General features: G+C 71.8%; 99 protein-coding genes and 4 pseudogenes (1 of these 103 only partly in view). 58 read left to right on the top strand and 45 right to left on the bottom strand.

What is annotated here, in order from left to right:
• From ACFZCY_RS34465 to ACFZCY_RS34450, 4 genes and pseudogenes are all read right to left on the bottom strand, one after another.
• Positions 1-99, bottom strand: a pseudogene (locus ACFZCY_RS34465) (electron transfer flavoprotein subunit beta); the annotation flags it as partial.
• 201 nt (positions 100-300) lie between these two features.
• A complete protein-coding gene (locus ACFZCY_RS34460) occupies positions 301-807 on the bottom strand; it encodes a flavin reductase (RefSeq protein ID WP_391182268.1) in 507 nt (168 codons plus the stop codon).
• Between the two features lie 56 nt (positions 808-863).
• Positions 864-947 carry a putative leader peptide gene (locus ACFZCY_RS34455; protein ID WP_391182294.1) on the bottom strand — a complete coding sequence of 28 codons (84 nt, stop codon included), beginning with the start codon at positions 945-947 and terminating at the stop codon, positions 864-866.
• Positions 948-1,041: 94 nt separating this feature from the next.
• Positions 1,042-1,413, bottom strand: coding sequence for a thioredoxin domain-containing protein (locus ACFZCY_RS34450; RefSeq protein WP_391182292.1), 372 nt, complete (start codon positions 1,411-1,413; stop codon positions 1,042-1,044).
• 191 nt (positions 1,414-1,604) lie between these two features.
• Here ACFZCY_RS34450 and ACFZCY_RS34445 point away from each other — a divergent pair, with 191 nt between their 5' ends.
• Positions 1,605-2,336, top strand: a complete 732-nt coding sequence (locus tag ACFZCY_RS34445; RefSeq protein ID WP_391182265.1) for a 1-acyl-sn-glycerol-3-phosphate acyltransferase — start codon at positions 1,605-1,607, stop codon at positions 2,334-2,336.
• Between the two features lie 89 nt (positions 2,337-2,425).
• Here the strand turns inward: ACFZCY_RS34445 and ACFZCY_RS34440 are convergent, their stop codons facing one another.
• The 3 genes from ACFZCY_RS34440 to ACFZCY_RS34430 form a co-directional block, all read right to left on the bottom strand.
• Positions 2,426-3,487 carry a beta-eliminating lyase-related protein gene (locus ACFZCY_RS34440; RefSeq protein WP_391182263.1) on the bottom strand — a complete coding sequence of 354 codons (1,062 nt, stop codon included), beginning with the start codon at positions 3,485-3,487 and terminating at the stop codon, positions 2,426-2,428.
• Complete coding sequence (locus ACFZCY_RS34435; protein WP_391182260.1) at positions 3,484-4,269, bottom strand: SDR family NAD(P)-dependent oxidoreductase; 786 nt, start codon at positions 4,267-4,269, stop codon at positions 3,484-3,486. The genes ACFZCY_RS34440 and ACFZCY_RS34435 overlap by 4 nt, the downstream gene beginning before the upstream one ends.
• 70 nt (positions 4,270-4,339) lie before the next feature.
• Entirely contained in the window at positions 4,340-5,740 is a 1,401-nt protein-coding gene (locus ACFZCY_RS34430; protein WP_391182257.1) for a DUF6421 family protein, read from the bottom strand.
• A 262-nt stretch (positions 5,741-6,002) separates the two neighbouring features.
• Between ACFZCY_RS34430 and ACFZCY_RS34425 the strand changes: the two genes are divergently transcribed.
• Positions 6,003-6,686, top strand: a complete 684-nt coding sequence (locus tag ACFZCY_RS34425; protein WP_391182253.1) for a glycerophosphodiester phosphodiesterase family protein — start codon at positions 6,003-6,005, stop codon at positions 6,684-6,686.
• A 21-nt stretch (positions 6,687-6,707) separates the two neighbouring features.
• Here ACFZCY_RS34425 and ACFZCY_RS34420 read toward each other — a convergent pair whose 3' ends face one another.
• On the bottom strand, positions 6,708-7,256 hold the full coding sequence (locus tag ACFZCY_RS34420) for a GNAT family N-acetyltransferase (protein ID WP_391182249.1): 549 nt from the start codon (positions 7,254-7,256) through the stop codon (positions 6,708-6,710).
• Positions 7,257-7,377: 121 nt separating this feature from the next.
• Between ACFZCY_RS34420 and ACFZCY_RS34415 the strand changes: the two genes are divergently transcribed.
• Positions 7,378-7,764 (top strand): VOC family protein, encoded by a 387-nt coding sequence (locus ACFZCY_RS34415; RefSeq protein ID WP_391182246.1) that lies wholly within the window; start codon positions 7,378-7,380, stop codon positions 7,762-7,764.
• 13 nt (positions 7,765-7,777) lie between these two features.
• Here ACFZCY_RS34415 and ACFZCY_RS34410 read toward each other — a convergent pair whose 3' ends face one another.
• Together ACFZCY_RS34410 and ACFZCY_RS34405 are read right to left on the bottom strand one after the other, a co-directional pair.
• Complete coding sequence (locus ACFZCY_RS34410; protein ID WP_391182243.1) at positions 7,778-8,101, bottom strand: AzlD domain-containing protein; 324 nt, start codon at positions 8,099-8,101, stop codon at positions 7,778-7,780.
• On the bottom strand, positions 8,086-8,820 hold the full coding sequence (locus ACFZCY_RS34405) for an AzlC family ABC transporter permease (protein WP_391182240.1): 735 nt from the start codon (positions 8,818-8,820) through the stop codon (positions 8,086-8,088). Before ACFZCY_RS34405 ends, ACFZCY_RS34410 begins: the two co-directional genes overlap by 16 nt.
• A gap of 127 nt (positions 8,821-8,947) precedes the next feature.
• On the opposite strand from ACFZCY_RS34405, the gene ACFZCY_RS34400 reads away from it, so the two are divergent.
• The 7 genes and pseudogenes from ACFZCY_RS34400 to ACFZCY_RS34370 all read left to right on the top strand — a co-directional run.
• A complete protein-coding gene (locus ACFZCY_RS34400) occupies positions 8,948-9,484 on the top strand; it encodes a helix-turn-helix domain-containing protein (RefSeq protein ID WP_391182237.1) in 537 nt (178 codons plus the stop codon).
• Positions 9,485-9,611: 127 nt separating this feature from the next.
• Positions 9,612-10,265 carry a DUF5134 domain-containing protein gene (locus tag ACFZCY_RS34395; RefSeq protein WP_391182234.1) on the top strand — a complete coding sequence of 218 codons (654 nt, stop codon included), beginning with the start codon at positions 9,612-9,614 and terminating at the stop codon, positions 10,263-10,265.
• Between the two features lie 110 nt (positions 10,266-10,375).
• Complete coding sequence (locus ACFZCY_RS34390) at positions 10,376-11,311, top strand: M48 family metalloprotease (RefSeq protein WP_391182231.1); 936 nt, start codon at positions 10,376-10,378, stop codon at positions 11,309-11,311.
• 64 nt (positions 11,312-11,375) lie between these two features.
• On the top strand, positions 11,376-12,065 hold the full coding sequence (locus ACFZCY_RS34385; RefSeq protein WP_391182229.1) for a phosphatase PAP2 family protein: 690 nt from the start codon (positions 11,376-11,378) through the stop codon (positions 12,063-12,065).
• Positions 12,062-13,030 carry a pirin family protein gene (locus ACFZCY_RS34380; RefSeq protein WP_391182226.1) on the top strand — a complete coding sequence of 323 codons (969 nt, stop codon included), beginning with the start codon at positions 12,062-12,064 and terminating at the stop codon, positions 13,028-13,030. The genes ACFZCY_RS34385 and ACFZCY_RS34380 overlap by 4 nt, the downstream gene beginning before the upstream one ends.
• Before the next feature lie 552 nt (positions 13,031-13,582).
• Positions 13,583-14,040 (top strand): annotated as a pseudogene (locus tag ACFZCY_RS34375) (C40 family peptidase); the annotation flags it as partial.
• 39 nt (positions 14,041-14,079) lie between these two features.
• Positions 14,080-14,628: pseudogene (locus tag ACFZCY_RS34370) on the top strand (hypothetical protein); the annotation flags it as partial.
• Between the two features lie 19 nt (positions 14,629-14,647).
• Here the strand turns inward: ACFZCY_RS34370 and ACFZCY_RS34365 are convergent.
• The gene (locus tag ACFZCY_RS34365; protein ID WP_391182223.1) at positions 14,648-15,583 is read right to left on the bottom strand and encodes a phosphotransferase; all 936 of its coding nucleotides are present in this window, start codon (positions 15,581-15,583) and stop codon (positions 14,648-14,650) included.
• 406 nt (positions 15,584-15,989) lie between these two features.
• Positions 15,990-16,502, bottom strand: coding sequence for a WYL domain-containing protein (locus ACFZCY_RS34360; protein ID WP_391182290.1), 513 nt, complete (start codon positions 16,500-16,502; stop codon positions 15,990-15,992).
• Positions 16,503-16,960: 458 nt separating this feature from the next.
• Between ACFZCY_RS34360 and ACFZCY_RS34355 the strand changes: the two genes are divergently transcribed.
• The 5 genes from ACFZCY_RS34355 (at position 16,961) to ACFZCY_RS34335 (ending at position 20,802) form a co-directional block, all read left to right on the top strand.
• Positions 16,961-17,482, top strand: coding sequence for a GNAT family N-acetyltransferase (locus ACFZCY_RS34355; RefSeq protein WP_391182220.1), 522 nt, complete (start codon positions 16,961-16,963; stop codon positions 17,480-17,482).
• 88 nt (positions 17,483-17,570) lie between these two features.
• Positions 17,571-18,365, top strand: coding sequence for an SDR family NAD(P)-dependent oxidoreductase (locus ACFZCY_RS34350; protein WP_391182217.1), 795 nt, complete (start codon positions 17,571-17,573; stop codon positions 18,363-18,365).
• Positions 18,366-18,442: 77 nt separating this feature from the next.
• Positions 18,443-18,889 carry a hypothetical protein gene (locus tag ACFZCY_RS34345; RefSeq protein WP_391182214.1) on the top strand — a complete coding sequence of 149 codons (447 nt, stop codon included), beginning with the start codon at positions 18,443-18,445 and terminating at the stop codon, positions 18,887-18,889.
• Positions 18,823-19,446: a hypothetical protein gene (locus ACFZCY_RS34340; RefSeq protein ID WP_391182211.1), complete on the top strand. Its 624-nt coding sequence runs from the start codon at positions 18,823-18,825 to the stop codon at positions 19,444-19,446. The genes ACFZCY_RS34345 and ACFZCY_RS34340 overlap by 67 nt, the downstream gene beginning before the upstream one ends.
• 282 nt (positions 19,447-19,728) lie before the next feature.
• Positions 19,729-20,802, top strand: a complete 1,074-nt coding sequence (locus ACFZCY_RS34335) for a hypothetical protein (RefSeq protein ID WP_391182208.1) — start codon at positions 19,729-19,731, stop codon at positions 20,800-20,802.
• 76 nt (positions 20,803-20,878) lie between these two features.
• On the opposite strand, the pseudogene ACFZCY_RS34330 reads toward ACFZCY_RS34335, so the two are convergent.
• Positions 20,879-21,215, bottom strand: a pseudogene (locus tag ACFZCY_RS34330) (TetR-like C-terminal domain-containing protein); the annotation flags it as partial.
• A gap of 49 nt (positions 21,216-21,264) precedes the next feature.
• Between ACFZCY_RS34330 and ACFZCY_RS34325 the strand changes: the two are divergent.
• The 6 genes from ACFZCY_RS34325 to ACFZCY_RS34300 all read left to right on the top strand — a co-directional run bounded on the left by ACFZCY_RS34325 (position 21,265) and on the right by ACFZCY_RS34300 (position 26,046).
• Entirely contained in the window at positions 21,265-21,711 is a 447-nt protein-coding gene (locus ACFZCY_RS34325) for an anthrone oxygenase family protein (RefSeq protein WP_391182206.1), read from the top strand.
• A gap of 44 nt (positions 21,712-21,755) precedes the next feature.
• Positions 21,756-21,974 (top strand): hypothetical protein, encoded by a 219-nt coding sequence (locus ACFZCY_RS34320; RefSeq protein WP_391182203.1) that lies wholly within the window; start codon positions 21,756-21,758, stop codon positions 21,972-21,974.
• A 61-nt stretch (positions 21,975-22,035) separates the two neighbouring features.
• Positions 22,036-22,461, top strand: a complete 426-nt coding sequence (locus tag ACFZCY_RS34315; protein WP_391182200.1) for a DUF4267 domain-containing protein — start codon at positions 22,036-22,038, stop codon at positions 22,459-22,461.
• 410 nt (positions 22,462-22,871) lie between these two features.
• The gene (gene rox, locus ACFZCY_RS34310; protein ID WP_391182197.1) at positions 22,872-24,356 is read left to right on the top strand and encodes a rifampin monooxygenase; all 1,485 of its coding nucleotides are present in this window, start codon (positions 22,872-22,874) and stop codon (positions 24,354-24,356) included.
• Positions 24,357-24,679: 323 nt separating this feature from the next.
• Positions 24,680-25,300, top strand: coding sequence for a hypothetical protein (locus ACFZCY_RS34305; protein WP_391182195.1), 621 nt, complete (start codon positions 24,680-24,682; stop codon positions 25,298-25,300).
• 128 nt (positions 25,301-25,428) lie between these two features.
• Positions 25,429-26,046, top strand: a complete 618-nt coding sequence (locus ACFZCY_RS34300; RefSeq protein WP_391182192.1) for a TetR family transcriptional regulator — start codon at positions 25,429-25,431, stop codon at positions 26,044-26,046.
• Here ACFZCY_RS34300 and ACFZCY_RS34295 read toward each other — a convergent pair.
• Positions 26,036-27,115 carry a methyltransferase gene (locus ACFZCY_RS34295; RefSeq protein WP_391182190.1) on the bottom strand — a complete coding sequence of 360 codons (1,080 nt, stop codon included), beginning with the start codon at positions 27,113-27,115 and terminating at the stop codon, positions 26,036-26,038. The genes ACFZCY_RS34300 and ACFZCY_RS34295 overlap by 11 nt on opposite strands.
• Before the next feature lie 211 nt (positions 27,116-27,326).
• On the opposite strand from ACFZCY_RS34295, the gene ACFZCY_RS34290 reads away from it, so the two are divergent.
• Positions 27,327-27,848, top strand: coding sequence for a DUF2231 domain-containing protein (locus ACFZCY_RS34290; RefSeq protein ID WP_391182187.1), 522 nt, complete (start codon positions 27,327-27,329; stop codon positions 27,846-27,848).
• A 293-nt stretch (positions 27,849-28,141) separates the two neighbouring features.
• On the opposite strand, the gene ACFZCY_RS34285 is transcribed toward ACFZCY_RS34290, so the two are convergent.
• Both ACFZCY_RS34285 and ACFZCY_RS34280 read right to left on the bottom strand, forming a co-directional pair.
• On the bottom strand, positions 28,142-28,813 hold the full coding sequence (locus ACFZCY_RS34285) for a CBS domain-containing protein (RefSeq protein ID WP_391182184.1): 672 nt from the start codon (positions 28,811-28,813) through the stop codon (positions 28,142-28,144).
• Positions 28,814-28,902: 89 nt separating this feature from the next.
• Positions 28,903-29,088 carry a hypothetical protein gene (locus ACFZCY_RS34280; protein ID WP_391182181.1) on the bottom strand — a complete coding sequence of 62 codons (186 nt, stop codon included), beginning with the start codon at positions 29,086-29,088 and terminating at the stop codon, positions 28,903-28,905.
• 65 nt (positions 29,089-29,153) lie between these two features.
• Here ACFZCY_RS34280 and ACFZCY_RS34275 point away from each other — a divergent pair, with 65 nt between their 5' ends.
• Complete coding sequence (locus ACFZCY_RS34275) at positions 29,154-29,489, top strand: metalloregulator ArsR/SmtB family transcription factor (RefSeq protein WP_391182179.1); 336 nt, start codon at positions 29,154-29,156, stop codon at positions 29,487-29,489.
• Positions 29,489-30,211, top strand: a complete 723-nt coding sequence (locus tag ACFZCY_RS34270) for a cation transporter (RefSeq protein ID WP_391182176.1) — start codon at positions 29,489-29,491, stop codon at positions 30,209-30,211. Before ACFZCY_RS34275 ends, ACFZCY_RS34270 begins: the two co-directional genes overlap by 1 nt.
• A 234-nt stretch (positions 30,212-30,445) precedes the next feature.
• On the opposite strand, the gene ACFZCY_RS34265 is transcribed toward ACFZCY_RS34270, so the two are convergent.
• Positions 30,446-31,240 carry an SDR family oxidoreductase gene (locus ACFZCY_RS34265; RefSeq protein ID WP_391182173.1) on the bottom strand — a complete coding sequence of 265 codons (795 nt, stop codon included), beginning with the start codon at positions 31,238-31,240 and terminating at the stop codon, positions 30,446-30,448.
• Positions 31,241-31,298: 58 nt separating this feature from the next.
• Positions 31,299-32,519: an MFS transporter gene (locus tag ACFZCY_RS34260; protein ID WP_391182169.1), complete on the bottom strand. Its 1,221-nt coding sequence runs from the start codon at positions 32,517-32,519 to the stop codon at positions 31,299-31,301.
• 169 nt (positions 32,520-32,688) lie between these two features.
• Between ACFZCY_RS34260 and ACFZCY_RS34255 the strand changes: the two genes are divergently transcribed.
• On the top strand, positions 32,689-33,156 hold the full coding sequence (locus ACFZCY_RS34255) for a MarR family transcriptional regulator (protein WP_391182166.1): 468 nt from the start codon (positions 32,689-32,691) through the stop codon (positions 33,154-33,156).
• A 10-nt stretch (positions 33,157-33,166) separates the two neighbouring features.
• Here the strand turns inward: ACFZCY_RS34255 and ACFZCY_RS34250 are convergent, their stop codons facing one another.
• Positions 33,167-33,313: a hypothetical protein gene (locus tag ACFZCY_RS34250; RefSeq protein WP_391182164.1), complete on the bottom strand. Its 147-nt coding sequence runs from the start codon at positions 33,311-33,313 to the stop codon at positions 33,167-33,169.
• Positions 33,314-33,749: 436 nt separating this feature from the next.
• Between ACFZCY_RS34250 and ACFZCY_RS34245 the strand changes: the two genes are divergently transcribed.
• On the top strand, positions 33,750-34,898 hold the full coding sequence (locus ACFZCY_RS34245; protein WP_391182162.1) for a cytochrome P450: 1,149 nt from the start codon (positions 33,750-33,752) through the stop codon (positions 34,896-34,898).
• A gap of 36 nt (positions 34,899-34,934) precedes the next feature.
• Here ACFZCY_RS34245 and ACFZCY_RS34240 read toward each other — a convergent pair whose 3' ends face one another.
• The gene (locus ACFZCY_RS34240; protein WP_391182159.1) at positions 34,935-35,303 is read right to left on the bottom strand and encodes a winged helix-turn-helix transcriptional regulator; all 369 of its coding nucleotides are present in this window, start codon (positions 35,301-35,303) and stop codon (positions 34,935-34,937) included.
• Positions 35,304-35,389: 86 nt separating this feature from the next.
• Here ACFZCY_RS34240 and ACFZCY_RS34235 point away from each other — a divergent pair, with 86 nt between their 5' ends.
• Complete coding sequence (locus ACFZCY_RS34235) at positions 35,390-36,298, top strand: NAD(P)-binding domain-containing protein (RefSeq protein ID WP_391182156.1); 909 nt, start codon at positions 35,390-35,392, stop codon at positions 36,296-36,298.
• A gap of 78 nt (positions 36,299-36,376) precedes the next feature.
• On the opposite strand, the gene rox (ACFZCY_RS34230) is transcribed toward ACFZCY_RS34235, so the two are convergent.
• The gene (gene rox, locus ACFZCY_RS34230) at positions 36,377-37,810 is read right to left on the bottom strand and encodes a rifampin monooxygenase (protein WP_391182153.1); all 1,434 of its coding nucleotides are present in this window, start codon (positions 37,808-37,810) and stop codon (positions 36,377-36,379) included.
• Positions 37,811-38,025: 215 nt separating this feature from the next.
• Positions 38,026-38,937: an EamA family transporter gene (locus tag ACFZCY_RS34225; protein ID WP_391182150.1), complete on the bottom strand. Its 912-nt coding sequence runs from the start codon at positions 38,935-38,937 to the stop codon at positions 38,026-38,028.
• A gap of 69 nt (positions 38,938-39,006) precedes the next feature.
• Here ACFZCY_RS34225 and ACFZCY_RS34220 point away from each other — a divergent pair, with 69 nt between their 5' ends.
• Complete coding sequence (locus ACFZCY_RS34220) at positions 39,007-39,861, top strand: LysR substrate-binding domain-containing protein (protein ID WP_391182148.1); 855 nt, start codon at positions 39,007-39,009, stop codon at positions 39,859-39,861.
• 132 nt (positions 39,862-39,993) lie between these two features.
• Positions 39,994-40,629: a TetR family transcriptional regulator gene (locus ACFZCY_RS34215; RefSeq protein ID WP_391182146.1), complete on the top strand. Its 636-nt coding sequence runs from the start codon at positions 39,994-39,996 to the stop codon at positions 40,627-40,629.
• On the opposite strand, the gene ACFZCY_RS34210 is transcribed toward ACFZCY_RS34215, so the two are convergent.
• The gene (locus tag ACFZCY_RS34210; RefSeq protein ID WP_391182144.1) at positions 40,620-42,101 is read right to left on the bottom strand and encodes an LVIVD repeat-containing protein; all 1,482 of its coding nucleotides are present in this window, start codon (positions 42,099-42,101) and stop codon (positions 40,620-40,622) included. The genes ACFZCY_RS34215 and ACFZCY_RS34210 overlap by 10 nt on opposite strands.
• 139 nt (positions 42,102-42,240) lie before the next feature.
• On the opposite strand from ACFZCY_RS34210, the gene ACFZCY_RS34205 reads away from it, so the two are divergent.
• A complete protein-coding gene (locus ACFZCY_RS34205; RefSeq protein ID WP_391182141.1) occupies positions 42,241-42,915 on the top strand; it encodes a DUF305 domain-containing protein in 675 nt (224 codons plus the stop codon).
• A 184-nt stretch (positions 42,916-43,099) separates the two neighbouring features.
• Positions 43,100-44,443 (top strand): FAD-dependent oxidoreductase, encoded by a 1,344-nt coding sequence (locus tag ACFZCY_RS34200; RefSeq protein WP_391182138.1) that lies wholly within the window; start codon positions 43,100-43,102, stop codon positions 44,441-44,443.
• Positions 44,444-44,449: 6 nt separating this feature from the next.
• Here ACFZCY_RS34200 and ACFZCY_RS34195 read toward each other — a convergent pair whose 3' ends face one another.
• Entirely contained in the window at positions 44,450-44,821 is a 372-nt protein-coding gene (locus tag ACFZCY_RS34195; protein WP_391182135.1) for an ArsR family transcriptional regulator, read from the bottom strand.
• Positions 44,822-44,956: 135 nt separating this feature from the next.
• Between ACFZCY_RS34195 and ACFZCY_RS34190 the strand changes: the two genes are divergently transcribed.
• From ACFZCY_RS34190 to ACFZCY_RS34165, 6 genes are all read left to right on the top strand, one after another.
• On the top strand, positions 44,957-46,072 hold the full coding sequence (locus ACFZCY_RS34190) for an NADH:flavin oxidoreductase/NADH oxidase (RefSeq protein ID WP_391182132.1): 1,116 nt from the start codon (positions 44,957-44,959) through the stop codon (positions 46,070-46,072).
• A 140-nt stretch (positions 46,073-46,212) separates the two neighbouring features.
• Positions 46,213-47,304 (top strand): WD40/YVTN/BNR-like repeat-containing protein, encoded by a 1,092-nt coding sequence (locus tag ACFZCY_RS34185; protein ID WP_391182130.1) that lies wholly within the window; start codon positions 46,213-46,215, stop codon positions 47,302-47,304.
• A gap of 67 nt (positions 47,305-47,371) precedes the next feature.
• A complete protein-coding gene (locus tag ACFZCY_RS34180) occupies positions 47,372-48,049 on the top strand; it encodes a uracil-DNA glycosylase (protein ID WP_391182128.1) in 678 nt (225 codons plus the stop codon).
• 39 nt (positions 48,050-48,088) lie between these two features.
• The gene (locus ACFZCY_RS34175) at positions 48,089-48,964 is read left to right on the top strand and encodes a phospholipid scramblase-related protein (RefSeq protein ID WP_391182126.1); all 876 of its coding nucleotides are present in this window, start codon (positions 48,089-48,091) and stop codon (positions 48,962-48,964) included.
• 22 nt (positions 48,965-48,986) lie between these two features.
• On the top strand, positions 48,987-50,087 hold the full coding sequence (locus ACFZCY_RS34170; protein WP_391182286.1) for a BadF/BadG/BcrA/BcrD ATPase family protein: 1,101 nt from the start codon (positions 48,987-48,989) through the stop codon (positions 50,085-50,087).
• Between the two features lie 187 nt (positions 50,088-50,274).
• Positions 50,275-51,276, top strand: a complete 1,002-nt coding sequence (locus ACFZCY_RS34165; RefSeq protein WP_391182124.1) for a hypothetical protein — start codon at positions 50,275-50,277, stop codon at positions 51,274-51,276.
• A gap of 127 nt (positions 51,277-51,403) precedes the next feature.
• Here the strand turns inward: ACFZCY_RS34165 and ACFZCY_RS34160 are convergent, their stop codons facing one another.
• Both ACFZCY_RS34160 and ACFZCY_RS34155 read right to left on the bottom strand, forming a co-directional pair.
• Positions 51,404-52,447: a beta-propeller fold lactonase family protein gene (locus ACFZCY_RS34160; RefSeq protein WP_391182121.1), complete on the bottom strand. Its 1,044-nt coding sequence runs from the start codon at positions 52,445-52,447 to the stop codon at positions 51,404-51,406.
• A 132-nt stretch (positions 52,448-52,579) separates the two neighbouring features.
• Positions 52,580-54,043: an FUSC family protein gene (locus tag ACFZCY_RS34155; RefSeq protein WP_391182284.1), complete on the bottom strand. Its 1,464-nt coding sequence runs from the start codon at positions 54,041-54,043 to the stop codon at positions 52,580-52,582.
• 252 nt (positions 54,044-54,295) lie between these two features.
• On the opposite strand from ACFZCY_RS34155, the gene ACFZCY_RS34150 reads away from it, so the two are divergent.
• The 3 genes from ACFZCY_RS34150 to ACFZCY_RS34140 all read left to right on the top strand — a co-directional run bounded on the left by ACFZCY_RS34150 (position 54,296) and on the right by ACFZCY_RS34140 (position 56,550).
• The gene (locus ACFZCY_RS34150; RefSeq protein ID WP_391182118.1) at positions 54,296-54,799 is read left to right on the top strand and encodes an Lrp/AsnC ligand binding domain-containing protein; all 504 of its coding nucleotides are present in this window, start codon (positions 54,296-54,298) and stop codon (positions 54,797-54,799) included.
• A 24-nt stretch (positions 54,800-54,823) separates the two neighbouring features.
• Positions 54,824-55,513, top strand: a complete 690-nt coding sequence (locus ACFZCY_RS34145; protein WP_391182115.1) for an HAD-IA family hydrolase — start codon at positions 54,824-54,826, stop codon at positions 55,511-55,513.
• 77 nt (positions 55,514-55,590) lie between these two features.
• Positions 55,591-56,550: a serine hydrolase gene (locus ACFZCY_RS34140; protein ID WP_391182112.1), complete on the top strand. Its 960-nt coding sequence runs from the start codon at positions 55,591-55,593 to the stop codon at positions 56,548-56,550.
• An 80-nt stretch (positions 56,551-56,630) separates the two neighbouring features.
• Here the strand turns inward: ACFZCY_RS34140 and ACFZCY_RS34135 are convergent, their stop codons facing one another.
• The 6 genes from ACFZCY_RS34135 to ACFZCY_RS34110 form a co-directional block, all read right to left on the bottom strand.
• Positions 56,631-58,835, bottom strand: a complete 2,205-nt coding sequence (locus tag ACFZCY_RS34135) for a hydantoinase B/oxoprolinase family protein (protein WP_391182110.1) — start codon at positions 58,833-58,835, stop codon at positions 56,631-56,633.
• A 31-nt stretch (positions 58,836-58,866) separates the two neighbouring features.
• Positions 58,867-60,978, bottom strand: coding sequence for a hydantoinase/oxoprolinase family protein (locus ACFZCY_RS34130; RefSeq protein ID WP_391182107.1), 2,112 nt, complete (start codon positions 60,976-60,978; stop codon positions 58,867-58,869).
• A 107-nt stretch (positions 60,979-61,085) separates the two neighbouring features.
• Positions 61,086-62,222: an XdhC family protein gene (locus tag ACFZCY_RS34125; protein ID WP_391182105.1), complete on the bottom strand. Its 1,137-nt coding sequence runs from the start codon at positions 62,220-62,222 to the stop codon at positions 61,086-61,088.
• Positions 62,215-64,353: a molybdopterin cofactor-binding domain-containing protein gene (locus ACFZCY_RS34120; protein ID WP_391182103.1), complete on the bottom strand. Its 2,139-nt coding sequence runs from the start codon at positions 64,351-64,353 to the stop codon at positions 62,215-62,217. Before ACFZCY_RS34120 ends, ACFZCY_RS34125 begins: the two co-directional genes overlap by 8 nt.
• Entirely contained in the window at positions 64,350-65,342 is a 993-nt protein-coding gene (locus ACFZCY_RS34115) for an FAD binding domain-containing protein (RefSeq protein WP_391182100.1), read from the bottom strand. Before ACFZCY_RS34115 ends, ACFZCY_RS34120 begins: the two co-directional genes overlap by 4 nt.
• Complete coding sequence (locus ACFZCY_RS34110; protein WP_391182098.1) at positions 65,339-65,938, bottom strand: 2Fe-2S iron-sulfur cluster-binding protein; 600 nt, start codon at positions 65,936-65,938, stop codon at positions 65,339-65,341. The genes ACFZCY_RS34115 and ACFZCY_RS34110 overlap by 4 nt, the downstream gene beginning before the upstream one ends.
• 243 nt (positions 65,939-66,181) lie before the next feature.
• Here ACFZCY_RS34110 and ACFZCY_RS34105 point away from each other — a divergent pair, with 243 nt between their 5' ends.
• Complete coding sequence (locus ACFZCY_RS34105; RefSeq protein WP_391182096.1) at positions 66,182-66,769, top strand: TetR family transcriptional regulator; 588 nt, start codon at positions 66,182-66,184, stop codon at positions 66,767-66,769.
• Between the two features lie 15 nt (positions 66,770-66,784).
• On the opposite strand, the gene ACFZCY_RS34100 is transcribed toward ACFZCY_RS34105, so the two are convergent.
• Complete coding sequence (locus tag ACFZCY_RS34100) at positions 66,785-67,576, bottom strand: LysR substrate-binding domain-containing protein (RefSeq protein WP_391182093.1); 792 nt, start codon at positions 67,574-67,576, stop codon at positions 66,785-66,787.
• 73 nt (positions 67,577-67,649) lie between these two features.
• Here ACFZCY_RS34100 and ACFZCY_RS34095 point away from each other — a divergent pair, with 73 nt between their 5' ends.
• The gene (locus tag ACFZCY_RS34095; RefSeq protein ID WP_391182091.1) at positions 67,650-68,072 is read left to right on the top strand and encodes a DUF5997 family protein; all 423 of its coding nucleotides are present in this window, start codon (positions 67,650-67,652) and stop codon (positions 68,070-68,072) included.
• A 39-nt stretch (positions 68,073-68,111) separates the two neighbouring features.
• Here the strand turns inward: ACFZCY_RS34095 and ACFZCY_RS34090 are convergent, their stop codons facing one another.
• Entirely contained in the window at positions 68,112-68,879 is a 768-nt protein-coding gene (locus ACFZCY_RS34090) for a class II aldolase/adducin family protein (RefSeq protein WP_391182088.1), read from the bottom strand.
• 46 nt (positions 68,880-68,925) lie between these two features.
• Entirely contained in the window at positions 68,926-70,389 is a 1,464-nt protein-coding gene (locus tag ACFZCY_RS34085) for a sodium:solute symporter (RefSeq protein WP_391182086.1), read from the bottom strand.
• Between the two features lie 159 nt (positions 70,390-70,548).
• Between ACFZCY_RS34085 and ACFZCY_RS34080 the strand changes: the two genes are divergently transcribed.
• A complete protein-coding gene (locus tag ACFZCY_RS34080; protein ID WP_391182083.1) occupies positions 70,549-72,111 on the top strand; it encodes a PucR family transcriptional regulator ligand-binding domain-containing protein in 1,563 nt (520 codons plus the stop codon).
• Between the two features lies 1 nt (position 72,112).
• Here ACFZCY_RS34080 and ACFZCY_RS34075 read toward each other — a convergent pair whose 3' ends face one another.
• Together ACFZCY_RS34075 and ACFZCY_RS34070 are read right to left on the bottom strand one after the other, a co-directional pair.
• Entirely contained in the window at positions 72,113-74,437 is a 2,325-nt protein-coding gene (locus ACFZCY_RS34075) for a glycoside hydrolase family 95-like protein (protein WP_391182080.1), read from the bottom strand.
• 173 nt (positions 74,438-74,610) lie between these two features.
• Positions 74,611-74,901: a hypothetical protein gene (locus ACFZCY_RS34070; RefSeq protein WP_391182077.1), complete on the bottom strand. Its 291-nt coding sequence runs from the start codon at positions 74,899-74,901 to the stop codon at positions 74,611-74,613.
• Between the two features lie 144 nt (positions 74,902-75,045).
• Here ACFZCY_RS34070 and ACFZCY_RS34065 point away from each other — a divergent pair, with 144 nt between their 5' ends.
• Both ACFZCY_RS34065 and ACFZCY_RS34060 read left to right on the top strand, forming a co-directional pair.
• Positions 75,046-76,332, top strand: a complete 1,287-nt coding sequence (locus ACFZCY_RS34065) for a GDSL-type esterase/lipase family protein (protein WP_391182074.1) — start codon at positions 75,046-75,048, stop codon at positions 76,330-76,332.
• Between the two features lie 164 nt (positions 76,333-76,496).
• Complete coding sequence (locus tag ACFZCY_RS34060; protein ID WP_391182072.1) at positions 76,497-77,786, top strand: hypothetical protein; 1,290 nt, start codon at positions 76,497-76,499, stop codon at positions 77,784-77,786.
• A gap of 67 nt (positions 77,787-77,853) precedes the next feature.
• Here ACFZCY_RS34060 and ACFZCY_RS34055 read toward each other — a convergent pair whose 3' ends face one another.
• Both ACFZCY_RS34055 and ACFZCY_RS34050 read right to left on the bottom strand, forming a co-directional pair.
• Positions 77,854-78,513, bottom strand: a complete 660-nt coding sequence (locus ACFZCY_RS34055) for a response regulator (RefSeq protein WP_391182069.1) — start codon at positions 78,511-78,513, stop codon at positions 77,854-77,856.
• A complete protein-coding gene (locus ACFZCY_RS34050) occupies positions 78,486-79,775 on the bottom strand; it encodes a sensor domain-containing protein (protein WP_391182067.1) in 1,290 nt (429 codons plus the stop codon). The genes ACFZCY_RS34055 and ACFZCY_RS34050 overlap by 28 nt, the downstream gene beginning before the upstream one ends.
• Positions 79,776-79,968: 193 nt before the next feature.
• Here ACFZCY_RS34050 and ACFZCY_RS34045 point away from each other — a divergent pair, with 193 nt between their 5' ends.
• Positions 79,969-80,706 (top strand): ATP-binding cassette domain-containing protein, encoded by a 738-nt coding sequence (locus ACFZCY_RS34045; protein ID WP_391182065.1) that lies wholly within the window; start codon positions 79,969-79,971, stop codon positions 80,704-80,706.
• Positions 80,700-83,165 (top strand): FtsX-like permease family protein, encoded by a 2,466-nt coding sequence (locus ACFZCY_RS34040; RefSeq protein WP_391182062.1) that lies wholly within the window; start codon positions 80,700-80,702, stop codon positions 83,163-83,165. The genes ACFZCY_RS34045 and ACFZCY_RS34040 overlap by 7 nt, the downstream gene beginning before the upstream one ends.
• A 191-nt stretch (positions 83,166-83,356) precedes the next feature.
• On the opposite strand, the gene ACFZCY_RS34035 is transcribed toward ACFZCY_RS34040, so the two are convergent.
• Complete coding sequence (locus ACFZCY_RS34035) at positions 83,357-84,103, bottom strand: SDR family oxidoreductase (protein WP_391182059.1); 747 nt, start codon at positions 84,101-84,103, stop codon at positions 83,357-83,359.
• A 93-nt stretch (positions 84,104-84,196) separates the two neighbouring features.
• Between ACFZCY_RS34035 and ACFZCY_RS34030 the strand changes: the two genes are divergently transcribed.
• Positions 84,197-84,805 carry a TetR family transcriptional regulator gene (locus tag ACFZCY_RS34030; protein WP_391182057.1) on the top strand — a complete coding sequence of 203 codons (609 nt, stop codon included), beginning with the start codon at positions 84,197-84,199 and terminating at the stop codon, positions 84,803-84,805.
• 42 nt (positions 84,806-84,847) lie between these two features.
• On the opposite strand, the gene ACFZCY_RS34025 is transcribed toward ACFZCY_RS34030, so the two are convergent.
• Entirely contained in the window at positions 84,848-85,204 is a 357-nt protein-coding gene (locus ACFZCY_RS34025) for an ANTAR domain-containing protein (protein ID WP_391182055.1), read from the bottom strand.
• Between the two features lie 150 nt (positions 85,205-85,354).
• Between ACFZCY_RS34025 and ACFZCY_RS34020 the strand changes: the two genes are divergently transcribed.
• Positions 85,355-86,314 (top strand): helix-turn-helix domain-containing protein, encoded by a 960-nt coding sequence (locus ACFZCY_RS34020; protein ID WP_391182052.1) that lies wholly within the window; start codon positions 85,355-85,357, stop codon positions 86,312-86,314.
• An 81-nt stretch (positions 86,315-86,395) separates the two neighbouring features.
• Here ACFZCY_RS34020 and ACFZCY_RS34015 read toward each other — a convergent pair whose 3' ends face one another.
• A complete protein-coding gene (locus tag ACFZCY_RS34015; protein ID WP_391182050.1) occupies positions 86,396-87,046 on the bottom strand; it encodes a hypothetical protein in 651 nt (216 codons plus the stop codon).
• Positions 87,047-87,303: 257 nt separating this feature from the next.
• On the opposite strand from ACFZCY_RS34015, the gene ACFZCY_RS34010 reads away from it, so the two are divergent.
• Positions 87,304-89,406 carry a non-reducing end alpha-L-arabinofuranosidase family hydrolase gene (locus ACFZCY_RS34010; RefSeq protein WP_391182047.1) on the top strand — a complete coding sequence of 701 codons (2,103 nt, stop codon included), beginning with the start codon at positions 87,304-87,306 and terminating at the stop codon, positions 89,404-89,406.
• Between the two features lie 66 nt (positions 89,407-89,472).
• Here ACFZCY_RS34010 and ACFZCY_RS34005 read toward each other — a convergent pair whose 3' ends face one another.
• Both ACFZCY_RS34005 and ACFZCY_RS34000 read right to left on the bottom strand, forming a co-directional pair.
• Positions 89,473-90,954: an ATP-binding protein gene (locus ACFZCY_RS34005; protein WP_391182044.1), complete on the bottom strand. Its 1,482-nt coding sequence runs from the start codon at positions 90,952-90,954 to the stop codon at positions 89,473-89,475.
• Positions 90,951-91,685, bottom strand: coding sequence for a response regulator (locus ACFZCY_RS34000; protein WP_391182041.1), 735 nt, complete (start codon positions 91,683-91,685; stop codon positions 90,951-90,953). Before ACFZCY_RS34000 ends, ACFZCY_RS34005 begins: the two co-directional genes overlap by 4 nt.
• A 147-nt stretch (positions 91,686-91,832) precedes the next feature.
• Here ACFZCY_RS34000 and ACFZCY_RS33995 point away from each other — a divergent pair, with 147 nt between their 5' ends.
• The 3 genes from ACFZCY_RS33995 to ACFZCY_RS33985 are packed head-to-tail and all read left to right on the top strand — an operon-like array spanning position 91,833 to position 94,445.
• The gene (locus tag ACFZCY_RS33995; protein ID WP_391182038.1) at positions 91,833-93,200 is read left to right on the top strand and encodes a ferric reductase-like transmembrane domain-containing protein; all 1,368 of its coding nucleotides are present in this window, start codon (positions 91,833-91,835) and stop codon (positions 93,198-93,200) included.
• 23 nt (positions 93,201-93,223) lie between these two features.
• Positions 93,224-93,685, top strand: a complete 462-nt coding sequence (locus ACFZCY_RS33990) for an FMN-binding protein (RefSeq protein WP_391182034.1) — start codon at positions 93,224-93,226, stop codon at positions 93,683-93,685.
• Between the two features lie 43 nt (positions 93,686-93,728).
• Positions 93,729-94,445, top strand: a complete 717-nt coding sequence (locus ACFZCY_RS33985; RefSeq protein WP_391182282.1) for an FAD:protein FMN transferase — start codon at positions 93,729-93,731, stop codon at positions 94,443-94,445.
• Between the two features lie 25 nt (positions 94,446-94,470).
• Here ACFZCY_RS33985 and ACFZCY_RS33980 read toward each other — a convergent pair whose 3' ends face one another.
• A complete protein-coding gene (locus ACFZCY_RS33980; RefSeq protein ID WP_391182031.1) occupies positions 94,471-94,890 on the bottom strand; it encodes a YjbQ family protein in 420 nt (139 codons plus the stop codon).
• A 101-nt stretch (positions 94,891-94,991) separates the two neighbouring features.
• On the opposite strand from ACFZCY_RS33980, the gene ACFZCY_RS33975 reads away from it, so the two are divergent.
• The 5 genes from ACFZCY_RS33975 to ACFZCY_RS33955 all read left to right on the top strand — a co-directional run.
• Complete coding sequence (locus tag ACFZCY_RS33975) at positions 94,992-95,075, top strand: putative leader peptide (RefSeq protein ID WP_370593019.1); 84 nt, start codon at positions 94,992-94,994, stop codon at positions 95,073-95,075.
• Between the two features lie 90 nt (positions 95,076-95,165).
• A complete protein-coding gene (locus tag ACFZCY_RS33970) occupies positions 95,166-95,978 on the top strand; it encodes an ABC transporter permease subunit (RefSeq protein ID WP_391182029.1) in 813 nt (270 codons plus the stop codon).
• Positions 95,951-96,718, top strand: coding sequence for an ATP-binding cassette domain-containing protein (locus ACFZCY_RS33965; protein ID WP_391182027.1), 768 nt, complete (start codon positions 95,951-95,953; stop codon positions 96,716-96,718). The genes ACFZCY_RS33970 and ACFZCY_RS33965 overlap by 28 nt, the downstream gene beginning before the upstream one ends.
• Positions 96,719-96,769: 51 nt before the next feature.
• On the top strand, positions 96,770-97,804 hold the full coding sequence (locus ACFZCY_RS33960) for an aliphatic sulfonate ABC transporter substrate-binding protein (protein WP_391182024.1): 1,035 nt from the start codon (positions 96,770-96,772) through the stop codon (positions 97,802-97,804).
• Positions 97,804-98,671, top strand: partial view of an LLM class flavin-dependent oxidoreductase gene (locus tag ACFZCY_RS33955; RefSeq protein ID WP_391182022.1) — the 5' portion only. It continues 296 nt past the right edge of the window; 868 of the gene's 1,164 nt are visible here — the first part of the coding sequence; it begins with the start codon at positions 97,804-97,806; the stop codon falls past the right edge of the window. Before ACFZCY_RS33960 ends, ACFZCY_RS33955 begins: the two co-directional genes overlap by 1 nt.

Here is a 98,671-nt window from a genome sequence, read left to right as displayed (position 1 = left end):
GTCCACATCGTCACGGTCGAGCGTCAGGTCCTCGGCGAAGTGCCGGTCGCCGGTGGCGTCGGGCACGTACTTCACACAGACAACGATCCTCAAGCTCACGCCGGCTCTCCTACTGCATCGTCTCTTCCGGGCTGCCTTGTGCTGGCAGCATAGGCGCCCTCGGGGGCTCTTCCCGGTCGGTTGGCGGCCGGGGGCGGCCCATGCACCGAACGAAATATTACTCGCCAGTACACCCAGGGTGTTCCCCGTATGCAACCCGGTTGAACTGTGACCTTGCCAACGGATGATCAGTGGGACGGATCAGTCGCGCAGCGCGTTGAAGCGCCCCTGGTGGTACAGGAGCGGACGGCCCGCTCCCGCCGGGTCGCCCGCGACCACCTCACCGATCACCACGCGATGGTCCCCGGCGGGTATCCGGGCCGCCACCCGGCACACCAGCCACGCCAGCACCCCGTCCAGCACCGGCACCCCCTCGGGCCCGGTGTGCCAGCCGGTGCCGGGGCCGAAGCGGTCCGCGCCGCTGCGCGCGAAGGTCGCGGCCAGCTCCCGCTGATGCTCGCCGAGGACGTGTACGCCGACGTGCTCGGCCTCGGCGATCACCGGCCAGCTGGAGGAGCCCTTGCCGACACCGAAGGAGAGCAGCGGCGGCTCGGCGGCGACGGAGGCCAGGGAGGTCGCGGTGAAGCCGACGGGATGCGCCCCGTGCGCGGTGATCACCGCGACACCGGCGGCGTGCCTGCGGAAGACGGAGCGGAAGAGTTCGGGGGCGCTGAGCCGGGGCGTGCCGAGGTCGGGCGAAGCGGTCATGAACGTGTCCTTCTGCGGTGGGGTACGAGCGGGGGGAGCCGTGCTGTCGTCGTCGCTCACCCGCCCGGACACCGCGCACTCGCGGTCCGCAAAAGGTCCACGTGTACGCGTCCGTAGAGAAGAAGAAGTCCAGGCCGCATGACGTCACCCTGACGATGCCCGCGGCGCACCGTCAAGTGCGGACCGCTGGCGGGAAGTCCGCCGCGGGGCCCTCCGCCTTGATCTCACGCCGGATCAGACCGCCTCGCCCAGGGCGGCGATGACGTCCGCCGTCCGCGGCTGTCCGGCCGCCCGGCGCACGATCCGGCCGTCCGCGTCGAGCACCAGCACGGTGGGCGTCCGCACGATGTCCAGCATCCGTACGAGTTCCAGCTGCGCCTCGGCGTCGATCTCGACATGGGCCACGCCGTCGACCATGTGTGCCACCTCGGCCAGGACCCGCCGGGTGGCCCGGCAGGGCTGGCAGAAGGCGCTGGAGAACTGGACGAGGGTGGCCCGGGCGCCCAGATCCGCTCCGAGCTGGGCGGCTTCCAGCCGTCCGCCGTCGTCCGCCGCGCCCTGCCCCTGCTCGTTTCGCACGTTGTCCTCCGTATCGGATGCCGTCATAGGCTGCAGCGACATGGGCCTTCAGGGGATTCCCCAGAGCCCGACGTGATGAGGATCTCCCGGCCCGGCGGGGACCCGCGCTAGCACAGAGAGATGACATAGGGCACCATCTGCCAGAAGCCGGGAAACCTACGGCTGCGTAACTTCCGCCGGGAGAGCCCTCCCAGGGAAAACGATGAAGGGTCCCTTCTATGGCAGAGCTCGTCTACCCGCCGGTGATCGGCGCGGCCCGCACCATGTTCAAGGCGCTGGACCTGCGTATCGACATGAAGGGCACCGAGAATGTCCCCGAGCGGGGTGGCGCTGTTCTGGTGAGCAACCACATCGGCTATCTCGACTTCGTGTTCGCCGGGCTCACCGCCCGCCCCTCGAAGCGGCTGGTGCGGTTCATGGCGAAGGAAGCGGTCTTCCGGCACAAGATCTCCGGGCCGCTGATGCGCGCCATGAAACACATTCCGGTGGACCGGGCCGCGGGCATGGACGCTTATAAGCACGCCCTCAAGGCGCTGCGCTCCGGCGAGATCATCGGCATCTTCCCGGAGGCGACGATCTCGCGCTCCTTCACCCTCAAGAACTTCAAGTCGGGCGCCGCCCGGCTGGCCCAGGAGGCGGGCGTACCGCTGCTGCCGATGGCGCTGTGGGGCACGCAGCGGGTGTGGACCAAGGGCCACAAGCGAGCGCTGGGCCGCAACCACTTCCCGATCACCATGCGCGTCGGCGAGCCCATGGAGGCCGATCCGACGGAGCCGTCCGACACGCTCACCGAGCGGGTGCGGGCGCGGGTGCAGGAGCTGCTGGAGGCGGCGCAGCGGGCGTATCCGGTGCGGCCCAAGGGCCCCGACGACACCTGGTGGGTCCCGGCCCACCTGGGCGGTACGGCCCCCACCCCGGCGGAGGCCATCGCCCTGGACCGCGGGCGGTAGCCCTCATCCGGCCAGGCGGCGGCCGTCCCTCCCGGCGAGGGGACGGCCGCCGCCCGGGCGGTCAAGCCCAGTCGATCAAGCGCGGCCGGTCAGCGCTTCATCTCCTCCCGGAGGGCCGCCACGAAGCCGTCGACGTCCTCTTCCCGGGTGTCGAAGGAGCACATCCAGCGCACGTCGCCCGCCGCCTCGTCCCAGAAGTAGAAGCGGTACCGCTTCTGGAGGCGTTCGCTCACATCGTGCGGCAGCCGGGCGAAGACCGCGTTGGCCTGCACGGGGTGCAGGATCGTGACGCCGTCGACCGTGCGCACCCCCTCGGCGAGCCGCTGGGCCATCGCGTTGGCGTGGCGCGCGTTGCGCAGCCACAGGTCGCGGGCGAGCAGGGCCTCCAGCTGGACGGAGACGAACCGCATCTTGGACGCCAGCTGCATGGACAGCTTGCGCAGATGCTTCATGGCGCGCACCGCGTCCGGGTCGAGCACGACGACGGCCTCGCCGAACAGCATGCCGTTCTTCGTGCCGCCGAAGGACAGCACGTCCACGCCCGGCACATTGGTGAACGACCGCATCGGCACGTCCAGCGCGGCGGCCGCGTTGGCTATCCGGGCCCCGTCGAGGTGGACCTTCATGCCGCGCTCATGGGCGTGCTCGCAGATCGCGCGGATCTCGTCGACCGTGTAGACGGTGCCCAGCTCGGTGTTCTGGGCGATCGAGACGACCTGCGGCATCGCCCGGTGCTCGTCGTCCCATCCGTACGCCTCGCGGTCGATGAGTTCGGGGGTGAGCTTGCCGTCCTCGGTGGGCACGGTGAGCAGCTTCAGCCCGCCGACCCGCTCGGGCGCACCGCATTCGTCGACGTTGATGTGCGCGGTGTCCGCGCAGATGACCGCGCCCCAGCGGTCGGTGAGCGCCTGGAGCGCGACCACGTTGGCGCCGGTGCCGTTGAAGACCGGGAACGCCTGCGCGTAGGGGCCGAAGTGGCTGCGCATGACGTGCTGCAGATGCGCGGTGTAGTCGTCCTCGCCGTAGGCGACCTGATGGCCGCCGTTGGCGAGGGCGAGCGCGGCGAGGATCTCCGGGTGGCCACCCGCGTAGTTGTCACTGGCGAAGCCGCGTACCTCGGGGTCGTGATGACGGCGGGCGTCGGTCCTCACGGCTTGGGGGTCAGCCACAGGCGGGTTCCGTTCACTTCCCGGGCGGGCCGCTCCCAGACTCCGGCGATGGCCTCGGCCAGCTCCGTGACGTCGGTGAAGCCCGCGAACTTCGCGTTGGGGCGCTCCGCGCGCATGGCGTCGTGCACCAGCGCCTTGACCACCAGGATGACAGCCGCGGCCGCCGGGCCGCCCTCGCCCCCCAGCTTGCGGAAGGAGTCGCCGAGCGCGAGCGTCCACGCCTCGGCGGCGGCCTTGGCGGCGGCGTACGCGGCGTTGCCGGCGGTGGGCTGGGACGCGCCCGCCGCGCTGATCAGCACATATCGGCCGTTGCCGGTGCGCCGCAGGGCGTCGTGGAAGGCGAGCGAGGTGTGCTGGGCGGTGCGGATCAGCAGATTGTGCAGGGTGTCCCAGTCGGCGAGCGGGGCGTCGGCGAAGGTCTTGCTGCCGCGCCAGCCGCCGACGAGGTGGACCAGGCCGTCGACGCGGCCGAACTCCTTCTCGGTGCGGTCGGCCCAGGCGCGGGTGGCGTTCAGGTCGAGCAGGTCGACCGTCTCCCCGGTGACGCGGGCGCCGCCGTGGGCGTAGCGCGCCGCGTCGACCGCCTCGGCCAGCCGCGCCGGGTCGGAGTCGGAGGCGACGACGGTGGCACCGGCCTCGGCGAGGCGGAGCAGCGTGGCGCGGCCCGCCGGGCCCGCCGCACCGGCCACCGCCACCACGGCGCCGTCCAGCGGCGTCCGGCCGCCCGGCTCGTTGGGGCTCGGGCTCGACGTCGGTGTGGTCATGCTCGCTGTCTCCTCATCGTCCGGTGCCGTGGGGCGGCCTTGCGGTGGTGTGGGGCGGTCCGCCACCGGGTCACGCCGCCGCTCGTACGCTGTCGTCGCCCGCCGTGATGCCCTTGGTGGAGGCGACCACGTCCCGCAGCTTCTTGGCGAGCGCCTCGTAGAACATGCTCAGCGGAAACTCGTCGGGGAGCACGTCGTCGACGAGCTTGCGCGGCGGCTGGCTCAGGTCCAGCGCGTCGGGGCCCTTGGCCCAGACGGATCCGGGGTGCGGGGCGAGATAGGTCGACACCAGCTCGTACGCCTTGAACCAGTGGACGAGCTTGGGCCGGTCGATGCCGTCCCGGTACAGCTTCTCGATCTCACCGCACAGCTGGTTGGTGACCTGCGAGGCGCGCGACCAGTCGATGTGCAGGGTGTTGTCCGTCCAGCGTACGACGTCGTGCTGGTGGAGATAGGCGAACAGCAACTGGCCGCCGAGCCCGTCGTAGTTGCGGACCCGCTCGCCGGTGACGGGGAACCGGAACATCCGGTCGAAGATCACGGCGTACTGGACGTCACGGGCCTGGGCCAGCCCCTCCGCGTCGAGCTTCACGGCCTCCTTGAAGGCGGTGAGGTCGCAGCGCAGCTCCTCCAGGCCGTACATCCAGAACGGCTGCCGCTGCTTGATCATGAAGGGGTCGAACGGCAGGTCACCGTGGCTGTGGGTGCGGTCGTGGACCATGTCCCACAGGGCGAACGCCTCCTGGCAGCGCCGCTGGTCGGCGAGCATGTCCCGGATGTCGTCGGGGAGTTCGATGCCCAGCGCCCGGACGGCGGCCTCGCTGACCCGGCGGAAGCGGGCGGCCTCGCGGTCGCAGAAGATGCCGCCCCAGGTGAAGCGCTCGGGGACCTCGCGGACGGCGATGGTCTCCGGGAAGAGCACCGCCGAGTTGGTGTCGTAGCCGGAGGTGAAGTCCTCGAAGGCGAGGCCGAGGTAGAGCGGGTTGTCGTAGCGGGTGCGCTCCAGCTCGGCCAGCCAGTCGGGCCAGACCATGCGCAGGACGACCGCCTCCAGATTGCGGTTCGGGTTGCCGTTCTGCGTGTACATGGGGAAGACGACCAGGTGCTGGAGGCCGTCGGCGCGCCCTTGCGCGGGCTGGAAGGCGAGCAGCGAGTCGAGGAAGTCGGGGACGCCGAAGCCGTCGTCGGCCCAGCGGCGCAGATCGGCGACGAGCGCGCGGTGGTACGCGGCGTTGTGCGGGAGCAGCGGGGCCAGCTCCTCGATGGCCGCGATCACTCTTTCGAGCGTGTCGCGGGCCCGGTGGCGCGGTGGCGCCCCCTCGGCGTCGAAGTCGATGGAACCGTCCTTGGACTGCCAGGGGCGAATCGTTTCTACAGCGCCCTTGAGGGCCGGCCAGGCCGGGTGCTCGATCACACGCTCCGCAGGCAGAATGCCACCGTCCGCTATCACGGACGAAAGAATTTCCGTCATGACGACTCCTTTGCCGGAGAACCTTCCGTGTAGACACCGTATCCGTGGATGATCCTCCACTCAAGGGCGGGTAACGGAAATCGTCCTGCGTCACCTCCGCGCCACCGCCGTTTTTCCTGCCCCATCCGCCCCGGGCCATGCCACGGCCCCGCTTGAGCGGTCCTGTCGAAGTCGGCCGTTAGGCTGAGCGCCGGTCCGGCGAGCCCGTGCCTCCACACAGCCGAAAAGGCGACAAAAAGCCCGACAGAAGAGCGAGATCACGTTGACCTTTCTCACCATCGGACACCGCGGAGTGATGGGCGTCGAACCGGAGAACACCCTGCGCTCATTCGTCCGGGCCGAGCACGAGGGCCTGGACGTCATCGAACTGGACCTGCACCTCAGCAAGGACGGCGCGCTCGTCGTGATGCACGACGCCGACGTCGACCGCACGACCGACGGCAAGGGCCCCATCAGCGACTTCACCCTCGCCGAGCTGCGCGAATTCGACGCCGGGGAAGGCGAGCGGATCCCGGTCTTCGAGGAGGTCGTGGACGCGGTGAAGGCGCCGCTCCAGGCCGAAATCAAGGACGTGGCCGCCGCGCGGGCCCTGGCCGACGTGCTGACCAGCCGCGATCTCCTCGGCCGGGTCGACGTGATCTCCTTCCACGACGAGGCCCTCGCCGAGATCCGCACCCTGCTGCCCAGCGCCCGCACCGCCCTGGTGGCCAGCCGCTACGGGCTCGACGCCATCGACCGGGCGCACGCCGTCGGCGCCGGGATGCTGGTGCTCAACATCCGCCGGCTGACCCTGGAGCTGGTGGAGCGCGCCCACGCAGCCGATCTCAAGGTCATCGGCTGGACGGTGAACACCCCGGACCATCTGAAGCTGGCCCGGGGCCTCGGTCTCGACGGCGGCACGACCGACTTCCCGGAGATCCGCCGGGCGGCGCGCTACACGGCGTGAGGGCAGCCTGCGTGACCTGGTTCAGCCCAGCGGCTTGACCAGCAGCTCGAACTCGAGGTCGAGGCGGCGCGGCACGCCGAAGCGCTCATCGCCGTACGGGAACGGGGTCTTCCGTCCCGTACGGGCGTACCCGCGCCGCTCGTACCAGGCGATCAGCTCCGCGCGGGCGGTGATCACGGTCATGTGCATCTCGCGGGCGGCCCACTCGGCCGCCGCGAACCGCTCGGCCTCGGCCAGGACCATCTTCCCGAGGCCGCCGCCCTGCTCCCCGGGCCGCACCGCGAACATGCCGAAGTAGGCGTGCTCGCCGCGGCGCTCCAGCTGGCAGCAGGCGACCAGCTCACCGTCGCGCTCGACGACCATCATCCGGCCGTCCGCGTTCCGTACGACGGCCGTGACGCCCTCGGGGTCGGTGCGCTGCCCGCCCAGGATGTCCGCCTCCGTCGTCCATCCCGCCCGGCTGGCGTCCCCGCGGTACGCCGACTCGATCAGCGCGACCAGCGGCTCGACGTCGGCCTCGGTGGCCCCGCGGTAGGTGAGCGCGGCGGTGCGGGTGGCTGGGGTGTTCATGGCGGCGGTGTCCTCTCCCTGGCGGCCCGGCTCCGGCTTGCGACTCGCGGGCGGCGGGCGGATGACGAGAAGAAGACCCTAACCCCGTCCCGGCCGGGGCGGGGTGCGTAGGGTCGCGGTCATGGTGCACGTACTGAGCAGCCGCACACTGCTGCGGCCGACGGACCCCGAGCGCTCACGGGCCTTCTACGGCGAGGCGCTGGGGCTGCCGATCTACCGTGAGTTCGGGACCGGCCCCGAGCGCGGCACGGTCTACTTCCTGGGCGGTGGCTTCCTGGAGGTCTCCGGCCGCTCCGAGACCCCGCCCGCGCCGGGGCTCCAGCTGTGGCTCCAGGTCGCGGACGCGGAAGGAGCCCACGAGGAGCTGGCGGCCCGGGACGTGGAGATCCTGCGGCCGCCGAAGAAAGAGCCGTGGGGGCTGGTCGAGATGTGGATCGCCGACCCCGATGGCGTACGGATCGCGGTCGTGGAGGTCCCCGAGGACCACCCCCTGCGCTACCGCCCCTGACACCGTTGCGGGGTCAGGCGACGCCGAGCAGGCGCAGCCCGGCCGCGGTGCCGGCCGCCGCCAGGACGACCACCAGGAACGGCGCCTTGCGCCAGGCGAGCACTCCGGCGACCGCGACCCCGGCGGGACGGGCGATCCCGGCGGGGCCGTGGCCCTCGGTGAGCGCCGTCGTCGCCACGACGGCGGCCAGCAGGACGATGGCGGAGGTCTCCATCAGCTTCTCCGCCCGGGGCGGAAGCGTGATCCGGCTGCGCAGCAGCGGCCCGGCGAACCGGAGGGCGAACGTACCGGCCGCGAGCGCGAGGATCGCGGCGGTGAGCGTCAGGGGGCCGGGCACGGGCGCTCCTCCTCGGGGCTGCCGGTCTTGTGCGCCTTGCGCGCCTTGTCCGCCCTATGCGGTACGGCGGCGAGCGCCACCCCGGCCAGGGCGAGCAGGACGGGCACTCCGGCGGGCAGGAAGGGGGTGGTGGCCAGGGCGATGACGACGCCCGCCGGTACCGCCCGGCGCTTGTCCCGGTCGCGCAGCCCGGGCAGGACCAGGGCCAGCAGGATGGCCGGGAACATCGCGTCGAGCCCGAACGGATCGGTGTCGTCGATGGCCGTGCCGATCAGGCCGCCGGTGACCGCGCCCAGCGGCCAGCAGAGCAGGACGCCCAGGCCGCAGGCCCAGTAGGCGGCGCGCTGCCGCGCGATGCCGTCCTGGGCGAGCGCGAAGACGACGCTCTCGTCGTTCATCAGATGACTGCCGAGCAGGCGCCGGCGGCCGCGTCCGAGGACATCGGGGAGGGCCAGCCCGAACGGCAGATGCCGGGCGTTGACCACCAGCCCGGCCAGCACCGCCGCGACGGGGCTGCCGCCCGCGGCGATGAGCCCGACGAACAGGAACTCCGAGGCGCCGGCGAGCACCAGCACGCTCAGGGCCGCCGGAACCCACAGCGGCAGACCGGACGCCACGGCGATCGCCCCGTAGGACAGGCCGGTGACGCCGACGGCCAGGCAGACGAGCGCGATGTTCCGAAGCAGCACACGATCGAGTGTTCTCCATATCGAATGCATGACGCATAGAATGAACACACCGCACAGCGTTCGTCAAACCGAACACGTAAACGTCTGGAGCGAACGGATGGCACAGGAAGTACCGGCGGCGCCTTCGGTGGCTTCAAGGGCTTCGGCCAAGGTCCCTATGGACACGATCGCGGCCGTACTGCGACGCGAGCGCGGCCGGGCCGGGCTGTCGCTCACCGAGGTGGCCCGGCGCGCCGGAATCGCGAAGTCCACGCTCTCCCAGCTGGAGTCCGGCAGCGGAAACCCCAGCCTGGAGACCCTGTGGGCGCTGTGCGTCACCCTCGATGTGCCACCCTCGCGGCTCCTCGACCCGCCGCGCCCCCGCGTCCAGGTGATCAGGGCCGACGAGGGCGCGACACTCACCTCCGCGCAGGCCGATTACCAGGCCGCCATGCTGTCCGCGAGCCCGTCCGGCGCACGCCGGGACATCTACCGCCTCAGCGCCGAACCCGGTGCGGCGCGCGCCTCCGATCCGCATATGCCCGGCGTGGTGGAGCACGTCGTCCTGGCCACGGGCCGGGCCCGGGTCGGCCTCGCGGACGACCCGGTCGAGTTGCGCCCCGGTGACTACGTCGCCTATCCGGCCGACCTGCCCCATATCTTCGAGGCGCTCGAACCGGCGACGCGGGCCGTGCTGATCTCCGAGCACAACTGACCCGCCCGCACCGCCCGCCGGGCATCCGCGCGCTCCCCCACTGCGCCCATGCGCTCCCGTAGCCCGGTCCGCGCACGGGCAGTCTCCCGGCATACGTCCGCGGCGTTGCCGGACCGGGAGGTGTGCCGTGCACGGACCTCCGCTGATCGGCTGGCTGCTGGTCGCGCTGTGCGCCGCCACCGGCGCCTACTGCCTGCTGCAGATGCGCGGCGAGCCACCCGGGCCGGGCCGCCGGATCGCGCGCGCCGAGGCGTTCATGGGGTGGGGGATGGCGGCGATGGCCGTGCCGTCCGCCGCCCTGGACCCCCGCCCATGGGGCCCGCCCGCCTTCGCGGCGGTGTTCGGCGTGGCGGCCGTACGGGCCGTCGTGCCCGTACGGGAGCTGCTGCCGGTGCGGCGCGGGGCCGGATGGCCGGGGCACCACCATCTGCACCACGCCATAGGGGCGTTGGCCATGGCGTACATGGCGCTCGCGATGATGGCGGGCCCCGCGGGCGGCCACGGCCATGACGCGTCCATGGCGGCAGGCGGGGGCATGACGGCCGGCGGTGACATGGCGTCGGACGGCATGGCCGGCGGCATACCGGCGCTCACCGGCGCGCTCCTCGCCTACTTCGCGGTCTACGCGGTCCGTTCCGGTCTGCGGCTGCTGCCGATGACGGACGGCGCGGCGGCGGCCGTCGGCGCGGCGCGGGTCGGCTGGTCGCGGCGGCCCGAACTGCGGCATGCGTGCAGGCTCGCCATGGCCATAGGGATGTTCGCGATGCTGCTGACGCTCTGAGCCCGCCCGCCGCGTACGCCTTATGACGCCCGCCGCGCAAACCGTGGCGTACGTCACTTCGCCCGCGCGGACATACCCGGGCCGACCGCCCCGACCATAGGCTGACGGCCATGATGGTCCCGCTCGCGCTGATGGGCCTCGGCGCACTGGTGGCGGCAATGGCGCCGCGCCTGATGTCCCGTTCCACATGGGTCGACCGCGAACCCGTACTCGCACTGTGGGTATGGCAATGCGTCGTCGTCGGAGTGCTGCTGTGCTGCGCGCTCACCATGGCACTCACCGCCGCGGCCGCCTCGGAGGCCGTCCGCGGGAACGTCTTCGCCCCCGCGCCCAACGGCGTCGTGGAGGCGTACGCGCTGTCCGGCTACGGCCCCTGGGCGGCGCCCGTCGCCCTCGTCCTGGCCTTCGGCGCCGTGTGGTCCGCCGCGATGCTCACCCGCGAGATCGGCCGCGCCCGCGCCTGGCGCAGGCAGCACCGCGCCGAACTCCTCGTCCGCTCCCCCGTCTTGCCCGGCGAGGAGCCCGCCGGGGAGCGGCTGGTCGTCCTGGAGGGCGACAAGCCCGACGCCTGGTGGCTGCCGGGCCCCATGCCCCAGCTCGTCATCACGACCGCCGCCCTGCGCCGCCTCAAGGGGCACCGGCTGGACGCCGTGATCGCCCATGAGCAGGGCCACGCGCGGGCCCGCCACCACTGGCTGCTGCACTGCGCCGGCGCGCTCGCCGGGGGCTTCCCGCAGGTGCCGGTGTTCGCGGCGTTCCGGGACGAGGTGCACCGGCTGGTCGAGCTGGCCGCCGACGACTCGGCCTCACGGCGGTTCGGGCGGACGACGACGGCGCTGGCGCTCGTGGAACTCAACGAGGACCGGGGAGTGTTCGGCCCCTGCCCCAGCGGCCTCGCGCAGGTTCCGCAGCGCGTGGACCGGCTCCTGGCCCCCGCGGCGCGCTTCTCCCCCGTTCGCCGTCTGCAACTCACCGCCGCGGCCGCGCTGGTCCCCGTCGTCCCCCTGCTGGTGACCCTGGTCCCGGCGCTGCGGGTGCTGGGCTGACCCTCACGGGTACGGTTCGCCCGTGTGCTGGCCCCGCACGCCCGGCGTCGGCGATCATCGACCCATGCAGCCGCAGATCCGCCACCCCCACGCCTTCCGCATCGCAGCGGTGCTCACCGCCCTCTTCGTCGTGCTGCTCGCTCTCGTCGCCGCCCGCTGGGGGCCGCTGCTGGACGCGGACCAGGACGTCGTCGTCCCGCTGCACCGCTCCGCGCTCGACCACCCCGGCTGGACCGGGACCAACAGAGTGCTGACGGACTGGATCTGGGACCCCTGGGCGATGCGCGCCCTGACGGCCGTCATGGTCCTGTGGCTGCTGCTGCGCCGGGAGCGGACGTCCGCCCTGTGGGTCGTCGTCACGGCGGCCGCCGGCACCGCGCTCCAGCAGGGCGTGAAGGCCCTCCTCGACCGCCCCCGCCCGCACTGGGTGAACCCGGTGGACTCGGCGCACTATGCGGCCTTCCCCTCCGGCCACGCCCTCACCGCGACCGTCACCTTCGGACTGCTCCTGTGGCTCCTGAAGCTGCACGGCGCATCAGCCCTCTGGCAGCGCCTGGCCACCGCCGTGGCCGCCGTCTCCGTGCTCGGCGTCGGATTCACCCGACTGTACCTGGGCGTCCACTGGCCCACCGACGTCCTCGGCGGCTGGCTGCTGGGCGCGGCGCTGGTCGCCTGGGCGGTCACCACGTACCCGTACACCGTTATCCACAGGGCCGAGCGGAAGTCGCCCTCCGATGGGAGAGTTCGTCCATGAGCAACCTCGATCCGCGGCCCACGGCGACCGTATGCGGCGGCCGCACCGACGTCACCGCGCGCCCGGTGCGCGAACTGCTGACCGCCAAGCAGGTCCCGCTGGGCGAGTCCACCGTGGTGCGCCGCCTGCTGCCGAACCTGGGCCGTCGCATGATCGGCGCCTGGTGCTTCGTCGATCACTACGGTCCGGACGACATCGCCGACGAGCCGGGCATGCAGATCCCCCCGCACCCCCACATGGGCCTGCAGACGGTGAGCTGGCTGCACGACGGCGAGGTGCTGCACCGGGACAGCCTCGGCAGCCTGCAGACCCTGCGCCCCGGCGAGTTGGGGCTGATGACCTCGGGCCCGGCCATAGCGCACTCCGAGGAATCCCCCCGCACCCACGCCCGCCTCCTGCACGGCGCCCAGCTCTGGGTCGCCCTCCCCGACGGCGACCGGCACACGGCCCCCGCCTGGGAGCACCACACCGAGCTTCCACAGGTCACCGGCGGCGGGGGCCTGCGCGCCACCGTGATCCTCGGCGACCTCGACGGCGCCACCTCGCCCGGCACCACCTTCACTCCCCTGATGGGCGCCGACATCACCCTGGCGGCAGGCACCCACACCCGCCTCCCGGTGCGCCCCGACTACGAGTACGCGGCCCTCACGATGTCCGGCGAAGCCGAGGTCGACGGCGTGCGCCTGTCCCCCGGCTCCCTGCTCTACCTGGGCTGCGGCCGAAGCGAGCTGCCCCTGCGCGCGGATGTGGACAGCGCGTTCATGCTGCTGGGCGGTGAGCCCTTCGAGGAGAAGATCGTGATGTGGTGGAACTTCATCGGGCGGTCCCACGACGACATCACCCAGGCCCGCGAGGACTGGTCGGCGGGCCACCGCTTCGGCACCGTGCAAGGCTACGACGGCCCTCCGCTCCCCGCCCCCGAACTCCCACCGGTACCCTTGAAACCGCGCGGACGCATGCGCTGACCTGGGCTTTCACCGGAGGCGCACGGCGTCCGACTGTTTGATCATCGGCCGAAACCGAACGACCTTGCGGCGGAGGCACCCCTCCTCCAGCCCCTTCACATGGATAGTGGCGAGTCCCAGGTTTGGCCGCCTGTGACAGCCTCTGGCAGAACTAATGGTGACCCAATGCTGACTTTCCTGACCAGCCGCCAGGGATCCCCTGGTGGTCATGACCCTGCCATTTCCGCTCACGACCAGCCCGACTGGCACAACCCGACCGTGCACGCCAGCGCCGCTGGCGCCCGACCTCCCGGCGCCCTCGTGGCTGACTGACGGACCACCCTTCAATCGCGCGCTTGGCACACTATTTTTTCCGAGATCTGCTTCGCACGGACAACGTGCGCTCGCTGCTGACGAGCCGCCCGAGTCATACGGGGACGGCGATCAGGACGTCCACGCTGTGGGCCCGGGAGCCAGGAAGGTCAGCGCGCCCTCGTAGCGGCGTACGAGCAGGGAGATGAGCCGTTCCGGGAGGCGCCAGGTGTGACCTACCGGGACGAGTGCAGTAGGGAGGACGGTTCGTCCTTGGATCCGCTCCCGAACGCGCCCGCCCCGAAGGGGTACAAGATCCCGGCGTCGGCGCCCAAGCCGGTCCGACGGTCGATCCGTTGGGGTCTGGGCAGCTCGGGACGCCGTACCAGTGGGGCGGTTCGTGTGCGGAGGCGCGCGGCAAGGATCCGATGGGCCGGTGTGACTGCTCCTCGCTGATGCAGGCGTCATACAAGGCCGGTGGGATCAAGCTGTCGCGGACCACGTACACGCAGGTCGTCGAGAGCAGGGCGGTCAGTCCGGGCCGACTGAGGGCCGGGGATCTGCTCTTCACCCGCGGCACGGCGGCCCGGCCGGAGCACGTGGGCATGTTCATCGGGCGTGGCCTGATCTTGCAGGCCCCGGGCACCGGCGACGTCGTCAAGATCACCCGGCTCGCCGACTGGCACCCATCCATCCTCGTCGCACGTCGCGTCGCCTGACCTACGTTGTAGGTTCCGAATAGAGATGTCGTCTTCCAAGTGACTTGTCATCAACTTGTCGTTCGACGCGTCCGGCGGAGTCTCCACTCGGTACGGCGCCAGCGTCACGTCGGCAGTCTGTGGTCCAGTCTTTCGTTGGGTCTGTCCTCCGTTCCGCTCAGGCTGGCGCTGGTGGCGGCCAGTGTCCTGGTGTCGAAGACATCGGACACGAAGGAGCGACCATGGGGACTGGTGCAGGCGGCGAGGACGCGACAGATAGCCGGACAGTCCGGGCCACGTATCGGCGGCGCGACGGACGGCTGGTCGAGGCCGATCTCGACCGGATCCCGGTGGACGAGCTCGCACGGGCTCGCCGTACGCGAGTTCCGTTGGTACCGGGGTCGTAGGCACATTTCCGGCTGGTATCACGCCTCGACGACGGGCCGGATGGTGGCCTACGAGAGCCGGTTGGAACTCGCACGCATCCTGATCGCCGACTTCGCCGGCGACGTCACGGAGATCGCGGCCCAGCCGTTCCAACTGATCGGCCGGGACGGTACGCGCGTCCGCCGGCACGTCCCCGATCTGTTCCTCGTCCATGCCGACGGTCTGGTGACCGTCGTGGACGTCAAAGCCCCCTCACGCATGAAGGATTCCAATGGGAGGCGAGGATCTCCTCAAGAACGAACGACGCATCCGTCGGCAGGCCATCGCCATCGCGAACCGCTCCGGCGCAGACGACCAGGGCCTTCCAGAGCGCCCAGGCCCGTCCACGCTCCCAGGTCGCCTCGTCTACGCCTAGCCGATCACGGAACGCGGCGCGGCTCTTGCCAGTCAGCATCGTCCAGGCGATCGACAGATCGCAGGCCGGGTCTCCGACTCCGCAGGTGCCGAAGTCGATAACGGCCGCGAGCGCACCGTCCTTCACCAGGAGGTTCCCCGAGGCCATGTCACCGTGGAACCAGACTGGCTTACCGTCCCACGAGGCTCGCAACGCCCGCTCCCAGATCTCCTCGGCGATCTCGGTCCGAATCAGACCATCCAACGTCTCCAGAGCTGCCCGGGCCCACCGGTCGTAGGTCGTCAGCGGCCCACCTCGGAACCAATTGTGCAATCCCGGACCCGGTCCGCCTGTCGGGTCGATCCCCTGCAGGGACACGAGGAACTCCGCAAGGTGAATGGCGAAGGCCGTCATGTCCTCGACGACGGCACGGGCCGCAGGCTCGCCACCGATCCACCGATATACCGACCAGTTGTGCGGAAAGCCCTCATCAGGCACGCCTTCGGCCAGCGGAACCGGGACCTCCAACGGCAACGCGGCTGCGAGCACCGGCAGCCACCGGTGCTCCTTCTCAACCGCCAGCGCGTACTCCTCGGCAGTAGGTAGCCGCACAAGCATCTCGTCACCGAGGCGAAAGGTGCAGTTGTCCCAACCTTGCGCATCGACCGGCCGGACCTCAAGGTCGGACCACTGCGGGAACTGCGCGGCGATCAACCTGCCCGCCACCGCGGCGCCGACTGGTTTCCGGTCCGGCAACGGCAAGACCTCGGGCGTCTCGTTCATCGGAGGCGACCGTACGGCGCCCCATCGGATCACCACAAGCGATTTCCGATCGCCCCGAACCTAATCCGGGAACTGTCCGTCCCCCAGCCCAAACGGCTCGAAGCACCGGAGGTGAGCGGCCGCCGCGCGCTTGATCGTCTACCACCGAAGCCGAACGGCCTTGCGGCACACCCCTCCTCCAGCCGCTTCACCGGGACAGTGACGAGTCCCAGGTCTGGCCGCCGGTGACAGCGTCTGGCAGAACTCATGCTGACCCAACGCTGACTTCCCTGACTGCCCGCCAGGGCCTCTCGCCCAAGGCGTACGACCTCAAGGTCGACGTTGACTTCACCAGCTTGCGCGAACAGGAGCTGACGGCCACAGGGTTCGGCAGGCCTCTTGAGCGGACTGCGCCCGGGACTCCCGGTCACGCGGCCGGAGGTGGGGTGTAGCGGGCGGCGGTCGCCGCGGCCCTTCGGGCCAGGGCCTGGCGGAGCTCACCGGGGTCCAGAACTTCGACGTCGGGGCCGAACGCCAGGAGCATCTCGGCGGCCACGAGCGCGCGGAAGCGCGGTTCGATCCGCGTCCAGCCCGGCTCGGGCGGAGAGCCGGACGGGGCGGGGGCGGCGAGGTCGGGTTCGTGGATGCGCAGGAACTTAGCCAGGATCTCGTCGCGGACGCGGACGGTGACGGCGAGTGGGGCGGGGATGTCGTCGATGCGGCGGCGCAGGGTGTCCCACACCTCGGCCAGCTCCACGCCGCCGCGGCGTTGGACAGGCTCGTCGAGGACGGTGGCGGATGTGGCACGGTCGGTGCGGAACAGCCGGGGTTCACCGTCGTGGTCGGCGACCAGGTACCAGACGCCGGCCTTGTTGACCAGGCCGTAGGGGTCGAGGGTGTAGGTGCGCAGCCGCTGGTCGCGGCCGTGGCGGTAGCGCAGGCGCAGGCTGACTTCTCACCCGCGGCGAGTCGACTGCAGGTCCGGATCACCGCGCACAGCCCGACCACCCCCTGCACCAAGGTGGCGATACAGGTAGCGCCCAACAGAAGTCCCCCTGTGGTGGAATCACCGAAAGCTGATCGCCCTGGCCTGCGCACTCCATAGAGCGGCGGGTCGGTCCACCCGACTTGCCCGGGCGTGCCGCAAGCGCCTGTCAGCGTGTGGCAGAGCACGAACCGTGCGACCTTGCAGTGGTGGTACGAGTCGGTGAGCAGGCAGTGCTGGGCTACCAGCCGTCATCGATCACCTTGAGCTCGGTCTTCGTCGGCGCAGGCGCTTCGTAGTAGTCGCCGCCGACGGAGGCCCAGCGGTCTCGATGGTGCCGGCGTCCAACCACTGACCCCTGTGCGCGGTACCAGGCAGGAGAAATGCGTTGCCGTGTCCTTGCGCCGGTCTGCATGCTCACGGCCATGATCACTGCACACGAACCCGCAGATACCACCGTCGTCATACCCGTCAATGTGCGCGACCTACTGCCCCGAGACATACCCGCGTGCACCTGGTCGGGGTCGGCCACCCACCTGCGCCAAGTGGAGCGAGAGCTGGTCCGCGCCGCGGCCGGCGAGGTGGACTACCTGGCTGTATGCACTCCTGCGGATCTGCCGGTCGCGATCGGCGGCATCGACTATCAGGTCTCTGAGGACGCCGGGACCTTGTGGCAGCTTGCCGTGCTCCCGGCGCTGCAGTCCTGCGGCTTGGGAACGCTGCTGACCCGAGCCGCCGAACAGAGGATCCGGAGCCGTGGCCTTCGCAGGGCCGAACTCGCCGTGGAGGAGGACAACCCCAGGGCTCGCGCCCTTTACACGCGCCTGGGCTACGCCGCGTACGGCCGTAAACCCGATGCCTGGGACGAGGAAGGGCCTGACGGGGTGATCCGCCGCCACGAGACCATGTGCGTTCTCATGGGAAAGGATCTTTGAGCCCATCCGATGGTAGTGCCCCAGGGAGCAGGGCAGAGGGCCGCTGGTCGGCACCGGCTGTCACAGGCCTGGTCTAGCCTCCCGAAGTATGGACCTGGACTTGGCGGGACGACGGGCAATGGTGACGGGGAGCAGCGGGGGCATCGGTGCCGCGGTGGCCGAGCGGCTGGTCGATGAAGGGTGCGCGGTGTTGGTGCATGGTCGCGACCCTGCGCGTGTCGGCGAGGTCGCGGAACGGCTTCGTGCCGCCGGTGGGGTGGTGGACGTCGTCCTGGGGGACCTTGCTGATGAGGACGCCGCCGGGGCAGTGGCCCAGCAGGCCCTCGAGTGGGGCGTGGAGATCTTGGTCAACAACGCCGGCCCCTTCGCCGAGCACGACTGGGAAACCGCGGAGCCGGCGATGTGGCTGGACGCGGTGAACGGGAACGTCCTGTCCGCGGTGCGGCTCATCCGGGCCCTGGTGCCTCGGATGCGCGAGCGCGGGTGGGGGCGGGTGGTCAATGTGGGCAGCCGGGCCGCGACGACACCGTTGCCGAACATGGTCGAGTATTCGGCGGCGAAAGCGGCGGTGGTCAACATGACGACCAGCCTGGCCCAGCATCTGGCCGGATCCGGCATCACCGCGAACACGGTGAGCCCCGGTGTGATCGTTACGGACAGCATGCGGCAGATGTTCGAAGACGGGGCGGCCGCACGAGGCTGGCCCGGACAATGGCCGGAGTTGGAACCGCTGGTGGTGGCCGAGTACGCCCCGAACCCGACCGGCAGGCTCGGCACCGCGGCCGATATCGCGGCAGCGGTCACGTTTCTCGTCAGCCCGCTGGCCGGCTACATCAACGGAATCAACCTGCGCGTCGACGGGGGCATCGCGTCGGTGCCGTAACGGCCTCGTCGGACCACTTCTCGAGACGACTTCCGGTACGGAGCCATCACTCAGCGTGCCCGCACCACAGGTTGGTCATGAGCAGCTCGCTGGGTGCCGTCTTCGACGTCTTCGTCGTTGAATTGCCGTCTACGCGAGGCAGTGAGCTATGCGGGTGCAGCGGGTGCGGGTACAGCCCGGCCGGCCTGACCCTGAACCTTCAGTCAGTCACCGGCCTGGCCTGCCACTTCGCCGAGATCGACGGCGTCGACGCTGGACCCGCGGCGCTCGACCGGGCCCGTATCGAGACCTGGCTGGCCGCGCTGCAGACCGACGTCCCCAGCGCCCACGTCGGGGGCTTCCTGCGCGACGTCCACCGCTACGAGTGGCAACCCGAACTGGCCCGCAGCGCGTTCATCTACGACGACGCCCCCAAACCGCGCGCTAAAGCCGCGGTTCCTTCCCGAGCACCTACCTCATGCGGCAACTGGAGGCCCTCGAGGCCGTCGCGCAGTTCCGGTCCGACGACGGACGGGTGCTGCTGAAGATCCTCATGGCCTGCGGCCTGCGCACGAAGGACGCCCGGTGGCTGCCCTTCGACTTCCGGGACGCCGAGAACAACCCCTACCCGGCCTGGCTCAACCGCAAGATCCACGACCGCCCGGCGTTCTTCCCTCTGAGCGAGGAACTCGCGGCCGACCACCCGCTCGCCGGGGCGGCTTGGGCGAAGATGAGCCTGGTCCGCGCCAAGGTGACACTGCCCAATGGCTACTGCGACGCCCCGGTGCAGACCGACTGCGAGTACGCCAAACGCTGCCTGGACTGCCCGTTCTTCATCACCACCGGCGATTTCCTCCAGCAGCACCGCCAGCAGCGGCAGGAGACCAGCGGCCTCATCGCCCAGGCCGAGCAGGCCGGGCTCGCCCGGGTCGCGGAGAAGAACCGCCGGATCGTCGTTGGCGGCCAGGTGGAGGACGTTGATGCCGCCGGCCGACAACACCGCCCCACTGGCCGAGGCCTCCCCCGGCATCGCAGCGAGCGCGCCCGCCACGACGCCGAGAAGGCCATCTCCGGCAGCACAACGAGCTGGTGGCCGGAGTAGCCGGCGTCGGTCGCCTCCGCTCGTCACTCCGTGTCCCTGCTCGGCCTTCCCACCCGGCGTCTCATCGGGCCCTATGGTCCTGCTGGTTGCGAAGCCGACCGCTCTCACCTGACCGGAACCGCGCTTCTCAATAGTCATGCGACACGTTGACCCCACAACGCCATCGCGGTTGCATGCTTGTGGCCTCCGACGGGGAACGGGGGAGAAGGACCATGTCCTGCCTCAGGGGGAAAAATGAGGGGAAACACGAATCGGAGCGCCACCAGACGTGTACGGGCCGCCTTGAGCACCACGGTCGTGGTCTGCGCGGTCACGACGGTGCTGCCCGGAGCCGCTTCGGCCGAGCCCATGACCGTGGCGGGCGTCGCGAGCGACAGCGGAGCCGGAGTCGAGCGGATCAGTGTCGCGACCGACGGCACCCAGGGCGACGGCGATTCCGCCGGCGCCACGATCACGGCCGACGGCCGGCGTATCGCCTTCTCGTCGTTGGCGAAGAACCTCACACCCGCCAACCCGGTGACATGGGAGAGGGTGTTCGTCCGCGACCAGCGGACGAGCCAGACCACGCTGATGAGCAGCATCACCCCAACCAATCAGGGCCCGGTGATCAGCGATGACGGGCAATACGTTGCTTTTTGGGGGCTGTTGCAAAGAGACACGAAGTCCTTCCTGTCCCAGGTGCGCTCGGGAAGCACGATCGGCATCAACTGCCCGGGCCTCAGCTGCAGCCAGCCGTCGCTGAGCGCGGACGGCCGCTACATCGCCCAGGTCGCCACCTTCACTCGGCCGCCGTCCCGGCAACGCATCGAGGTACGGGACTGGCGCGCCGACACCACGGAGACCGTCGCCGAGTTCGACCACACCGTCTCGGCCCGGCCGTCCACCAGCGGCGACGGCCGCTTTGTCGCCTACCAGGACGGCCAGGCGGAGGACGTCTTCGTGTGGGACCGTACCGACGACACCTCCTCCGGCCCGATCGAGGGCCCGTCCAAGGCGGCGACACTCGTCCAGCTCAGCAAGGACGGCAGCAAGGTCGTCTACCTCTCGGGCTCCGACACCTACGTCTACGACGAGAGCTCGGGCACCGACCAACTGGTGCCGAACGTACGGGGCGTGGCCATCGATCCCACCGGACGCTATCTGCTGTACGCCCCGCACGACACGAGCGAACCGTCGCTCACGCTGCGCGACCTGGAGACGGGCACCGAGGAGATCGTCTCGAACCAGCTCGCCTCGGCCGGGACCGACGCGGTCAGCGCCGGTGGGCGCGACGTGGTCTTCCATTCCACGGCCGACGACATCGTGCCCGGCGACACCAACGGCAAGTCGGACGTTTTCGTCCGCCGCTTCTACTGATCGCCCCGACCGCCACGCTCACCTGCTGCCCCACCGCTCGCGCGGCCCCCATCGCCTGCAGGGCCGCCGTGAACCCGGCATCATCGGGCGGCAGCCGTCCCGCCCGGGTCAGGGTCGCCAGCCCGTGCAGGGACGCCCAGAACACCTCGGTGAACAGCCCCGGGTTGACGCCGTCTCCGGCGACCTCGCCGAGGCTCTCCAGCAGCGCGGCGAAGGCATCTTTGAGAGGTTCCGAGGTGTCCCACGGCGGCGGTCGCGGCCCGCACCGCCGCGGCCAGCTCGGTGGCGCCCTGAAGGGCGACGGCACCGATGATCTCCCGCTTGCCACGGAAGTGGCTGTAGAGGACGGGCTGGCTGTATCCGTACCGACATGATTCGACCCCTAGCGGCGCTAGACAATAGAGCGACGCCAGTCTAGTGTTGCCTCATCAGCTAGCAGCACTAGATTCCAAGAGGGTCAAGATGCTCAACGCACTCGAGGTCGTCACCACCGTGATCGTCGGCGTGATGGTGGGGGTGGAGTTCTCCGTCGCCTTCGTCATCAACCCGATCCTCAACGCACTGCCCGAGGACAGTGGCCAACTCGGCCGCGCCCACGGGGGCCGGATGCTCGGCGCCGTGATGCCGGTCTGGTACATCGGCTCGCTCGTCCTCGTCGCGGTCTGGGCCATCGCCGGACGGCACCACCACGGCACCGGCCTCGTCGTCACCGCCGGCGCGCTGCTGACCCTCAGCGTGGTCATGTCGCTCCTGCTGCTCGCCCCGATCAACAACCGGGGCAAGACGTGGACTCCCGAGAACCGGCCCGAGGACTGGAAGGAGCAGATGAACCGCTGGGACCGCTTCCACTACGTCCGCGTCGCCGTCATCATCGCCGCCTTCGCCCTGCTGGTCACCGCCCTCACCTGAGCCCACGGGCTCACCCGCCCGGTCGCCAGCCGCAATCGTTCGGCGTGCGCCCGAAGTACGGCACCGCCACCGCCATCCACATCCAGGATCCGGACGCCAACACCCTCGAACTCCGCTGGTATCCGCAGGACGCGGGCGCCAGCGCGAACCCGGCCGAGCGCGCCACGCCCCTGTCCGCCCTCCCCGCGCCGGTACGCGACATCTGGCACGTCATCGGCCGCCCTCGCCACGCCCGCCACATCAGCCGCGTCCGCGCCGCCTGACCAGGCCCCGTACGACTCACCCGGCTCCACCAACTTACGAAGACTCGCAGGGAGAAGAACAATGTCGCTGAAGAAGATCAACACCGTCCTGACCGCCGCCTTCATCCTCTTCATCCTCTGGTTCGGGACGGAGTTCATCCTGAGCCCGGAGACGACGGCGCCGGGCTTCGGCCTGCCGAGCTGGCCGTCCGGCGACGGCGGCGGCTTCCTGATCATCAAGGGAATCCGCGACGTCGTCATGGCCCTGGTCCTGGGCATCTTGCTGGTGACGGGCCACCGCCGGGCGCTGGGCTGGGTTCTGTTGGTGGAGGCCCTCGCCGCCTACGGCGACATGACCACAGTGCTGGCCCACCACGGCTCCGTGGCCACCGCGCTCGGCGTCCACGGCCTGACCGCGACGCTGATGGTGGTCAACGGCCTGCTGTTGATGCGCGAGACCCGTACGGTCGCGGCCGCTCCGGCGGCGCCCGCACCGCAGCCCGCCTGATCCCATCGGTCCAAGGTGGCCCGGCCCCCGGCCGGGCCACCTTGGCGCGTGCCCCTGCGCGAGCTGATCGGCGAGCTGTGCACGACCTGAACCTCTACACCGCCGAACCCGGCAGCACCTCTGACGACCGCCTCAGGCTCCTCGCCGGCCTGGCGGCGGCCCGCTCCCGGGCGACAGAGCCCACCGACCCCGCACGGGCCCGCTCGGAGTCGTGATCACGTGACGGGAAAAGGGTTGGACGGGTGGTGCTCGGGCTTGTAGCTTGCAGTGGACCGCGACACCACCCGAGGAGGTGAGACCCATGAACGCTGTATCGACGTGGGTGCTCCCCCTTCCCGTCACGGCCGGCGATTGACGTAGGTGTCGCCGGGAGCGCCTCGACAACAAGGCACTCCCGAAAGGCCACACCTATGCACTCTCCACAGTTCACCGCCGAGTCGTCGCCCTCCGGCGCTGATCGCACGCCCCTGATGTACGACGTGATCATTGCCGGGTGCGGGCCGACTGGCGCGATGCTGGCCGCCGAACTGCGGCTCCACGATGTGCGGGTACTCGTTCTGGAGAAGGAAACCGAGCCCGTGTCGTTCGTCCGCATCGTCGGTCTGCATATTCGCAGTATCGAGCTGATGGCAATGCGCGGACTCCTGGATCGCCTTCGCGAACACGGAAGACAGCGTCCGGCCGGCGGATTCTTCGCCGCCATCGACAAACCCGCGCCCCAGGGCCTGGATTCCGCGCACGCCTATCTGCTGGGCATCCCTCAGCCGGTCATCGTTCACCTGCTCGAGGAGCATGCGGCCCAACGGGGTGCGCAGGTCCGGCGCGGTTGTGCGGTGGCCGGTTTCGAGCAGGACGACGAGGGTGTGACCGTCGAGCTGACCGACGGCGAACGGCTGCGTTCGCGCTATCTCGTCGGCTGTGACGGCGGGCGCAGTACGGTGCGCAAACTGCTCGGCGTCGGCTTCCCCGGTGAGCCCTCGCGGACCGAGACACTGATGGGCGAGATGGAAGTGGGTGTGCCGCAGGAGGAGATCGCCGCCAAGGTGACCGAAATCGGCGAGACCAATAAGCGATTCCGGCTCAGGCCCTTCGGCGAAGGGGCATATAGCGTCGTAGTCCCCGCCGGAGGGGTCAGCGATCGCGCGGAACCACCCACCCTCGAGGATTTCAAACAACAGCTGCGCACCATCGCCGGAACCGATTTCGGCGTGCATTCCCCGCGCTGGTTGTCCCGCTTCGGGGATGCCACCCGGCTGGCCGAACGCTATCGGGTCGGGCGGGTGCTGCTGGCCGGCGATGCGGCACACGTCCATCCGCCCACCGGCGGACAGGGCCTCAACCTGGGCGTTCAGGACGCATTCAACCTCGGCTGGAAACTGGCCGCACACATCCGCGGCTGGGCGCCGGAAACACTGCTGGACACCTACCAGGCCGAACGCCATCCGGTCGCCGAGGACGTGCTGGACAACACCCGCGCCCAGATGGAACTGCACTCCGCCGAACCGGGCCCGCAGGCCGTGCGCAGGCTGCTCACCGAACTGATGGACTTCGACGAGGTGAACCGCTATCTCATCGAGAAGATCACCGCGATCGGCATCCGCTACGACTTCGGCGAGGGCCCCGACCTGCTCGGCCGCCGCCTGCCCGACATCGACGTGAAACACGGCCACCTCTACGGCCTGCTGCATCGCGGCCGCGGCCTGCTGCTGGACCGCACCGAACGCCTGACCGTCGGCGGCTGGTCGGACCGGGTCGATCACCTCGCGGACCCCACTGCGGCACTGGATGTTCCCTGCGTCCTGCTACGCCCCGACGGCCACGTCGCCTGGATCGGCGACGATCAGCAGGACCTGGACGACCACCTCTCCCGCTGGTTCGGCAAGCCCGCCAACTGATTTCGCCCAAAGTGCCGCTTCCAGCGCTGTGTCGAACCACGAGTCGATCACGCCCGCACTCGGCTCCGGCTTCCCGGCCGGCCCGGGTGCGGGCCCTGGCACGCAGCCGGTCGTGGAACTGCCCGCCCCGCCTCCGTAGTCACCCCGGCACCGGTAGCAGCGGCCGGACCACGGCCACTCACCGTCCGACACATCCACGCCAGATCACCAGCCGCGTCCCGGCGCCCACCTCCTCCGCACCGGACCTGACGGTGGATCAACCTGCCGTCGGTGGCGCATGATGGAGGTTGCCCGTCCCGTCATGAGCGAGGTGCCGCGTCCCCATGAAGCGCAAAACCAGAATCCTCCTGGCGGGCCTGGCTTCCGTAGGCGGCGTCGTCGGCGCGGGCCTGCTGCACAACCGCCGGCCTGATCGCAGGGAACGCCTTCACGTCACGCTCTTCAGCGAGCCCGGCTTCATGGGCCGCAACAAGACGCTGACCTGGACCGGCGGCGAGCGCGAGGTCGTCCCGTTCAGCCGGGTACAGCTGCCGCGCATCGGCTCGATCAGGCTGTACCGGCTCGTGTACCGCTTCCAGCCCGAGGTGCGACTGCCGAACATGTACTTCCTGTGGCACGCCCTCACCGAGCGCCCGGACCGCACCGACCCCGAGGAGGGTGTGGCCGGCTTCATCGCCATGCACCAGCTCGCCGGCATGTTCTCGGTGGGCGAGTGGGAGCCGGTCCGCGAGTCCGAGGCGCGGTCGGGAGTGCGGCTCTGGGCCGGGCGCCCCGGCTATCCGCCGCCCGCGCACGGCGAGGGGGACCATTCCGGCAAGGCGGCCGCTCCCGGCGCCCCGCCCTGGCACGACGTCCTGGCCAACACGCCCGACCTCGGCTCCTGGAGCACCCGCACCCGCTACCTCGAACTCGGCTACCACGGCGGAAGCGGCCCCCGCGGCTGATCAGCCACCTGCCCTGCCTTGCCCCACCCGCCCCCAACGGAAGCCCGCACCCCGGCCCCCCAGCGGGCCCCGTGTATCCGCCGGGCGACGGCTGGGGCCCCGTCCCGCGCCCTTGATACGGTCGGCACATGCCAGGCCGCCGCTACCACTCGCCCCGCCGCGCGGAGGCCGCTGCCGCGACCAGGCAGTCGATTCTGGATGCCGCCAAGGAGCTCTTCACCGCCCACGGCTACGTGGCCACCACCATCACCCGGATCGCCGCCACGGCCCGGGTCGGCACCAACACCGTCTACACCAACACCGGCGGCAAGCCGCAGATTCTGCGCGCCCTGGTCACCGCGGGCGTCGAGGACCCCATCGCCGAACAAACCCTCGCGCGGATCGCGGCGGCCGACAGCGCCTACGACGTCGTCGTGTTCGCCGTCGAGGGCATCCGCCGCGACAGCGAGAAACACGCGGATGTCGTCGAGATCCTCCTCGACGCGGCCTCGGTCGACGCGCACGCCGCCGAGATGCTGCGTTTCGCCCAGGAGCGCTTCCGTGACGCGCTGCGGGCCACCACCGACCGGCTCACCGCGCTGGGCGCCCTGCGGGAGGGGCTCGACGCGGCGGGCGCGACGGATGTGCTCTGGTACTACCTCGGCCTGTCGTCCTGGCGCGTGCTGGTGCGGGAGAACGGCTGGAACTGGGACACCGCCGAGCGGTGGCTGCGGGACCAGACCGCGGCCGCCCTGCTCACCGGGTGAGCGTGGCCTCGAAGATCGCGAACGGGCTGTCCACCGGCCCTGGGACACGCCGGTCGAGGGTGAACCCGGCACCGGCGAACAGCGCCGCGAACTCCGTCTCCCGGCGCTCGTGGCCCGGCACCATGCCGAGCATGGTCAGGTCGAACAGCTTGCTCGCATGCGGCTCGTCGCCCTCCGAGAGCACCGTCTCCACCACCACCAGCCGGGCTCCGTGGGGCGCCGCCTCCGCGATCCGGCCCAGGATGCGCGCACACGACACGTCGTCCCAGTCGTGCAGCACGGTGGACAGCAGGTAGACGTCCGCGGTCGGCACACTCTCGAAGAAATCACCGGCCTGCACCTCCACACGGCCGGCCATCCCCTGGTCGGCCAGTCGTGCGTGTGCGGCAGGCACCACGTGCTCCATGTCGAGGACGATGCCGCGTCGACCGGGTTCGCCGGCCAGCAGCCGGGCCAGCACGGAGCCGTCGGCGCCGCCGATGTCGGCCACCACCTCGCCGGCCGGGAGCCGGTAGCCGGACAGTACGGCATCCTTGGGGCCGTACGTCATGTTCGCCATCGCCGATGCCATCACCGGCAAGTGTTCCGGGTGGGCGCCCAGCCACTCCGCGAAGGGCTGCCCGAAGTGTGCCGTGGCCGCCGGGACGCCCGTACGGACGGTGGTGACCAGCTCGGAGAAGGGCGCGTAGTGCGTCTCCATCCACATGAGCGCCACGTCGCGTACCGAACCGGGTGTATCGGCCACCAGCGTGGAGCCGAGCGGGGTGAGCGCGAAGGCGTCCGCACCGCGCCGGGCCACCACCCCGATGCCGGAGAGGATATGCAGCAGCCGCCCCAGCGCGTCGGCGTCCGTCTCCGTGGTCTTCGCCAGCTCCCCGACCGTCATCGGACCGCCGTGCAGCGCCGCGGCCACACCGAGCTTGACCAGCGCGTAGAGCGCCTGGGACTGCTGGAAACCGGACAGCAGGCGCAGCATCTCCATGGACTGCTCGGACGCGGACGCCCCGGGTGCCGTCGTGGCCGGGACCGTCGCCGCGTCGGCCTGCGAGGGAGTGGGCGTGGGGGTCATGGACCTCTCCAGGTGCGTAGGCAGGAATTCACGGTAATAGGACTACCGCGAAACCATATCGCACCACCGCTCCCTCGCATGTGCGAGCGCCCCGGACATGGGCGCCGCCGGCAGTCAGCCGTGACGTTCTCAGAGGAAACTGAGAGCTTCGCGTGCCAGGCTGACGCCCTCGCCCGCCGCCCTCATGCTCGATCCGCCGGAGGAGCCACCGATGAGCTTGATCAACGGCCTGCCCGCGCACGTTCTGCTCGTGCACTTCGTCGTCGTGCTCGTTCCCCTGACAGCGCTGGCCCTGGTGGTCTGCGCCGTCCGGCCGAGGGCGGCACAACGGCTCGGCGTGGTGCTGCCCCTGCTCGCCCTGGTCACGCTCGCGCTCGTGCCGCTCACCACGAACGCCGGGGAGTGGCTGGAGCGGCACGTCGACAGCAACACCCTGGTACGCCGGCACGCCGAACTCGGCGACGGTCTGCTCCCCTGGGCCGGCGGCCTCTTCGTCCTGGCGGCCCTCGTCTGGTGGACGGCCCGCCGGGCCACCGCTTCCGGATCCGGCACACCTGGCAGCGCCCGCGGGTCCGGCACTGCGGTGCGCGTCGCGGCCGCGGTGCTGTCGGTCCTCGTGGCCGGTGGAGCCGTCGTGGACGTCTACCGCATCGGCGACTCCGGGGCGAAGGCGGCGTGGCACGACGCCTTCTCCAAGACCTCGTCGGGCGGCGGCGACGGGGACGAGGGCTGACACCCATCGCGCCGCGGCGGCGACCCGGCTCAGCCACGGGCTGGGCCGTGCGCCGAGCGGGCGTGGGGTGGGCGCTCCGGGAAGAGCCGCCGCTGTGCGCGCATGACGACGTGCCCGAGGCCGGAGAGCACGCAGACGATCGCGAAGTCGGCGGGCGGCAGTGGTTCGGTGCCACGCGGCCGAGCCGCTTTGCGCCGCGGTTCCGCCCGGCGGCCCCGGCTGCCAAGCGCCGCAGCAGGACGTGCTGGACATCGAGCCGTAGTCGCGCTCAACCCGCCGCGAAAGCCGCGCCTTCAGGACGGGCTCTCCGCCCCGGCCTGTCCGGGAGCCCTGAAGTGGCATTCGACATCGACGACGCCCTCCACGGTCCGGGCGAGGCGCGCGGCCACCGGAATCAGCGTGGTGTCGCCCAGCTGCCCGCTGAGCGTGACCACGCCCTCGTCCACCCGTACGTGGATGGTGTGCCCGAGGCCGGGGAACAGGTCGGACACCACCGTGCGGCGGACCTCCTCCGCGATGTCCTCGTCCGCCCGGAGGAAGACCTTCAGCAGGTCGCCCCGGCTGACGATGCCCTGCAACGCCCCTTCGACGTCGACCACGGGGAGCCGCTTGACCCGCCTGACGGCCATGATCCGGGCCGCTTCGGCGAGCGTCGCGTCCATGTGCACGGTCACCGCCGGGGTGCTCATCAGCTCCTCCGCCGTCACCGCCCGCGCCTTCGCGAGGTCGGGCAGGCGCCGCATCCGCTCGAAGCGGTCCGGATCGCTGTCCCGGAGCTCCTCCTTGGGCAGCAGATCCGCCTCGGAGACGACCCCGATCACACGCCCCTCGCCCTCCAGGACCGGCACAGCGCTCACCTGCCACTGGCCCAGGGTCTGTACGACTTCCTTGAACCGCGCGTCCCGCCCGACGGCGACGACCGTTCGCGTCATCACATCGCTCACGATGTGCGGAGTCCGAGGCACGAGCCCCTCCTCTCGCCGTTTCCACTTCCAGTGTCCGGCGGGCGGGTACCCAGCGGCCACTGAGAGCGGTGGCCGGCCCCGGGCCGGCATCAGCTGCCGTGGTGGTCCCAGTGGCGTTTCACGACCTCCGAGGTGCCGATCGCCTTGCCCGCCGCGTTCAGCGCCCTCACCCGGAAGTACGGTCCCGGGTGGTTCACCGGGGTCGCGGTCTCGAATCGGGTGCGCCGGGCGTGTCCGACGACGGACAGGGAGCGCGGGCCGCATGGGGCGCTCATCCCCTCAGGGGTACATGGACTGATTCACGACTTCCTGAATTCAGGTTTTCGTGTACTGTCGAGGGGTGCTGACTGTTGCCTCCGACATCGAGGTGCTGGCCCGGTTCGGCCGCGCGCTCGCCGACCCGATCCGCTGCCGCATCCTGCTCACCCTCCGCCAGGCCCCGGCCCATCCCGCCGACCTCGCCGACGCGCTCGGCGTCTCGCGGACCCGGCTGTCCAACCACCTGGCCTGCCTGCGCGATTGCGGCCTGGTGGTCACCGTCCCGGACGGCCGCCGCACCCGGTACGAGCTGGCCGACGAACGCCTCGGCCACGCACTCGACGACCTGCGCGCCGCCGTGGTGGCCGTCGCCACCGACCGCACCTGCCCGGACGCCGAGGAGAAGGGCTGCTGCTGATGGCCGCCGAGATACCGATGTCCCTCGGGCCCTCCCCGGCCCGCCGCGACGCGCTCACCCGCCGGATACGGCTCCTGGTCGCCGCGACCATCACCTACAACGTCATCGAGGCGATCGCCGCCGTCACCGCCGGTACGCTCGCCTCGTCCACCGCCCTGATCGGCTTCGGCCTGGACTCCGTCATCGAGGTGTCCTCCGCCGCCGCGGTCGCGTGGCAGTTCTCCGCCCGCGACCACCACGCGCGTGAGGCCCGCGAGAAGACGACCCTGCGGATCATCGCCGTTTCCTTCTTCGCGCTCGCCGCGTACGTCGCCGCCGACGCCGTCCGCGCGCTGACCGGCACCGCCGAGGCCGAACGCTCCCTCCCGGGCATCGTCATCGCGGCCCTCTCCCTGGCGGTGATGCCCTTCCTGTCCGCCGCCCAGCGCCGTGCGGGCCGCGAACTGGGCTCCGCCTCCGCGGTCGCCGACTCCCAGCAGACCCTCCTTTGCACCTACCTGTCCGCCGTCCTCCTGGCCGGGCTGGTCCTCAACGCCACCGTGGGCTGGTCCTGGGCCGACCCCATCGCCGCGCTGGTCATCGCCGCCATCGCCGTCAAGGAAGGTCGCGACGCCTGGCAGGGCGAGGGATGCTGTGCGGCCCCAGCCGCCGCGATCCCCGCCCAACGACGGGAGACGGACGCCTGCGGCGGCTGCCGCCCCGGGTGCGACTGCTGCAGCTGACCGCCGCGAGCCGCCGGCTACTGCTCGCTCGGCGGCCGGCCGGCCACCTGGCGTGCCGCATACAGCACGAGCTGACCGAGTGCTTCAACCGGCGAGTGGCGCGGCGGGGTTCTCGTCGCGTTGGGGCCAGGAGGTGCCGAGATCCCGGCGCACCATGACGGCGGCCTTATGGCGAGCCCGATCCGGTGGTAAAGCCCGCCGGCTACGGCGCTCACCGGCCGTGGGTGGAACTGCTCAGGGGAGGATGGAGTCGACGTAGCCGCCGTCGACGCGCACGGCGCCACCGGTGGTGGCGGAGGCGTACGGTGAGGCGAGGTAGACCACGAGGTGGGCGATCTCCTCGGGTTCGATGAGGCGCTGAATCAGCGACTGCGGACGGTACGTGACCATGAACTCGTGCTGCGCCTCCTCCCAGGGCAGCTCGTCGCCGACGAGTTCGCGGACGAAGCCTTCGACGCCGCCGGTGTGGGTCGGTCCGGCGATCACGGAGTTGACGGTGACTCCGGTCCCGGCGGCCTCCTTGGCGAATCCGCGGCTGACGGCGAGCAGCGAGGTCTTCGTCATGCCGTAGTGGATCATCTCTGCCGGGATCACCACGGCGGAGTCGCTGGCGAGGTTGAGCACCCGCCCCCAGCCCCGCTCCTTCATGCCGGGCAGGTAGGCGCGGATGAGGCGTACGGCGGAGAGGACGTTGACCTCGAAGTAGCGGCGCCACTCGGCGTCGTCGATCTCCAGCGGGGGCGCGGAGCCGAAGATGCCGAGGTTGTTGACGAGGATGTCCACCTGCGGGACGGCTTCGAGGACCGCGCGGGTGCCGTCCTCGGTCGCCAGGTCCCCCACGGCGCCCGTGACGTGTCCGTTGCCGGTCTCGGCGCGGATGGCCTGGACCGTCTGCTCGACGCGCTCCGCGCCGCGGCCGTTGACGACGACGTGAGCGCCGGCGCGGGCGAGGCCGGTGGCGATGGCCGCTCCGATGCCCTGGGTGGAGCCGGTGACCAGCGCGGTCCGGCCGGTGAGATCGATCTGCATGGGGTGACGCCCTTCTCGGTAGCTGTCGTGGTGCTGATGGTGCTTGCGGGGCCGGGGTTCAGAGGGACCGCAGGGCGGTGGGGGCGGGGGCGTGGTCCTGCCCGGGGTGCCCGGAGGCGGCGACGCGGGAGGCGGCGGGGCGCAGTTCCAGGCGGCGGGAGACGAGGGCCAGCACCAGGGCGGCGGCGGCCAGGGCGGCGCCCACGACGTTCGGCGCGGTGTAGCCGAGACCGGCGGAGATCACGAGGCCGCCGAGCCAGGCGGACAGGGCGTTGCCCAGGTTGAACGCGCCGATGTTGAGGGCCGAGGCCAGCGTCGGCGCGCCGTGGGCGTGGTCCAGGACCCGCTTCTGCAGCGGCGGGACGGTGGCGAACCCGAGCGCGCCGATCAGGAAGACCGCCGCGACCGTCGTCGCCTTGCCCGAGGCGAGGAAGGTGAACAGGAACAGGACCACCGACAGTCCGCCGAGCGCGGTGAGGAGCATCGGCATGAGCTTGCGGTCCGCGAACCGCCCGCCGATGAGGTTGCCGCCCACCATGCCGACGCCGAAGACGACCATGAGCCAGGTGAGGGAGGACTCCGCGAAGCCGCCGACCTCGGTGGCCATCGGGGCGATGTAGGTGATCGCGGCGAACACGCCGCCGAAGCCGAGCACGGTCATGGCCATGGCCAGGACGACCTGAGCGTCCTTGAAGGCGGCCACCTCGTGCCGCAGCCGTACGCCCTCCGGCTTGGGGAGGTCGGGTACCAGCTTGGCGACGCCGGCCAGGCCGAGCACGCCGAGGGCGGCGACGATCAGGAAGGTGACGCGCCAGCCGGCGCTCTGGCCCACGAAGGTGCCCAGGGGGACGCCGATGACGTTGGCCACGGTGAGGCCGGTGAACATCATCGAGATCGCGCCGGCCTTCTTCTCGGGGGCCACCAGTTCGGCGGCCACGACCGCGCCGATACCGAAGAACGCGCCGTGGGCCAGCGAGGCCACCACCCGCCCGATCAGCATGACGGCGAAGACGGGCGCGAGGGCCGAGATGAGGTTGCCGAGGATGAACAGGCCCATGAGCAGCATGAGCATGTTCTTACGGGAGATCTTGGTGCCGAGGGCGGTCATGACCGGGGCGCCGGCCATGACACCGAGGGCGTACCCGGTGACCAGATAGCCGGCCGTCGGCACGGACACATCGAGGTCCGCGCCGACCTGGGGCAACAGGCCCATGATCACGAACTCGGTGGTGCCGATTCCGAAGGCCCCGATGGCCAGGGCCAGCAGTGCGAGCGGCATGAGAGGGGGTCCTTTGACGTGCTTGAGGGGCGTGCGCGGCGAAAGTCACGCGCAAGGCGAATACACGCTTAGACAATAATTGCAGACGCCTACTAATGCAAGCGCGGGTATAGTGGGTCCGAAGACGAGAGCGGTGAGCCCGGCCGACACCGGAAAGAGAGCGCTGATCATGACTGCCACCGATCCGGCGATGACCGCCCTGGCGCACAGCTGGTGCGCCCTGTCGCTGCTGCACGGCCGCATCGAAGGGCGCGTCGAGCGTGCCCTGCAGGCCTCCCACGACCTCAGCGCACGCGAGTACTCCCTGCTGGACGTCCTCAGCCGCCAGCACGATGGGGAGGGCGGGCACCTGCAGATGCGCCAGGTCGCCGACTCCGTCGTCCTCAGCCAGAGCGCGACCACGCGGCTGGTGACCCGGCTGGAGGACCGCGGCCTGCTCTCGCGCTACCTGTGCCCCACCGACCGCCGCGGCATCTACGTCGACGTCACCGACAAGGGGGCGCGCCTGCTGGAAGAGGCCCGCCCCACCCACAACACCGCGCTGCGCGAAGCCCTCGACCAGGCCTCCACCGAAGCCGAGCTCGCCCCCCTCGTCCAGGCCGTCGAAAAGCTGCAGCAAACCACCCTGCTCGCGTGAGCGCCCCCGGTCACTCGCCTCGCAGCAGAGGGAAGCCGCTCACGATCTGCTGAAGGCGCATGACCTGCCGGGGGACGAACTCCGCGATCGTGAGGCCGACGACGTCCGCGGCCCGGTCGAGGTCGGCGACGACGCGTCGCACCTCGCCGCTGGTCACGGTCGACGTCCTGGACCTCCTCACCGGCGAACGCATCGTCGCCGGCTACGGGGTGCACGGCGACTCCGACGAGGAGGTCGCCAAGGGCCTGGACGACATCGGCCGACTGGCCGTGACGGACAACTGCGGCCCGTCATCGACAGCAGGTTCGCCCTCGACGACTTCGAGGCCGGATACGCGCGTCTCGACTCACGGGAAGCCGTCGGCTCCATCGTCCTCGAACTCCGACATCCGGCGAGGGCGTGGGGCGGCACGCCCGGGAAAAGGACTCGGCGGCGCGGGCGCGGCGGAGCCGGCTGCCCGACACGCTCGGACGCGGGCCGCTGGTCGACCCGGGCGGCCTCACCGGCCTTTACTGGGACATGCATGCCGAGCGCGACCGCGTCGAGCGGATCCACCCCGAGTCCCGGGGCCGAACGGATGGGAGCCCGACACTGTGCAGGAATCCCCGCGGGATCACCAGAAGCCCCCGCCCGCGTGCCCGGTCCGGCTCGTGGAGAGCGGCTCCTCCGGGCCCACCGGTTACCTCGTGACCGGATACGCGGAAGCCAGGCAGGCACTCGGCGACCCACGCCTGTCGAAGAACACCTCCGCCTTCTTCGCCGGCAAGGGCTCCACACGCCGACTGCACCCCGCCGTGACGCGGAACATGCTGGCCAGCGACCCTCCGCGGCACACACGGCTGCGCAAGCTGGTGACCAAGGCGTTCACCACGGGGGCCGTCGCCGCGCTGCGCCCGTTCATCGAGCAGGTGACCGACGCCCTCCTCGCCGAGTGGCCCACGCACGGCGAGGTCGACGTCGTCGCCGACCTGGCCATGCCCCTTCCCGTCACCGTGATCTGCGAACTGCTCGGAGTGCCCGAAGACGACCGGCCGGACGTCAGGCGCTGGTCCGCCGACCTGTTCGCGGCAGGACAGCCCCAACGGACCGACGCGGCTTCCCATGCGATGGCCGAGTACATGACGGGCCTCATCGCCGAGAGACGAGACCGGCCCGGCAACGCCCTTCTGGACCATTTCATCCGGGTCCGCGACGGCGGAGACCGGCTCGACGAGGAGGAGCTGGTGTCCCTCACCGTTCTCCTCCTCGTCGCCGGGCACGAGACCACCACCAACTTCATCAGCAGCGCCCTCCTCGCGCTCCTGCGACGGCCCACCGATCTGGAACGGTTGCGCCACGCACCGGACCTCGTACCGGGCGCACTGGACGAGTTGCTCCGCCACAGCTCCCCCGTCAGCACGGCCACGTTCCGGTACACCACCGAGCCCGTCACCCTCGGGGGCACCGAGATCCCCGCCGGCACTCCGGTGCAGGTGGCCATCGGAGCCGCCAACCGCGACCCCGCCCGCTTCACCGAACCCGAGCGGCTCGACCTCGGACGGGACGCCACCGGACACCTCGGCTTCGGCCACGGGATCCACCGGTGCGTCGGCGCTCCGCTGGCCAGAGCCGAGGCGGAAGTCGCCCTCCGGAAGGTCCTGACCCGCTTTCCCGGCCTCCGGCCGGCGGTGCCCCCGGAACAACTGGTCTGGCGTCCGACACGCCTGGTTCACGGCCTGACGGCTCTGCCTGTTCTCGTCTGAGGCGGGGAGGCGGGGAGGCGGTCGGCCGGGCGCCGGTCAGGACGCAGACTCGGCCAGGTCGACCACCTCGTACCCTTCGCGCCGGATCCGCTGAGCGCCCCAGGCGCCGAGCGGCCCGAGGGCTTCGATGAGGCTGTGCCCGTGCTGGGTCAGGGAGTACTCCACCCTGGGCGGCACCTCGGCGTAGACCTCCCGGTGCACGAGGCCGTCCTTCTCCATCTCGCGCAGGTGCTGGGTCAGCATCTTCTCGGTGACGCCCGGCAGACCGCGACGGAGCTCGGAGAAGCGGCGTACGCGATGGGCGTGGAGTTCCCAGAGGATCAGCCCCTTCCACTTGCCGCTCACGACGTCCAGGGCGGCGTCGATGCCACAGATGTAGGGCCCGCTTCTCGGCGCTCTCGCCATCGCCAGCCTCTCCCTTACAAAAAGGTAAGTACCGCAGTATTAAGTGGGTACTTCCGACAATAGTGGTGCCTTCCGATCATGGAGGGGTGAACGAACAACACACCCCGATTCCACGGCAGGACAGCCCTGTCACCGTCCTCGGGCTCGGGCCGATGGGCCAGGCCATGACCCGCACCTTCCTCACCGCCGGGCATCCGGTCACCGTCTGGAACCGCACCGTCAGCCGGGCCGATGGAGTCGTCGCCGACGGCGCCACGCTCGCGGCCTCCCCGGCCGAGGCGGTCGAGGCGAGCGATCTGGTGGTCCTCAGCCTCACCGACTACCGCGCGATGTACGACATCCTGGGCGGCGCCTCCGGTTCGCTCGCGGGCCGGACGCTGGTCAACCTGAGCTCGGACACTCCCGACCGGACCCGCGCGGCAAGCGCCTGGGCGACGGACCACGGCGCCACCTTCCTCACCGGCGGGGTCATGGTCCCGGCGCCGATGGTCGGCACGGAGGCGGCCTACGTCTACTACAGCGGCCCCCAAGAGGTGATGGCGCGTCACCGGGCGGCGCTGACGCTGCTCGGCACACCGAACCACCTGGGCGAAGACCCGGGCCTCGCGCAGATGATGTACCAGGCTCAGCTCACGGTGTTCCTCACCGCTCTGTCCGGGCTGATGCACGCGACCGCGATGCTCGGCAGCGTGGGGATGAAGGCCCGGGAGGCACTGCCGGAGCTGCTCACCCTCGCCGACTCGATCGGCGCGATCATGCGAGCGGGCGAGGAGACTCCCGGCGCCGCGCTGGATGCCGGGGAGCATCCGGGCGAGCTCAGTACCGTCACGATGATGGGCGCGACGTCCGACCACATCGTGGAGACCAGCGCCTCGCTCGGCCTCGACCTCGCTCTCCCTGAAGCCGTTCAGGCACACTATCGGCGCGCGATCGACGACGGGCACGGTGGCGACCACTGGACCCGCATCATCGACGGCATACGCGCCCCGCGCTGAGGCCGTCGGGGCACGTCGGTGGCATCTGGACCGTGCCCCAGCCGTCGAAGGCGGCTTACCGTACCGCGTACGCCTGGGTCAGGCGGCGGCGCCGAACCACCGGGGCAGGTGGCCGAGCAGGTCCTGCTGGTCGTCGCCGGCCCAGACCACATGGCCGTCCGGCCGCAGCAGCGCCGCGGGCGCGTCCAGTTCCCCGCCGACGTCGACGACGTGGTCGACCCGGTCCGCCCAGCCCGCCACCGACAGGCGGCCCGTCCCGTCGAGCAGCAGTCCGCGGCCGCCGTGCATCCGCTCGTAGAGGCGGCCCTGCTTCAGCGCCACATCGCGCAGCCGCCGGCCGAGCAGTTCGTGGCCCTCGCCGACGTCGTAGCGGACGCCGACCGCGGTGATCATGCCGGTCACGTACCGGTTGACCTCCTCGAGGTCCATCAGCGTCGACAACAGCTCCCGCAGCGCGGTCGCCCCCGGGTCGGTGCCCATCAGCGTGATCTGCGCGCTGGTGTTGCCCAGCACACCGGCGCCCACCGGGTGGCGTTCGGCGTGGTAGGTGTCCAGCAGCCCCTCCGGTGCCCAGCCGCGGACCTCGGCGGCCAGCTTCCAGCCGAGGTTGAACGCGTCCTGGATGCCGAGGTTGAGCCCCTGCCCGCCGGTCGGCGGATGGACGTGCGCCGCGTCGCCCGCCAGCAGCGCCCGGCCGACCCGGTAGCGCTCGGCCTGCCGGGTGGCGTCGCCGAACCGGGACAGCCAGCGCGGCGAGTGCGCGCCGAAGTCGGTGCCCGCGACGGCCCGCAGCTGCCGCCGGAACTCCTCCAGGGTCGGTGGGGTCGTACGGTCCTCTGCCACGCCGTCGGCGGGCACGACGACGCGGTACACGCCCTGGTTCCCCTCGACGTCGGGAATGGCGCCGAACCGCAGTTCGGTCCTGCGGACCTCCTCGACGACGGCGGCGATCGTCGCCGGGTCCTCGGTCACCTCCATGTCCCCCAGCAGCGTCTCGACCTTGGCGGGCTCTCCGGGGAAGCCGACGCCGAGCCGCTTGCGCACCACACTGCCGCCGCCGTCGCACCCGACGAGGTAGCGCGAGCGCAGGTGCGTGCCGTCCGCCAACTCGACGGTCACCCCGTCCTCGTCCTGGCTCAGCCCGGCCACTTCGCGGCCGCGCCGGATCTCGGCGCCGAGTTCGAGGGCACGCTCGGTCAGCAGCCGCTCGGTGACCGGCTGCGGGACGGTGAGGCCGTACGGATGCGCCGTGTCCATGCGGTCCGGCCACGGCTTGCGGATGCCGCCGAAGTAGCCGCCGGCCTGGAACTTCACACCGACCGCGAGGAACCGGTCCAGCAGGCCGCGCTGGTCCATCAGCTCGACGCTGCGCACATGCAGGCCGCGCCCGCGGGGCTGCCCGGTCGGCTCGGTCAACTTCTCCAGCACGACCACGCGCACACCGTGCAGCCGCAATTCGCAGGCCAGCATCAAGCCGGTCGGCCCGCTGCCGACCACGATCACGTCAATCATGAAAGCCCCACCCACGTACGCATTCCGCGCATCACCCATGTGCCCGGGTTCCGGGCCGGGCCGGTTATTCTGCGGCACGAACGGGGCCTTGCCGCAAGGCCCCTGGTGCGCTATAGGTTGAGAGTGGCAAGGAGTGGGCAACCTCCTTGCCTTTCCCTTTGGCGTCCGCTTGTCGTCGCTTGTCGTCCGCTTGCCGTCCGAGCGCTCCGCCTACGTCAGCGGTTGCCCGTACGTACCGCACCGGCGCTCGCCGCGACCACCATGGCGATCGCGGCGCACTGCGGCAGCGACAGCCCCTGGTCCAGCACCAGATAGCCCGCCGCCGCTGCGACGGCCGGGGCCAGGCTCGTCAGCACCGCGAACGTCGCCGCGGGCAGCCGGCGCAGGGCGAGCAGTTCCAGGGCGTACGGCACGCCCGAGCTCATCACCGCGATCGCGAGGCCCAGACCGAGCGCCACCGGGTCCAGGAGCGCCCCGCCCGAAGCGCCGACGCCCAGGGGCAAGCTGACCAGCGCGGCGACGGACATCGCGATCGTCAGACCGTCCAGCCGGGGGAAGCGGGCGCCCGCGCGGGCGTTGAGGACGATGTACGCCGCCCACATCACTCCGGCGCCGAGCGCGAAGGCCACGCCCGGGGCGTTGAGTTGGCCGAAGCCGCCGTGGCCCAGCAGATACACCCCGGCCAGTGCGAGACCGGCCCACAGCAGGCTGGCGGCGCGGCGCGAGGCGACGACCGACAGCAGCAGCGGCCCGAGCACTTCGAGGGTGACCGCCGTGCCCAGGGGGATACGGTCGATCGCCTGGTAGAAGAGGATGTTCATGCCGCCGAGGGCCAGGCCGAACCCGCAGACCACCGCCCAGTCGGCGCGCGTGTATCCGCGCGGGCGGGGCCGGGTGATGACCAGCAGCAGCACCGCGGCGATCGTGATCCGCAGCGCGACCGTGCCGAGCGCCCCGGCGCGAGGGAACAGCAGCGCGGCGACCGCCGACCCGAACTGCACGGACACGGTGCCGGTCAGCACCAGGCCGACGCCGCCGAGCGTGCCGCGGCCGGGAGGGTGGCGAAAGAGAACGGGAGGGGTCGTCGTCGCGGTCGTCGCGGAGGAACTGGGCACCGGGGAGGTCATGCCCTCACGCTAGAAACCCGGACCAGGCCGCGTGAAATGCGTGTTTCCCTGCGGTTATGCTTCTCGGACATGGCCATCGAGCTGCGGCATCTGCGGGCCTTCCTCGCCATCGCCGAGGAGGGCAACGTCACCCGTGCCGCCGCCCGTCTCCATCTGAGCCAGCCCGCGCTGTCCCGTACGCTGCGCCAGCTGGAGGATCACTTCGGCGCCCGCCTCGTCGACCGCTCCACCCATCACCTGGAGCTGACCTCCGGCGGCCGTACGTTCCGCGACAAGGCCCTCGCCGCCCTGGCCGCCGTCGAGACCGCGCTCGACCCCGGTGGCCTGCGGAGCTGGCCGCTACGGCTGGGCCACCCGTGGGCGGCGCTCGGCGACCACACCGTCCCGCTGCTGCGCCGCTGGGACGAGACCCACCCCGGCACCCCGCTGGAGCTGCTCCGCATCGACGACCGCACGGCGGGCCTCACCCAGGGGAAGGTCGACGCGGCCCTGCTGCGCGGCGAGGTCACCGCGGCCGGGCTCCGCACGGAGGTGCTGATGTCGGAGGAGCGGTTGGTGGTCATGCCGGTGGACAGCCCGCTGGCGGCTCTCCCCCGGATCACCCTGGCGGACCTCGCCGCCCATCCGATCGCCGTCAACACCGTCTCCGGCAACACGACGATGGACCTGTGGCCGCCGACGGCCCGCCCCGCCGCGACCATCGAGGTGGCCAACACCGACGAATGGCTCATCGCGATCGCGGCGGGCCGCGCCGTGGGGATCTCCACCTCGGCGACCCCGAGCCACCACGCGCTCCCCTCGCTGGTCTTCCGGCCGCTCGCGGACGCCCCGGCCGTTCCCGTCGTCCTCGCCTGGCGCGAGGGGGTGGGGCATCCGGCCATCCCAGACCTGGTGGCTCTCGCCCACCAGGTCGTACGGGGCTGAACCCGCCGGTTCGGACGATCCCCCGCGTCGCCCGAACCGGCGGAGGTAACGAGCCAACCTCGAAAGATCGCCGGACAGCCTCCTGCCGGCTGAGTATATTGGCTCGCAGCCAGCCAACGCAGGAGTTACAGCATGTCCCCCCGCAGCCCGTCGGTCAATGAGGAATTGCGCCGCCGATCCCAGGCCCGTCTGCTGCAGGCGACGGTCGAACTGGTCGGTGAGCGCGGCTACGAGGCGACGACGCTCGCCGATATCGCCGACCGGGCGGGGGCCGCCCGCGGTCTGGTCTCGTACTACTTCCCGGGCAAGCGCCAGCTGCTGCAGACCGCCGTGCACCGGCTGATGCACATGGAACTGGCCAGGGCGCTGGAGCGCGAGCCGCGCCCGGAGGGTCCGGACGCCGGTCGGGAGCTGCTGGCGCGCGCGATCGACGCGATTCTCGGGCTCGCCCGGGACCAACCGCGGCTGATGCGTACGCACATGGCCGGGATCCTCGTCGCGGAGGGGTTCATCCAGTGCCCGGAGCAGCAGCGGCTGGCCGCCCTGCTGCGCGACACGGTGACCCGCTACGGCTCACAGGACCCCGAGGCCGACTACCGGCTGCTGCGCGCGCTGTTGATGGGCGCGGTGGTCGCGGTGCTGCTGCCGGGGGCGCCGATGGAGCCGGAGCGGCTGCGGACGGAGCTGTTCCAGCGCTACGGGCTGGACTGGGAGCTGGGTGTCCCGCCGGGCGGGGAGCCGCCCGGCGGGGTTCCGGATCAGCGGTAGTCCGGCTGCGTCTGCACGTTCAGCGCGTGCAGCCGCACCGACCGGGCGCTGTCCGTGCGCCGGTCGTCGATCTTCAGGACGTCGAGGCCCTTGGTGATGTCGTTCGAGTAGATGTAGCCGTTGTAGTAGTACGCGGACCAGGAGCCGCCGGTGACCAGCGTGTCGGCCGAGACCGGACCGCGCTCGAAGTAGCCGATCTCCTTGGGGCGGGTGGAGTCGGTGAAGTCCCAGACGGACACGCCGCCCTGGTACCACGCCTGGACCATGATGTCGCGGCCCTTGGCGGGGATCAGCGAGCCGTTGTGGGCGACGCAGTTCTCGGTGGCGGCCTGGTGGCGCGGGATCTTGTAGTAGCCACGGAACACCAGCTTCCGCTTGTCGCCCTTGCCGACGATGTCGTAGATGCCGTCGGCGCCGCGGGTCGGGCCGGTCGCGTCGTTGCAGGTCGCGGCGACGCCGCCGCCCAGCTCATCGGTGAACACGACCTTGTTTCCGCGCTCGTTGAAGGTCGCCGAGTGCCAGAAGGAGAAGTTGACGTTGTCCTCGACCCGGTCGATGACCCGTGGCTTCGCGGGGTCGGCGATGTCGAGGAGGATGCCGTCGCCCATGCACGCGCCCGCCGCCAGCTTCAGCTTGGGGAACGTGGTCAGGTCATGGCAGCCGGTGGTCTGGCTGACGCCCGGGTTGGTGGAGCCGCCGGGGTTGCCGCCGTCCGGGAAGAGGACGGGGAAGTCGACGACCGCGGCCTTCTCGGGCGCCTTGCGGGGCACCTTGATGACGGAGATGCCGTCGTGCGGCGGCTGGCAGTCCGGGAAGGTCTCGCTGGGCGCGTACGAGGACACGTAGACGTAGACGTTCTTGCGGTCGGGCGCCAGGGTGTGGGTGTGCGAACCGCATGAGGTCTCGACGGCGGCGACGTAGCGCGGATTGCGCTTGTCGCTGATGTCGAAGACCTTCATGCCCTCCCAGGAGGACTTCTCGGTGGCGGGCTGCGTGGTGCTGTTGCAGGAGTTGTCGCTGCGCGAGGAGTCGGTGGAGAGGAAGAGCAGATTCCCGGAGACCGAGACGTCGTTCTGCGAACCGGGGCAGAGCACCTGGCTGACGATCTTCGGGCTCTTCGGCCGGCTGATGTCGTAGATGACGAAGCCGTCGTAGTTGCCCGCGAAGGCGTACCTGCCCTGGAACGCGAGGTCCGAATTGGTTCCCTTGAGGTCCTGCTTGGGGATGTTGGTGAGGTGACTGACGTTGTCGCTGTGAACGATCTCGTCCACCCCGGGGATCTCGCCGTTCTCGATGGCGGCCCTGGTGCCGGATGCCTGGTCCTTCGTCACCCGCTTGCTGTGCGGCGCGTCACCGGGGTCCGGTGTCGCGGCCGCGGGGCCCGCCGCCAGCAACGAGGCCACCAGGCCGAAGGCTGCGACGGCCGCACCGAGGTATCCGCGCCGCTGCGGGGATCTTTCCCACGGCTTCACTGCGTCCTCCCTTATGTCCCTTGTGCCCGCTCGGAGTTGAACGGTGCACGGACGTGGGCAGTATCGCGCCTCTCATGTACACCACAACAGACGGCACCATGGTCATGGCGGAAATTCCCGACTCTCCCTGGAGGAAACGGTGTTGTACCGGCGCACGAGGCTTCACGCCGCATCCCTGGCGTTCGCGGCGACGGCCGTCGCCGCGGCGCTCGCCCTCACCGGCTGTGAGGCGGAGGGCGGCCGGCAGGACACCGGGAAGGGGCCGCAGGGCGGGAAGCCCTCGGTGATCGCCCCGGGGCGGCCGGGCGAGGCGGCGAAGACCCTGTCGGCCGATGAGGCGGCGAAGGCGGGCGACGACGACTCCCCCAACGCCGCCGACCGCGGTTACGTCGCCATGATGATCGAGCACCATCGGCAGGCCCTGGTCATGACCGGCCTCGCCCCCGACCGCGCGAGATCGGCCAAGGTCAGACGGATCGCCGAGCGCATCGCGGCGGCGCAGGGGCCGGAGATCGACGCGATGCGGGGGTGGCAGCGGACCAGCGGCGGCCCGGCGGGCGGAGAGCACCACCACGGCGGGTCGGACTCCATGCCCGGCATGGCCACGCCGAAGCAGCTGGACGCACTGCGCGCCGCCAAGGGCGCAGACTTCGACGCGCTCTTCCTCAAGCTGATGATCGCCCACCACCGGGGCGCGGTCTCCATGGCCACGGACGTCCTCAGCCGCGGCAACAACGTGCGGGTGGAGGAGATGGCCACCGATGTGATCGCACAGCAGAGCAGCGAGATCCGCCGGATGCGGAAGCTGGCGTGACGCGGTCGGGGTGAGCGGCTGAGGCGGGGGCTCGCCTGAGCTGGCCTCGTAAGCGGCTCGCGCGGGCGGCTCACCTGCCCCAGGAGCCCCTTCCGCCACTCGTCTCCGTCGCCCGGCGCGTAGTGCCGGACGCCGTCGCCCGCCGGGTGCGATGCTGGAGACAGCCTGCGGAAGGAGCTCCTCCGTGCTTCGCGTCGCCGTCGTGGGATCCGGGCCGAGCGGTGTCTACGCCGCCCAGGCGCTCGTCCAGCAGCAGGCCGTACCCGAGGTGTCGGTGCATGTGCTGGACCGGCTGCCCTGCCCGTACGGGCTGGTGCGCTACGGCGTCGCGCCCGACCACGAGAAGATCAAGTCGCTGCAGAACACCCTGCGCGCGGTCCTGGAGCACCCCCGGGTCAGGTTCCTCGGCAACGTGCACGTGGGGCCCCCGCCGCTGGTTCCGCAGCGGCTGCTCGGGCTCTACCACGCGGTGGTCTACTGCGTGGGCGCGGCGACCGACCGGCGGCTCGGCGTGCCCGGCGAGGAGCTGCCCGGCAGCTACTCCGCCACCGAGTTCGTCTCCTGGTACAGCGCCCATCCGGACGCCCCCGGCGACGCCTTCGCGCTCGGCGCGCGCTCCGCCGTCGTCGTCGGGGTCGGCAATGTCGCGGTGGACGTGGCCCGCATCCTGGCCCGCGGGGCGGAGGAGCTGCGGCCCACCGACGTACCCCATCTCGCTCTGGGCGCGCTCGCCGACAGCCGGGTCACCGATGTGCACATGGTCGGCCGTCGCGGTCCGTCCCAGGCGAAGTTCACCACCAAGGAGCTGCGCGAGCTGGGCTCGCTGACCGGTGCCGATGTGCTGGTACACGCCGATGAGCTGGCGCTGGACCCGGCGTACCGCGATCCCTCGGGGCTGCCGGCGGCCGGCCGGCGCAACGTCGAGGTGCTGCGCGACTGGGCACGGCGCGAGCCCATGGGCCGTCCGCGCCGCATCCATCTGCGCTTCTTCCTGCGGCCGGCGGCGCTGCTCGGCGAGGGCGCGGTGCGCGCCGTACGGTTCGAGCGGACCGCGCCGGACGGGCGGGGCGGGGTGGCGGGCACGGGCGTCTTCGAGGACATCGACGCGCAGCTGGTGCTGCGGTCGGTGGGCTACCGGGGCGTTCCGCTGCCCGGGCTGCCGTTCGACGAGCGGCGGGGCACCGTGCCGAACGCGGCGGGGCGGGTGCTGCGCGGCGGTGTGCCCGCGCCCGGCGAGTACGTGGCGGGGTGGATCAAGCGCGGTCCGACCGGGGTGATCGGCACCAACCGTCCGTGCGCCAAGGAGACGGTCGCCTCGCTGCTCGCCGACGCGGAAGTCCTGGCGGCGCGGCCGGTGGCCGAGGATCCCCTCGCCGCGCTGCGCGCGGCGGGTGTGGAGCCGGTGGAGTGGACCGGCTGGCTGCGGATCGAGGCGGCGGAGGCGACGCTCGGGGAGGCGCTGGGGCGTACGAGGGTGAAGATCCCGGACTGGACGGAGCTGCTGGGCGCGGCCCGCGCGGAGGACTGACGCTCCTCAGCCGTGGTCGCCCGCCCGGTCGTCCTGGAGGGTGATGGCGGTCAGGACGCTGTCGAGCAGTCCGGGGAACAGCGCGTCCAGGTCCGCGCGGCGCAGGGCGTTCATCTTGGCGGTGCCCCGGTAGATCTGGTGGATCACGCCGCATTCGCGCAGCACCCGGAAGTGGTGGGTGGTGGTCGACTTGCTGACGGGCAGGTCGAACACCGAACAGGACAGGTCGCAGCTCTCCTCGTCCAGGGTCCGCACCACCCGCAGCCGCATGGGGTCGGACAGCGCGTGCAGCACGTCCTCCAGGCGGATCTCCTCGCGCCGCGGATGCTCCAGCGAACGGCCCGTCGGCTGCGTCTCAGGCGTGCTGTGCGTCTGCACGACTGCCGCTCCTCCGCTCCTCGTCACGTCGTTCCGGAATCCACATTGTACGAAGCTTCTCGTAGTTTGACACCCACCGTACTACGACGCTTATCGTATTAAGCATTCTGGTGGAGACACGAGACGGAGCCTGCCGTGAGCGCCCTTTTCACGCCCCTTTCCCTGCGGTCACTGACCGTCCCGAACCGGATCTGGATGGCACCGATGTGCCAGTACTCCGCCGAGGTCTCCGGACCGGCCGCGGGCGTGCCCGGTGACTGGCACTTCTCGCACTACACCTCGCGCGCCGCCGGCGGCACCGGGCTGATCCTCGTCGAGGCCACCGCGGTGAGCCCGGAGGGCCGGATCAGCCCGGCGGACCTGGGGCTCTGGAACGACACCCAGGCCGGGGCGTTCCGCCGGATCACCGCGTTCCTCAAGGAGCACGGCACGACACCGGGCATCCAGCTCGCCCACGCCGGCCGCAAGGCCTCGACCGACCGGCCGTGGCGGGGCGGCGCGCCGCTCGGGGTCGGCGAGCAGGGCTGGCGGCCGGTGCTCGGGCCCAGCCCGGTGCCGTTCGACACCGGGCACCCGGTGCCGGAGGAGCTGACCACCGCGCAGATCGAGGAGATCGTCGGACAGTTCGCCGACGCGGCGCGGCGCGCGCTGGCGGCGGGCTTCGAGGTCGCGGAGATCCACGGCGCCCATGGCTATCTGATCGGCGAGTTCCTCTCTCCGTACAGCAACCACCGCACCGACGAGTACGGCGGATCCTTCGAGAACCGGACGCGCTTCGCGCTCCAGGTCGTGGAAGCGGTGCGCGCGGTGTGGCCGGACGAGCTGCCGCTGTTCTTCCGCGTCTCCGCCACCGACTGGCTCACCGAGACCCGCCGGGACCGGAACGCGGACGCCGACGAGCGGGACGGCTGGACGGTCGACGAGACCGTACGGCTCGCCGCGGAGCTGCGGGCCCGGGGCGTGGACCTTCTGGACGTCTCCAGCGGCGGCAACGCGGCGCGGGTCCCGATCCCGTCCGGCCCGGGCTACCAGGTGCCGTTCGCGGCGCGCGTCCGGGCCGAAACCGGGCTGCCGGTCGCCGCGGTCGGACTGATCACCGAGCCGGAGCAGGCCGAGAAGATCGTGGTGAACGAGGAGGCGGACGCGGTGCTGCTCGGCCGCGAGCTGCTGCGTGACCCGTACTGGGCGCGGCGCGCCGCGCGCGGGCTGGGCACGGACGCGCCGGTCCCGCCCCCGTACTCATGGGCCTGAGACACCCGCGCTGACCTGCGGGAAGGCGCTCCCACGGGCCGTTGTCGGTGGCGGGGTGCAGACTCTGGTGATGTCGGACACATCCTTCATCACCCTCTTCACCCTCCCTCTCCTTCTACGTCCCTAGGAGTGAGTCCGTCATGGACGATGTTCTGCTCGCCGTCGGCACCCGCAAGGGTCTCTTCCTCGGCCGCCGCCGCACCGGCCCGGACTGGGATTTCACCGGTCCGCACTTCCCCATGCAGGCGGTGTACTCCGTCGGCATCGACACCCGCCGCTCCGGCGCGCCGCGGCTGCTGGCCGGTGCGGACAGCTCCCACTGGGGGCCGTCGGTCTTCCGCTCCGACGACCTGGGGAAGAGCTGGCACGAGCCCGCCCGGCCCGCGGTGCGGTTCCCGGAGGGGACCGACACCTCGCTGGAGCGGGTGTGGCAGCTGCACCCGGCCGGGCCCGCCGCGCCCGGGGTGGTCTACGCGGGCACCCAGCCGGGCGCGCTGTTCCGCTCCGAGGACGGCGGGGAGACGTTCACCTTCGTGCGGAGCCTGTGGGACCACCCGCAGCGGCCCGAGTGGGGCGCGGGGTTCGGCGGCCAGGCGGTGCACACGGTGGTCACCGATCCGCGGGACGCCGACGCGGTGACGGTGGCCGTCTCGTCGGGCGGGGTGTACCGGTCGGCGGACGGCGGGGCGAGCTGGGCGCCGTCGAACAGCGGGCTCAAGGCGGAGTTCATGCCCGATCCGTATCCCGAGTTCGGGCAGTGCGTGCACAAGATCGCGCCGGACGCCGTCGATCCCGACCGGCTGTATCTGCAGAACCACGGCGGGGTGTACCGCAGCGACGACCGCGGGGCGCACTGGTCGGAGATCGGCGAGGGGCTGCCCGCCGATTTCGGGTTCGCGATCGCCGCCCATCCGCGGCGCGGCGGAGTCGCCTATCTCTTCCCGGTGTCCGACGGCTCGGACCGCTATCCGCCGGACTACCGCTGCCGGGTCTTCCGCACCCAGGACGCGGGCGCGTCCTGGGAGGAGCGGTCCGCCGGGCTGCCGGGCGAGCCGCACTACGGGGTGGTGCTGCGGGACGCGCTCCGTACGGACGACGCGGACCCGGTCGGGGTGTATTTCGGCAATCGCAACGGCGAGGTGTACGCGAGCGCGGACGAGGGCGAGAGCTGGCGGCAGATCGCCCGGTATCTTCCCGATGTGCTCTGTGTGCGAGCGGCGGTGACCGGATGAGACCGATGAGACCGTGACCGGGTGAGACGGCACGGGGCCACGGGCTGAGCCACTAGAGTGACGCGGTGTGGCTGCACGACCGTTGAACGAAATTGTGGAACCGGGCTGGGCCAAGGCACTTGAGCCCGTGGAAGAGCGCATCGCGGCGATGGGTGACTTCCTGCGGGCCGAGATCGCGGCGGGCCGCACCTATCTGCCCGCCGGAGCGAATGTGCTGCGCGCCTTCCAGCAGCCCTTCGACGAGGTGAAGGTCCTCATCGTGGGCCAGGATCCGTATCCGACGCCTGGTCACGCGGTGGGGCTGAGCTTCTCGGTGGCGCCGGAGGTGCGGCCGCTGCCCGGCAGCCTGGAGAACATCTACCGCGAGCTGCACACCGACCTCGGTCTGCCGCGCCCGTCCAACGGCGATCTGACGCCCTGGACCCGGCAGGGCGTGCTGCTGCTCAACAAGGCGCTCACCACGGCTCCGCGCCGCCCCGCGGCGCACCGCGGCAAGGGGTGGGAGGAGGTCACCGAGCAGGCCATCCGCGCGCTCGCCGGGCGCGGCCGTCCGATGGTGTCCATCCTGTGGGGCCGCGACGCGCGCAACGTACGGCCGCTGCTGGGGCCGCTTCCCTCGGTCGAGTCCGCGCACCCCTCCCCCATGTCGGCCGACCGGGGCTTCTTCGGTTCGCGCCCGTTCAGCCGGGCCAATGAGCTGCTGGTACAGCAGGGGGCGCAACCCGTCGACTGGCGCCTTCCCTGAGCGCTTCTTTCCAGGTGGGCGAGGGGTAGTCTGCCCGCCATGACGACACATCCGAACACCCCTGCGGGCTGGTACGCCGACCCGCAGGGCACCCCCAACCAGCTGCGCTGGTGGGATGGCGCCCAGTGGACCGAGCACACCCACCCCGGCCAGCAGCCGGTTCAGCAGCCGGGCCAGCAGCCGGGCCAGTTCGCGCCGCAGCAGGCCGGGCAGCCGGGGTACGCGGGGCAGGCCGCCCAGCCGCACCCCGATCCGGCCAAGGTCCAGCACCAGGTGCAGCAGCAGGCGCATGTCGCCCCGGCCGGGGGTGGCGGCGGCACGCTGTTCACCGAGCCGGTGCTGGTGGTGAACCAGAAGGCCAAGCTGATCGAGCTGACCAACGAGTACAGCGTCTTCGACCAGCACGGCCGCACCATCGGGTCGGTGGTCCAGGTCGGGCAGAGCACGCTCAAGAAGGTCGCGCGGTTCGTGTCGAGCCTCGACCAGTTCATGACACACAAGCTGGAGATCCGGGACGCGGCCGGGCAGCCGCATCTGGTGCTCACCCGCCCCGCCAAGTTCATCAAGTCCAAGGTGCTGGTGGAGCGCCCGGACGGGCAGCCGGTCGGCGAGATCGTCCAGCAGAACGCCATCGGCAAGATCAACTTCGGGATACAGGTCAACGGCCAGCAGATCGGCGCCATCAAGGCGGAGAACTGGCGCGCCTGGAACTTCGCCATCGTCGACCACACCGACACCGAGATCGCCCGGATCACCAAGACCTGGGAAGGTCTGGCGAAGACCATGTTCACGACCGCGGACAACTATGTCCTGCAGATCCACCGCCAGCTTCCCGATCCGCTGCTGAGCCTCGTGGTGGCCACCGCCCTGACCGTGGACACCGCGCTCAAGCAGGACGCGCGCGGGTTCGGCTGAGCCGGTGGGCGACGCGACGCATGTGCTCGGGATCGACTCGGGCGGATCGGGCGTACGGGTGGCCGTGGCGCGCGCCGAGGCCCTGCTCAGCGGCTCCGCGGAGACGCCGCTGACCTGGGCCTCAGCCACCCCCGTCGGCGTCGGCGACCGGGGCATCGACGCGGCCGGGCTGCTGGAGCGGGTGCTGCCCGCCGCCCATGAGCTGCTGCGCCGGGCCGGGGCGCGGCGACCGGCCGCCGTCTGCGTGGGCGCCGCGGGGATGGCCTCGCTCGGCGACGATCTGCGGGCGACGCTGCCGGGCGCGCTCGCGGAGGAGTTCGGGGTGCGCCGCCTCGCGCTCGCGGCGGACGCGGTGACCGGCTATGCCGGAGCGCTCGGTCAGCGGCCCGGCGCGGTGGTCGCCGCGGGCACGGGCCTGATCGCGCTGGGCGCGGTGCCGCTGCCGGTGCCGGTTCCCTCAGCGGGGGGCGACGCTACGACCGCAGACCCCGCGACCGCAGACCCCGCGACCGGCGGCCGCGTACCCGGGTGGCGGCGGGCCGACGGGTGGGGGCATCTGCTGGGCGACTGCGGCGGCGGGGCGTGGATCGGGCGGGCCGGTCTGGAGGCCGCGATGCGCGCGTACGACGGGCGTGAGGGCGGCTCGGGGCCGCTGCTGGCCCGGCTGGAAGCGGTCTTCGGCCCGGCCGGTGAGCTGCCGGGGAAGCTGTATCCGCGTCCCGACCGGCCCGCCGTACTGGCCTCCTTCGCAGCGGAGGTCGGCCGGTGCGCCGGCGGCGGCGATCCGGTCGCGGAGGCGATCCTGCGGGACGCCGCCCGCCACATCGCCCAGGCCGCCGCGGCGGTCTGTCCCCGGCCGGAGGCCGGTGACATCGCCACCGGTGACATCGCCACCGGTGACACCGCGACCGGTGACATCGCGCTGACCGGCGGCCTCTTCCGCATGGGCGCGCCCCTGCTGGCGCCCCTGCGCGCCGAGCTGGCCGCGCGGCTGCCGGGGGTACCGGTCACCGAGGCGGCCGGGGATCCGCTGGACGGCGCCCTGTGCGTCGCGGCGGCGCTCGCCGCCGGGGAGCTGCGGCTGCCGCTGGACGCGGGACTGCTGAGCGTCATCACCACGTGATGCACGACGACAACGCCCGTTAGCCGGGACGGGGGTTCCGCATTACGGACACCCTATCCGGTGTCCGAGCAGCTCTGTTCGCCCCCGCGCAGCATCGAACAGCGAGGCTCGGCAAAAGGGGACAGAAAACGCCCAGTCGCCCCCCTCCCGAACAGCCAACCCTATAGAGCGACTAACATGCGGCGCCATGAGCTCCCCCACAGGGCCCGCGTCCGGCCTGCCAGTACGAATGCCGCGTCCCCGCCAGCCCGGACGGCACCGCCGCCCGGAGCCCGCGGCCGCACCCGTGGGCGCACCGCCGCTGGTGCTGGCCGTTCCGGGGACCCCGGAAGCCGCCACCAGGGGCCTGGCCGAGGAGATCGTGAGCATCGCCCGCTCCGAGCTGCCCGGCCTCGACGCCCAGGTCGGCTATGTGGACGTGGAAGGCGAGAACGCGGAGTTCCCGCAGCTGGAGTCCGTGCTCGCGCGCGCCGCCCAGGACCGCACCGAGCGGCTGCGCCAGGCGCGGGAGGCCGCCAAGGCCACCGCCGCGGCCACCGCGGAGGCGATCGCCGCGGCCGAGGCCGCGGGCGAGGAGATCCCGGAGATGCCTCCGCCGCCCTCCGTCCCGACCGACGGCCCGTCGGCCGTGGTGGTCCCGCTGCTCGCGGGCCCGGACAACGCGCTGCTGCGCCGGATACGCCAGGCCGTCATGAGCAGCGGCTCCGCCGCCGAACTCACCGATGTCCTCGGCCCGCACCCGCTGCTCGCGGAGGGCCTGCACGTCCGTCTGTCGGAAGCGGGCCTCGCCCGCGCCGACCGGGCCCGCCTCTTCACCGTGGCGACCGCCGCGGACGGCATCATCCTGGCCACCGTGGGCGGCGGCGAGGCGGCCGACGCCGGTGGGATCACCGGCATGCTGCTCTCCGCGCGCCTCGCCGTGCCGGTGATGGCCGCCGCGCTGGACGAGGACGGGGCCGTGGTCCGCGTCGCCGAGCAGCTGCGCTCCGCCGGTTCGGCCCGGCTCGCGCTCGCGCCGTACCTCATCGGCCCGGAGGTGTCCGCCGAGCTGACCAAGGCGGCCGCCGAGGAGGCGGGCTGCGCCGCGGCCGAGGCGCTGGGCGCCTACCCGGCCGTGGGCAAGCTGGTGCTGTCGAAGTACGCGGCCGCGCTGGGCATCACGCTTCCGGCGTCCGCGGGGCTGCGCTGAATCGTCTCGGCAGCCGAGGGGCCTGCGAGGCGCGGGGCACGACACCCCGCGCCCGGCCCGCCCCATGACGCCCCGTACGAGCCCCCCGCGGCCCGTGCACCCCACGCGGCCCACGCGGCCCACGCGGTCAGCCGAAGATCACGCAGGACGCGGCCGGTACCTCGATGGAACCGCCGCGGCTCGGCACCCCGGTGGTGGGGTCGAGGCCGAACCAGGTGACGTCGCCCGAGCGTTCGTTCGCGACGTAGAGACGGCTGCCCGAGGGGTCGAGGGCCAGGTCACGCGGCCAGTGGCCGCCGCAGCGCGTGGTGGTGACCAGCTCCATGCGGTCGCCCGGGGTGTCGAGGGCGAGCGTCGCGACGCTGTCGTGGCCACGGCCGGCGACCCAGACGAAGCGGCCGTCCGGGGAGACCGCCGCCTCGGAGGGGAAGGTGTCGGTTTCCGTGCCGGGCGGGACGACGCGGGTCTCGGCGAGCGGTTCGAGGGTGCCGGACGCCGCGTCCCAACGGCACACCGTGACCGTCGGATCCAGCTCGTTGACGACGTACGCGCGGTCGCCGCGCGGGTGGAACGCCAGATGACGCGGCCCGCTCCCGGCCCGCAGCCGGACCTTCCGGCGCGCCCTCGGCCCGGCGGGCTCGTACACCCAGACGGCGTCGGCGCCGAGGTCGACGCTCAGCAGCCAGCCGCCGGACGGGTCCGGCAGCACCTGGTGGGCGTGCGGCTCACTCTGCCGTTCGTGGTCGGGGCCGCTGCCCTCGTGGCGCAGCACCGCCGTCGGCTCGCCGGGCCCGCCGTCTTCGCCGACCGGCAGCGCGCTGACGCTGCCGGAGCCGTAGTTGGCGGTGAGCAGATGCCCGGCGGCGAGCGCGAGATGGGTGGGTGCCGCGCCGTGGACGGGGACGGGGTCGCCGAGGAGGGTGAGCGGGCGGGCGGGGTCGTCGCCGGTCCGGAAGGCGGCGGCCGCGCCGTCGTCGGTCTCGCTCACCGCGTAGAGGACGTCCCCGCCGGGTGAGAGCGCGAGATACGAGGGGTTGGCGACCTCGTCCGTGGCGTAGCGCGGTGTCAGCGCCCCCGTGGCGCGGTCGACGTCCGCGACGGTGATCCCGGCTCCGCCCGCCTCGGTGAACGACCCGATGTACGCCCTGTACGCCCGTTGCTCCGTGCTCACCGTGCTGCCTCTCCAGCGGTTCCGCTTGCGGCCGACGCTAACAGCCCGGCCCGGACCAGGACTCTGGAATGGACGATTCCGTGCTTGACGCGCCGTCGGCGGGCCCCGGTCGGCGGAACCGCGGCCCGGTCCTCAGGCCCGCACCGGTGCGCGCAGCGGGTCGGCGAGGCCGGTCAGGGCGGCCTCCAGGTCGTGCAGATGGGCCAGGGCCCGGTCGGTGGCCGGGTGGGGCGGCGGCCCGGCGGGGGCGGGGGCGGCGCAGGACGGGCCGACGGGGGCGGTCAGGCGGCCCACCGCCGCCTCGACCCGCGCGCACGCCGCGGTCGGACGGGCGTCGTGGGACGCGACCGGGTCGGCGGCGAGCGCGGCGAGGCCGCGGGCCTGGCGGGCGCAGTCGTCGAGCGCCAGCATGACCTGGCGCGCCCTCGCCCGGCGGGCGCGCAGCGGGCTGAGCGGGTGCAGCAGCGGGGCGATCGACGCCCGCAGGCCCCGCAGCGCCGACTCCAGCTCGGCGACGTGCGGCGCGGGGTCGGCGGCCGGGTCGCCCGCGAGCCGCCGTGCGGCGTCGGCGGCGCAGTGCCGTACGGACTCCAGGGCGCGCCGGATCCACGCGTCCGTCGCGGCGTGGGTGGTCACCGGGAGCACCAGCGCCACGGCCAGGCCCGCCCCGGCCGCGCCGACGGCGGTCTGCTCCAGGCGCAGCGCGAGCAGCCCGGGGTGCAGCACGCCGAGCAGGCCGTAGAGCAGCCCGGCCATCAGCGTCACGAAGAACACCATCCAGCTGTACGACAGCGGCGCGGTGTAGAAGATCCCGAAGACGCAGGCGGCGACGAGGACGGCGGTGGGCGCCGGGGCGCCGTGCAGCGGTACGGCGACGGCGAGCCCGGCCGCGATGCCGCCGGCGGTGCCGATGACCCGGCGGAAGCCGCGTACCAGCGTCTCACCGCGTGAGGCGGTGTTGACGAAGATCCACCAGGCGGTGCCGACGGCCCAGTACCACCGCTCCCCGGAGAGCGCCTGGCCGACGGCGAGCGCGAAACCGCAGGCGGCGGCCGCCTGGAACGCCTGCCGGGTGGCGGGCGGCGCGGGCGCGGCGGCGGGCGCCCCGGGGGTGTGCCGCTCGACGCACCACACCCCGAACCGTACGAGCGCGGCGACCGCCACGCCCATCGGCACCACCACGGCCAGCACGGGCAGTTCACCCGGCCCGGCGCCCAGGAACTGGGCAGCGAAGAACATCATGAACGCGAAGATGCCGAAGGCGTTGCCGCGCGGCCCCCACCGCCGGGCGGCGACGCCGCAGAAGACCACCGCGAGAAAGGCCGCGTCGCGCCCGGGCGGCACCCGGTGCAGTACGGCGGCCAGCGCCAGCACCGGCAGGCCGACGGCCGGGAGCAGCGCGGTGGTGAGGGCCTGCCGTCGTACGGTCGGGTCGGCCACCGTGAACAGCGCGAGGAGCGCCGCGAGCCCGCCCACGACCGCGGCCTGCAGGGGCAGCCCGGCCCACGCGACCGCGGCGACCGCCGAGCCGACGCCGAGCACGGCCCGCGCCGAGACCCGCAGCCGCCGCAGCCCCGGATCGGGAGCCGCGAACATCCTCGCGCCGAGCCCCACCCACGTCCGAAAGTCGCGCAGCACCGCTGTGACCTGTTCCTTTCCCCTCCGGGCATGACAAAGGCGCTGCGGGGACCCGGATGCGGCTTCCTTGCCGTCCGGCGCAGCCCAGCGCAACGCCATCTGCCCATAAGAGAAGCACCCCATTACCATCGGCTCAAGCGATCACCGTTCGGCTGGGCCATTGGTACAGTCATTCGGCGGAGATTCCGACCATGAGGGAGCCGATGGCCCATGCCCGCACCGGGGGACGCGGTGGACGCGCTCGACGCGAAGATCCTGCGGCTGCTGCTGGAGCAGCCGCGCACCAGCGTGCGCGAGTACGCCCGGCTCCTGGACGTCGCCCGCGGCACCGTGCAGGCGCGGCTGGACCGGCTGGAGCGGGCGGGCGTGATCACCGGCTACGGGCCGTCGCTCTCCCCCGCCGCGCTCGGCCATCCGGTGCTGGCCTTCGTGCACATCGAGGTCACCCAGGGCCACCTGGACGACGTGGGCGACGCGCTGGCCACCGTCCCGGAGATCATCGAGGTGTTCTCGACCACGGGCGCCGGTGATCTGCTGACGCGGGTCGTGGCGCGGGACAACGAGCATCTGGAGGACGTCGTGCAGCGGCTGATCCGGCTGCCGGGGGTGGTCCGCACCCGCACCGAGATGGTGCTCAGGGAGCGGGTGCGGCATCGGATGCTGCCGCTGGTCGACGCCGTGGGGCAGACCGCGGGAACCCGCCGTCGGCCCTGATCACGTCCTTGGCATGCTGTCCGTATGAGCATCCGGCGGACCCCTTCTGTGATCTTCGACCTCGACGGCACGCTCGTGGACAGCGAGCCCAACTACTACGAGGCGGGCCGGCGCACCCTCGCCCGGTACGGCATCACCGGCTTCACGTGGGAGGAGCACACCCGGTTCATCGGGATCGGCACCCGCGAGACGCTGGAGACCCTGCGCGCGCGGTACGCGATCGACGCGCCGGTGGACGAACTGCTGGCCGTGAAGAACGGCCATTACCTGGAGCTGGTCCGCGCCTCCACCACCGTGTTCGGCGAGATGCGGGCGTTCGCCGAGCGGCTGCACGCCGCCGGGCATCCGATCGCCGTGGCGTCCGGTTCCTCCCGGCCCGCGATCGAGGCCGCGCTGACCGCCACCGGTCTGGACGCGCTGCTGCCGCTGTACGTCTCCGCGGAGGACATCGGGCGCGGCAAGCCCGAACCGGATGTCTTCCTGGCCGCCGCGCGGCTGCTGGCCACCGATCCGGCGGACTGTGTGGTGGTCGAGGACGCCGGGCCCGGGGTGGAGGCGGCGCGGCGGGCCGGGATGCGCTGCATCGCCGTGCCGTATCCCGGGGGCGCCGCCGGGGACGGCTCGGCGTACGACCACGCCGGGCTGATCTTCCGCGGCGGTCAGGGGGAGTTCGACGCGCGGGTGGCCTACGACTGGGTGACGGCCGGTGGTTGACACCCCGACACATCGTCATTTTCCCCCCGGTGAGACGATACCGGCGCCCACCCATCATCGGAGGAGAGCGAGGGCGTATGGGATTACATCGGGGTAACGCGGGCCGCCGCCGGGGAGCGGCCGTCATCGCGGCCACGGTGGCGCTGGCGGTCGCCGCGCCGGTCGCGAGCGCGCAGGCGGCACCGGCCGCCCCGGCGGCACAGACCGCCGCCGGTCCGTCCGGCATCCGGGCCAAGGGCGCGTATCTGCTCGACAACAGCGCGAACAAGAAGCTGTGGAGCAAGAGCCCGGACACCAAGCGCCAGATGGCGAGCATCACCAAGCTGATGACGGCGGTCGTGGTGCTCGACACCCGCGGCGTGAACCTCAACAAGAAGGTCACCGTCAAGCAGGCGTACCTGGACTACATCAGGACCAGTGGCGGCAGCGCGGCGGACCTGAAGAAGGGCGACAAGCTCACGGTCAGGCAGCTGCTGTACGGCATGCTGCTGCCGTCCGGCTGTGACGCCGCGATGGCCCTCGCCGACACCTTCGGCAGCGGGAGCACCACCGCCAAGCGCACCAAGTCGTTCGTCTCCAAGATGAACAAGAAGGCGGCCGCGCTGGGGATGACCAGGACCCGGTACGACTCCTTCGACGGCATCTCCACGCACGGCGCCAACTACACGACCGCCCGCGACCTGGCGAAGCTGGCGCGGCACGCGCTCGGCAACGCCACCCTGCGCACGGTGGTCAAGACCGTCGACACCGAGCAGAAGGCCCCGGCGGCCAACGGCCGGACCAGGTACTACTACTGGAGCAACAGCAACAAGCTGCTGGGCTCGTACAACGGCGCCATCGGGATCAAGACCGGTACGGGTACCGCGGCGGGCAAGTGCATCGTGTTCGCCGTCAAGCGGAGCGGCCGTACGGTCGTCGGGGTGCTCCTCGGTGACAGCAACCGGTATCCGGACGCGAAGAAGATGCTCGACTGGGCGTACCACACCGGCACCACGGTGACCTGGCGCAAGCTCCCCGCGGGCGCCCCGCAGGACTGACGTCACCCACGCCCGGTGCCCCGGCGGGGGCACCGGGCGTGGCGTACGCCGCGTGGCGTACGCCGCTCAGGGGGCGCCACTCAGGGGCGCGGGGCGAAGTCCCGCCAGGGCTTGCCCGCGACCGGCTCGGTGTCGACCCACAGAGACGTCACACAGTGCGGGCACACGTAGGCGACGACGGTGAGCGCGTCGTGGACGCGGACATCGCCGCCCAGGTCGTCCGGGCCGAGCGTCACCCGGCCCGCGAGGCCTTCCCAGCCGCCGGACAGCGAGCCGAGTCCGGCTCCGCAGTGGCGGCAGGCGGCGGACGGCCCGTCGGGGCCGGGGAACGTGCTGAGGGCGCTGCCCCAGATCCCGGTGGGCTCCCCCGCGACCGCTTGGGCGCCGCCCGCCGGGGCGGTCATGCGGGCGCGGCGGTCCTCGCGGATCCGCTCCCGGCGGGCCGCCGTCGCGGGCCCGTCCACGCCGCCTGCCGGGGTCAGGGCGACTCCGTACAGCCGGTCGGCGGCCTCCGGGGTCACCGCGTGGCGTTCGACGTCGGCGGCCACCCGGGCGGGGTCGCGCAACAGCGGGTCGCCGTAGCCGCCGCCGTTCTGGACGGTGCACTCGAAGACGTCGCCGTGGGCGATGCGGGCCGCCGGGGAGACGCCGGGCAGCGTTTCATGGCTGCCGTCGAGGTCGCCGAGCCGGGTGATGGCCTGCCCGGACGCCAGCCGGTCCAGCGGCCCGGCGGCGGTGACGCGCTCGAAGCGGGCGCACGATCCGGGCAGGCCGCCGAAGAGGCCGGTGCGGTTGGGCAGCGAGACGCCATGGGTGCCCAGGACGCCGGTCACCTCCGGGGTGTCGATCGGGGTGAGGGCGAACTGGATGCCGTTTCCGCCGCGGTGGGTGCCCGCGCCGCCGGAGTCGGGGACCTGGCGGCGCCACAGGTACATCAGCGGATGCCGCATCTCCTGCTGTTCGACGTCGGTCGCGCCGCCGCCGAGGATGACCATCGCGCCGCCCGCGTCGACCCCGTCGCGGAAGGAGAAGGCGGGCCCGCCCCACATCAGCGAGTCCATGTACATCGAGGCGAACGGCTGCCCGTGCTGGTCGGCGCCGCCGAACTGGCTCAGCTGCCACGAGCCGTCGCTCGGGCCGAACGCGAAGCTCTCGTACCGCTCGGAGAAGCTGAGCATCTTCGCGATCGCGCCGCCCGCCGAGCAGGTCGCCGTCCAGTTGGCGCCCGCGGCGCCGCCGCTGACGGGCATCGGCTCGACGGCGGTGACGCACAGCCCGTCGGGCGCCCTGACCTCCACCGGACGCATGATGCCGTGGTTCCAGGGGATCTCCGAGCCGAACGTGCACAGCATGAGCGTGGCCACGGCGCCGAGCAGCCCGCCGCGGGTGGTCATGCCGTACGCGGGGCTCTGCGGGCTGGCACCGGAGAAGTCGAAGACCAGCCGGTCGCCCGTCTTCTCCAACCGGCAGGGGACCTCCAGCAGTTCGATGCCCTGGTCGCCGTCGTCCCCCGAGCCGTCGGGACGGTCCAGGTACGAGGTGTGCTCGTACACCCCGTCCGGCAGCTCGCTCAGCATGGCCCGCAGATCGGCCTCGCTGTGGTCGAGGGTGCGCTCCATGGTGGTGCGCACCTGGCCGGTGCCGTAGCGGTCGCACAGCTGGTGGAAGCGGCGCTCGGCGACGCGCAGTCCGGCGAGGAAGGCGCGGAAGTCGTTGGCGACCGTGGTGGCCATGCGGGAGTTGGCGACGATGGTGTCCCACAGCTCCTGGTTGACCGTGCCCTTGCGGACGATCCGGCCCGGCGGGATCCGGATGCCCTCCTGGTAGACGTCGGTGGCGGTGGTGCACCAGCTGCCGGGGTCCATGCCGCCGAGGTCGACCTGGTGGGCCATGCAGCCGAGCCAGGCGACCAGTTCGCCGTCCCGGAAGACCGGGGCGCAGAACTGCACGTCGTTCTGGTGCATCGCGGCGATGTAGGGGTCGTTGATGATGAAGACGTCGCCGGATTCGATGTCGTCGTACCGGCGCTGGAACTCCCGGATCGCCATGGCGCCCGTGTAGACGGGGGTCAGCAGATAGGTGCCGATGACGGCCATCTCGCCGGAGGCCGTGTAGATGCCGAAGTTGTAGTCGGTGGCGTGGACGACCGGGGAGCCGGAGACGTGCTCGACGGTGGTGGAGCCCTCGGCGTTGATGGACCAGAGCTTGTGCCGGATCACCTCGTGGGTGACGGGGTCGGCCGTCCCGTTCGCGGCGGCCGCTTCCGTGCGTGCGGCGGTGTTCATCGTTGCTCCTTGATCGGGGGCGGGACGCGGCTCAGGGGCGGTTGTGGATGACGATGCCGCCGAGCCGGTCGACGACGGCCTCCTGGCCGGAGGCGATGACGACGGTGGTGTCCGGCAGCTCGACGATGGCCAGGCCGTCGATGCGCAGGCCCTCGTGGAGGTGGTCGGCGCGGTAGACGGTGGCGTCGGTCCACTCGCCGCCGCTGAACACCCGCCGGGTGTCCGGCCCGGCCACGGTCCCGGCGTCCTGGGGCCGCCGTACGGCGTCGAGTTCGGCGCGGGGGACGGGGCTCGCCGCGACGACCCGGAAGGTGGTGATCTCCACGCCGCCCTCGGGGAACGCCGAGCCCTTGCCGAACCGGCCCTCGTAAGCGTCGATGAACCGATCGACCATGGCGTCGACTTCCGCGCCGGTGATCGGGCCGTTGTCGAAGCCGACGGTGAGCACATGGATCTGGGCCCGGAAGCGGATCTCGACGGACCGGGTGAAGGTCACCGTCTCCCGGTCGGCCCCGGCCGCGACGAGCCCCTGGACGGCCCGGTCCTGCAGTGCGGTGAAGGCCGCCTCGATCTCCTCCGGCGGCAGCGCGGCCCCGTAGTCGGTGGTGCCGGGCGGCGCCTGGAGGGGCTTGGACAGCTCCTCGACCATGGTCAGATCGGAGCTGCCGATGCCGAACGCCGAGTGGACGGAGGCGGTGAGCGGGACGACGATCCGCGGGCAGCCCAGCTCGGCGCCGTAGGAGAAGGCGTGCAGCGGGCCCGCGCCGCCGTACGCGAACACCGCGAAGTCGGCCGGATCGTAGCCCTGTTCCACGGTCACCTGGCGCACCAGGTCGGCCATCCGGGCGTCCACGATGGTCTTGATGCCCTCGGCGGCCTGCTCGACGGTCAGCCCGGTCGGCCGGGCGATGTGCTCCTCGATGGCGGCGCGGGCACGCTCCACGTCGAGGGTGAGCCGCCCGCCGAGGAAGTTGTCGGGGTTGAGGTAGCCGAGCACCAGGTCCGCGTCGGCGACCGTGGGGCGCTCGCCGCCGCGCCCGTAACAGGCCGGTCCGGGGTGGGCGCCCGCGCTCTCGGGGCCGACGGCCAGCACCCCGCCCCGTACGGAGGCGATGGAACCGGCCCCGGCGCCGATGGCGCGCACCGCCACGGACGGCAGGGCGAGCCGGTCGCGGCCGATGAGGGTGGTGTTGGACATGACGGGGCGCTCGTCCAGCACCAGCCCGACGTCGAAGCTGGTGCCGCCCATGTCGGTGGTGACGATGTTGCGGTGCTGGTCGCGGCTGCCCAGGTACTGGGAGGCGACCACGCCGCCGACCGGCCCGGACATCACGGCCGCCGCCGCGCGCTTCTCCGCCTCGGCGAAGGTCGCGAGCCCGCCGCCGGACTGCATGAGCAGCGGCCCGGTCCGCAGGCCCGCCGCGGCCAGGGTGGATTCGAAGCTGTCCAGCGACGCCCCCAGCAGCGGGCGCAGACCGGCGTTGACCGCGGTGGTCAGGGTGCGCTCGTACTCCCCGATCCGCGGCAGGAATTCGCTGGACAGCGTGACGCTCGCCCCGGGCACCTCCTCGGCCACGATCTCGCCGACCCGGCGCTCGTGGGCGTCGTCGGCGAACGACCAGAGCAGCGAGACCGCGAAGACCTCGGCGCCGGCGTCCCGCAGCCGCGCCACGGCCCGCCGCACGTCGTCCTCGTCCAGCGGGCAGACGACCCGGCCCGCGTAGTCGACGCGCTCGGTGACCTCCTCGGTCAGCGAACGGGGCACCGCCGGGGGCTGCTTCACCAGCGTGCGGAACCGCTTGATCTCCTCCTCTTCGAGCCCGGTCCCCTTGAATCCGCGCATCGTCGTGAGGGTGTCCCCGAAGCCACGGGTCTGGATCAGGCCGACCTTCTTGGTGCGGCCCTCGAGCATGGCGTTGGTGGCGATCGTGGTGCCGTGGGCGAACATCTCGACGTCCGCGAGCAGTTCCGCCAGGTCGACGCCGCGCGCGTCGGCGGCGTCGACCAGGGTGTTCAGCACCCCTTCGGCGGGGTTGGCGGGAACGGTGGAGGACTTGTACCGGCCCACCCGTCCCGTGTCATCGATCACGACGGTGTCGGTGAAGGTGCCACCGATGTCGGAAGCCACGTAGTACGAAGGCATCCGGGAAGGATCACTCCTTGGTTTGCAGGCGATGCACGACGTGACGAGCCTTTCCGTCACGCCGGATCGCTGTCAACCAGAGATGATCTTCGTCGGGTGCCGAGGAGTCAGGCGGCCACGTGCGCCCCCGCCTCCCCGTCGCGGTGGATGGGTGTCCCCGAGCCGGTCAGCGGCACGCCCGTGCCGCCCCGCCGCGCCGCGACGATCTCCGCCGCGATGGACAGGGCGGTCTCCTCGGGCGTACGGGCGCCGAGGTCGAGGCCGATCGGCGAGCGCAGCCGGGCCAGTTCGCGATCGGTGAGACCCGCCTCGCGGAGCTTGCGGGTGCGGTCCTCGTGGGTGCGGCGCGACCCCATGGCGCCGACGAACGCGACCGGCAGCCGCAGGGCCTCCTCCAGCAGCGGGACGTCGAACTTGGCGTCATGGGTGAGCACGCACAGCACCGTTCGGCCGTCGGTCGCCGTCTGCCGCAGATAGCGGTGCGGCCAGTCGACCACGATCTCGTCGGCCTCGGGGAAGCGGACCCGGGTGGCGAAGACAGGACGGGCGTCGCACACCGTCACGTGGTAGCCGAGGAACTTGCCCGTGCGGGCCAGTGCCGCGGCGAAGTCCACCGCGCCGAAGACGATCATCCGGGGCGGCGGCACGCTCGACTCGACGAACACCGTCAGGCCGGACGGGGCCTCTTGGTGCCCGGGCAGGGTGAACGCACCGGTGCGGCCCGCCGCCAGCAGGGCGCCCGCCTCGTCCGCCGCCGTACGGTCCAGCTCCGGATCGCCGCCGAGGCCGCCCTCGTACGAGCCGTCGGGGCGGACGAACAGCGCCCGGCCGAGGAGTTCGGCCGGGCCCCGGGACACCCGGGCGACCGCGGCCGTCTCCCCGCGGGCGGCGGCCGACAGGGCCGCCGCGAACACCGCCCGGGCCGGCGCGTCCGCCCGCACCGGCGTGACCATGACCTCCAGCACACCGCCGCAGGTCAGCCCCACCGCGAAGGCGTCCTCGTCGCTGTAGCCGAACCGCTCCAGCACCGTTTCGCCGTCCTCCAGCGCCTGGAGGCAGCGGTCGTACACCGACGCCTCCACACAGCCGCCGGAGACCGAGCCGATGGCAGTGCCCTCGGAGTCGACGGCGAGGGCGGCGCCGGGACCCCGTGGCGCGCTGCCACCGACGGCCACGACGGTGGCGACGGCGAAGTCCCGGCCCTCCTCGACCCACCGGTCCAGCTCGGCGGCTATGTCAAGCATCCCCGTCCCCACCCGGCGCGGTGCCCGCCAGCAGAACGCGGTCGGGGCGGATCGGCAGGTGCCGGTGGCGTACGCCGGTCGCGTGCCAGACGGCGTTGGCGACCGCCGCGGCCGCTCCGACGATCCCGACCTCGCCGATGCCCTTGATGCCGACCGGGTCCTCCGGGTCCGGGTCGTCCACCCAGCCCACCTCGATGGGCGGCACGTCGGCGTGCGCGGCGACGTGGTAGCCCGCGAGGTCGGGGCCGACGTGGCCGCCGAACGCCCGGTCCCTGACCGCCTCCTCGTGCAGCGCCATGGACAGGCCCCAGACCATGCCGCCACGGAGCTGGCTCTGCGCCGTCAGCGGGTTGACGATCCGGCCCGCCGCGAAGATGCCCAGCATGCGCCGCACCCGGACCTCGCCGGTGGCGGCGTCCACGGCGACCTCGGCGAACTGCGCCCCGAAGGAGTGGCGTTCCTTCTGCGCGAGGGCGCCGATGGCCTCGGCGGTGTTCGACCGCGCGGTGATGCCCTCCTCCGGAATGCCGCCGCCGAGGGCCAGTTGCTCGCGCAGCTCCTTGGCCGCGGAGGTGACCGCCCAGGCCCAGGAGCGGGTGCCCATGGAGCCGCCCGCGATCATGGCCTGGCCGAAGTCGCTGTCCGCGATGCGCATGTGGATACGGCTCGGCTCCACCTCCAGCGCGTCCGCCGCGATCTGGGTGAGCGCGGTCCTGGCGCCGGTCCCGATGTCGGCCGCGGTGATCCGTACCGTGAAGGTGCCGTCCGCCTCGGCGGTCACGGCCGCCGTGGACGGCATGGCGTTCGAGGGGAACGTGGCCGCCGCCGTGCCCGTCCCGAGCAGCCAGCGGCCTTCGCGGCGCAGCCCGGGGCGCGGGTCGCGGTCCGCCCAGCCGAACCTGCGGGCGCCCTCCTCGAAGCAGTCGATCACCCGGCGGGTGCTGTACGGCAGCCCGGACACCGGGCCCGCCTCGGGTTCGTTGCGCGCGCGCAGCGCGATCGGGTCCAGGCCGCACTTCTCGGCGAGTTCGTCGAGCGCGGACTCCAGCGCGAACGAGCCCGGCGCCTCGCCCGGCGCGCGCACGAAGGTCGGCGTGGGCACGTCGAGCGCCACGACGCGGTTGACGGTGTGGTGTGCGTCGGCGTCGTACATCGCGCGCCCGTAGTCGGCGCTGCGCTCGATGAATTCGTGCACGGTCGAGGTGAGGCTCTGGGCCTGGTGGTCGAACGCGCGCAGCCGCCCGTCCGCGTCGGCACCGAGCCTGACGTGCTGCACCGTGGGGCTGCGGTAGCCGGTGATGGAGAACATCTGGCGGCGCGTCAGGACGACCCGGACCGGGCGGTGCAGGACGGTCGTGGCCATCACGGCCGCCACCTGGTGCGGGCGGACCCCCTTGGAGCCGAAGCCGCCGCCGACGTGCTCGGAGCGCACCCGCACCGAGCCGAGGTCGAGGGAGAACATCTTGGCCAGCTCGTCGGCCACCCACATGCTGCCCTGGTTGGAGTCGACGATCTCCAGCCGGCCGCCTTCCCAGCGGGCGGTGGCCGCGTGCGGCTCCATCATGGCGTGGTGCTCTTCCGGAGTCGTGTACTCCGAGTCCACGACGACGGCCGCCGCGGCGAGCCCGGCCTCGATGTCGCCCTTCGCGGTCTCCGCCTGCGAGCCCTCCGGGACGTACGTACCGGGGCGCCCGGCGGAGAACGCGATGTCGTGCGGCTCCTCGTCGTACCGGACGACCAGCGCCTCGGCGGCCTCCCTGGCCTGCTCGGGCGTCTCCGCGACGACCAGCGCCACCGGCCAGCCCACGAAGGGCACCCGGTCGGTCTGGAAGAGGGTGATGGTCGGGTCGGGCTTGCCCAGCAGGCCGACGTAACTGCCGTCGACCTGCGGGGCGTTCCCGTGGTGCAGGACGGTGAGGACGCCGGGCATCGCCTCGACGGGTTCGGTCTCCACCGCGCGGATGCGGCCGCGGGCGATGGTGGACACCACCAGCCAGCCGTGGGCCAGGTCGGCGAAGGGGATCTCACCGGCGTAGCGGGCGGCTCCGGTGACCTTCTCGCGGCCCTCCACGCGGGTGTGCGCGGCTCCGACGGACGGGGTGACGGCGGCGGTTCCGGTCGTCGTGGTCATCGGACGGCCTCCTCGGAGAGTTCGGTCAACATGGCCACGACGAGGTTGCGCATCAGCGTCACCTTGTATCCGTTCTGGGGCAGCGTCTCGGCGGCCGCCAGTTCGGCGTCCGCGGCGGCGGCGAACGCCTCACCGCTCACCGGTCCCCCGGTCAGCACCCGCTCGGCCTCGCGGGCGCGCCACGGCCGGGACGCCACCGCGCCGAAGGCCAGGCGCACTTCGTGGACGACACCGTCCCGGACGTCGAGGGCGGCGGCGATCGAGCCGATCGCGAACGCGTACGAGGCGCGCTCGCGCACCTTCCGGTAGCGCGAGACGGTGGCGACCGGAGCGGGCGGCAGGCTGACGCCGGTGATCAGCGCGCCGGGCGGCAGGGCGGTCTCCAGATGCGGGGTGTCCCCCACCGGCAGATAGAACGCGGACATGGGCAACTCGCCCGGCCCGTCCGCCGTTTCGTAATGGACCACTGCGTCGAAGGCGGTCAGCGCCACGCCCATGTCCGAGGGGTGGATGGCCACACAGTGCTCGGATGCGCCGAGGATGGCGTGGTTGTGGTGCTCACCCTCGATGGCGGGACAACCGCTGCCGGGGACGCGCTTGTTGCACGGCTTGGACGTGTCGGTGAAGTAGCCGCAGCGGGTGCGCTGGAGCAGGTTTCCGCCGACCGTGGCCATGTTGCGCAGCTGTCCGGAGGCGCCGGCCAGCACGGCCTGGGCCAGTGCCGGGTAGCGGGAGCGCACATCGGGGTGGGCGGCGAGATCGCTGTTGGTGACGGTCGCGCCTATGCGCAGGCCGCCGTCCGGCGTGGCCTCGATCCGGTCCAGGGGGAGCTCGCGCACGTCGATGAGCCGCGCGGGCCGCTCCACCCCGGTCTTCATCAGGTCGACGAGGTTGGTGCCGCCGCCGAGGTAGCGCGCGTCGGGGTCGGCGCCCAGCAGGGCCACCGCCCCGGAGACGTCGTGCACGCGCTCGTATCCGAATTCCCTCATACCGCTGCCTCCGCTTCCGTCGCACCCATGCCGTCACCCGAGCCGCCGGATGGCGGCTGCGCGGCCTCCGCCGCCCGCGCGACCGCCTCGACGATCGACACGTACGCGCCACAGCGGCACAGGTTGCCGCTCATCCGCTCCCGGATCTCCTCCGCGGTGAGCGGCTGCGCCCCCGCTTCGGGCCGTACGTCCTGGGTCGCGGCGCTCGGCCAGCCCGCCGCGTGTTCCTCGATCACGGCGATGGCCGAGCAGATCTGCCCGGGCGTGCAGTAACCGCACTGGTAGCCGTCGAGGTCGAGGAACGCCTGCTGCACCGGGTGCAGGTCCTCGCCCTCGGCCACGCCTTCGATGGTGGTGATGGCGCGCCCTTCGGCGGCCACCGCCAGCTGCAGGCAGGAGACGGCTCGGCGTCCGTCGATCAGCACGGTGCAGGCACCGCACTGACCTTGGTCGCAGCCCTTCTTCGTGCCGGTCAGATCGAGACGTTCGCGCAGGGCGTCGAGCAGGGTGGTGCGGTGGTCGACGGGCAGCGTGTGCTTCTCGCCGTTGATATTCAGCGTGACGGCGCTGGACGTCGGGGAGGGGGCTGGGGCCATGGTCAGCCTTCTTTCGCATAGCTGGTGCGCGTCGAGCGAGATCATCCGGGCAGAGGGTACGGGGGCCCGGAAGGGGGCAGAAGGGTGGCGAGCGGCACCGGCCGTTCGCACCGGCAGGTTCTGCCGCTATCGTAGCCCTAAGCGGACAACTGTCCGGCAGGTTTGAACTTAGTGGACAGTTGTCCGGTCAGCAAGGGCGGCCCGGCGGCTATTCCCGGAACGCGATGCCGGAGAGGAGGACGAGTGCGGGAGCGGAAGGACACCCCCCACGCCCCACTGCGCTCGGACGCGCAACGGAATCGCGAGCGCATCCTGGAAGTGGCCCTGGCGGAGCTGACGCGTTCGGCGTGCGCACCGCTGAGCGCGATCGCGAGGAAGGCGGGCGTCGGGCAGGGGACGTTCTACCGCAACTTCCCCAGCCGCGAGGCCCTCGTCCTGGAGGTCTACCACTACGAGGTGCAGCAGGTCGCCGACGCCGCGGCCCAGCTGCTGCGGACCCGCGCACCGGACCGGGCGCTGCGGGAGTGGATGGACCGCCTCGCCCGGTACGCCATGACCAAGGCGGGCCTGGCCGACGCGCTGCACAAGGCCACCAGCGGGCACGGCAGCCTGGTCAAGGTGGCGCGCGGCCCGCTGACCTCGGCCGTCGGGCTCCTGCTGACGGCGAACGAGGAGGCGGGCACGATCCGCCCGGGGGTCACCCCCGACGACTTCATGCTCGCCATCGCCGGGCTGTGGCAGATCGATCCGCACGGGGACTGGCAGTCGCGCGCCGGACGGCTGCTGGACCTGGTCATGGACGGTCTGCGCGCCGGTGCGCCGGGGCGCTAGGAGGGTCGGGACCGGCTAGGACCGGCGGCGGGGCTTGCCTCGCTTGCCGGCCTTGGGGGTCGCGGAACGGCCCCGCGGGTTCTTCCCGGCCGCCGCCTTGCCGGACCCCGGCTTGCCCGCCGCCTTGCCCGCCCCCGCTTTGCCCGACCCCGCCTTCCCCGCCGCGGGCTTGCGCTTCTGCTGCGCCGGGGGCGGGGTGCGGCCCCGGGTGCTGTTGACGGTCCGCCCGCGGACGATCCCGATGAAGTCCTCCACCAGGTCGGTGGTCGCGTCCTCCGGCCACGACAGCGCGACGCTCGACTGGGGCGCGTCCGTGACCGGCCGGTAGGTGAGGTCCCTGCGGTGGTGCAGTCGGGCGAGCGACTGCGGCACGATCAGCAGTCCCACTCCGGCCGCCACCAGCTCGATGGCGTCCGCCGTCGTGGCGGGGCGCTCGATCGCGGGCAGCCCCGGCGGGCGCTCCCAGCCGACCACGTCATCGAGGGGATGCAGCACGATGTCCTCGGCCAGATCGCCGGCGGACACCTCGTCGACCGCCGCCACGACGTGGTCCTTCGGCACCACGACCACCGTCGTCTCGGTGTAGAGGGGGATCGCGCTGAACACCGTACGGTCCACCGGCAGCCGTACGAGCCCCGCGTCGGCGCTGCCGCCGCGCAGCACATCGGGCGCTTCGGCGGCGGACACCGCGACGAGGTGCAGCGGGACGTCGGGCAGGCGCTCGTTCCAGATCCGCACCCACTTGGCGGGCGTCACCCCCGGGACATACGCGAGCCGGAACGAAGGGGATTCTTCCGAGCCTGTCACCCCGCCAGGCTACCGGTCGCGCGGCCGGAGGCCGTGGTCCGGGGCCGCGTACGCGCTCGATACCCTTGACACCATGAAGTCGCACCAGACCACCCAGACGATGAAGCCCGCGACCGCGGCGAAGAAGCTGGGTGTGTACCTCCAGGCCACGCCCGCCGAGTTCCAGGAGGGTGTCGTCTCGCGCGCCGAACTCAACGCCCTCCAGGCCGATCCGCCCGAGTGGCTGCGGGAGCTGCGCCGCGACGGCCCGCACCCCCGGCCGGTGGTCGCGGCGAAGCTGGGCACCTCCATCGCGGGTCTCGCGCGCGGTGGCATCACCGAGCCCCTGACCACCGAGCAGATCGAAGCCCTGAAGGCGGAGCGCCCCGAGTGGCTGGAGAAGGAGCGCGCCACCCAGGCCGAAGTACGGAAGGAAGCGGCGCGGATCAAGGAGAAGAAGGCGGAGAAGGCGGAGAAGGCGGAGCGCGCCGACCAGCCCGGCCCGCCGCGCTCCTGACCCTTCCCCGCCCCCTTCCGGTCCCTTCCCGGCCCTTGCTCAGTCCTTGTAGTCGGGGGCGACGCGTTCCACGAGCCGGAGCAGCGCCGACCAGGCCAGGTCGTACGCCTTGTCGTCCTGGAAGTCGGAGCCCTCGCCCTCACCCGCGAGTTGACGGGCGGTCAGTTCTCGGATGTCCGGGGGCGGCATGACGAGTTTCGCGCCCCCGGCCGTTGCCGCGACCTGGATCTCGCACGCCTTGTCCAGGTAGTACATGCGCAGGAAGGCCTGGGCGGGGGTTTCCCCGACGGTCAGCAGGCCGTGGTTGCGCAGGATCATCGCCGGGTGGCCGGCGAGGTCGGCGACGAGCCGCCGTTGTTCGGCGAGGTTAAGGGCGACGCCCTCGTAGTCGTGGTAGCCGAGCCTGCCGTGGAACTCCATGGAGATCTGGTTGAGCGGGAGCAGCCCCTCCTCCTGAGCGGCGATGGCGCAGCCGGCCCTGGTGTGGGTGTGCAGGACGCAGTGGGCGTCGGGCCGGGCGGCGTGGACGGCGCTGTGGATGACGAACCCGGCGGGGTTGACGGGGTGCGGGGTCTCCTCGACGGGGTGGCCGGACAGGTCGACCTTGACCAGGTTCGACGCGGTGATCTCCTCGAAGAGGAGACCGTAGGGGTTGATCAGGAAGTGGAGTTCCGGGCCGGGGACACGGGCGCTGATGTGCGTGAAGATCAGGTCGGTCATCCGGAAGTGCGCCACCAGGCGGTAGACCGCGGCCAGTTCGCGGCGCAGCCGTCGTTCCTCGGCGTGGTGGGGCGTGGAAGCGGTCACGGGGTGTGTCCTTCGGTCGTGGGGGTGACGGAGGAGTTGATCCGTATCAGACGGACGCCGGGGCGGGTGCGGGCGCGGTGGCCTCTGTCTCTCCCGCCACGCGGCGGCGCCAGGCGTCGACCGCGGCGTCCTCGGTCGGCTTGGTGGCGAGGCTGATGGCCACGTAGGCGACGAGGGCGGCGAGCAGGCCGAAGTAGATCGGCTCGTTGGCGAGCAGCCCCTCGGTCACCATGAGCGTGATCACCGTGATGCCGCCCGCGATCATCGCGGCCAGGGCGCCGGGCAGGTTGCCGCGCTTCCACACGAGCCCGCCGAGGATGGGCACCAGCAGGCCGCCGACCAGGAGGTTGTAGGCGACGGTGAGCGCGGCCAGGACGTCGCCCAGGACGCAGGCGATGACGATGGCGGTCACGCCGAGGACGACGATGGCCCACCGGTTCGAGCGGATCTCGTCGCGCTCGTCGGTCTGCGTGGTGGGGGAGCCACGCCGCAGCCGCGCCCAGATGTCGTTGTGGGCCACGGTGGCCGAGGCGATCAGGGCGCCGCTGGCGGTGGACATCATCGCCGACAGGGCGGCGGCGAGGACGAGCCCCCTGACACCGGTGGGCAGGGTGTGCTGGACGATGGTGGCGAACGCCTGGTCGGCGTCGGCCAGATGCGGGTAGAGCGCCTTGGTCGCCATGCCGATGAAGGCCCCGGCCAGGGCGTACACGAGACAGTAGACCCCGGCGGCCGTGCCGCCCCAGGTGGCCACCCGGTCGTTGCGGGCGGTGAAGACCCGCTGCCAGATGTCCTGCCCGATCAGCATGCCGAACGTGTAGATGAGCACATAGGTGAAGATGGTCTGCCCGCCGATGGAGGTCGGGGAGAAGTAGCCGTGCGGCAGCCGGTCCGCCATCGCGGCGAAGCCCCCGGCCTTGACCACCGCGATGGGCAGCAGCAGGACGAGCACACCCACGCTCTTGATCACGAACTGCACCATGTCGGTGAGCGTGATGGACCACATGCCGCCGAGCGCCGAATAGCCCACGACGATCGCCCCGCCGACGACGACCGCGACCCAGCGCGGTACGTCGAACAGCACGTCGAAGACGCCGGCGTATGCGATCGTCGAGGTCACGGCCAGCATCAGGGTGTAGACCCACATCACCACGCCGGAGATGACGCTCGCCGCGTCGCCGTAGCGCAGGGAGAGCATGTCGGCGACGGTGTAGACGCGCAGCCGGGCGATCCGGGCGGAGAAGAAGACGCTGAGGGCCAGCAGCCCCAGGCCGATGGCGAAGACCATCGCGGCGCCGGAGAGACCGTAGGTGTAGCCCAGGCGCACCCCGCCGATGGTGGAGGCGCCGCCGAGGACGATGGCGGCCATCGTGCCCGTGTACATCAGCGGGCCCAGCCGCCGCCCGGCCACCAGAAAGTCGCTCTTGGAGGCGGCGAGTCTCTTGCCCCACCAGCCGACACCGACGATGGCCAGCAGATATCCGAGCATGACGAGGTAGTCGACGGCCATCAGGTCCTCCGGAGCAGTACGGCGTGGGCGGCGGTGATGCGTGACCTTATCCACGGTGCACACTGGCGCTGAACCCGCGGATTCGCCCGATGTGAGACCGTCCGTTGGACGAATCCGACACCCCGGCGGGGTGCCGCGGGATGAGAGGATCCCTGGCTTGTGACCGAGCACGATCCACCGTCCGTCCCCCTCGGCGTGCTGCTCGCCGATCCCTCGCTGGGGCTGCGCCAGGTCGCCGGTCCCGCCGAGGACCGGCGCGTCGGCACGGTCGGCACCACCGAGATCGAGGACCCCACGCCCTACCTCGTCGGCGGCGAACTCCTCCTCACCGCCGGAGTGCGGCTGCCGCACGACGCGGACGGCATCGACACCTATGTGGCGCGCGTGGTGGCGGCCGGGGTGGCCGCCCTCGGTTTCGGCGTCGCCCCGGTGCACCAGGAGGTGCCGGCCGATCTCGTCGCCGCGTGCGACCGCCACGGGCTGCCCCTGCTGCGGCTGCCGCCGCACACCCCGTTCGTCGCCGTCGGCCGGGCGGCCTACGCCGCCATCGCCGAGGCCCGCAACCGCGATCTGAAGACGATCTCGCGGGCGCAGTCGGCCCTCGCCTCGGCCGCCGCCCGTCCGGACGCGCTGCAGGCCGTGCTCACCCAGCTCAGCGCCCATACCGGTACCTGGTCGGTGCTCTTCGACGGCCGGGGAAACGAACTGTTCCGCGCGGGGAGGCGTCCTGCGGAGCCGGTGCCCGGTCTGCTGCGCGACCTCGCCGTCCGTACGACGTCCCGCCCCGCCACCGGCCGGGCCGCGGGCGGGCCGCCGCCTCCTTCGGCGGCCGCCCTTCACCACGACGGTGTGCATCTGACCGTGCACACGCTGCCCGGCGCCGACGGCACCACCACCCTGGCCCTCGGCCAGGCCGCCACCGGCGCCCTGCCGCTGGTCCACCGCCAGGTGACCGGCACGGCGACCGTCCTGCTGTCCCTGCTCACCAGCCCGCGGCACGCCCTGAACACCGACAGCCGCAGCGCCGGGGCGCTCGTGCGGCTCATGCTCGGCGCCACCCCGGCGGAGGTCGCGCCCGTCCTCGTACCCTCCGAACACCCGGCGCACGACCACTGGGTCGTCGTCCACGGACGTCAGGACCCCCACCGGTCGCGTCAGGGTCAGGACCCCGCCCAGCTGGCCGCCCTCGGGACGGCCCTCGGCACTCCCTACGTGCACATCGACGGCCCGGCCCTGAGGGCGCTCGTCCCCGCCGCGCCGGGCACCCGCCCGCAGGCCCCCGCCCAGGCCGCCGCCCTGGGGTGGACCCTCGGCCTCAGCACCCCCTCCCCCGCCGCCGGCCTGTCCCGCGCCGACGCCAGAGCCGAACGGGCCCTGCGGCGCGCGATCGCCGCCGGGGTGCCGGCCGTCGTGCACGAGGCCACCGCACCGGCCGTTCACAGCCTCGTCCCGCCCGCCGAAGCCGAGGAGTTCGCCCGCGCCCGCTTCGCCGCGCTCGACCGGGCCGGTCCGCCGGGCGCCGCCGTCCTGCTCGGCACCCTGCGCACCTGGCTGACGTTCCACGGCAGTTGGGACCGTACGGCCACCGAGCTCCGGGTCCACCGCAACACCGTGCGCCACCGCATGACCCGGTTCGCCGAACTCCTCGGCGCCGACCTCCAGGACCCGGCCGTCCGCATGGAACTCTGGTTCGCCCTGGAGTGGCTCTCCGACGCGGGATAGCTCAGTCCGGCAGCCCCCACGGCTTCGCGTCGCCGACGGCCGGTACGTCGCGCGGGCCCGGGACGGGGTGGGCGCCGCGCGGGGCGACGACGGCCGTCTCCGCCCGGCCGAGCGGGATCTCGATACGGCCCGGCGCCGTCTCCCGGTACCGCAGCCGCCTGCCGCGCTCGTCCGTCACGTCCACGGCGCCGCGGATGCCGTGGTCCAGCACCAGGGGCGCGCCCGCCTCGCTGTGGACGCGCACCCACCGGGTGCGGCCGCCCGAGCGGTCCGCGTCGACGAGGAACGCGCCCTGGGCGCGCAGGGACGCCACGGACGCGTCGGGCCAGCGCCGCGATACGGAGGGGAAGACCCGCACCACGCCGCCGTGGCTCTGCACGGCCATGTCGAGCACCGACTGGGTCGCCGTCAGGGGGCTCTCGGTGCCCAGGTTCCCGCCCTCGACGTACATGGTGTTCGGGGTCATCCAGGCGTTGTTGATGACGTTGCCGCCGGTGAAGTAGGTGAGGAAGTCGAGGGCTTCCTCGGGGCGGTCCATCCGCGAGGCCATCGACGAGGCGGCGGCGTAGCTGTAACCGGCCCACAGGGCACGGTCCTTGGTCCAGTGGTCGAAGGTGGTCCGCATGATGTCCCGGTCGCCCGGCCGGTCCCAGTCCAGCTCGTGCAGCGGGTACAGCCACAGCATGTGGGAGAAGTGGCGGTGGGATTCGGTGAGCGGCTTCCCGGCACCGATCATGACGCCGGTGGCGTCGCGCGGATAGTCCACCAGGCGCCCCAGGATCTCGCGCCAGCGCGCGGCGCGCGGATGGTCCGTACGGAGAATCCGCAGGCAGTCCAGGAGCGTGGCGCAGCCCCAGCGGACCAGGGAGAGGTCGTAGGTGCAGTCCTCGGCGTCCGCCCACTCGGGTGAGCGGGTGAGCGGAAGGTGCAGCTTGCCGTCGGCGCCCTCGTACAGGAAGTGGTCGTAGAAGTTCACCGCCTTGACCAGGATCGGATAGAGGACGTCGCGCACGATCCGGGTGTCCATGGTGTGGCGGTAGCTGAGCCAGACGTTGTGCATGGCCCAGATGAGGTTGCCGTTGTTGTCGGTCTTGGTGGCGGTGCCGGGGATGCCGACGGTCTTGGCGCCGGGGCGCAGCATCCAGTCGGAGGGGTGGGCGAGGGCGTAGGTCTGCCCGTCCTGGTACTCCGGCGGGACCGAGAGCGGCAGGTTTTTCTCGAAGTCCTTGAAGGTGGAGGTGACGGAGTCGAGTTCGAGGTGGTTGGACCCCTGGATCAGCCAGGTGGCGATCTGCACGTTGAGGTTCCACCAGACGGCGGTCCAGCTGCCGCCGGTCTCCGGATACCACGGCCCCCACTCGGACATCGAGGGGCCGCCCGCGCGGGTGGCGCAGGCCGCCTTGTAGAGCTGGATCCAGTAGAAGTCCTGGATGCGCTTGTCGGGTACGGACAGCAGGCTGCGCCGGTAGAAGCGGTGCCACCAGGCGCGGTGTTCGCGCACCAGGTCGTCGGGGGCGGCGGACAGGGTGCGGGCCACTTCGGCGACGGCCAGCTCGGTGGTGCGCGACAGGTCCCCGGGGTACCGGTAGACGATGTGCGCGGCCAGCAGCCGCCCGGTGCCGACGCGCCGTTCGCGCCACGCGGTGGTCCACCCGCCGCCCGCGATGAGCGGCTGCTCCACGTATTCGGTGTCTCGCGCGGAGCCGGTGCGCGGGTCGGGGTTGCCCGTGTAGTCGGCGGGCTTGTCCTTGGTGCGCGGCGAGGCGGCGGGCATCCAGGTGAACGACCAGGCCGCTGCCCGCTCCCCCGCGCTGGGCCGGGTGGAGATCAGCAGCGCGGTACGGGTGTTGTGCACCAGCATCGAGAAGCGGACGCTGCCCCGGGTGGTGGTGACCGTGCCGCGCAGCTCGGCGTCCCAGAGGTCGAGGGTCCAGTCGACGCCGGTCACCTCGCCGGCCAGGGTGAGGTCGAAGTGGCCGATGGGCAGCCGCGAGAAGCCGTACGGGGCCCGCCACTGCGGTCGCTGGTCCTGCACCTGACTGTGGCTGACCATGACTTTCACGGAGTTGGGCGTCGCGCCCCGGTAGACCTGCACGCCGAGCAGCCCGTTGGCGAGGAAGGGGCCGTCCTTCCAGTCGCCGGGCATCCGGCGCCACCGCGGGGCAGCGGCCCTGACCATCCGTTCGGTCAGATCCTCCGCCCCGCCGGACCGCTCGGGCGCGGCCCAGGCGGTGCCGGATCCGGTCAGCCAGCCCGCGGCGCCGACGGCGGCCGCCGTGCCGATCACACCTCTTCGAGAGATCCCGTTCCCTGTCGTCGGGGTCACGTATGTGCCTCCCATACCTGGTGATGAACTACCCGGCATGGTGCAGGGGTCGGGGCATCAAGGGAAGACCTCCGACGTATCGGAAATCGGCGCGTCACATCTACGCAGGTGAATGAGGTAAGCCCGCCGACAACGGGCGTCAGCCAACCGATGTCTCGCCGTGCGGCGGGGAGTTACACGCTGACCATGCAGAGGAGAACGATGACGCCCACAAAGCCGAGACCGCCGAGGGCGGTTCCGGCGACGGCCATCCACAGGCGGCCCGCACCGCGCCGGGCGTGGTGGATGCCCATGGCGCCGAGGGTGACGGCGAGGCCCCCGGTGATGGGCGCCAGGGGGAGGGTGAAGAACGACAGCAGGGGTGGCACGAAACCGGCGACGGAGAGGACACCGAGGACGAGTGCGGTGGGGCCCAGCGCGACGGCGGGTGTGTCGGCACGGTTGACCGTGGTCGGCGCGGGCATGAGGTGCCTCCCCTGGAACGGGCTCATGTGACATACCGATCGTACGGGGTACCCCGGCGCCCCGGTGGGCAGGGTGGGTGCGTCAAGTCCCCTATAGGGAGAGGGCGTTCTGTGCGAGGCATTCTTCGAAGACTCGGTCCACTGGTGGCGGTTCTCCTCACCGTGGCCCTGGTGTCCGTGGCCCAGGGAGCCGAGAGAAGCCGGGGGCGCACCGCGTCGCCCGATGAGGGAGGCGGGCCGCGTCCGGGCGGCCACTGGGTGGGCACCTGGGCGGCCATGCCGCAACTGACCGAACCGGGCAACATGCCGCCCCCGCCGTACACCGAGGGCGGCGCGGTCCTCACCGACAGCACACTGCGGCAGACCGTGCACGTCTCGGTGGGCGGCCGCAACCTGCGGCTCCGCTTCTCCAACGCCTTCGGCGGGGCGCCCCTGGACATCACCCGCGTCCTTGTGGCCCGTCCCGAGGGCGGCCGGGCCGGGGTGAGCGCCATCGAACCGGGCACCTCCCGGCCCGTCACCTTCGACGGCCGCCCCTCCACGACGGTGCCGACGGGCGCGCTGGTGGTCTCCGATCCGCTGGACTTCCGGCTGCCCGCGGGCTCGAACCTCACCGTGACGATGTACCTGGCCACGGGGCAGCAGTCGACCGCCATCACCTCCCACCCCGGCTCCCGCACCGCCTCCCACATGCTGCGCGGCGACCATGCCGACGCCACGGACCTCGAGGGCGCGGTCTCGGTGGAGCACTGGTACTTCGTCAGCGGTGTCGAGGTGTGGTCACCGGCGCGCACCAGGGCCACCGCCGTGCTGGGCGACTCGCTCACCGACGGCAGGGGCTCCACCAGCAACCACAACGACCGCTGGACGGACCGGCTGACGGACCGGCTGCGCACCGACCCCAGGACGGCCGGCACCGCGGTGCTCAACCAGGCGGCCGGCGGGAACCGGGTCCTCCAGGACGGTCTTGGCCCGAACGGCCTGGCCCGGCTGGACCGTGACGTCCTGGCGCAGAGCGGCGTCACCTCGCTGATCGTGTTCGAGGGCATCAACGACATCGGGACCGCCCCTGCCACTCCCGAAGCGCAGCGGGACGTCGCGGACCGTCTCATCGCCGCCTACGGCCAGATCATCCTGCGCGCCCACGCACAGGGCATCCGCGTCTACGGCGCCACCCTCACACCGTTCGGCGGCAGCACCCCCTACGACGACGCGGCGGGCCACCGCGAGACGGCACGGCAGCGGGTCAACGACTGGATCCGGACCGGCGGCCGCTTCGACGCGGTCGTCGACCTGGACAAGGCGACCCGGGACCAGGCCGATCCGAGCCGCCTGCGCCCGGACCTCGACACGGGTGACCATCTGCACCTCAACCCCGAGGGCTACCGCGTGATGGCCGACGCCTTTCCGCTCCGTCTCTTCCGCCGCTGAACGGATGAACGCGGGGGCGGCGCCTGCTGCCCCCGGTGAGGATCTTGTGCACGTGACCGCCCCGCGTACTCCTTGCCGTGTCTCGTTCCCCTCCTTTACGAATGAACGGTCCTGCGCCTGTCGGCGGAGGACGAGCAAGCTGACAGCGAATCAGGAGCGTGCGCATGCAGAGCGACCGCGCGGTCGAGGCCAGGACGTACGGTGAGCAGGGGCCGGTGTCGCGCCGGTGGTTCCTGGGTGTCTCCGGTGCGGCCCTCCTCACCGTGGGCTGCAAGGACACCGGTGGGGAGAGCGAGAGCGGCGGGCAGAGCGAGAACGGCGAGAACACATCCGAGCACCGGGCGGTCGTCCCGAGCGGCGCGCTGGGCGCCAACTTCAACGAGGACCCCTCCACCATGGACTTCTCCATGCTGGAGGGCCTCTCCGCGGGCTGGCTGCGCGGCTTCGTGCCCATGCCGGAGATCGACGAGACCGCCCCGGCCGAGCAGGAGGCCATCAAGACGCTGCTGGCCGCGCACGACAAGGGGTACGGCACGATCCTGTCGCTGAAGTTCCCCTACAACCACCGCCCGATGCCCTCGGTGGACAGCGCGGACATGGACGCCGAACTGGCCCGGGTGGACAAGGTGCTGGACGCCGCCATGGGCAAGGCGGACATCCTCGCGATCGCCAATGAGCCCTTCATCGAGAGCCTGGAGAAGGACCACCACGGGACGCTGAACGCCTTCTACGAGAAGGTCGCGCGGCACGTCATCGCGTACCGCGAGAAGCGCTTCGGAGAGCACTGCCGGACACGCCTGTACATGGGCTCCCTCAACCACCTCGACCGGCCCGACTGGCGTACCCAGGCGACCGAGCGCTGGTTGACGTTCGCCCGGGAGACCCCGGAGATCGAGGGCGTGGACATCCACCCGCACGTGGCCGCCATCGAGGACTCGCAGAAGTACCTGGACTACATCCTGCCCAAGCTCCGCCGCGACCAGAAGTTCCTGGTCACCGAGTTCTCCCTGGTCCTGCTGTGGAAGGAGCACATGCGCGACACCATCCCCGCCGAGTTCGCCCGGCGCTACGAGCTGCCCGCGGACACCAAGGTATGGCAGGTGATCAGGCAGGCGACCGAGCACCCCTTCCCGCAGCGGAAGTGGCAGGACTTCCTGTCCATGAGCCCGTGGTTCGAGACCCATAAGCATTACCTGCGGAACCAGATCCAGAAGTTCCGTGACACGGGACAGCTCGCCGTGGCCACCTACGGCGTGGCGCAGGCGCCGGCCATGGTGAAGGACTTCGGACCCGACAAGCAGCCGTGGCTGCTGAACAGCCTGTACTCCAACCTGACCGTCCAGGAAGGCGAGGGCGGAAAGCCCCCGCGGAGCTATAGCTTCTTCGACGACTTCCGCGCCCTGCAACGCGCCGAGGACCGCCGCCCGGTGCGCACGGCCGAAACGACGACGTGAGCCGCGAAAGCAACAGCGCTCCGAGGTGTACCCCGCCGAGCCCGCCACCGGGACGAGCCCGCGGGGGTCACCCCCGCAGGTAGGCGAGAACCGCCAGCACCCTGCGATGGGTCGCGTCGGTCGGGGGAAGGTCCAGCTTGCTGAGGATGTTGCCGATGTGCTTGCCCACGGCCGCGTCGGACACCACCAGTTGGCGGGCGATCGCTCCGTTCGACTTGCCCTCCGCCATCAGGGCCAGGACCTCCCGCTCGCGCGCGGTGAGCCGGGCCAGCGGGTCGCGGCGGCGGCGCAGGAGCTGACGTACCACTTCGGGGTCGACGACCGTGCCGCCGTCCGCGACCTCGCGCAGGGCGTCGACGAACTCCGCCACCTTCCCGACCCGTTCCTTCAGCAGATAGCCGACGCCCGTTCCGTCGCCGGAGTCCAGCAGCTCCGAGGCGTACGCGCGCTGCACATACTGGCTGAGGACCAGGATGGGCAGGGTGGGCCGCGTCTCGCGCAGCCGCACCGCCGCGTGCAGCCCCTCGTCCTGGAACCCGGGAGGCATGCGGACGTCCGTGAGGACGATGTCGGGGGTGTGCTCCTCGACCGCGGCGAGCAGCGCGGGGGCGTCGCCGACGGCCGCGACCACGTCGTGGCCGCAGCGGCCGAGCAGCCCGATGAGCCCTTCCCGCAGCAGCACGCTGTCCTCGGCCAGTACTACGCGTAAGCGCCGGTCCGTTCGCAAGGAAACTCCACACACAACAGGGTCGGTCCGCCCGGCGGGCTGGACAGGGAGAGTCTGCCACCGAGCGCCGACACCCGGTCGCCGAGTCCGGTCAGCCCGCTCCCGGCGCCGGCGTCAGCGCCGCCCCGGCCGTCGTCGCGCACCTGGAGGAACAGCCGTCCGTCGCGGTGCCCGCCGCTCACCTCCGCGCGGCTCGCCCCGCTGTGCCGGTCGACGTTGGTGAGGGCCTCGCGGACCACGAAGTACGCGGCGGCCTCGACCGCCCGGGGCAGCCGTCCGGTCAGCTCCAGATCCACGTCCACGGGAATCACGGAGCGGTCCGCGGCGTCGGCGACCGCCTCGGGGAGGCCGTAGTCCGCGAGGACTTTGGGGTGGATGCCGTGGATGAGTTCGCGCAACTCGACGAGCGCCTTGTCGGCCTCATCGTGGGCCGCGGCGAGCTGGTCGGCGAGCGGTCCGGGCGGGGCGTCCAGGCGGGCCAGGCCGAGCGCCATCGTGAGCGCCACCAGCCGCTGCTGGGCGCCGTCGTGCAGATCGCGTTCGATGCGCCGCCGTTCCGTCTCGAAGGCGTCCACCAACCGCAGCCGGGAGCGGGCGAGTTCGGTGACCTTCGCCCTCAGCTCCTCCTCGCGCGGGGCGATCAGCAGCCGCGTCAGTGCGGCCCTGGCCCCGGCCACGACGCCCAGGACGTAGCCGCACAGGCCCATGAGCACCAGTCCGAGCACGGCGACCGCGAAGGCCACCGGCCAGGAGGTGACGAGCCACTGCTTGAGCACCTTCGTCTCGTGGCCGCCACCGACCGTGGCCATCAGCAGCGGTGTGGCGACCATGGACAGTGGGGCGAGCAGGGCGACGGCGAGGACGAGCGCGTCGACCGGCCACAGCAGCACCGCGAACAGCACGGCGTAGCCCAGCTCCCGCCACGTCGCGCGCTCCCTCATACGGGTCGTCAGCCACCCCCACAGGCCGTAGGCCGCGGGCGCCCGGTGCGGGTCGGGGGCCGGGTCCGGGTCGACCAGGCGCAGCCTGCGCCGTTCCACCCAGGCGACCGGGATCCCGGCGAGCGCGGCGAGGACGAGCAGCGGCAGCCCCACCAGCACGACGGCGAGAACGCCGCCCGCCACGGCCGTGGTCACGATCCCCACGAGGGCGACCGCGCCGGTCACCGCACCGGTGAGCAGGTATCCGGCCGAACGCCACGGCCACGACGACAGCAGGAAGCCCGGCCCGGACATGGCTTGCCACACATTCCGAGGGTGCATGGAGGTCACCGTAGAAGCCCCGTCCGGCCGGTGCCATCGGTCCAGAGGGTGTACCGGAGGTATGCCTGGCCCTACCCCAAGTCTCGGTTCCGCCGTACTGCGCCGTGGTGTCCGCACGCGGTTTCGTGGCGCTCGACGGCCTGGGCCTCCTGGAAGGCCTGGGCATCCTCGACATCCGAATGAGTGGGGACAGATGAACCACGACGCGATCCGATTGCGCTCCGTCAGCAGACACTTCGGCTCCGGCGACGGCGCGGTGACGGCGCTCGACCAGGTCTCGCTCTCCTTTCCCACGGGGACGTTCACCGCCGTCATGGGCCCTTCCGGCTCGGGCAAGTCGACCCTGCTGCAGTGCGCCGCCGGGCTGGACCGCCCCACGTCGGGGTCGGTCACCGTGGGCGGAACCGAGCTGACGACGCTGAGCGAGACCCGGCTGACCCTGCTGCGGCGCAAACGCATCGGCTTCGTGTTCCAGGCGTTCAACCTGCTGCCGTCCCTGACCGCCCAGCAGAACGTGGCGCTGCCCCTGCGGCTCGCGGGCCACCGCCCCTCCGCGGCCCGGGTGCGTGAGGTGCTTCGGCAGGTCGGGCTCGGCGAGCGGGCGCGCCACCGGCCGTCCGAGCTGTCCGGCGGCCAGCAGCAGCGCGTCGCCCTGGCCCGCGCCCTGATCACCCGCCCCGAGGTGCTGTTCGGCGACGAGCCCACCGGTGCCCTCGACACGCGGACCGGCCGCGAGGTGCTGGCCCTGCTGCGCGGCATGGTCGACGGCGAGGGCCAGACGGTCGTCATGGTCACGCACGACCCGGTGGCCGCCTCGTATGCCGACCGAGTGGTCTTCCTGGTCGACGGACGGCTCGGCGGCGAGCTGGCCGGGGCGGGCGCCGACGCCATCGCCGCACGCATGACCACTCTGGAGGACGTGCCGTGCTGAGCGTCGCCCTGAGCACTCTGCGCACGCGCTGGGTCACCTTCGCCGGCAGCTTCGTCGCCCTGTCGCTGGGTGTCGCGCTGATCGCCGTCATGGGCCTGGCCCTCGCCTCGTCGCTTGACGCGCCCGACCGGCGACCCGAGCGGTTCGCCGCCGCGCCGGTGGTGGTCAGGGGAGCCGACGCGCTGCGGGTGCGCACCGAGAGCGGCACCCGGGCGCAGAAGCTCGCGCATCCGCGCGCCGTGCCCGCCGGGGTCGTCGCGCGACTGCGGAGGCTCGGGCCCGTGGTCGAGGACCGGTCGTTCGCCGTACGGGCGCGGGGCGGGCCGGGCGATCTGGTGGGCCACCCCTGGTCCACCGCCGCCTTCGCCCGGTACGAGATCGGCGCGGGGCGCCCGCCCCGCGCGGCCGACGAGGTCGTCATCAGCGGCGACTGGGCGAAGCCGGGCGAGCGCGTACGGACCGGTGACGGCGGCACCGTACGGGTCGTCGGGACCGTACGGGGGCCCGGAAACGCCGCCGGGCGCGGCTTCGAGAACGCCGTCTTCTACGCCGACGAGCGCGCCGCCCGCCTGTCGCCGCGCAGCGGCCAGCTCGTCGTGAACGCCGAGGCGGCAGCCGTGCGGGCGGCGGTGCGCGGCAGCGAGGGTGCCCACGTCCTCACCGGGGACGCGCGCCGCCTCGCCGACCCCGATCCGGACCGGGACCGCGAAGCGCTCACCGCGATGAACGCCCTGTTCGGCACGGCGGGCGGTGTCACCGGCTTCGTGTCGGTGTTCGTGGTGGCATCCACGTTCGCGTTCGCGGTGGCCCAGCGGCGCCGGGAGTTCGGGCTGCTGCGCACGGCCGGGGCGACCCCGGGGCAGCTGCGCCGGATGGTGTTCGGCGAAGCCCTCATGGTCGGGGTCCTCGCCTCGGCCACCGGCTGTCTGCTCGGCGCGTACGGTGCGCCACGGCTGGCCCGGTGGGTGGTCGACGGCGGTGTCGCGCCCGGCTGGTTCGCCATCGGCGACCACATCTGGCCGTACCACGTGGCCTTCTGGACCGGTCTGCTCGTGTCGCTGTGCGGTGTGGCGGCCGCGTCCCGGCGGGCGGGCCGCACCCGCCCCGCCCAGGCACTGCGCGAGGCATCCGTGGACACCGGGTCGATGCCCCGGGGACGGTGGCTGTCCGGTCTGGCCCTGCTGGTGACCACCGTCGTCACCTTGTGCCTGGCCCTGGTCACCGACCCGGGAGACCTGCTGCACCGGAAGAGCTATGTGAGCCGCCCGATGCTGCTCATCACCGCGGTGGCGCTGCTCGCTCCGGCCCTGGTGCGCCCGCTGACCCGGCTGGTCGCCTGGCTCCCGGCCCAACTCCCGGGTGCGGGCGGCATGCTGGTGCGGGAGAACGCCGCCGCCGGTGTGCGCCGCACCGCCGCGATCGTGGCGCCCGTGCTCGTCACGGTCGCCCTCACCGGCTCGCTTCTGGGCGCCACCGCGACGCTGAACGAGGTGAAGGCCACCGAAGTCCGCGAGCGGACGGCGGCCGACTTCGTCGTCACCCCGGCAGCCGGAGCGGCCTTCGACGCGGCGACCCTGCGAAGGCTGCGCGCCGTACCCGGCGCCGAGGTGTCCGCGACCGCGCCGAGCGCCGTCTACGTTTTGGAGGACGGGGTGTCCCTCATGAGGTCCGAGGCCCGCGCCGCCGACCCCGGCCCGCTCGCCGCCACCACCCGGCTGCCGGTCGAAGCCGGGAACGCACGCGATCTCGACGACGACTCGATCATCGTCAATGGTGAGTGGCAACAGCACACCGTGGGCCGACGGGTCCATGTGTGGCTCGGCGACGGCACCCGGAAGTGGCTGCGGATCGCCGCGGTGATGGCCATCGGCACCGGCGGCAACGGCGTCTACGTCACTCCGCGCAACGCCCCGGGCGCGACCGTCGACCGGGTGGACGTCACCCTCGCCGACGGCGCCGACGCGAGCGCCGTGGCCACCGGGCTGCGGAAGGCGTTGCGCACCGCGGGCGGGCGGGTCCTCGGCAAGGGCCAATGGGTGGCGGCGAGTTACCCCGAGACCAACGACACGACCCGGATCGGCCTCCTGCTGGTCCTCGGCATCGCCCTCCTCTACACCGGCATCTCCCTGGCCAACACGATGGCCATGGCCACCTCCGACCGCGTCCGCGACCTCGCCGTGCTGCGGCTGGCCGGGGCCACCCCGTGGCAACTGCTGCGGCTCGTGGGCGCCGAGGCGCTGATGGTGGTCGCGGTCGGCGCGGTTCTGGGCGTCCTGGTGGCCGGGCTCAACCTGATGGGCATGGGCAGCGCTCTGGCCCTGCTGTCGGCGCCGACCACGATCCGGTTCCCCTGGACGGCCGTCGCCGCGGCCGTGGGCGTATGCGCGCTGCTCGCCGTGGTCGCGTCCGTCGTCCCCGCCGCACTCGCCCTGCGCGGTCGGCTCAGCGGCACCCGGTGAGATGTTCGGGGGTGGCGGGCTGGGGTCGGCCCGGTCGTCGTGCCGACCGCGTCCAGGCCGTGATCATGGCGTACGACACCGGGCTGGTCAGGGCGAAGCCATAGGGCGTGTCCGTGGCACGTCGCATACTGGCCTCATGGCGTCCTGCGTCCATGGCCCGCCCGCGACGGCCGGGACTCCGCGTGGCGGCGTCAGAACTGCTTCTCGCCACCGTCGACGTACAGGGTGGTGCCGAACATGAAGCTGCTGTCCGCGGAGGCGAGGAAAGCCACGGCGGCGGCGACCTCCTCCGGGCGTCCCATCCGGCCGATCGGCACTCCCGTCGCGAGGCCGGCCTTGGCGGCGGCCGCGTTCTCCGCGCCGACGGCGGCGTCGACTCCGGGGGTGTCGACCGCGCCCGGCGCGACCGTGTTGACCCGGATGCCCCTGCCCTTCAGCTCGTTGGCCAAGGTCCGCGCGAGGGACCGGACCGCGGCCTTCGACGCCGAGTACAGGCCGAAGTTCTCCCAGCCGTCGTCGGCGCGGATCGAGTCGTTCAAGATCACCGAGGCGCCGTCATCGAGCAGCGGCAGCGCCTTCTGCACGGTGAGCAGCGTGCCCCGGACGTTGATGCCGAAGATCTGGTCGAACTGTTCCTCGGTGGCCTGCTCCAGCGGCGCGAGCGTGGCCAGGCCCGCGTTCGCGAACAGCACGTCCAGGCCGCGGCCGCGGTCACGGACCGCGTCGTAGAGCCGGTCCAGGTCGCCCGGCACCGCTATGTCGCCCGGCACCGCGGTGACCGCGGAACCGATCGACTCGACGGCTTTTTCGAGCGCGTCCTCGCGTCGGCCGGTGATGAACACGTGGGCGCCCTCGGACGCCAGCCGCGCGGCGGTGGCCAGGCCGATCCCGGTGCTGCCGCCGGTGACGACCGCGGTCTTGCCTTCCATCTGTCCCATGGCTTTGAACTCCCCAAAATTAGATACCGATCGGTGCAGAACACGACTGTAGCACTTCTGCACCGATCGGTATCGGGAAGGTAGGATGGGGCCGTGGAGATCACCCGGAAAGCACCGATCGGCCGGCCGAGAGGCTTTGACGCGGACGAGGCCCTGGAGCGGGCGATGATGGTCTTCTGGGAGCAGGGCTACGAGGGCGCCAGCCTGACCGACCTGACCAGCGCCATGGGCATCACCCGCAAGAGCATGTACGCGGCCTTCGGCAACAAGGAGGAACTGTTCCACAAGGCCCTGGAGCGCTACACCGAAGGCCCCGCCGCCTATGCGGCCCGCGCGATGGAGAAGCCGAGCGCCCGGGAGGTGGCCACGGCGTTCCTCACCGGCTCGGTCAACACGACCACCCGCCCCGGCTGCCCCGCCGGATGCCTGGGCGTACAGGGCTCGCTGGCCGCAGGCGACTCCGGACGGGTGGCCCAGGACACCCTGACCGCCTGGCGCGATGACGGCCGTGCGCGCCTCCGCCACCGGTTCCAGCAGGCCGTCGACGAGGGTGATCTGCCCCCCGGCGCGGACCCGGAACTGCTCGCCCGATACATCATGACCGTGGCGAACGGCATCGCCGTCCAGGCCGCCGGCGGCGCCACCCGCTCCGAACTCCAGCAGGTGGCCGACGTGGCGCTGCGGAACTGGCCACCCGTCTGACCCGGCGTTGCCCGCTTCATCGGCCGATTCGGCTGACGCGGCCTATTCCGCGCCGCCGCCCTGCCGGGAGGCGGCTTCGCTCGCGCGCCGTGCCCGGCGCGCGCGGATCACCGCGGCGTGCAGCTTCGGCCGGATCTCCTTGGGAAGCCGACCGCTGTGCGCCCACCGCAGAATGTGCCGGGCGACCTCGCGCACCTTGATGTTGGTGTGCTGGGAGACTTCCCGGAGCACGTTCCAGCCCTCGTCGGGCCGCAGGCCCGTCACCGCGATCAGCACTCCGATCGCCTGGTCGATCACGGCGTGCGAGACCACCGCCCGGCGGAGCTGGTCGACTTCTTCCTGAAGGGCGGCGGCCTTCTCCTCCGGATCCTTCTCGTCGGTCATGTGTCCGGCCGTCATCTCCACTTCCGTCCCGCGGTCACGATGTCCACGGACGTCAGCGCCGTGTTGCTCTGCTCCCACCCTGGGACCGCGACAGCCGCCGGGACCAGACGCGTAGCGAACGGCATCGCGGGCAGCAGTCCAGAAAACGAAACGGACAACGCCACCATGCAGACCCTCACCTTCGACAGTGACGACCTCGAACAGACCGAGGAGTTCCTCAGCCGCGCCTACGCCAAGATGCACATCGGCAACGGCACTCCGGAGACCAGCCGGGCGCGCGTCTCGCGCAGCGCCATCGATTCCCTCAGCATCGACGAGCTGGATCTGAACTTCGACATGAGCTACGCCGTCACGCCGCTGGGCCGGATCTGTCTGTGCCTCGTCCACGAGGGCACCATCCAGAAACACACGTTCCAGGGGGTCGAGGACTCGTTCGGCCCCGGTGACGTGGTGTCGTTCGCCCCGCCGGAGCTGCCCTACGCGGGACGCATCTGCAGCGCCCGCTACAACATCACCATGCTGGACCCCGCCCTGCTCGATCAGGTGGCCGCCACCGCCGACAGAGCCGATACCGGCCCGGTCCGCCTCATCGGACACCGACCCCACTCCCCCGCCGCGGCGCGGCGGTTACGGGAGACGATCGTCTACGTGCGCGACCATGTCCTGAGCGAGCCCGCCGTGGCCGGGCAGCCGCTGGTCGCCTCCACCGCCGCGCAGCACCTGGCCGCGAGCGTCCTGACCACGTTCCCCAACACCGCGCTCACCGAGCCCACCGCGTCGGACGGCCGGGACGCGCACCCGGCCATGCTGCGCCGCGCTCTGGCCTACATCGACGACCACGCCGACCGGCCCGTCACCGTCGCGGGCATCGCCGCCGCGGCACGCGTCACCGTGCGCGCACTGCAGTACGCCTTCCGCCGGCATCTGGACACCACGCCGCTCGCCCATCTGCGCCGGGTACGTCTCTCCCGCGCCCACCACGACCTGCTGAACGCCACCCCCGAGGGGGAGGCCACCGTCACCGAGATCGCCGCCCGGTGGGGCTTCTGGCACCCGGGCCGCTTCGCCGCCGTCTACCGGGAGGCGTACGGCCGGTCACCACGCCGGACGCTCCACGACTCATGACGACGCGTCACCTCCGCGACGCGAGCGCGCCTCTCCGCCCACCGGAAGCACAGGCGGGCGGAGAGGCGCCGGGTCACGACATCAGCCGATGTTGAAGTCGACGTTGCTCACGTACCAGGCGTCGTCGATCTTGGTGGACTCCACCTTGACGTCCAACTGCCCCGGCTTCAGCCCGGTGGAGTTCGACAGGATGACCTTGTCGAGCGTCTGCCCGTCGACGGTGACCTTGTCGGCGGGAACCACCGTCTTGTCACCGGTGGCCGGGACCTTGGCGACGTTCACCTTCGGCTCACCCGTGGACTGCTTGGGCGTGAACGACTCACGGAACCGCCCGACGTTCTTGCGCATTTCCCGTGCCTCGGGCGCGTTGCTGTTACACCGCGAGGGGGTGCCCGGCTGAGCGGACGACGAACCGGTGGCCGGTTGCGCCATCACCAGGCACGCCCGCTTCGGCTGCCCCTTGATGACCGCGGTCACCCACGTGGCAACCGCCTCCTCGGCCGTGGCATGGCGGGGGGCCGAGGACTGCGAATCCGCCGAACCCTCCCCCTTCTTCTCTCCCTGCTGCGCCTTCCCCGGCTCGGCAGCGGTCGAACTGTTCGCCGCCGGGTTCTTCTCCGCGCCGGATTCCGATTCCGCCTCCTTCGAGCAGCCCGTGACACCCACGACGGCCGCCACCACCGCGGCCCCCGCGATCCAGCCGGCGGCCCTGTTTCCGTAACGCACTGACACCCTTTCAGGGGTCCTTCCAGTAGACATCCATACGGTCCGATGTCACCCCGAGGCATCTCTCGCCGAGACACCACATCGACCATGGAGACGATACGGGCCGCCGAACGGTTCACCACCGGAGGGGCGAGCCGAGGCGTCTCAGGGTGCTGTGCTGTGTCACCGATGAGCGGTGGGAACGCTTCCATGAGAGTCGTGTTCATGTCAGGATGGAACGTCACATGGGAGCGCTCCCACTCTCTGACTCATCGAGGAGAGACATGCCCCTTACCCAACGACGCGGCCGACGCCGAGCCTCGGTGCTCGGGTTATTGGCCGCCACCGTCATGACGATGGCCGGAACCGCGAGTGCCGCGACCGGCCCCGCTCAGGAGCAGACGACTCAGGAGCAGAAGGCTCAGAAGCAGGCGGCTCAAGGGCAGGCGGCTCAGGGCCAGTCGGCGACCGGCTCCGTCAGAGCCTCCACCCTGGGCGCGCAGGCCGCCCAGTCCGGGCGGTACTTCGGGGCCGCCGTGGCCGCGGGCAAGCTCGGCGACGGCACGTACTCGGCCATCCTGAACCGTGAGTTCAACATGGTCACGCCCGAGAACGAGATGAAATGGGACACCGTCGAGCGGTCCCGCGGCTCGTTCAACTTCGGCCCCGCCGACCAGATCGTGGGCCAGGCCACCTCACATGGCCAGCGCCTACGGGGGCACACCCTGGTCTGGCACTCCCAACTGCCCGGCTGGGTCAGCTCCATCGGCGACGCGAACACCCTGCGCAGCGTGATGAACAACCACATCACCACCACGGTGTCCCACTACAAGGGCAAGATCTACGCCTGGGACGTGGTGAACGAGGCGTTCGCCGACGGCGGCAGCGGTCAGCACCGCGCCTCGGTGTTCCAGAACCTGCTGGGCGACGGCTTCATCGAGCAGGCCTTCCGCACCGCCCGGTCGGCCGACCCGGCGGCCAAGCTCTGTTACAACGACTACAACATCGAGAACTGGACCGACGCGAAGACCCAGGGCGTCTACCGCATGGTGCGCGACTTCAAGGCGCGCGGGGTGCCCATCGACTGCGTGGGCTTCCAGGCCCACTTCGGCACCGGCGGACCGCCCAGCAGCTTCCAGACCACCCTGTCCAACTTCGCCGCCCTCGGCGTGGACGTGCAGATCACCGAGCTGGACATCGCGCAGGCGCCGGCGAACGCGTACACGAACACGGTCCGGGCCTGCATGAACGTCCCGCGCTGCACCGGCATCACGGTCTGGGGCATCCGGGACCGCGACTCCTGGCGCGCCGGGGAGAACCCCCTGCTCTTCGACAACAACGGCAACAAGAAGGCGGCGTACAACGCCACGCTGACCGCGCTCGGCGGCACCCCCGCGGTCACCACCAAGGCCACGCCCGCACCGGCCGCCTCGCTGCCCAGCAGCTTCCGGTGGAACTCCAGCGGAATCCTGATGTCCCCGAAGCCGGACGCCACCCACAACATCGCCGGGCTCAAGGACCCGACCGTGGTCCGCTACAACGGCAAGTGGCACGTCTTCGCCAGCGTGGCCAGTTCCTCCGGGTACAGCCTGGTGTACCTGAGCTTCACCGACTGGTCCCAGGCGGCCTCGGCCACCCACTACTACCTGGACCGGACAGCCATCGGCACCGGTTACCGGGCCGCGCCGCAGGTGTTCTACTTCGCGCCGCAGAACAAGTGGTACCTGGTGTACCAGACGGGCAACGCCTCGTACTCCACCAACTCCGACATCAGCAACCCCAACGGCTGGAGCGCCCCGCGCAACTTCTACTCCTCGATGCCGGACATCATCAAGCAGAACATCGGCAACGGCTACTGGGTGGACATGTGGGTGATCTGTGACAGCGCCAACTGCTACCTGTTCTCCTCCGACGACAACGGACATCTGTACCGCTCGCAGACGACCCTGGCCCAGTTCCCGAACGGATTCACCAACACCGTCATCGCGGCCCAGGACTCCAACAAATACGCGATGTTCGAAGCGAGCAACGTCTACAAGGTGCAGGACAGCAACCAGTACCTCCTGATCGTCGAAGCCATCGGATCGGACGGCAAACGCTACTTCCGGTCCTGGACCTCCGGCAGCATCGCCGGTTCGTGGACGCCCCTGGCCGCCTCCGAGAGCAACCCCCTGGCCCGGGCCAGCAACACCGCCTTCCCCGCGGGCACCTGGACCAAGGACATCAGCCACGGCGAGATGATCCGCGCCGGAACCGACCAGACCCTCACCATCAACCCGTGCCGGCTGCAGTACCTCTACCAGGGCAAGGACCCCAACGCCGGTGGCGACTACAACAGCCTGCCCTGGCGCCTCGGCCTGCTCACCCAGACCAACTCCACCTGCTGATCCACCGGCAACACCGCACACAGGCGCGGGACCGGGCCGGTCCCGCGCCCGCACCGTCCGCACGGTCTACAGGAGGCCCGGAGCGGGCGGCGCGGTACGGCGGGGAAGCCGGGCCCGGAAGACGGTGGCTCCCGGCCTGCTGGTCAGCGTGATCGTGCCGCCGTGCGCCGCGACCACGGCCCGGACGATCGCCAGCCCCAGACCCGTACCGCCGCCCGCCCGCGACCGGCCGGGATCGGCGCGGGCGAACCGCTCGAACACCTCGCCCTGGAGCGTGGCCGGGACGCCCGGACCGTCGTCCGCCACCGTCAGCTCGGCATGGCCGTCCGCCACCGCGAGCCGCACCGTGACCCGGGTTCCGGCCGGGGTGTGGGTCCGGGCGTTGGCCAGCAGATTGCCGATCACCTGCTGGAGCCGGTGCTCGTCGCCGAGCACGGTCACCGGCTCCTCGGCCAGCTCCAGCGTCCAGTGGTGGCCGGGCCCGGCGGCCCGCACGTCGCCCGTCGCGTCCAGCACCACCCGGGTCAGATCCACCGGGCGGCGGGCCAGCGGCCGCCCCGCGTCCAGCCGGGCGAGCAGCAGCAGATCGTCGACGAGCGTGGACATCCGCTCCGACTCGGCCTGGATCCGCTCCAGCGCGTGCCGCACCTCCTCCGGTACCGGCCCCGGGTGGCGCAGCGCCAGCTCGGCGTGGCCACGGACGGAGGCCACCGGGGTGCGCAGTTCGTGGCTGGCGTCCGCGGAGAAGTGCCGCAGCCGTTCCTCACTCGCCTGGCGGCGGGCCAGCGCGTCCCCGACGTGGCCGAGCATACGGTTCAGTGCGGTGCCCACCTGCCCCACCTCGGTGCGTGGGTCGGCGTCCGGTACGGGCGGGGGCATGGCCACCTCACCGCTGGCGAGCGGCAGCTCGGCCACTCCGGCGGCGGTCGTGGTCACCCGCCGCAGCGGCCGGAGCGACAGCCGTACCCACAGCGCCCCGGCCACCCCGGTGACCAGCAGCGCGCTGCCGAAGACCACGGCTTCCACGGTCTCCAGCCGGTGCACGGTCTCCTCCACCGGGCGCAGCGGCAGGCCGGTGATCAGGACGTCGCCGTCGTCCCCCCGTACCGCGGCCACCCGGTAGCCGCCGAGCCCGGACAGGTGCACGGTGTGGCCGCCGCCGTCCACCGGCACCCCCGCCAGGACCCGCCGGTCGGCGCCGGTCAGCGGTACGGCGGCATCCGTCTGGTCGCGCACCACCGCCGCGTCGGTCGTCGTGCCGTGCAGCAGCCGGGCCCCGAAGGTGCGGTCCGACTGGCCACGGGTGTCGGGCCGGTTGTCGGCGTCCGGGGGCCGCTCGGCGTGCTCCAGGCTGGCCGGGAACCGGCCGCCGGCCGCCGTGAGCTGCTGGTCCAGCCGGCGCACCAGGAACCCTTCGAGGGCGAACACCGTGGTCAGCCCCACCGTCAGGGACGCCACCGCCAGCAGCACCACCAGCCCGGCGGTCAGCCGGGCACGCAGCGTACGGAGAAGCCACCGGGCCGGTCCTGCCAGGAGCGGCCGCCTCACGGAGCCTCCGCCTTCAAGACGTAGCCGACCCCGCGCACGGTGTGGATCAGCGGCGCCCGCCCCGCGTCGATCTTCTTGCGCAGATAGCTGATGTACAGCTCGACCACATGGGCCTGGCCACCGAAGTCGTAGCTCCACACCCGGTCCAGGATCTGCGCCTTGGACAGCACCCGCCGGGGGTTGCGCATCAGGAACCGCAGCAGCTCGAACTCGGTGCGGGACAGCTCCACGGCCACTCCCCCGCGGGTCACCTCCCGGGCCTGCTCGTCCATCACCAGATCCCCGACCACCAGCCGGTCGTCGCCGGGCTCCCGGGCCATCCCGGCCCGGCGCAGCAGCCCGCGCAGCCGGGCCAGCACCTCCTCCAGGCTGAACGGCTTGGTCACGTAGTCGTCGCCGCCAGCCGTGATCCCCGCGATCCGGTCCTCCACCGCGTCGCGCGCGGTCAGGAACAGCACGCACACGTCCGGCAGCTCCGCCCGCACCGCGCGCAGCAGCGCGAGCCCGTCGGTGTCCGGCAGCATCCAGTCGAGCACCACCGCGTCCGGGTGGAAGGCCCGTACGGCAGCCAGCGCGGACGCGCCGTCGGCGGCGGTACGGGCCTCCCAGCCCTCGTAGCGCAGCGCCCCCGACAGCACCTCGGTCAGATCGGGCTCGTCGTCGACGACGAGGACGCGGACCCGGGCGCCGTCGGGCCGCAGCAGAAAACGGCCGGTGGTGTGCGTATCCATGATGAATCAAGCATCCCTCGTGCCGCGCCGTGCCGAGGTCCGCCCTTCCTCTGAGTTTCCTCTGAATCCGAGGCGCCCGGGGCCGTTCATAGGGTCCTCAGAGCTTCGCCGGGGAGTCTGGCCGGGCCATCCGCCGAGAGGACTCCCATGACCATGACGACACCGCCGCGGGCCCCGGCCATGGCCCGCCCCTCCCGGTCGGCGCCACGCCCGCCCAGCCCCGTCCCGGCCCTCGCTCACCTGCTGATCTGGGGCGGGGCCGCCGCCGTCCTGGCGCTGTGGTGGAGCGACACCACCTCCGTGGTCGGCGCCGCGGGCTGGGTCACCGGCGCCGGACGGATCACCGGGCTGCTGGCCGGTTACGCGTGCGCGATGCTGCTGATGCTGATGGCGCGGGTACCGCTGCTGGACCGTGCCGTCGGCACCGACCGGCTGGCCCGCTGGCACGCCATGGGCGGCCGCTACACGATCTCCCTCGCGTCCGCCCATGTCCTGCTGATCATCTGGGGCTACTCCCTCGAATCGCACACCGGCGTCGTGGATCAGACCACCACCCTGGTCCTCCACTACCCGGACCTGCTCAAGGGCACGATCGGCTTCCTGCTGTTCCTGATCACCGGGATCGTGTCCGCACGCGCGGTGCGCCGCCGGGTGGCGTACGAGACCTGGCACTTCCTGCACTTCGCGACCTATCTGGCGGTGTTCCTGGTCTTCGGGCACCAGCTCTCCAACGGCGCCGACTTCACCGGCAACCGCCCCGCCCAGCTCGCCTGGTACGGCCTCTACCTCGGGGTGGCGGCGCTGCTGGCCTGGTACCGGTTCGCCGTCCCGGTGCGCCGGGCGCTGCGCCACCGGCTGTACGTCGCCGAGGTCCGGCCCGAGGCCCCGGGCATCGTGTCGCTGTACCTGTCGGGCAGCGGGCTGGAGGAGCTGCGCGCCGAGCCCGGCCAGTTCTTCCGCTGGCGGTTCCTGGCCCGGGGCATGTGGTGGGCGGCCAACCCCTACTCCCTGTCCGCCGCCCCGCACCCGGCGTACCTGCGCATCACCGTCAAGGCGTCCGGCGGCCACAGCGCGGCGCTCGCCCGGCTGCGGCCCGGCACGCGGGTGCTGGCCGAGGGGCCGTACGGGGCCTTCACAGCGCGCCGCCGGCGTGCCGCCAAGACCCTGCTGCTCGGCGGCGGTGTGGGCATCACCCCGCTGCGCACGCTCTTCGAGACGCTGCCCGGCGAGGTGACCCTGATCTACCGGGCCCGGCGCCCCGAGGACCTGGCGCTGCGCGGCGAGATCGACGCGCTCGCCGCCGCGCGCGGGGCGGCCGTCCACTACGTCGTCGACGAGCCCGCCGCGTACTCCTCACCGCTGACCCCGGAGGCGCTGCGCGGTCTGGTGCCCGATCTCGCCGAGCGCGACGTCTATCTGTGCGGGCCGCCCGCGATGACCGAGGTGGCGGTCACGGCCCTGCGCGGGGCCGGGGTGCCGCGTCGGCACATCCACCACGAGTCGTTCTCGTTCTGACCTCGATGAACAGGAGCCAGGCCGTGCGCAAAGCCGCCGTGACCACCGTCTCGACGGTGGCGGGAGTGATCCTGCTGCTGTCGCTCAAACCGCACCAGAGCCCCGCCGCGACCGTGGCGGGGTCCTCACCGTCGGCATCGCCGTCCAGCACCGGATCCGCCTCGCCCTCCCCGTCCGCCACCCACACCCCGGGCGGCGCCTCCGGCACCTCCGGCACCTTCACGGGAAGCGTGATCAACACCTCGTACGGGCCGGTCCAGGTGTCCGTCACGCTCTCGCGCGGCAGGATCACCGAGGTCAAGGCGCTCCGGACACCGTCCGACCGGCCCCGGTCCCAGGAGATCGCCGCAACTGCCGTGCCACAGCTCACCCGTGAGGCGCTGAGCGCCCAGAGCGCGCACATCGACGCGGTCTCCGGCGCCACCTACACCAGCGAGGGGTACACCCGGTCCCTGCAGAGCGCACTGGACAAGGCCGGTGTCTGAGGCGTCCGCCCCCGCGCGGGGACTGCGCCACGTCGAGCACGCCATGGGCACGGTGTTCTCCTTCGACCTCCGCGACCCGGTCACCCCATCCGTCCACCAGGCCCTGAAGGAGGCCGTGGCCTGGCTGCACCATGTGGACGAGGTGTTCTCCACCTACCGGCCCGACAGCGCGATCAGCCGCCTCGGCCGCGGCGAGCCGGTCCCGGAGCGGTACCGGCCCGAGGTGGCCGAGGTGTTCGCGCTGTGCGAGGACGCGGCGGGCGCCACCGGCGGCTGGTTCAGCCACACCCCGGCCGGCCGGCTCGACCCGTCCGGGATGGTCAAGGGCTGGGCGATCGAACGGGCCTCGCAGATGCTGTACGAGGCGGGCGCGCCCAACACGTGCGTCAACGGCGGCGGCGACATCCAGGCGCGCGGCGAGGCCGCCCCCGGCACACCGTGGCGGATCGGCATCGCCCACCCCACCCGCCCCGGCGAGCTGGCCGCCGTGGTCACCGGCCGCGATCTGGCCGTCGCCACCTCGGGAACGGCCGAACGCGGCACCCACGTCACGGACCCGCACACCGGCGAGCCCGCCACCGCCCTGGCCTCCCTCACCCTGACCGGCCCCGGCCTCACCCGGACCGACGCCTACGCCACGGCCGCGTTCGCCATGGGCACCGGGGCCCGCGCCTGGACCGAGGCGCTGGACGGGTACGAGGCGCTGGGCATCACCGTGACGGGCGAGGTCTGGAGCACCGCCGGTTTCCCCGGGGCCTGACGCACATACAGCGTGACGGGCTCGGTCAGCCCAGGAAGCTCAACCGGACCTGACGGTTGGGGTTGTCCCGGTTCGTGTCGACCAGGCACACCGACTGCCACGTGCCGAGGGCCAGCCTGCCGCCGAGGACGGGGAGCGTGGCGTGGGGCGGGACGATGGCCGGGAGGACGTGGTCGCGGCCGTGGCCCGGGGAGCCGTGGCGGTGGCGCCAGCGGTCGTCGGCGGGGAGGAGGTCGCGGAGGGCGGCGAGGAGGTCGGTGTCACTGCCGGCGCCCGTTTCCAGGATCGCGATACCCGCAGTGGCGTGCGGGACGAACACATTGAGCAGGCCATCGCCGCCCTGAGCCACCTCGCGCAGATACGCCTCACAGTCCGCGGTGAGGTCGGCGACGGTCTCGGAGGTGCCGGTGGTGATGTCGAGCGTGTGGGTGCGGAAAGTAGCCATGACTCCATCCTCGTACGTGCTGCTGTAAAACTGCCGCAACAAAGGTCCGAGGGGCAAGACGGCGTTGACCCGGGCCGGACCCGCTGGCTAGCTTCAGGGGCATGTCTACGTCAGCCCTGCTCACCACGCGCGGTCACATCGACCTGCTGCGGGTGGCGTCCGCCACGTGTCCCGGCGCCTGCTGACCTTCTCTCACCTCTCTCTCCTTCTCGCTCTCGCCGTGCCGCGCTGATGTCGCGCGGGTACCGAGGCGTACCCCTTTTCTGGAGCCCGAAGTGTCCCCGGTTCTTCTCGAACCGGTCGTGCCCCTGTCCGCGCGCCGCCGCACCGTACCCCGCTGGCTGCGCCGCACGACCGGTCCCTTGTTTCTGCTGGTGCTCTGGCAGGTGTGCAGCGCGACCGGCGTGCTGCCCTCCGACGCGCTCGCCTCGCCCGGCACCATCGCCGGTACCGCCTCCGGCCTGTTCCAGGACGGCACGCTGCCGCACGCCATGCTGGTGTCGGTGCAGCGGGTGCTGAACGGGCTGCTGATAGGCGGGGTCGTCGGCGTCGGGCTGGCGCTGATCTCCGGTCTGTCGCGGCTCGGTGAGGACCTGGTCGACGCGACCGTGCAGATGCTGCGCAGCATCCCCTGGGTCGGGATGATCCCGCTGTTCATCATCTGGATGGGCATCGGCGAGGCGCCGAAGATCGCGCTGATCGCGCTCGGTGTCGCCTTCCATCTGTATCTGAACGTGTACGCGGGCATCCGCGGCGTGGACGCGCAGCTCATCGAGGCCGGGAACTCCCTCGGGCTCGGGCGCTGGGGGCTGATCCGCCATGTGGTGCTGCCGGGGGCGCTGCCCGGGGCCATGACCGGGCTGCGGTATTCGCTGGCCACCGCCTGGCTGGCGCTGGTCTTCGGCGAGACCATCAACGCCGATGACGGGATCGGCTTCCTGCTCAACCGTGCGCGGGAGTTCTTCCAGACCGACGTGATCGTGGTCTGCCTCATCGTCTACGCCGTCCTCGGCCTGCTCGCCGATTTCATCGTCCGCACTCTGGAGAGGCTGCTGCTGCAATGGCGACCGACCTTCACCGGCAAGTGACACACCGGGAGACGACTGACGCGGCCGTACGGGTCGGCTCGCTCACCCGCTCCTTCGACGGCCGGGCCGTCATCGACAACCTCGAACTGACCGTCCGGAAGGGCGAGTTCGTGGCGCTCCTCGGCCGCAGTGGCTGCGGCAAGTCGACGCTGTTGCGCGTACTGGCCGGGCTCGACCGGGAGATCGAGGGCGAGGTGCTGGTGCCGCGGCGCAAGGCCGTCGCCTTCCAGGCGCCGCGGCTGATGCCGTGGAAGCGGGTGTGGCGCAATGTGCTGCTCGGGCTTCCCGGCCGCCCCGGGCGGGACGTCGCCGAGAAGGCGCTCCGGGAGGTCGGTCTCGGCCACCGGACCGACGCCTGGCCCAAGACGCTGTCCGGTGGCGAGGCGCAGCGTGCCTCGCTCGCCCGGGCGCTGGTGCGCGAACCCGATCTGCTGCTGCTCGACGAGCCGTTCGGCGCGCTGGACGCGCTCACCCGGATCACGGCCCAGCGGCTGGTGGCCGACCTGTGGCAGAGCCGCGGCTGCGCGGTGCTGCTGGTGACGCACGACGTCGAGGAGGCGTTGCTGCTCGCCGACCGGGTGCTGGTGATGGACGGCGGTGTCATCGCGCACGAGATCCGGGTGGACCGCGACCGCCCGCGTGACATCGCCGATCCGTACCTCGCCGAACTGCGCACCGAACTGCTGGACCGGCTGGGCGTGGAAGCCCCGGAGCCGGCCGAGGTCGAGAAGGTCGCGTAACCGCACCTCACACCCTCTTTGTACGTCCCTCACGAACGGAAACCCGCTGCCATGCGACGGCGTATCGTCCCCGCCCTGCTCCTCCCTCTCCCCCTGCTGCTGTCCGCATGCGTCAGCTCGCACTCGGCCGACAAGTCCGGCGCCGCCGGCAACACCGACGGCAAGGGCGATGTGACCCTCAACGTCGGCGACCAGAAGGGCAACGACGAGGCGGTGCTGCGCGCCGCCGGCGAATTGAAGAACCTGCCCTACAAGATCAAATGGTCGACGTTCACCTCCGGTCCGCCGATCCTGGAGGCGGTCAGCGCCAAGGCGGTGGACATCGGCGGGGTCGGCAACACCCCACCGGTCTTCGCCGCGGCCGCCAAGTCCCACATCAAGGTGGTCGGCGCCAAGCACGGTACGACCGACGGCGAGGCGATCCTGGTCAGGAAGGACTCGCCGCTGAAGAAGACCGCCGACCTCAAGGGCAAGACGGTGGCGGTGGCACAGGGCAGTTCGGCCAACTACCAGCTGGTCGCCTCGCTCCGTAAGGTCGGCCTGTCCATCAAGGACGTCAAGGTGAGCTACCTGCAGCCCGCCGACGCACTGGCCGCGTTCAGCCGCGGCAAGGTGGACGCCTGGGCCATCTGGGACCCGTACACCGCCCAGGCGCAGCGCCAGACCCACGCGCGGGTCCTCACCACCGGCAAGGGCGTGACCAACGGCCTCAACTTCCAGGTCGCCAACCCCTCCTCCCTCGACGACAAGAAGAAGACGAAGGTCATCAAGGACTACCTGGAGCGGCTGCGGCGCGCCCAGAAGTGGGTCTACAAGCACCCCGAGGCGTGGGCCAAGGTGTGGGGCCGGGAGACCGGGCTGCCGTACGAGGTGGCGCTGGACGCCGTGAAGCGGACCAACGGCACCCGGGTGTACACCGCCGTCGACAAGTCCGCCATCGCCTCCGAGCAGGAGATCGCGGACACCTTCGCCGAGCTGAAGCTCACCCCGCGCCGCTTCCACTTCGCCGACTACGTGGACACCCGCTTCAACGGCGGTCTGCCGCCGTCCAGCACCGCGCCGCGCACCTTCGGAAAGGGCTCCTGATGTCCGTCCGCCTGCACTGGTTCCTGCCGACGGGCGGCGATGGGCGCACCCTCGTCGACCGGCACGCCTACAGCGGTGGCGACCGCTCGCGCATCACCCCGGTGAGCGGTGTCCGGACGCCGGACATCGACTACCTCACGCAGATCGCCAAGGCCGCCGAGCATCTGGGGTTCGAGGCGGTGCTCACCCCGACCGGCACCTGGTGCGAGGACGCGTGGCTGACGACGGCCGCGCTCGCCCAGCACACCGAACGGCTGAAGTTCCTGGTGGCCTTCCGGCCGGGGCTGATCTCACCGGTGCTGGCGGCGCAGATGGCCGCCACGTACCAGCGGATCACCCGCGGGCGGCTGCTGCTCAACATCGTCACCGGCGGCGACTCCGCCGAGCAGCGGCGCTTCGGCGACCATCTCGACCACGACCAGCGGTACGCGCGCACGGCGGAGTTCCTGGAGGTCGTCCGGGGTGTGTGGGGCGGCAAGCCCTACGACTTCGACGGCGAGCACTACCGGATCGGGGGCGGGCTGACCGCGGTGCCGCCCGACCCGCTGCCGCAGATCTTCTTCGGTGGCTCCTCCCCGGCCGCCGGACCGGTCGCCGCCCGGCACACGGACGTCTATCTCACCTGGGGCGAACCGCCCGCCCAGGTCAAGGAGAAGATCGACTGGATCCGGGGCCTGGCGGAGCGGGAGGGCCGCGAGGTCCGCTTCGGCATCCGGCTGCACACCATCGCCCGCGACTCCTCGCACGAGGCGTGGGCCGTCGCCGACCGGCTGCTGGACCACCTCGACCCGGAGACAATCGCCTCCGCGCAGCAGGCGCTGGGGCGCAGCGAGTCGGTCGGCCAGCAGCGGATGCTGGCGCTGCACG

The sequence above is a fragment of the Streptomyces sp. NPDC007983 genome, from assembly GCF_042958345.1.
Taxonomy (GTDB): Bacteria; Actinomycetota; Actinomycetes; order Streptomycetales; family Streptomycetaceae; genus Streptomyces.
This window is presented reverse-complemented; position numbering and strand designations above follow the sequence as displayed.

What these genes read in the sequence shown, in the direction of transcription:
- ACFZCY_RS34140 (WP_391182112.1), top strand. Translation starts at nt 55,591, where the DNA reads ATGGGATTACATCGGGGTAACGCGGGCCGCCGCCGGGGAGCGGCCGTC.
- ACFZCY_RS34290 (WP_391182187.1), top strand. Translation starts at nt 27,327, where the DNA reads ATGAGCTTGATCAACGGCCTGCCCGCGCACGTTCTGCTCGTGCACTTC.
- ACFZCY_RS33995 (WP_391182038.1), top strand. Translation starts at nt 91,833, where the DNA reads ATGACCATGACGACACCGCCGCGGGCCCCGGCCATGGCCCGCCCCTCC.
- ACFZCY_RS34225 (WP_391182150.1), bottom strand. Translation starts at nt 38,937, where the DNA reads ATGACCTCCCCGGTGCCCAGTTCCTCCGCGACGACCGCGACGACGACC.
- ACFZCY_RS34035 (WP_391182059.1), bottom strand. Translation starts at nt 84,103, where the DNA reads ATGGGACAGATGGAAGGCAAGACCGCGGTCGTCACCGGCGGCAGCACC.
- ACFZCY_RS34125 (WP_391182105.1), bottom strand. Translation starts at nt 62,222, where the DNA reads ATGCTTGACATAGCCGCCGAGCTGGACCGGTGGGTCGAGGAGGGCCGG.
- ACFZCY_RS34315 (WP_391182200.1), top strand. Translation starts at nt 22,036, where the DNA reads ATGTCGCTGAAGAAGATCAACACCGTCCTGACCGCCGCCTTCATCCTC.
- ACFZCY_RS34095 (WP_391182091.1), top strand. Translation starts at nt 67,650, where the DNA reads ATGAAGTCGCACCAGACCACCCAGACGATGAAGCCCGCGACCGCGGCG.
- ACFZCY_RS34115 (WP_391182100.1), bottom strand. Translation starts at nt 65,342, where the DNA reads ATGAGGGAATTCGGATACGAGCGCGTGCACGACGTCTCCGGGGCGGTG.
- ACFZCY_RS33965 (WP_391182027.1), top strand. Translation starts at nt 95,951, where the DNA reads ATGGCGACCGACCTTCACCGGCAAGTGACACACCGGGAGACGACTGAC.
- ACFZCY_RS34415 (WP_391182246.1), top strand. Translation starts at nt 7,378, where the DNA reads ATGGTGCACGTACTGAGCAGCCGCACACTGCTGCGGCCGACGGACCCC.
- rox (WP_391182153.1), bottom strand. Translation starts at nt 37,810, where the DNA reads ATGATTGACGTGATCGTGGTCGGCAGCGGGCCGACCGGCTTGATGCTG.
- ACFZCY_RS34350 (WP_391182217.1), top strand. Translation starts at nt 17,571, where the DNA reads ATGGACCTGGACTTGGCGGGACGACGGGCAATGGTGACGGGGAGCAGC.
- ACFZCY_RS34020 (WP_391182052.1), top strand. Translation starts at nt 85,355, where the DNA reads ATGCAGACCCTCACCTTCGACAGTGACGACCTCGAACAGACCGAGGAG.
- ACFZCY_RS34025 (WP_391182055.1), bottom strand. Translation starts at nt 85,204, where the DNA reads ATGACGGCCGGACACATGACCGACGAGAAGGATCCGGAGGAGAAGGCC.
- ACFZCY_RS34305 (WP_391182195.1), top strand. Translation starts at nt 24,680, where the DNA reads ATGAAGCGCAAAACCAGAATCCTCCTGGCGGGCCTGGCTTCCGTAGGC.
- ACFZCY_RS33985 (WP_391182282.1), top strand. Translation starts at nt 93,729, where the DNA reads ATGGGCACGGTGTTCTCCTTCGACCTCCGCGACCCGGTCACCCCATCC.
- ACFZCY_RS34390 (WP_391182231.1), top strand. Translation starts at nt 10,376, where the DNA reads ATGATGGTCCCGCTCGCGCTGATGGGCCTCGGCGCACTGGTGGCGGCA.
- ACFZCY_RS34300 (WP_391182192.1), top strand. Translation starts at nt 25,429, where the DNA reads ATGCCAGGCCGCCGCTACCACTCGCCCCGCCGCGCGGAGGCCGCTGCC.
- ACFZCY_RS34325 (WP_391182206.1), top strand. Translation starts at nt 21,265, where the DNA reads ATGCTCAACGCACTCGAGGTCGTCACCACCGTGATCGTCGGCGTGATG.
- ACFZCY_RS34280 (WP_391182181.1), bottom strand. Translation starts at nt 29,088, where the DNA reads ATGAGCGCCCCATGCGGCCCGCGCTCCCTGTCCGTCGTCGGACACGCC.
- ACFZCY_RS34400 (WP_391182237.1), top strand. Translation starts at nt 8,948, where the DNA reads ATGGACACGATCGCGGCCGTACTGCGACGCGAGCGCGGCCGGGCCGGG.
- ACFZCY_RS34460 (WP_391182268.1), bottom strand. Translation starts at nt 807, where the DNA reads ATGACCGCTTCGCCCGACCTCGGCACGCCCCGGCTCAGCGCCCCCGAA.
- ACFZCY_RS34260 (WP_391182169.1), bottom strand. Translation starts at nt 32,519, where the DNA reads ATGCCGCTCGCACTGCTGGCCCTGGCCATCGGGGCCTTCGGAATCGGC.
- ACFZCY_RS34085 (WP_391182086.1), bottom strand. Translation starts at nt 70,389, where the DNA reads ATGGCCGTCGACTACCTCGTCATGCTCGGATATCTGCTGGCCATCGTC.
- ACFZCY_RS34385 (WP_391182229.1), top strand. Translation starts at nt 11,376, where the DNA reads ATGCAGCCGCAGATCCGCCACCCCCACGCCTTCCGCATCGCAGCGGTG.
- ACFZCY_RS33980 (WP_391182031.1), bottom strand. Translation starts at nt 94,890, where the DNA reads ATGGCTACTTTCCGCACCCACACGCTCGACATCACCACCGGCACCTCC.
- ACFZCY_RS34165 (WP_391182124.1), top strand. Translation starts at nt 50,275, where the DNA reads ATGAGCTCCCCCACAGGGCCCGCGTCCGGCCTGCCAGTACGAATGCCG.
- ACFZCY_RS34185 (WP_391182130.1), top strand. Translation starts at nt 46,213, where the DNA reads ATGGACGATGTTCTGCTCGCCGTCGGCACCCGCAAGGGTCTCTTCCTC.
- ACFZCY_RS34010 (WP_391182047.1), top strand. Translation starts at nt 87,304, where the DNA reads ATGCCCCTTACCCAACGACGCGGCCGACGCCGAGCCTCGGTGCTCGGG.
- ACFZCY_RS34430 (WP_391182257.1), bottom strand. Translation starts at nt 5,740, where the DNA reads ATGACGGAAATTCTTTCGTCCGTGATAGCGGACGGTGGCATTCTGCCT.
- ACFZCY_RS34435 (WP_391182260.1), bottom strand. Translation starts at nt 4,269, where the DNA reads ATGACCACACCGACGTCGAGCCCGAGCCCCAACGAGCCGGGCGGCCGG.
- ACFZCY_RS34295 (WP_391182190.1), bottom strand. Translation starts at nt 27,115, where the DNA reads ATGACCCCCACGCCCACTCCCTCGCAGGCCGACGCGGCGACGGTCCCG.
- ACFZCY_RS34420 (WP_391182249.1), bottom strand. Translation starts at nt 7,256, where the DNA reads ATGAACACCCCAGCCACCCGCACCGCCGCGCTCACCTACCGCGGGGCC.
- ACFZCY_RS34380 (WP_391182226.1), top strand. Translation starts at nt 12,062, where the DNA reads ATGAGCAACCTCGATCCGCGGCCCACGGCGACCGTATGCGGCGGCCGC.
- ACFZCY_RS34455 (WP_391182294.1), bottom strand. Translation starts at nt 947, where the DNA reads ATGCGGCCTGGACTTCTTCTTCTCTACGGACGCGTACACGTGGACCTT.
- ACFZCY_RS34000 (WP_391182041.1), bottom strand. Translation starts at nt 91,685, where the DNA reads ATGGATACGCACACCACCGGCCGTTTTCTGCTGCGGCCCGACGGCGCC.
- ACFZCY_RS34060 (WP_391182072.1), top strand. Translation starts at nt 76,497, where the DNA reads ATGCAGAGCGACCGCGCGGTCGAGGCCAGGACGTACGGTGAGCAGGGG.
- ACFZCY_RS34120 (WP_391182103.1), bottom strand. Translation starts at nt 64,353, where the DNA reads ATGACCACGACGACCGGAACCGCCGCCGTCACCCCGTCCGTCGGAGCC.
- ACFZCY_RS34355 (WP_391182220.1), top strand. Translation starts at nt 16,961, where the DNA reads ATGCTCACGGCCATGATCACTGCACACGAACCCGCAGATACCACCGTC.
- ACFZCY_RS34145 (WP_391182115.1), top strand. Translation starts at nt 54,824, where the DNA reads ATGAGCATCCGGCGGACCCCTTCTGTGATCTTCGACCTCGACGGCACG.
- rox (WP_391182197.1), top strand. Translation starts at nt 22,872, where the DNA reads ATGCACTCTCCACAGTTCACCGCCGAGTCGTCGCCCTCCGGCGCTGAT.
- ACFZCY_RS34450 (WP_391182292.1), bottom strand. Translation starts at nt 1,413, where the DNA reads ATGACGGCATCCGATACGGAGGACAACGTGCGAAACGAGCAGGGGCAG.
- ACFZCY_RS34255 (WP_391182166.1), top strand. Translation starts at nt 32,689, where the DNA reads ATGACTGCCACCGATCCGGCGATGACCGCCCTGGCGCACAGCTGGTGC.
- ACFZCY_RS34215 (WP_391182146.1), top strand. Translation starts at nt 39,994, where the DNA reads ATGTCCCCCCGCAGCCCGTCGGTCAATGAGGAATTGCGCCGCCGATCC.
- ACFZCY_RS34220 (WP_391182148.1), top strand. Translation starts at nt 39,007, where the DNA reads ATGGCCATCGAGCTGCGGCATCTGCGGGCCTTCCTCGCCATCGCCGAG.
- ACFZCY_RS34175 (WP_391182126.1), top strand. Translation starts at nt 48,089, where the DNA reads ATGACGACACATCCGAACACCCCTGCGGGCTGGTACGCCGACCCGCAG.
- ACFZCY_RS34405 (WP_391182240.1), bottom strand. Translation starts at nt 8,820, where the DNA reads ATGCATTCGATATGGAGAACACTCGATCGTGTGCTGCTTCGGAACATC.
- ACFZCY_RS34050 (WP_391182067.1), bottom strand. Translation starts at nt 79,775, where the DNA reads ATGCACCCTCGGAATGTGTGGCAAGCCATGTCCGGGCCGGGCTTCCTG.
- ACFZCY_RS34445 (WP_391182265.1), top strand. Translation starts at nt 1,605, where the DNA reads ATGGCAGAGCTCGTCTACCCGCCGGTGATCGGCGCGGCCCGCACCATG.
- ACFZCY_RS34155 (WP_391182284.1), bottom strand. Translation starts at nt 54,043, where the DNA reads ATGTTCGCGGCTCCCGATCCGGGGCTGCGGCGGCTGCGGGTCTCGGCG.
- ACFZCY_RS34045 (WP_391182065.1), top strand. Translation starts at nt 79,969, where the DNA reads ATGAACCACGACGCGATCCGATTGCGCTCCGTCAGCAGACACTTCGGC.
- ACFZCY_RS34110 (WP_391182098.1), bottom strand. Translation starts at nt 65,938, where the DNA reads ATGGCCCCAGCCCCCTCCCCGACGTCCAGCGCCGTCACGCTGAATATC.
- ACFZCY_RS34340 (WP_391182211.1), top strand. Translation starts at nt 18,823, where the DNA reads ATGCGGCAACTGGAGGCCCTCGAGGCCGTCGCGCAGTTCCGGTCCGAC.
- ACFZCY_RS34150 (WP_391182118.1), top strand. Translation starts at nt 54,296, where the DNA reads ATGCCCGCACCGGGGGACGCGGTGGACGCGCTCGACGCGAAGATCCTG.
- ACFZCY_RS34135 (WP_391182110.1), bottom strand. Translation starts at nt 58,835, where the DNA reads ATGAACACCGCCGCACGCACGGAAGCGGCCGCCGCGAACGGGACGGCC.
- ACFZCY_RS33960 (WP_391182024.1), top strand. Translation starts at nt 96,770, where the DNA reads ATGCGACGGCGTATCGTCCCCGCCCTGCTCCTCCCTCTCCCCCTGCTG.
- ACFZCY_RS33975 (WP_370593019.1), top strand. Translation starts at nt 94,992, where the DNA reads ATGTCTACGTCAGCCCTGCTCACCACGCGCGGTCACATCGACCTGCTG.
- ACFZCY_RS34270 (WP_391182176.1), top strand. Translation starts at nt 29,489, where the DNA reads ATGGCCGCCGAGATACCGATGTCCCTCGGGCCCTCCCCGGCCCGCCGC.
- ACFZCY_RS34240 (WP_391182159.1), bottom strand. Translation starts at nt 35,303, where the DNA reads ATGGCGAGAGCGCCGAGAAGCGGGCCCTACATCTGTGGCATCGACGCC.
- ACFZCY_RS34070 (WP_391182077.1), bottom strand. Translation starts at nt 74,901, where the DNA reads ATGCCCGCGCCGACCACGGTCAACCGTGCCGACACACCCGCCGTCGCG.
- ACFZCY_RS34345 (WP_391182214.1), top strand. Translation starts at nt 18,443, where the DNA reads ATGAGCAGCTCGCTGGGTGCCGTCTTCGACGTCTTCGTCGTTGAATTG.
- ACFZCY_RS34130 (WP_391182107.1), bottom strand. Translation starts at nt 60,978, where the DNA reads ATGCCTTCGTACTACGTGGCTTCCGACATCGGTGGCACCTTCACCGAC.
- ACFZCY_RS34265 (WP_391182173.1), bottom strand. Translation starts at nt 31,240, where the DNA reads ATGCAGATCGATCTCACCGGCCGGACCGCGCTGGTCACCGGCTCCACC.
- ACFZCY_RS34365 (WP_391182223.1), bottom strand. Translation starts at nt 15,583, where the DNA reads ATGAACGAGACGCCCGAGGTCTTGCCGTTGCCGGACCGGAAACCAGTC.